The following is a 114039-nucleotide window of genomic DNA, read 5'->3' as shown; positions in this document are numbered from 1 at the left end:
GGCTTCGGCGTCGTCGCACTGCTGGTCGCCCTGGCGCTGCCCAACCACGCGCTGCGCGGCCGGGCCAGCGATTAGCGCCTCAGGCGCGCGGCAGGGTCAGTCCTCGTCGTTGAGGTAGCTGACCTTGCGCAGGTCCGGCAGCAGCAGGCAGACCACCAGCGCCACGCCGCACATGACCGAGACGTAGACGTAGAAGTACTCCTCGACGCCGAGGCTCTTCAGGCCGAGGGCGACGTACTCCGCCGAGCCACCGAAGATGGCGTTGCCCACCGCGTAGGACAGGCCCACGCCCAGGGCGCGGATCTGCGGCGGGAACATCTCCGCCTTGATCAGGCCGCTGATCGAGGTGTACAGGCTGACGATGGCCATCGCCGCGATGATCAGCACGAAGGCCAGGTAGGGGCTGCTCACCGCCTTCAGCGCGGAGAGGATCGGCCAGGTGAAGACCATCCCGAGGATGCCGAACCAGAGCATCGAGGTCTTGCGCCCGATGCGGTCGGACAGCGCGCCGAACAGCGGCTGCATGCACATGTAGACGAACAGGGCGAAGGTCATCACGCCGCTGGCCACCTTGGTGTCCATCCCGGCGGTGTTCACCAGGTATTTCTGCATGTAGGTGGTGAAGGTGTAGAAGATCAGCGAGCCGCCGGCGGTGAAGCCGAGCACGGTGAAGAAAGCGCGCTTGTGGTGGGCGAACAGCTCGGTGAGGGTGCCGGACTCCTTGCGCTGCAGGTTGGACGCCTTGGCCGTCTCGCTCAGCGAGCGGCGCAGGTAGAAGGCGATCACCGCGGTGATCGCACCGACCACGAAGGGGATCCGCCAACCCCAGTCCTTCAGTTCATCGGTGGTCAGCAGCTGCTGCAGGATCACCACCACCAGCACGGCCAGCAACTGGCCGCCGATCAGGGTGACGTACTGGAAGGAGGCGAAGAAGCCGCGCTGGCCCTTGAGCGCCACCTCGCTCATGTAGGTGGCGCTGGTGCCGTATTCGCCGCCCACCGAGAGCCCCTGGAACAGCCGCGCGAGCAGCAGCAGGGCGGGCGCGGCGACGCCGATGCTGGCGTAGGTCGGCATCACGGCGATGGCCAGCGAGCCGCCGCACATCATCAGCACCGAGATCATCATCGCGGTCTTGCGGCCCTTCTTGTCGGCGATGCGGCCGAACATCCAGCCGCCGATGGGGCGCATCAGGAAGCCGGCGGCGAACACCCCGGCGGTGTTGAGCAGTTGCACCGTCGGGTTGTCGGAGGGAAAGAAGGCATGGGCGAAGTACAGGGCGGTGAAGGCGTAGACGTAGAAGTCGAACCATTCCACCAGGTTGCCCGAGGAGGCGCCGACGATGGCGAGGATGCGCGCGCGGCGCTCGTGGGGGGAGTACTGCGGCAAGGGGACGGATGCGGTCATGGGGCTTCTCTTGTTGGGTTGAACTGCTTCCCGGATCTCTGGGCGGAACTCCCTGGCCGCCGCGCGTCAGGCGCATCGCCGTCTATCTCGGGCAATTCTTCACTGACACATTTGGAAACAGTACAGGCATTCCCGATAGCAGGCTAACGAAATCCGTGGTTTCCGGCGCGCTTTCCGTTCGAATATCGGACATGTCGGCGGACGTTCGTCGTTTTCGATTGACCGGCCAGTGGCCAGCTTCTATCGTTGGCCCGCTCTTGTCCCTTCGGGAGACTTGTCAGGTACCCCTCGAAGGGTCGGAGTCCGACCTTGTCCACAAGACAAGGTCGATTTCCATTCCCTCGTGTCGCGGCTCCTGCCGCCTGGCCTCGGTGCCCCGTCCATACCCCCGGACGTGAAGGCACCGGGGGAATGTCGACCCGGCCACAGCGCCCCTTCCCGCCCCCGACCATCCGTCGCAGCCATCAAAGCGACACCTGCCGCGTGTATACTTCCCGACAGTGCTACAGGCCACGCAGGGCGCGGCTTTCGACGATCCTACCGGGGGGCCCTGCTTGAACGCAGCCAATCCACTGTGGTTCACCATCGGACTGCTCGCGCAGGCGGCTTTCTCCGCCCGTTTCCTGGTCCAGTGGGTGTTGTCCGAGCGCGCGCGCAAGAGCCTGATGCCGGTGCATTTCTGGTATTTCAGCTGTGCCGGCGCGGTGCTGCTGCTGGCCTACGCCACCCACCAGCGCGACCTGGTGATCTGCCTCGGGCAGCTCGCCGGCCTGGCCATCTACCTGCGCAACCTGGAACTGGACCGCCGTCACGGCGGCGGCCGGCCACTGTTCTTCGCCTGGCCCTGGCTGACCTGGGCGGCGGTGGCGATCGCCTTGGGCTGGATGTCGAAGCCTGAGCCGATCCTCAAGGTGATCACCGGCGCCGACCCGCTCTGGACCGTGATCGGCATGGTCGGCCAGGTGCTCTTCACCGGGCGCTTCGTCCTGCAGCTGTGGTATTCCGAGCGCGCCGGACGTCCGGTCAACCCCATCTACTTCTGGTACCTGTCGATGGCCGGCAGCGTGCTGCTGTTCAGCTACGCCGTGGCCCAGCGCGACCCGGTCATCATCCTCGGCCAGTCCTTCGGCATCGTGGTCTACCTGCGCAACCTGGCGCTGATCCGCCGCCAGGCCCAGACCGAAGAAGGCGCCAGCGCGCAGGGCCAGTGAGCCCTCGGCGGCGCCTCTGCGGTTCCTGAAAGGAAGCCCTCAGCGCTGCTTCTCGAAGCGGTAGAAGAGGTTCGGCTCGCTGACCACGTAGAGATTGCCGGCGGCATCCATGGCCAGCCCCTCGGCCTGGGGCGCGCCGCGCTTCAGGTCGCCGAGGGCGCCGAGCGAGCGGAAGCTGACCAGGTTGCCCTGCCCATCCAGCTCCATGATCAGCCGCGATTCCTCGCTGAGCACCAGCAGGTGGCCGGTCCTGCGGTCATAGTGGAGGTCGGAGATATCGGTGCCGAACACGCTGCGCTTCACCCAGTCGGTGTGGTCGATCACCTTGAGCTGCAGCTTGCCGTCGAGGCTGGCGCGCACGCCGCTGACTTCGTAGATCTGCCGCGGGCCGCGCTCCTTGCCGATAAACAGGCGGTCGTGCTCGGCGTCGTAGGTGAGCCCTTCGAAGCCCTTGTTGTGGATGCTCGGCTTGATCTCCAGGGTGATCGACTGCGCATCGCGGGCATCGATGCCCTGGCCGGGCTGCTCCGGCAGCGCGAAGAAGTCGATCTGCTGGAGGTTCTCGTCGGACACCGCCACCCGGCCGCCGCCCAGGTAGGCCACGCCTTCCACGTCCTGGAAGCCGCTCATGGGGTACTGCGCCAGCAGCTCGCCGGTCTTGCTCAGCACCGCCAGCTTCATGGCGCCGGCGTTGGTCACGGCGATTAGGCGGTCCTGGTCGAAGTCGTAGCTGATGGCGGACAGGTCCGACTCGATGCCCTTCACCGGATGCGCATCCATCACCACCTTGTAGTCGGGCAGCCAGACGCTGCGCCCGGCCCATTCGGAGGCGTGCAGCTGGCTGCTGAGGTAGAAGTAGGCCTGTTGCGGCCAGTGCTTCATGAGCAGCAGCGTCACACCGGGCGCGACCAGCAGCAGGGCCAGGAGCAGCCATAGCCGGGCGCGTCGGCCGAAACGGCGCTGCGGAGGGGGGAGCTGGAGGGTTTCCACACTGTTGGCGGCTCTGTGCACGGTCGAACTCCCGGGAAGGTGGAAACTCAGGAAAGCGGCTGCTTCCAGGCGAAGCGGTAGGCCGGGGCGGAGGCGTCGTCGGCGCACTGGCCGTTGTCGGCATCGGCGCCGACCAGGAACCAGTGCTCCTCGTAGTCCCCCGTCACCTCGCGGGCGCGCTCGCGGTGGAAGCAGCGGTCGAGGTCTTCGGCGCGGATCATGGCCACCGCCTGGGGATGGCTGCGCAGCCAGGTCAGCGCCTTGGTCGAGGGGTCCGGGACATCCAGGCCGAAGTGCACCAGCGGTTGGCGGGCATAGAGCCAGTGGCCCTCGCGCCAGTGGCTCAGCACCAGCTCGGCGCCGTTGCTCATTCGCGCCACCTCGGCCATCAGCGGGCGGCGGTCATCGCCGGGATCGCGCAGCGGCTCGATGACGCCACGGGCGAACCAGGCGGTGAACCAGAGCATCGCGACGACCAGGAAGACCTTGCGCGCCCTCGGCCGCTCGGCGAACCAGCGGCGCAGCAGCCAGGGCAGCAGCGGCGCCATGGCCAGCACCAGCCCGGGCAGCGCGGGGAAGATGTAGAGCTTGCGTTTGCCGGAGCTGAGGCTGAAGAACAGCAGCACCAGCACCACCCAGCCGAGCAGCACCAGCAGGCGCCCGTCCTGCCGGGCCAGTTGCCGGCGCCAGGCCGGCACCATCCACGGCAGCGCCAGCAGCAACGGCAGCCAATATTGCGGGATGACCTTGACGAAGAAGTACCAGAACGGCTCCTGATGCTGCCAGGCGCTGGCGTAGCGCTTGGCGGTCTGGTGCAGGAGGATGTCGTCGAGGTAGGCGCGGCCGTCGGCGCTACCGCTCCAGAGCACATGCAGCACCACCGGCAGCAGCCACAGCGCGATGGCCCCCAGCGCCACCAGCAGGCCCAGCCACCAGGCGCGCGCCTGGCCAGGCATGCGCACCACGCCGGACCAGCCCTTGCGCGCCGCGTAGGCATAGGGAATCAGCATCAGCGCCGGCAGGAAGCCCACGCCCTTGCTGATGATCCCCAGCCCCATCGCCGCGCAGGCCAGGTAGAACCAGCGCCACGCCGGGCCCAGCAGCAGGTGGCGGCAGAGGCCGTAGACGCCCAGGCTGATCCACAGGCAGAGGAACCCGTCGATGCCGCCATCGCGCAGCACCGAATAGGTCTGGTAGGTGGCCAGGAACAACAGCCCGGCGGCGAGGCCGATGCGGCGGTTCCACAGGCGGCGGCCGAGGTCGTAGAGGCACGCGGTGGCGACCAGGCCGGAACCGAAGGCCGGCAGGAACAGCGCCATGGTCGGCGTCACCCCCAGGCGCACCAGCAGGGCCACCAGCCACATGAACAGCGGCGGCTTGTCCGGGTAGATTTCCGCGGCACGATGGGGGATCAGCCAGTCGCCGTTCTGCAGCATCTCCAGGGCCACGCCGAGGAAGCGCTCCTCGTCGACGTTGCCCGGCTGGCGCAGCCCCAGGCCGGCGCCCAGCAGCAAGGCCGCCAGCACCAGCAGCCACCAGGGCCGCTCGGCCCAGCGCCACCACCAGGAATGCCGCACCTCGGCCTTCATGCCCACAGGCGACAGGCGGGAGAAGGAATCACCGGAGTCGCCGGTCGTCATGCGTCAGCGCCCCAGTTCGCGGGGCACGGCGTCCAGGCGCGTACGGCGGATCAGCCACCAGACGCCGAACAGGTCCAGGATGCCGACCAGCGCACGGTCCAGGTTGCCGTACTTGGAGACCCCGGCGTTGCGCGGCCGGTGGTTCACCGGATGCACGCGCATGCTGCCCCCGTGGCGCTGGATCAGCGCCGGAATGAAGCGGTGCATGTGGTCGAAGTACGGCAGGCGCAGGAAGGCCTCGCGCTCGATCAGCTTGAGTCCGCAGCCGGTGTCCGGCGTGTGGTCGTTGAGCAGGCGGCCGCGCAGGCGGTTGGCGAAGCGCGAGGCCCAGCGCTTGCTGGCGCTGTCCTGGCGCTTCACGCGGTGCCCGGCGATCAGCTTGAGGTCCGCCGGGCAGTCGGCGGCGCGGACCATGGCGAGCATGCCGGGGATATCCGCCGGATCGTTCTGCCCGTCGCCGTCCAGGGTCGCCAGCCACTGGCCACGGGCGGCCTCGGCGGCGTGGTAGACGGAAGTGCTCTGGCCCAGCGAACGCTCGTGGACCAGCACCCGCAGTTCGGCGTAGCCAGCCTGCTGCAGGCCCTGCAGCACGGCGCGGGTGGCGTCGGTACTGCCGTCGTCCACCACTATGACTTCGAACGCCTCGGCAGACAGCGCCCGGCGGACTTCCTCGAGGAGCCCGGGAAGGTTCTCGGCTTCATTCTTCGCCGGAATCAGCACCGACACGTAAGGGCTGTTGGACATGCTTGGACTCTTGCTCCGTGACCCTACGCCGCGCCGGCGCAGGGTTCTTCCACCGCGTAGAACTCGCGGTACCAGTGGACGAAACGCTCGACCCCGCTCTGCAGCGAGGTCGCCGGACGGAAGCCGGTGCGCTGTGCCAGCGCCTCGACGTCGGCCCAGGTCTGCAGCACGTCACCCGGCTGCAGCGGCAGATAGTTGCGGACGGCCGGGCGGCCCAGCGCGCGCTCCACGCACTCGACCATGTCGAGCAGGCGCACCGGCTCGCCGCGGCCGATGTTGTAGAGCGCCACCGGCGGCTCGCCGTGCGGGCCCGGTTCGGGCGGGCAGTCCTGGATGCGCAGCAGTCCCTCCACCACATCGTCGATATAGGTGAAGTCGCGGGACATCTCGCCGTTGTTGTAGATGTCGATGGGGCGCTCCTCGAGGATCGCCCGGGTGAACTTGAACAGCGCCATGTCCGGACGGCCCCAGGGGCCGTACACGGTGAAGAAGCGCAGGCCGGTGAGCGGCAGGCGGTAAAGGTGCGCGTAGGTGTACGCCATCAGCTCGTTGGCGCGCTTGGTGGCGGCGTACAGCGACACCGGCTGGTCCACCGCGGCGTCGGTGCTGAAGGGCATGGCGCTGTTCATGCCGTACACCGAGCTGCTGGAGGCGTACACCAGGTGGCCGACCCGCGCGTGGCGGCAGCCTTCGAGCACGTTGACGAAGCCGGCCAGGTTGGCGTCGACGTAGGCCTGCGGATTCTCCAGCGAGTAGCGCACCCCGGCCTGGGCGGCCAGGTGGATCACCCGCTCGAAGCCTTCGCGCTGGAACAGCGCGGCCATGGCCGGCGCGTCGGCGATGTCCAGGCGCTCGAAGCGGAAGTTGCGCTGCCGGCGCAGCAGGTCCAGGCGGGCCTGCTTGAGCTCGACGCTGTAGTAGTCGTTGAGGTTGTCGATGCCGACCACATCGTGGCCGTCGTTGCACAGTCGCTGCGCGGTATGGAAGCCGATGAAACCGGCGGCGCCGGTGACCAGAAACTTCACGGATGTCGACCCTCGCGGGAACCGGGGACAGGAACATCCCGCATCAGCACGAACGCATCGATCGTCATGGGTCGCCCGAGCCAGAGTGTTGTTGTGGTGACCGGTCCATGCCGGTCCCTGGTCCTGTTCGTCCGGACCGCTGGGGCCTTGACTACGCAGCGCAGCTGTCACGGACGCTGCGCAAAGGCTGACCTATCGTCTTGGCAGGCGCGAGAAGGATTCGTGAAGGTTTTGTAGAAAAATTGTGACGAACTTGCAGCAAAAGCCCCCGACGGGCGGGGGCTTGGGGCCGGGTGCCGGCACGTGTGTCGGTTAAATAAAGTTTGTCACAGCCATCCGCGATTTACGCGGGCTCCAGCCTTCTATTCGGATCGCTATTAAAAATAAAGGTTGTCACAAATCTTACTAGCCCATCAAAAAAGGGCGCACTGCAATAAATAAAGATTGTCACAACGAAGTCCGAACCGGCGCCGCCCTACTGTAGGTGCAGGCAGTAAACCAAGCGACGAGCCTGCAATGCCCTGCGTCTGGTGCATAGGACGGTATTAGCAGCCGCTGCCCCGGTCCCTCGAAAGCTACTCAGTAGAGCTCCCTTCACGAGAGGCGACATTTGCAATCGCCTCACGGGTTGGCTTCCTTCTATTAGATAGAACACCGTAATCCCCGAACATCATCTGGGTCGTGAGCCTCTCCAGGAAATCTATAGTTGGCTGCGGCACATACGGTAGAAACTGCCCTAGCTTCTCTTCCGGGACATGCCCGTGATTTAGCAGGCACTGCCAAATCAATTCGTGCAGCCGGAATCCCGCCACGTCGTAACGACGATCCACCGCATTACGTAGCGTTCTGTAGCACGCCATGTACTTCTGGCTTGGGATGAAGTGGTCAAGTAAAACTGGACACCGGTTTAGGTCTATCCGGTCAGCTCTTCGCGCTGTGCCGGGGTCTGGTAATCGTTGTGGCGATGTGGCCGTTGATGGTTGTAGTAATCGGTCAGGTAACGCAGCACATCGGCCTCTGCTTGAGTCTGATCGACGTAGCCGGAAGACGGCACCCACTCCGACTTGAGGCTTCTAAAGAAACGCTCCATCGGGGCGTTATCCCAGCAGTTTCCTCGACGACTCATGCTTTGCCGGATGTGGTAGCGCCAGAGCAATTGGCGGAATTCGAGGCTGGTGTAATGACAGCCCTGGTCGGAGTGAAACATCAGTTGCTGTGGTTTGCCCCTGGCTTCGTAAGCCACCCGCAAGGCACGCCCGGTGAGTTGTGAGTCTGGACGGTTGGACACGGCCCAGCCGACGATCCGGCGCGCATACAGGTCCATCACCGCCGCCAGGTAGATCCAGCGACCACCAGCCCAGAGGTATGTCACATCCCCACACCACACCTGGTTGGGGCGGTCCACATTGAAGCGACGCTCCAGTTCGTTGGGCGCGATGACGCTTTGTTCCTTGGCGACCCGGTAGCGATGTTTACGGCGCTGCGTACTGACCAGCCCGATCTCTTTCATCAGCCGGGCAGCCAGGTAGCGGCCCACGGTATGACCCTCGTTGCGCAAGGCGGCCGACAGGGTTCGGGCGCCAGCTGCGCACCGGCTCTGGGCATGCAACTCCATTACGCGTCGACGCAGCACTTCCCGTCGTCTGCAGACAAGGGCCTGGCGCTGGTGGGCCGCATAAACACTGCTGCGATTCACGCGAAATAATCGACACAGCTCTGTACGCGAATATTGCTCGCCCAATGCCTCGACCAGCCTGACTAGTCGAGGGCGTCCGACATCAAGAGAGCGGTAGCCTTTTTTAGAATCTCTTTCTCCCGCTCCAAGCGGCGGACCTGCGCCTCCAACTCCTGAATGCGCCTCTGCTCCTCTGTCAGCGCCTTGCTATGCGCGGGCGTCTGACCGCCACGCTCCAGCTGCAACTGCGCCACCCAACGACGCATCGCCGTGGGCCCTACCCCCATCGCCTTGCAGGCGGCCGGTACCGAATAGCCTTGATCCACCACCAGGCGGGCGGCTTCCAGTTTGAAATCCGGACTGAATGATCTTCTGCTCATGAACACCTCTGCTGTGGGCGAAGCTTAACGCCCTATCGGGGTGTCCAGAATCATTAGGCCACTTCAGGACAGACTCAAACTCGACTTCCGAGATCACCCTTTCAGCTCCCCTCCGCCAGCTCCAGCCGCACCGTTCTGAGACCGGCCGCAAGACTCAACGCATCACCGAGAGCAGCATGCACCCAACCCCAAAGCACCGATAGCACCATCCGATAGCCCGCCTCATCTTCCCTCGAGCCCCTATGGCTCATTCGTATCCCATTCCCAGCTTTTGAGCTTGAGCCGCAATTTCCCAAGGCTGCGCGGCTGGCAGCGTCTCTATGCTCCTTGTACGCCACCAGATCCGTGAATTTGACTCGGAGATGGCTGCCGGCTTTCGTGTGCGGCGTCACTCCTTCGTCCAGCAATTTCACAAGAGTTGGCCGCGATACGTTTAGAAGGTCAGCGGCCTCCTGAGTGCTCAGTTCCGTATGGATAGGAACCACACTCACGGCATGGCCCACGGCAATTTCGCTAAGGATCTCTCCGAATAGGCGTAGTGCGAGTGCCGGCACCTGCAGGACCTGCTTGTCTCCGGACTCTGAAACCAAAGTCAAACGGTGAATCCCTGCTCCCGAAGACAGAAGCCCCTTCATCCGGAGAAGGGATTCGACAACGGCGGCACCTTCGAGCACCGAGCATCCAGCGTTAGGGACGCCTGGTACGACTCAACCGCGGTTCTTGCGTTGCGAAAAGTAGGGGGGAAGGTGAAGCGCCCGCCTTCGCCGAAAGCAGGCGACTTTCCGCACAATAATGGTGCAAACCAAAAACTGGTTCGGCCAAACGTCCCGAACCGGTCATACCTTGAGACTACCCCTGGAGAAGCTTTTGCTTAAACCAGGCGTGCTCCACGCCGAAGTAAAACGCCTTGCGAGCGTCGCGCATAAAGGCCGCCGACGTTGATGCCTTCCCGACGTATCGATAGAAAACCAAGCCGTGGAGGTGCTCGACCAAGGAGTTTTCACTGTCTTCTGAAGACTCATCGAAGGGATACCCGTCAGCTTCATCTTCTTCACGCCAGTACTTGAAGAGGTGCGGGCGAACTGACGAGACCACGCCACCTTCCCAACTCGTACCCATCAGCTCTGTCCGTTTCCAGTTCGACTCTTCCTCGAGCAGCACGTCTTGCTTGGGATCCACCGCTACCAACCCTATGGAGTCCATCGAGACCTTCAGGTTGGTCTTCTTCCAATGATGGCGCGTACGCTCCAGCCAGCGACCTAGCATGAGACCCAGGTTGCGCAGCTTGCCGAGAAGGACCGAGCAGGGAACGCATGGGGCATAACCTTCCTCGATCCACCGGCGCAGATTCTGGAGAAGATTCAGGACCCTCCGCTCCTCAGCTGGAGCCAAGAACGCACGAGCCCTGTAGTTTCGGGCCGCCTTGAAGTAGACCTTGCCTGCCACTTCAGTGCTGCCGGATTCGGCCGCGAGCCATTCTGCCAAGGTGGTTCGGACGACGTCCAACCTCTTCCGCAAACTTGGCTGTGCAGGGAGAAGCTGCTCGATCGAATACAGGCTTTCAGCCAGCCAACGGTGCTGATCTTGAGGTAAGGGATGGAACGGTCTACCCGCCTGTTTTATTGGTGCACTCCCGGACAGTGAGGTGGCTTGGATCGTATCCGGCGACTCAGCAGGCTGATCCACCCATCGCAACACGTGCGAATCGAACCGGGCAGGCCCAGGTTGCGCCCACTCGGACATTCCCGCGAAGGATATGACGATGCGGTGAGAACTGCCGAGCTGAGCATGCGCCTGCAGACCGGCCAGAGCATAGCCGACGAATGACTTGAAGCTGGGATGCTCCAACACCGATTCGGGCCGATTTCCTAAGCACCTGATCAGCGACATAGAGTGCAACGCATGCAGGTAGGTCAGTACTCTAGTACGAACAAGCTCCGGTGTGAGCGGGGCACGCTCGCGAGGAAACGTGGAAGGCGCGGTCGGATCGATCAGCGCGGCAGCCAGTGACTGCAGCTTCATTCGACCGATTGCAATCTGGTCTTCCGCGTCTTCCAGCAGCAACACCGGGCGGAACCACAGCTTGGCATTATCGGTTCGGTTCAGATGCTCCGGCGCGTGGATACGCTCATACAACCGCAGGTACACAAGGCACTTCGCAACGTTTTCGACTTGCTGGGCCTCGCGAGGCATGTAGCGGATACCAACACGGTCCTCCGCGGCGTAGGGATACCCAACGGTGGCACGGAGCTGCACTGCGAAATGCGCGATTTCCTGAGGGAGAGACGACTCACATTCACGGATCTTGGCGTCCGCCAAAGCCATATGCTGGCGAGCCTGCTTCCAGCCTGTGAAGCCAAAGTCGATAGCGACGCGATCTAGTGCTTGTTGATGGGTGAGCTCGCCAGCCTGCCGAAGCTTTCGGGCCTGGTTCTTAAGATGGCGATCTAAACGGGACGAATAGCTGCTCATACGAGTTCCTCGACGTTACGCAGCCGAGCGGCATCATCCGCAAATACCGACGAGGCTGCAGACAGCATCAAGTCGTCGTATGAAAAAACAGGGGGATGCAGTCCCTATAAGGGTTCGCTGTAGCGGATGGCAGGCCTCTGCAGAAGGCCTCGTGCGGATCTAACCACGGTCGCGTGATTTCATCAATGGCCTTGGCAGAGCGGGCAAGAGACGAGCGCCGGGGGCGTTCAGCCGTCAGGCAACGACCGCCACCGCTTGAGCAACAGCCCATTTCGAAATCAGTCCTTGGTGCAGGATCCACGCGTCCAGGTGGATGAAAATTGCCCACAGATGCCCCTTCCCAAGGTTCATAGCTTCCAGGCTGAAACCAAGTGCGCTAACCCTAAATCCCCATCCTTTCATTGCAGACAACTCCTATCCAATTACGTCAAAGGACAGCTCCAGAGCGCCCAGAGCTGCGTCGTTCAGGCGATACTGCGGCACTCGCTGATAAATCATCAGAGGAAGCACTTCAGCACTTCTGCCCAAGACTCATGATTCCAAGGATCAAGCACGCCGCGACGCTTTTTCCCGCACGAACAGCGACGAAAAGATGTTTGGCTAGCGAGCGTAATCGCCCGCCCAGCACACGCCTTCAAGGTTTCTGGGTAGGTGGGAAAATCGGCGCAACCGAAGTCACTGCACTTGCTCAGAGGGCCCGGTAGATGCAGTGGTAGCGGCTACTAAAAGGGAGGGAATTACGTCGTGAAAGGATGGGAGGCAGCTGGCGGCGCCAGTGCAAAACGCGGGGAGCTCCGAGTAGGACCAGGAGCTCCCACAGACTTACCCCCTGCTTTGCAAACGAGCCGCAGCCCGCAGCTGCTCTCTTTCTTCGACCTGCTGCTGAATCAGGGCCTGGATCTGGGTATAGAGCTTTGCATTCTCGTTCTCCCGGTCCGCGACGGTGACCACCAACGCGTAAGGCTCCTTGTCCAGCACATCAGGATGGCTCCATTCGCGATCCTGCCTGATCACCACCACGTACCATTTTTCATCTGGCTTGCGCTGCTTAAAGGTCCAGCGTGAGGATTGAACCGTTCCGCGGCTGCGTGCTTGAGCCGAGATGTCACGATTGGTAGTCGCGTCATCGTTTCGCGTCTCAGTTTCGGCCTTTTTCAGCTGGTTGAAGTACTGCTGAACATCGTCCAGCGACGTGCCTTTCACCAAGCGATAGCTGATCTGCGTAGCCAGGTAATCGATCCTGGTGGTACGGACCGCAGGCGAATAAGCCAGTGTCACGGAGAGCTCCCGTGTCGCGCGGGCGGAGCGCAAGTAATCGGCCGGCAGCGGCAGCTCAAAGAACTGGCAGGAATCGTTTTCGATGCTCTCTTCCGACATTAGAACGACGACGTTGTCGGAGGACCTGAAGAGATCGCTTTCGCTCACGGCCCCATAGCCCGCTACATCGCGCGCGACCTCACGTTTGTAGGTGCTCTTGTCCTCCTTGTAGGCCTTCCTGAACTCATCCGAGAAGGTGGAGAGGACCTGCTCCGGCAAATAGGCCTGGTTGACCAACATGGCACGAAGCAGGTTGGCAGATGCCGCTGGATACTCGTTCAGCAAACGTCCAGCCAGATGCGTGATGTAGGGAGCCGCGAAGCTGGTACCACTCACCTCTTTGAACAGCGTGTTGCCGATCACCTGATGATTGAGGGTAAGGACACCCAACCCACGCATATCCGGGCGCCACTGCCCGTTGTTCTGCCGCATGGGGCTCGCGAGATTGCCTCCCGCGGCAACGAGCTCCGGCTTGAATGCGCCTTTCACCGAGGGACCGTGACGGGTGAAGGGAGAGGGCTGGTTTTCCGAAGCCGGTGAGAGCTGTTGGATCTCAGGGAACCGCTGGGCGTCGTAGGTAGCGTTGTGCCGAGAGATGCTCCCTACCGTCAGCACCGTCATAGCAGGCGCAGGGTCGATGATGGCGCTCTGTTCTGCCAGCAAGTACTCGGGGTACTCATCTCGCCAGCTGTTGATGGGTGTCGGTGGGTTTTCAGATCCGCAGAAGTTACCCGTCGACACCACGAAGAGGATGTTGTGGCGCCTGGAAAGGACATCCAGGATGTAGGCAAGGCCACGGACATGGGCCCCATCATAGGGTGCGTGGCTATTGCCCAGCGATAGATTGAAGATCCGGCACCCGAGGTCCACGAAGTACTCGACGGCCTTGGTCAGGGAGGCCTCAAGCGAGTGCTCGTCGTAGACCGCATTTCCAGTATACGGGCACTTCTTCATCACCTTGCCGTTGTAGAGCCAGAACTCCGGCCGCCAGAAATTCGAGTTGTCACAGGCCTCCACGTCTCCGTAGAGAGCGACGCCGGCGACGGCCGTGCCGTGACCGACCTCATCGGCATCCCCCTCTTCATCGATGAAAGAGGCGCTCTCTGCCATGGCAGGCTTCAACAGCGGGTGGTTCCCATTGATCCCGCTGTCCAAAATACAGACCCGTGCAGCATCAGCAGGTGGGGAAGGAATGTTGCGGGGGACCTCGTTGATGTCACGGTTCAACTGGCGAATGCTGATCCCGGTGGCGGGAAGGAGGTCCACCAGCCGCACATCGCGATGATCCAGTAGTAGCTCCGCCTGGCCTGCAGTGACCTCTACTCGGTACATCAGCAGACTATCCAGATTGACCTTGTCGATCCTCCGGATCTTTTGGCTTTCCAGCCAGCCTTCGAAGGCGGTCGTCAGCCGGATGCGGCTGGGGTGGTTCGCTACGTCAACAGGCCAGAGCTCGACGTCAAGCTTGAAGCTAGGAGTATCGGGAAGACCGATATTCTTAAGTGCCCAGCTCTTGCGGTCCTCAGCAGACCACGCCTCGATTCCTTCGATGGCTTCCAGAATCTGGCGGTAGGTCAAGCTGGTACCCAGGACACCCAGCTTTTTCAGGTGGTCGGCGAACATGGCCAAGCCAGCTTCCGTCGCAAAGACCACGCAGAGCTGTTTGTCTTCCTGGCTGATGAACTCCAGCCCGTGGTGCGACAGGTTGGCGAACGTAAGGGCGCCCTCGTACTTCAGTTTGAGGACGTAGGGGGAGCTCGCAGTGGAGCTGACTTGCTTTCTAGCCTGACCTTCAGCCGTGGCGAAGTAGGCATTGAGCTTTTGGCCATGCCCGCGGAGGTCTCCGCGGGTCACGAACAGGGGAGGATTCTTGGTCCGGCGCTGGTTATCCAGCACCTCTCGCGCAATGCTCAGGTGCTTGTAGGTAGCCACTACTTCGTCCTTGAAGGCTGATGGTTAGGACTTCCTGAGGTCCTCCCTGACAAGGGCGCTCTTCAGCTCCTTGATGGTCAGAAACTCTTGCTCCCGCAGGATCATCCGTTTCGCTGCACGGCGTATGACGCGCTCGACGTCGGCTCCGCTCTTACCCTTAAATTCCTTCAATACTTCTTTGTCGTCAATCTCAAATTGGCGACGGATACCGCGTAGCTTCAGATGCAAAATCTCTTTCAGCTGCTTCTCATCTGGGAGGGGGAATTCAATGGATTCATCGAATCGTCTCCAAATGGCCGAGTCTAGGATCCTCTCATGGTTCGTAGCGGCGAGAATCAAACTGCTACCTTCGTATGAATCCATCATCTGAAGGACGGCATTTACCACTCGGCGCAGCTCGCCGTGATCACTGCTATTGTCCCGCTCTTTACCGATAGCGTCGAACTCGTCGAACAGAACTACAAATGGATGCTGGGCAATAAAATCGAAAACTTTCCGGAGGTTGGCGGCGGTCTCGCCCAAGAATGAAGAAACCAGGGCATCCAGGCGGACGATGGCCAGCGGCCGGTCAAGCTCGAATGCCACGACCTCTGCTGCCAGCGTCTTACCGCAACCTGGAGGTCCAAAAAATATGACCTTCCCGGCAGGCTTCATTCCGTAGCTGCGCAGGACATCCGCACGCCTGTTCTCCTCGAGGATCTCCTCAAGGGCGGCAGAGCTGCTCGGGGGAAGAATTACTTCATCGAGTGAACGCTTGGGCGTCCTGATATCAAGCAGCGGTAGACCTCGTTCCTTATCTACAGGAACATCATAATGAGTGCGTTGCGTGCCACCAGATGCCCGTAAATTTAAGTCGCCGCCGTAAAGGATCTGTTCAAGATCATTTGCGAGTAGATGGTGCTGCTTTTGCCGCTCCTCTTCGATAACAGCTTTCGACGCAAGGCGAAATGCATCTGCATCGCCTGCTGTACCTGCCCTGAAGAGCTGCCGAAGAATCTTCCCGTTCGCCATTTCACACCACCCTTTGGTTTATTGCTTACTCACCACTTAGTTAGTCATCGACTGAATCTATCGCGGCTAACCAGTTTGCAATAACCCGTCTCGCACTTTGGCCTTCATAATTAAGGACTCCATTCCTAATCAACTTTAAATCTACACGCGAAGCTCGCACGTCGTAACAGGGCAGCTGGCATGGCGGCGTAGCCTAGTTCACTTCCAGCATGCCTTAAACAAGATTCCGCCGAGCTGCAGCCGGTCAAACCACCTCACGGCCTATGGCCTGGGCCATCCAGGACGGCAAGAGGTACCTTGCTGAACTCAACGCTTGCCAGTCGACCGTCGATAGATTCTCCCGCAGTTTCACCATCACCTGGCCGACATGCGCCTCTCCCAACCACGCCAAGGCCCGAATAACACTCCCCGCAGTCGAAGCCCCTAGCGAGAGCATCCACTTGGGTGCATGGCGCAACTCTACTGTCACACCACCCACTTTAAGCGTGCGAGCCCGACCGCTGGTGAGAAACACGTCTCCAACCGCACCTTGCGTTGGGAGGCCGAGCATTTTCGCGGATTGCGCCCCATCGGCTGCAATGACTTCCTGGGTTTTGGAGGCCAGAGAACTGACAACCTTTTCCACTGCGGGTGCTTCACGCCCATGCCGCCCCACCTTGGGCGCAACGTAGAGCCCGCGAGTAACCCGCAAGAGCAGACCACTCTTCGCTAACCGCGAAAAAGCCTGATCGACTGCTGCCCGGCTCCCCAGATGCAAGAACTCCTTCGCTGTCAGCATGCCTCCTTCGGGCAAGAGCCTGCTGCGATCTATGATCGCTTTAGGAAGAGTCGTCATAAAGCCTCGAGCACGGTTTAAACTCAATGTCAGAAATATTAGTTAATTTCTGACATTGATCAAGCATTGAGCAAGTGCGACCCGATACACGGCCTACTCCCACTTCGACGCAGGGCATCCTTTGACTGACCAGTTGGCGCCCCAGCCCATAGTCAGGCAGCGGATCCACAAGCCGACGGGTTGGTTCATGCAGATTTTTCCAGGCCTTAAGAGCCGTCTATAACGCAGTTTCCAAGGCGAAATTCGGCAATTTCATTCACATTTCTTTTCGCATTTTTCGACGACAGAAATCCCGCTCGATGGAGGGCGCAGGGGCATGCCAACTCCGTATTCGAAAATTATGGAGTTCCGCATAATTCTGCATAATTCCACTGGTCCCCCTTTCGTACGAGTCGTCCAAGGAGCTGCTTAACTCTCCCCGGACTACATCTCCGTCCGATGCATTGGGACCACTCATGCCAAAAGCCTTCTCACTGCGGCTACCCGACAAGCAAGAGGCTGCTGCTGCTGTCGAATCCCTCCTCCAAATGAAGGGGCTTCTATCTTCGGGAGCAGGGATTCACCGTTTGACTCTGATTTCGGAGTCCGGAGACAAGCAGATCCTGCAGGTGCCGGCACTCGCACTACGCCTATTCGGAGAAGTCCTTAGCGAAATTGCTGTGGGCCATGCCGTGAGAGTGGTCGCCATCCATGCAGAGCTAAGCACTCAGGAAGCCGCTGACCTTCTCAACGTATCGCGGCCAACACTTGTGAAACTGCTGGATGAAGGGGTGATGCCACACACGAAAGCCGGCAGCCATCGTCGAGTCAAACTCACGGATCTGGTGGCCTACCAGGAGCAGCGCGATGCTGCTAGCCGCGCAGCAATGGATGAAATTGCGGCTCAAGCTCAAAAGCTGCAAATGGGGTACGAATGAGCCCTAGGGAGTCGAGGGAAGACCAAGGAAAAACAACCCTTTGATGCACAGTATGGGAGAGTCCACCTGATGAGTTACGGGCGTATTCCTTCAAAGGGATTCCCTGGTAGGTACTTGAGATGCGCCGGCCGTTGACCTGTGGCGAAATGGTGATGGGGCAACTGCATTTGTTGCTCTAGTCCCAACGACTCCACAGGAGATATCTCATGGAGCTTTATCGACTATCAGTACTGGGTCTCCAACCGATGAGATCCAGCTATTTCAGGGCGCTCGAGGTCTTGCCTTTTCTGGTTCTTGGCGCGCTCTGGAAACAGGGTGACCTGACGTGGGCCAATGGGGCTACTGCGATGATTGCGGTGGCGGGCCTCTATGCGGCCACTCCTTGGATTCTCCAGATCCAGCGCCCCCGCTGGAAAGCTGAGCTCACTCGCAAACTTGCACGTCTGGAGGCTTTGATAGCGCAAGAAGCGGACCCTGTAAAACGGCAGTGGCTGCGAAGACAGGCTGATGAGTTGCCCCTTCGTTATCACCTTGCCGAAGACCCAGAGCCCACTTATGCAAAATGCCGAGCTCTTGCACGCCTTGCGTACGGGGCTCACAAATTCGCATCTGGGGTGTCAAAACACTAATAAGGGTAGCCAGTTGGGAGCTTCGGCCTCTGTAGTCCGAAGCTCCCAACTACAATAGACTTACAACCTCAAATATCTCGATCAGGGGAGAAAAATGTCCAGACTTGCAGAGTTTCGTGCTGCAGAGAAAGCTCTTGCGGAACAACTGGCCTATCTTGAGTCGCTCAAGAATGACGCCGAACTCAAAAAGGAAATTCAGTTCGAGACTGATCTGAAAGCCTTGCTATCCGAGTATGGGAGATCTCTCAAGGACGTGATCGCCATCCTTGATCCAGGCGCGCAACAGAACAGCCGCCTCTCGATTGGGAAAGGGAACAAGCGTGCCCGGGCGGTGAAGATCTACAAAAATCCGCACACTGGTGAGACCGTCGAGACCAAGGGTGGAAATCACAAGGTCCTGAAAGCATGGAAGGCAGAGCATGGCGCCGCCACTGTGGAGTCCTGGATTCAGCAGTAATCACAGTCCGATCAGAGGAAGCGCTGAATACACTACGTATGCAGTAGTTTCTGCTCATAAAAGAGCCCCTCATTGAGGGGCTCTTTTATTGTGCAAGCCGACTAGTTCTGGATGGGAGATTAACCACCTTGCGTGGTTCCGTCCCGCCCCAAGCTGTCGGGGCGAAATTGCATCCGACCTGACCAATCATGTTCTTTTGTTCTGACCACCGATTGCATCGAAGTTGACTATCGCCTGAAATCGCGCAGAGCACACGATCAAGCGAGGCTAGGCAATTCACCGCTCGAAGGTCACCCCAAGCGGGCCTCCTGCAGCACATTTGGTGCGCCACGAAGACCTTGAGAATGCAATGCGCTTCTTGAAGATGCTGGTAGAAAAACTGATCAGCACCTAAAACAGCTGATGCAAGAGCGACGAGGCTCAGAAGCCTCGCCGCCAAGGTGCGCTCATCAGGAGTGGTGAAGCCAATAAGGCGGGATATCCAAACCCGCCTTATCTAGTGTTTTGTGAATCTTGCGAATGATGTCAGCGCGAACCTTTTCGATGGGCGTATCGTTCGCATCTTCTGGGCAGCCGTTCGAATAGATGTGAGCCTCTAGGATGCCGTCCTTAAAGTGCATCAAGTCGGCGTCGCGGCGATATCCTTGGTCAGGGAGGACTAGGCGCTGCTTCAAAGCCGGGATATTGAGCACTAATGGAGTGCCGCTCAAGCATTCTAGGGCCGCATCTCCCAAGCTCACGCGAAGCTTCCAGGCACCAACCTCGTACCCATCGGGCTTATAGAGTTGGCAATTAAAGCGGGGGGAGACTGCCGGCAAGATTTTCCGAGCGAGCCCAGAAACTACAATTCGCTTGCAGTTGCTGTCGTCCTGCTGATGGAGCGAGTCGTACACATACATCCCCCCCTCCCAATACCCCTGTTCACCTTCAACTGTAAGCAACCCTCTGCCATCGGGATAGCGCGAAACCGAGAACTTTCCACTGTGCCGATAGTTAGATGCAGAATCGACCCGATATGGTTCAAGATCATTATGGCTTTTGAAAGTTGGCATAATGAAAAAGAAGGGGATTAGGACGTTGCCGCCCCCATGATTGAGAACCCTGACATCCAGAAAATAAGAGGTGTCGCTGTAACGGGGATTTTTTGGTTTGCGACGGAGATCAATATCAAGGCGGCGCCCATCAATTATAGCACTAACTGCCTCGGCGGTTGCGTGACTACTTCCCATAGACTGTAGCCGCTCAATGAGCGCCAAGTGATCGAACTTGCGCATATCAATGCTTCCGCCATTTTTGAATCTGGCGAGCAGCGCCGCGTGGCTTTGAAAGCCATATCCAGCGCATATCCCTTGCCGCAAGTGTTCAAATTTTAGGCTGAAGTAGGCACGGATGGTTTTATGGACAGCATGAGCCAGCTGATCGAATTCAGCCTGGCTATAAATTTCAGATCGCATGAGAGTCTCCTCACGAAGGTCTAAGAGTTAAGTTGATCCGGTCTGTCGATTACACTCGGAATCACCCTCAAACTTTCAGGGAGATACTAGAAAGGTTTTAGCACTTGAGTTGACAGATCCTCAGGCGTGCCCGCCCAGGCCGTTGGCCTTATTTGACGCTAATCAAATTTACGAAAGCGTGCAAGAGGTTTCCATGAAGAAATTTTACACCCAGGACTTCACTGACTCAGGAACGGGCCTTGGGATGAGCCGGAAAAACAACAACCAGAGGTGGGAATCAACGGCTTTCGCCTCCCAGGACAACTCACATGCTGACGATGAAATCAACACAAGGCAGGCAGTAGTGGCCCATCCGGGCCGGTGGGAGGTGAGGTGAGGTGAGGTGAGGTGAGGTGAGGTGAGGTGAGGTGAAAAATGGTGGGCTTCGTTTGGTTTGCGTTCGCACCCTTTTTTGGCGATGAGGCCGTCGTCTGATGCGATGCACTTAGGCCCAGCCAAACGCCAAACGCCAAACGCCAAACGCCAAACGCCAAAAATTTACCTTACACTTTTTCCAAAAGTTGAGTAATTATAGCACTCCAACTAAAAACAACATGACCCGACTAATTTCTATCTCGCCAAATCTGAAGCAAGCCAAGCATCACGAAAGACGATGAAAAAATCAATAAAAGCAGGCAACACTCAATAACCAGCACAAAAGAGAAATTGTATGGCAAGGGACTTTGTTATTGGAGAATAAGGTATTTGTTCCAAGCTCTAGAATAAAAGAACTGGAGTATCACCCCACTGCATTCTATGAAACACGTGTTATTGAGACGAATGACAGAAGCATAAAGGTAAATATCCCCGGACAGAGAGTATCTGACTGGATTGGCTCTGGGCTTTGCCACAAAAATGTTGCTATTCTTATCATCTGTATCGGCGACTTGGAGACCGAATCGACCCTACTTGACCCGCTTACAAAATCAGTCCTCCAATTCTGCCGACTACTTGTCGCCGATGACTATCTTAGATTCTTTAAGCTGCGATCGATCACAGAGTTCAGAGAGGTGTGGATTAGGGAGCAAGCTGCCTTTTCTCATGTGATTCTTATAGGCCACGGAAGTGCAACAGCAATTAAATTCTTCAATGATGGCTGGGTAAGAACAAATCATCTGGACGACGCAATTAAAGTTCGCGGAGCACCAAAAAAAGTCTTTGTCTCGCTTTGTTGCGAAACAGGAAAAAATGCTTTCGCGACCGACTTTTCCAACATGACCATTTGCAGTCACTTCATTGCTCCTTTCCACTCTGTTCACGGCGCGGTAGCTTCTCAGTTTGCCCAGACATTTCTAACTTACCACCTGCTAGAAGGTGAGAGTGTTGGCGTCGCTATGAGGCATGCCACAGACAGCTACCCAGGAAAAAAGACATTCCGGCTTTGGGAGAATGGAGTATTGAGGGCGGGGCCGAAAAGATAAATGGAAACGAGCGTCTCCTTTTTTATTATGCACACAAGGAAAATCTGATGCCACACCCCAATGGTAGCAATGGAAGCCCTCTTCCAATCACACACACATTCGCGCAAATCTATGCATCTGTGGGTCAAGCAGGTTTAGAGTTTTTATCAACTACGGGAGAGCCAATGACGGCCTCGCAAGGTCTAGCCAGTGACCGAGTTACTCCAACAATTGTTCTGCGAGGACAGAACAATGTACATGGACGAGTATGTGCTTCCTGCTGGGGCTACACGATTAGTTGTACCGGCGAGCGAATAGGTCAGGCTGTAATCCCTCTTGATGAGGCGGTGCTTTAAAATCCCATAAATCCGCACAAGCCAATGCCCCTAACAAAGTCATGGCTGGACCAAGAGTTTGCCATCTATGAATCTAAACTTTGATCCGATATCCCTATTTTCCGGTATCTCCCTCGCGATTATCGGCGGCTGGACTGCATCCTTCATTGCGTTCCGTAAGGACGAGCGCTCTGTTCAGCTTGAACAGATTACACAAGAGCGAACTAGATGGCGCGACAACATGCGTGCATTATCCGAGGAGATCGCTGCAACTTACGCCACAGCAGCTAACGAGCGAGACCCTGTGAAAATTGCGTCTATGCGTACGCGTCTGGCTACGTCGATAAGTCCACAGGACCCACACGATATAGAAATCCTCGCCCACTACGACCGCTTGTTCGCCAGCAAACCTGATGATCTGGGGATATTCATCCGCCGAATCTCACTTCTTCTCAAGCATGACTGGGAGCGGGTGAAGTGGGAGTGCATGCCACTTTATAAAAAGCCGTTCTTCTACTTCACCCCAAAACAGCGCGCCTGGCGTCGTGAATGTTATCGTGACATCAACGGCTAATTACTCGGCCAGGTAGGGCATCATCAGCCTTGGTGAGCTGATACCCACGCCTGATGGGCAATGCTGCGCACTTCATCCGCCAACATAGCTCTGAACGGCACCTACGAAGACGAAATACGCAAGGCAAGCGGCCAAGATCTGCAGAGCATTCTTTTCCAAACATGATGTTCGTCCGCCACAAGACTTCCTATGAACCGAGCTTTGGGGATGTCGCTGAGCGGTTCGTCGCTGCTTGCAAGAGTATCGTGGCAGCGGATCCAACTTCTCGGCTTGCCACAATCATCGTCAGGTTCTTCAAGAGCCGCGGAGAAGAAGCACAGTTGTAGCTTCGCGTCGGAAGGCCTCGCTGGTTCGGTGCCCTTTGGTCTACCAAGGAGATAGCGATGACCAAATTCGTGTGCATTCAATGCATCCTCGACCCATACCTGCAGAGACGTTTTGAGTGGCACAACACGGACGAATGTAGCTACTGCGGGGAAATAGCTCCCGCTGTAATGCTGGAGGAGCTCGTTGACTGCTGTGAAAGCACAATTTGCTCGTCGTTCAGTTACGTCACCCAGCCCGCCGCAGCGATCCACTACGGATACCCTCCTCACGGAATGTCAGTCGCCGATGTATTGAGCGTACTGCTGGCCAAAAGCGATACCAGCCTGCTTGAAGACATTGAGTACGAGCTGAGAGTCCGGTGGGCCGAGTGGGAGGATGGCGATCCATATTTTGAGGACAGGCCAGACTCCTCGCCCCAAATGGCAGCTGACTGGCGATCAATGCAGGAAAGCCTGCTGTACGAATCCAGATTGGTAAATACGTCGGTAGCGGAAGTGCTGGAAAAGGTCTTCGGAGACATTGAGCAGCTGACAGCCTCGGCTGGGAGCTCTGCCATCGTGAATGCAGGCCCCGAGCATTCCATACGCGCATTTCACCGGGCACGATCATTCGAATCTGAAGCCGGGTTGGCTCATGCGCTTAGTCATCCCGAGCTGAACCTTGGACCAACCCCCAAGGGCATCGCCTCCGCAGGTAGGATGAACGCCAAGGGTATTTCGGTCTTCTATGGATCAACGGACGAACAAACGGCAATCGCGGAGGTGCGTCCCCCGGTAGGAGGTTTTGTCGCTACTGCCATCTTTGATCTCACCCGACCACTTCGGCTGTTGAGTCTCGCCGATCTTTCGAGCGTTCGTCCGAAGGCTGACCGGAGTTACTTTGATCCGGACCGGCAAGAGCAAGCTGAGCGTTGTGCGTTTCTTCAGCAGCTCAAGGACCGAATGCTGATACCTGTGATGCCGAACGCGGCAGACCAGGACTATCTCATCACTCAGGCGATCGCCGACTTCCTAGCAACGCATCCAAAGCTGAACCTCGATGGGATACTTTTCCCTTCGGTCCAGGCCCCGGAGTGCAGCGCTCCTGGACAGAATGTGGTGCTGTTTCACAAAGCGAGTGGTGTCGAACGAACCGGAAAGGATAATGCCCTTGAGCATGTCGAACTCTGGGAGTCCGATGAAAACGACTGGCGTTTCGCCCCTGAGATATTTGACGCAAAACCACAGCCGCAAAATGCCGTCGTTAGCCGAGGCCAATTCTCGAGCCGGGTCACGACCTTGCGATTAGACCGAAGCCGCATCGCGGTTCACAAAATCAAAGCTGTTTCGTTCGACTACGAGACGGACCCAGTTCGCCATGTGCCATGGGATGAAAACCGCGACGTGTATGGTCGCCGTTAACCCTGAGTAGGCAATGATCCTGACGAGGATCCCAAGACGGGCTTTCACCTAGTGCGCCGATCGACCTGCGAGCCCCTAGCCGATCAATCCCACCATTGATCAACTTGCCGGGCTTTCCCTAAGCCTGGCTCAAAGGGCGGCCAAACCGAGACGGACTTACCGAGGCATAGAAGCGTGATTACGTACTCGTACTGCTCAGAGTGAATTTTCATTTCCCGAACAGATGCGCCAGTGTCGGCATGGGCAAACCAAATACTGGCGGGTAGCTCTATGCCCTTGCGCTCTTGCGTGATGGCCGGTGCTGCAGCAAGGGAACCAGGTGGTATTGGTACCGTATTCAGCCTCGTCTTGAAGAACGCCCCATTTCGCCTGGCAGTGTTGCTGGAGAATGCCCACTTCATGAAGCCATCCCGAGACAGGATCAGCACGGCACTCTCGTCTGTGGAGCTAATCCATTTGAGAGCAGCCGCAGTCAATGAGACACCGTAGCGAAGCGCGCAGAAACGAAGCACCTCCATGTCCACGTCAGTGGTGACTTGAGCACGGAAATCGTTGAGCGGCATCAGGAGAAACGAAGCAAAAAGATCAGCTTCCGCTTCGATGCTTTTCTCTTCCCAAGAAAGCATGTCATCGCCGCTGCACTGGAAGCTGTCCCGTTTAAGCCTGTGCAAAATGTAGTGGCCGAGCTCATGGGCTTGCGTGAATCGAATGCGGCCTGGTGAGGAGAGCTTCTCGTTGTAAAGGAGCATCCATTTCCTTCGGTCATCGTCGGGAAACAGCGCGCCTTCGAAACTCTTGATATCGACGGGGACTACCTCAGTAATGGGATCGTCCCAACCAAAAAGATTTGCCGTTTCTAGGGCCAGTTGAGGGACTTCGACCGGAAAGCGATCAGTTCCATGCTGGGCACTGAAGTGGTCGCAGATCTTCGTCAGTCGGATCGCGGCCTTCTGAGGTGTCCATTCCTCTCGCTTTTCACTCATCAGGGTCCCTTCTTGAACGTCTCCAAAATCTTCCTCAGCTGAGCCTTCGCATCAGGCTCGAGGTTCTTGTAGCCACGGAAGAACGCCTCATCGAGATGACGCTCCTCTGGCTCACGCAGATCTTCCTCAAAAAAATAGGTGGTGGCTACCCCGAGAACGTCAGCCAACGCGGTCAACTTTTCTGCTGACGGGCGCTGAGATTCTCGGTTTTCCAATTCCCACAAATAGCTTTTGCTCAGACCGGCCATGTCGGCCAGCTTTTCTAGCGTCAAGCCCCGCTGCTTTCTGAGCTCGCGGAGCTTCTCACCGAGACGGGTCGCCATCGTCACGTCTCCTTAGATTGACATGGGGAAATAATACCACGATTCCGAACAAAGTGTTTGACAACACCGATAGGAGGCGTACTGTGTCACAAAGTTCGCTATTCCGAACTTTTTATCAGGCTAGTCGAAAAGACGGTTCAGGTGCTCTTCGCCCAGCCTCTGTCTTATCTGCTCCTCATAGGGGGTTGGAATGTCTAGAGAGCATGTTGACCATCGGGATATTGCACGGTTCGCCGAGGAGAAGGTGAACCTGCCAAAGGAAAAGGCCACGGAATACCGGGAACAGGCCCAGCGCCTCCAGGACAAGCTGGAGAAATACCTTGCTGATCATCCTGATTTCTCCCTGAAACGCATGATGCTCTCCGGGAGCCTGGCGAAAGGAACGGCGCTGCGCTCGTTGAATGATATCGACGTAGCCGTTTACGTAAGCGGCTCTGAAGCGCCGGGGGACATCCAGGATTTGCTGGATTATCTGGCGGAGAAGTTGCGGAAGGCTTTCCCCAACTTTAGCGCTGACCAAGTGACGCCTCAAACGTACTCGGTCACCGTATCCTTCCGCGGATCGGGCCTGGATGTCGATGTCGTCCCAGTCCTGTACTCGGGTGACCCGCAATGGCGTGGAAACCTGGTGAGCCAAGACGATGGCTCGTTCCTTGAAACCAGCATCCCCCTCCATCTCGAATTCGCCAAGAAAAGGAAGCGGGCATCGCCCACCCACTACGCGCAAGTTGTGCGATTGGTGAAGCACTGGGCCCGACTGATGAAGCAGGAGCGCGACAACTTCCGCTTCAAGTCCTTCATGATCGAGATGATCCTGGCGAAGCTCTGTGACGACGGTGTCGACTTCTCGGATTACCCCGAAGCGCTGCAGGCCTTCTTCACCTACATCGTAAAGACCGAGCTCAAGGAACGAATTGTCTTCGAAGACAACTACACAGCTTCGAAGGTTGGCAGCCTCAACGATCTCGTCCAGATCATCGATCCGGTGAATCCCGACAACAATGTTGCCCGGCTTTACACCCATCAGAACGTCGACGCGATCATCGACGCCGCAATGGACGCCGGGGATGCCATTGATGGCGCGCTGTATGCCCCCACCAAACAGCTGACGGTCTCCTATTGGCAGAAAGTCCTGGGCAGTTCCTTCCAAGGATGAGGTGATGATGATGTCTTCCTACAGCTACACCATTGCCAACACCCAAACCTTCACCATAACTCACGCCCGCCACATGGCAGCCAAAGTCGCTACGGACCTTCGGCGTATGCAGCGGCTTTATAGTTACCCGTCAGATACCGAAATTGCGGAGTACGAGCAGGAGGTAATCGCACTGCTCAAGGCGGGTTTCCTGGAGACCGTCACCTACGGCTTCCAGCGTAATGGAAATTGGATCGAGCCCACGCTTCGGTATACCGATAGCGATCTTTACGGGGGCGGGACTGATGACGATCCAGGACGCATTCGGGCAGGAAAGGATATTTCTGGTGCGAGCTTCTACAGCTATCTGACGTATAGCGCCAAGTGGCAAAACGCGACAACCGCAGAACGTGAGGCGGTTAAGAAGGAACTTCCCTTCAGCCGCACTGGCGCTTCTGAGCCAGGCGTAGACGGCTACCTAGAGAACGACCGCACGTATTCGGCCGGTGGACGCGCACTCAACCGCTCTGCAGTTAGGAGTTACTGATGAATATGAAGCCTTCACTCGACGAGTTGTTCGAGCGCCGGATTACCTACCCTGACTTCGAGCCTCAGCAGCGGCTCTCACGACTCGTCGGACTGGACGACCAGAAAGATCGGCTTACCAAAATTCTGGGCATGCTGGTCAATCCTGCCGGTCTTGCAGATTGGGTCGAAAAGCATCATCCGCGTGCAACCACGATACTTGAGACGGTGCTTCGCCGCCCTCCACTCGTGGTTCTCGCCGGGGATGTTGGATCCGGCAAAACTGAGTTGGCAGAAACGATTGGTGATGCTGTCGCTCGACTGGAGGGCATCGACATCACACTTTACCCGCTGAGCCTGTCCTCCCGTGGCCAGGGTCGGGTTGGCGAGATGACGCAGCTGATCTCCGCGGCATTCGATTACACCGTGGAGGCCGCTCAGAAGCTCAAATCGTCATCTGGAAAATCCCGCGGCGCAATCATTCTACTAGTCGACGAGGCAGACGCTCTTGCCCAGTCGCGAGAAAACGCGCAGATGCATCACGAGGACCGCGCGGGCGTCAACGCCTTCATTCGCGGTATCGACAGGATTGCAAACAGCCGCCTGCCTGCTGCTGTCATCATGTGCACGAATCGCCTGAATGCACTCGACCCTGCCGTTCGGCGCCGTGCCGCTGACGTGCTCAGCTTCAATCGCCCCAGTGATGAGCAGCGACGCTTCATTTTCACTTCACAACTCGCTTCATTGGGCCTGGCAAGTGCCCACATCGACAAGCTTGTGGAGCTCACGGGACCTCGCCCAGGCGACGTACCAGGCTTTACGTTCTCGGACATTAACCAGCGCCTGCTTCCGGCCATCGTCCTTGCGGCATACCCCGATAAACCCGTTGATGCACGTATCGCTATTCTGACCGCACAGAACATGAGCCCTACACCACCTTTCCAAGATCGCAGTCAGTAGTCGGTCGGGGGCGGTCTTGCCGCCCCATGGAAAATTTTCAAATGCAGGGCAAGTTCCTGAATAAAAGGGGCGTAATTGATGTCTGAATGGTCGCTATCAACTCTTTTTTCGTCACTCCACCAAGATATCCAAACTCGTCTAGAGATTTCGCGGAAGTCGTTCAAACACCCCGGAACCAAAGGCGATGCAAGTGAAAATGTTTGGATTGAGATGCTGGAAACCTATCTTCCTAAGCGCTATCAAGCTGCGAAAGCTCATGTTGTGGATAGCCACGGAAACTTCAGCGAACAAATCGATGTGGTGATTTTCGATCGACAATACTCACCCTTCATCTTCACGTATGAAGAGCAAAAGATTATCCCCGCGGAAAGCGTTTATGCAGTCTTTGAGGCGAAACAAACGGTCGATGCAGGACTTGTCGCCTACGCTCAACGAAAGGTGGAAAGCGTCCGAAAGCTTAAGCGAACCAGTCTGCCTGTTCCATATGTAGGCGGCGTGTATCCAGCCAAGCCTTTAATCCCAATTCTTGGCGGTATCCTGGCGTTTGAAAGTGAATGGAGTCCCGCTCTCGGCACCTCCTTCAAAAAAGCTCTTAACGCAGATCAAAATGACGGCAGGCTGGACATGGGATGCGTAGCAGCTCATGGCCATTTCTTCTATGAAGAAAAAATAAAAGAATTTAAGGTGGTACAGGAAGAAAAGCCTGCGACGGCATTTTTGTTTAAATTGATATCTCAATTACAATTCAGTGGGACGGTTCCTATGATTGACATTGATGCCTATGCGCAATGGCTTACTAAATAAAGGAAGCATTCCGCCGTATGAAGCTGTACGAAAATATCACTATCGGAAATTTTCTGTTCTCGCTGGGTTACGCGATCCGCGATCAACAGAAGGGCAACAAGGTGATGGGGTCCATCAACCTACTCCAACAAACGCCCGCTGACCAATTGCTCGGCGACGTCCTGTTGAAGTTCACCGGCGTCGTTCGCCTTCTCGAGTTCAAAGCCGAAGGTGCGGACCTATCCAAGGAGCGAGGCAAGCACCAAGGTCTCAAAAAGGTGATCGAAGATAGGAACCTAGCCGAAATCTCCAGGGAGGTGCATTGGTATGTTGAGACCAAAGCTACAGAGAACACCCTGGGCCTACGCTCTATCCCGTATTTGGATGCATTCCCACGAGATCGAGCACCTAAGGTTGGCCGGCTTGAAGACCTAGTTCTGTCTACTGCCGGCGCCGTGGCCGAGCAGCGCATGGGGTACACCGGGGCACGGATCAACGAGTATCTGCTGTGCGTCAAAACTGCAAGCGGCAAAGCCGCGTCAGGCAGCGGGGGACTTCTGCTCCTAGCCGAACCTGGTGGCTTGCTGAGATTCGCCCCACTAGAGGACATGCTGGAGCTCAATATGGAGCATCGCGAATGGGTGGTAGAGCGGACATCACAAGTCCAGCGGAGCCACGAGTTGCAGCTGGAAAGAATTCGAGAGAAAGAGATCAGCAAACTAGCAAAGTCCAGACGAGATCTCAGCTTATGACTGCCTCAGTAACCGCATCTGAGTACCAGACTTACGACGAGAAAATCCGGGAACAAGTTGAGATCCTTAATTCTCTGCTTTCCGCAGGCATCAAAACAGAAGAGGCCGCCGATGCGGCCATTGCTGCCTTGGACACACTTCGAGTCGAAGTATTGGATAGCATCTCGACCGCGACCAAGAACATTTCATCCTTGGCAGATAAAACAGCCACCGAAGCTGCAAGACTGCTCGGTGAAAAATTTGAACAAGCTAACCAAGCGGCCGATTCTGCAGCCGAGCAATACCGAAAAGCGGGCCGCTGGTTGGGTCTCAAAACCTTCACGGTTCTCATCGTCAGCTTGGGCATAGTCGGATTCGTCGCGTGGTTGCTAGTAAGCCCCTTGCTACCGAGCTATGAAGAATTGTCTTCTCGTCGGGCAGAGATCGCTGATATGGAAGCTCGGGCGGATGAGCTTGCGAGAAAAGGAGTTCACCTTGAATGGGAAATCTGCAACAGAAAACCCAAAAGCTCCACGATGTGCTTCAAAACAGATGGCGCTCAGTACACAGACAAAAGAACGGGCAATACGTACGCTGTGCCCTACAGCCAGCACCGCTAACCAATCCCAACCTATAAGAGGCACCTGATAAGAGAAAGGTTCTGCGCCGCTTAAGCCAAACAATTGTTAGTCGCAATCGCCCCACATCCGCGCTGAACATCGATAGAATGCTGGATTTCCTTTCTTAAAAAGCCGAGCAAATTAAGGTCAAAAATTGATTTTCGCACCGCTTCCTGGAGAATATGTAGCTTCAACTCTTCGCAGAGGGAATGAGGCACTGGGAATAAAGCTAAATACTAAGCAGGAGCTTCAAGATTACGACATACATAGAAGCCCTCGTGAGCAGGGTCGATATAATGAGCCGCCGACAATTAACTTCCCCGCTTTATTTAGACAGTATGGTGTAACGCAAGAGGTACTTTACGAAAACACTCTCTACCCTTTGGCAGCTGCTTTGGGTCGAACAAGGTCAAGCTGCAAATACACCCCTCGCTTCAATTGGAAAATTTGTCTTGATTGCGTGATTGAAGACTTACATGAGCACGGCACAGCTTACATACATCGTGATAATGTACTGGCCTCTGCAAGCGCATGTGCAAGGCACGCCTCGAAGTTATACGAGAGATGCCCCACCTGCTCCAAAACTATTACACGGCATAAAATTGCAGATTTTTATACATGCAGCAAAAATTTCCCAACCACACATAAAGACAAAGGGTCCCCCCGACATCTCTATGCAAAATTTATCAGCGGCGCCCTTTGCTATAGAGGAAGACAATTAACCCAAGGAGAAGCCGATTCCTTTGTTTACTATAAGCTTCGTGTAGATAACCAACTTGGCGGCTACCCTCCCAAACAAGATGAGTTCCACTCAACAATCGAAAGTAAACTTGGAATACCCAAAACAGATCAATGGGTTTATTACATAGGCATGGAGCTATACTCGGCGTACGCATTCATGGCGTTCAAGGAAGCTGATGACTACTTAATGGCAATCACGAGTGGCTCAGTCCGAGCTGAATTGCACTTAGCATTCAGGGAGAGGAACTATAGTTAGCATCTCTACGTAGCTAACGCTTCCTCTACAAGATTACGTATTTCATCATCAGAAATTCGCTTTATTCTTACTCCAGCAGTACGCAATAGAATGCTAGGAAAATGCCATTTAGACATCGGCAAAATTTTTATCGCCCAGGCCACTTTGCGAATTTGGTAGTCATGCTCCGTCTCAATAAGCTCCTTAACGAGCTTTGCACTCCCTGAAAATTTTGACGAGTTCCGTAGAAACTCGTGACAATAAGAAGACCTTCTAACTAGTGCTGCCTGAGTTATCTTAATTGGCTTTCCTTTCGAGGCCAACAACTCATCATGTGCAGCCATGATTTCCGTCGACAGTTCAGTATCCCTTGCTCCCCAGTCGACTCGCGCTTTGCGCAGACTGACGAGTCGATGGGAATTTACATAGCACTGCAACCACTCCCGATCATGATGAAAGAGCCAATGATACCCAACCTTATTGTGGCACCTTTGGTTAGGATCATTCGCAAAGGCTATGCGATGGGCCGCTATCTCATTCTTGGAAGGTGAGTTTTTCCGGCTTCTCGTCGGCGAATATACACACTCCTCTTGAAGACCGGCGTTTGCCTTAGACCCACACAGGTCATCAAGGGCCAGCTCCAGAATCCAACATAGAAAATAAAAATGGAATGGCTGGATAATGCGCCCGTTTCTACGAAGAACTCGTAATACCCATTCGCCATCCCCAGTGACTGATAGGAACTCACTCGACTGAGTGCAATCACTGAGTCGGCATGCCACATGGCTTTTTATTGCCTGTTCCCTGAGTCGCCCCCTATGAAGCAACCCCATCTCCGAGAGGCGATATCGGAGGATGTTACAGTGCAATAGATCTATTACGCGCAGCGGATTCTCAAGCCCCCAGTTTTGCATAATAGCTATGGTCCGAGCAGGTCCAAGTCCAAAATCACTCAGCACTGGCGTGCCCGGTATTTCTCCAGGTAGGAGCATGCAGCGCCAATCCATATTAGAAGGGAAGCTTACGGATCGAAGCACCTGGCCGTGGAGAGGACAGGTGCATACCCCAGCCGCCATGTGGATGCGATGCCAGTAGGGGACGCCATAGGCTTGGATATCATCCTGTACACACCCTTCGCAGTATCGAAAGGATGCATGCTTAAGCAATCCCGAGGCAGTTATCCCTAAGCTCAGCTTCAACCCCGTTCCCTTGCTCCCCTCCATGCAACGAATCGCCGAGTCATAGCCTACATCTCCAAGGAATGGCATATAGAGAGGTAGCAATGTTCGGGACTCAATGAGCTCCCTAACCGAGTAAATCCCCTCCAATCGCTGGGACAAGGCCCCCAGACAGCAGGGAAGCACTGAGCCGCACGTCCTGGAGTAGGACCCAAACAGCTCATGGCTTGTGAGACGATAGCTCTCGTTGGCGACAGTCCGGTGGTAACGGACTGCGAGGCTATAGAGCGACTCGTCTGGCAACGGTTCAGGAAATGCCAGCAGACGGCCCATTCTCTCACCCTTGCGCCAAGAGTACCTTTACCAGGCCGAGTGGTCGTCGATCCAGCCCCGCTTCAGCAGCGCTGCTTGTACGTCCTCGGTTTGATCAAGATAGACATTTTCTAAGCCATCGCCCCCAGTGGAGACAGGCGCAACTGGCTTGCCCTTCGGCCTACTCGGGCGACTGTCGTCCTGAACAGGCGTAGATTGCGTGAAAAGAGCTAGATCAGCACGTTTCGCCCTGCGGACCAAGTCATAGTTAAGCATCTGGGCGACCTGATCCTTGGTGGGCATCATGTCCTCGAAATCAGCGATCTGAAGCGGGTCTCCACTGCGTAAAGCCTCGATCGGCTTATGAAGCATCCTCATCTGATTATCGTAGACATGTTGCAGAACCTGTGGAGTTATGCGCTGAACCCCTTCCGATATCGCGTGTCTTTGCGCAAGCATCAGCAGCTTGGCCAGAAAGTCGGTATTGCCTTGAGAGAGGTCGTAGATCTTCGCGGTGAGTTCGTGAGTAAGCGGCGCTCTTGAACCTGTCCAGTCATATTCCCATAGGCAAGAAACAAGATGCTCCCAAAAGGGGTCATCTTCAGTAAACCTGTCGAATGCAATTTCTCCAGAACCCACCGCACGACGAGCGTTTCGTAGCACACCGGAGAACAAAGGCAACATAGCATTCGTCCCGACATAAACCAGCGGAACACCAGCGTCATTGGAGAGCGTTACGAAGAAATTGAGCAATTTCTCCCTATCTTGGCCCCCCCGAGATGAATTCAAATGCTGCATTTCATCAATAATAATAGCCCCAACAAAATAAGCCTTACAAAGCTGGCTGATTTTCTGAAGCATAACGCTAATACTGTATCGACCGGCGCCGAAGGCAGAATATTTATCGATACCTAACGCATTATCTAACGCGGCAAAAAATGCTGCACAAAATCCCTTCAGGGAACCGTCATGCGGACAGTCTATCTTCAGCCAGACCACCTGAGTCTGAATGAATACCCGGCGCTTGTACTTACGATGCTGCACCACCTGCGGGTAGATTTTAGTAATTGCATCTAAAGCTGTCGTTTTCCCCATACCGCTCAAACCTATTAGCGTCATGATATCCGCTGATGATTTGAACCCTCCAGCCCGCACTCCGGCTGTTGAAGGCTGACGGTATCTGACAGTTGCGGGAGAAAAAGGATTTCGAGCCATGTAGCCATAGCGAAGGAGTTGGCTAAATCCGTCCTCCAACTGCAAGTGGATATCAAGGGGGACCACTACGTCCTTCAATCTATTGACACAGTGAGCTCGCATTTTTGGGCTGAGCGCCAGTTCTACCTCGGTGGGCATTGGAGGGCGATACCCTAAAAGTCGGACAACATCGGCATCCGTGAGGATCGCTGGAAGACATTCAATTAGCGGATTGCCATCATATTGCGCCATACCCGTTTCCGCGTATACCGCACGAGCGAAATCAGAAGAGATCATATATCACCCCCCTGTGCATCATTTATGACTAACTTCAGAAAAGCGGCGCTTCTTGAAGATCCGGTTGTAACAGTTGGCTTTTGCTCATTTTCAGAACGCGACGGAGCTGAACTAACAACCCGCAACTGGTTCAATTCGGCTGTCTCTAGATCACGCTCGGCCTGCATCTCCGTACTGCGCTTAGCCTTCTTATCTCTTTTGAATTCCGCCTTGGATACGGGATTTCCTGCACCCTGACGCTTAGCCATAGCCTTACGAATAATATCTTCTTGATGCCCCTTCAACTTAGCGCCATCATTATTCTTTTCATACTTTGCATCGGGTGAGGGCTTGCGTGTTGCATGAAGGACGTCGATGACTTCTTCCATGCGAAAGCCGGAATATCGCTGTGACTGACCGGGAACAAGCGTCATAGACTGAAATTCAGTCCCGTTTCTCACCCAGCAATTCTCTATGGAATTGGGATCATACAAAACCCGAATATATCGAGTATTGAAGTTATGCGAATGAGCAAGCCAATTCTCTCTCTGAGCCAGTTCGCACGTATAAAGGAGTCCTTCAAATTGGATTCCGCCCCTTGTAATCCGACACTCTTTTGAAGGCAGCAGCGCTATCTTCAATTGGGACGGGGATACAACCCTTGTATTTACCAGATTATGGTCCATTGACCAATTCCAAATATTAATTGGAGTTGGCTCCAGGTCATCCGCGATCATTTCGGGCGTCAACAAATTAGGGAGACGGAGACTCTTATTATGAGACAATACGCCCGCAATAACCATCTCTGTAAATTCATCGATATCAAGGACAGCATCAAGCTCGTAGTCCCGATCTCCTCGCTCTAGACGTCGCGCGTCGACCCCACCTGGGACAAACTTCAAGTCCAGCTTTTCGTTAATCAGCCGAAAGCGACTTTCAACAATACTCTTCCAGTCTGGCCTATAGGGTGGAGGGATATTAAGAACCGTACCGAGGGTGTTGGTCATCGTTTCGCCTGCCCCACTGAGCAACTCAGCGCGATCCGCGGTCAACTCGATAGGCAAGTGTGAGCACGGCCACTCAGACTCCTCTATATCAATGTTATAACGCTTGCAAAACTCTTTCTTTGGCGTATACGCATTAAACAGCGCGTGCCTCGCTCCGTTCCAACTTGGCCCCTCCAAACCAACGTGAATTCCTACGATCATTCGCGTATAGCTATCAACAACGACGTACAATACTGGACGACCAATTAGCCAGTTTCTGTTAATTCGATGAACGAGGTAGACATCTGCAATCGTTGAGTCAATTTCATAGCGCTGACACGGGCCGGATAGCCCCTGTGAGGCCTCTCCAACCAGCGGCCTGAAATCCTTGTTCCAACGTATAGTCCCTTGTTGTCCTTTTAGCGCGTACAAATCATCAAAGAATTTCTTTCCGTTGTATCTCAATTGCCCGATGGTAGGGTGCTTACCTCTTACGACATCCCCCTTAGAACCATCAGCTGCAATCTCTCGATAGAACTTGTCTAGCATCCACTGGAAGCAATTACCAAGAGTTCCGCATTTTCCACTTGCGAACCGACTATAAGCTATTCGAATCGTAGAGAGATGGCGTTCATCTAGAAGAATCGCACCATCCTCCACAACAACCCCACGATACCGTTCGGGGCGTCCAGGCACTTTTCCGGAGCTTCGATCTTTAGGCTTACCTTTTCCACCACATCTGGAAGTATCCCAGAGGAAAGCATTTTTTATCTGCCCCATACTCCAGTATCTAAATAGCAAGCGGTAAATCTGCTTCCTATCCACACCCATTCTTTCAGCATGCTTACTAACCGCTGCACCGAAGCTTGAAGTTAGCAAATCCCGAGGGGAGTTCCCCTCAACCATATCTTTAATCAAACCCCAGTTTCTATCGCGACTTTTTCGCTCCCGCTCACTTATATCCTCATCACAACGAATGAGAAGCTCGAGCGGAAACTCGACATTTATAACTGCCGCTCCAGAATTAATTTCCGAAATCAATAACATCTTATCTACAATCCACGGTTTTCGCGGATTTATCGAAAGATCAATGACGATAACCAAATCATCCCTAAACCCTAAAACTCTCACTGGGTTTTGCAATAGCTCAGAGCCGTGCCCAGGGGATACAATGGAATTTAGTGACAAGTTAAGCATGGCGGGAAACCTCACTTGATGGATAGTCAGAAGTACCCAACACCTCCACGTGCAAGGGCTTCGACAAATCAATCAACTTCGACTCAACGTCTATCTTCAACCTTCCAGTCCAGACGAGATGGAAGAAAAGACACTTTACGCCCATGTACTCCATGTAAAGAGCTTTGGCGATTTTTATTAACAAAGTCTTAAGGGGAATTTCGTCCGTCTTTGCTGTAGAGAGGAGACCAAGCAATTGGCTTATGTTTTTTTCACTCGCCAGCATCGGTGAGATGGACGAATAACTTCGGAGGAGCAAGAGATTTCTAATTCTGCTCTGCGACAGTCTCTCGTACAGCACCAATTTCCACTCTATATTTCTTCTCTCCCAATAGAGCCGTTCAATCTCTAATTTCTCAAGCAGCCTATCCCGCTCGGCTTTTGAAGCGCTCTCAATTTCTTTCGCGTATTTCAATGAACGTGCAACCAGTCTTTCTTTACCTGCAGAGTCAATCTGAGTTATCAGAAAGTCGGTCGTCATAACGAGAGGAATTTTGGTTCCAGGGTAAACCGGGGGTCGGACGTTCAAGCTCGAGGCAATCGCATGCGTTTCCGTTGCTGGCAACAGAGGGAACTGCTCACGAATATCTATGATGGATGGGTCATTCTCGAGGATGACGTGGTAGTGATATTCGGCTCTTGAAAGCAAATGGTGGGCACGATGGATTTTTACCCCGGGCACGATGTGTGAAGTCCCGCGGGAAGGGAAAGACCGGACTTTAATCCACGGCACATATTCCTCTCTGACACCCTGGCCATCGCCGGAAGCAATCCGCTTATCAATTAATTTCTGAGTGACTAGCTTGGAACGCCCCGGCTTGAATCGTGGCGGTGAAACCTGGCTCATCTGGGCTAACCGGATTACATAAAGAGGTGGCCATACTCCAAGAGGAGCATCGCTACTAACAGGAGAGCCCCGCTGCGCGAGCTCGCACAGCGGGGCGTGTGCAGACAGCGTCACAACCTCGTTGAGTGATTATGAACGCGGGGAGTCGCCACGACCGGATTCCCGACGTAGGGACGGTTGTGACAACCTTTATTTGCTTGTGACACGCTTTATTTGTTTGTGACTACCTTTATTTATTCCAGACAGCACGGCGCGCCGACACCCGGACAGTCACTCGACGGTGACCGACTTGGCGAGGTTGCGCGGCTGGTCGACGTCGGTGCCCTTGAGCACGGCGACGTAGTAGGACAGCAGCTGCAGCGGCACGGTGTAGAGGATCGGCGCCAGGCAGTCATGGATCGCCGGCATGCCCACCACGTGGGTGCCCGCCCCGTTGTCGATGCCGGTGCCGCCCTCGGCGAAGACCACCAGCTCGCCGCCACGGGCGCGCACTTCCTGCAGGTTGGACTTGAGCTTTTCCAGCAGCTCGTTGTTCGGCGCCACGGTGACCACCGGCATGTCGGCGTCCACCAGGGCCAGCGGGCCGTGCTTGAGCTCGCCGGCCGGATAGGCTTCGGCGTGGATATAGGAAATTTCCTTGAGCTTCAGCGCGCCTTCCATCGCCACCGGGTACTGCGCGCCACGGCCGAGGAACAGGGTGTGGTGCTTCTCGGCGAACAGCTCGCTGACCTTCTCCACCACCTTTTCCATCCCCAGCGCCTCTTCCAGGCGGGTCGGCAGGCGGCGCAGCTCGGCCACCAGCTCGGCCTCGACGCCCTCGCCCAGGCGCTTCTGCACCTGGCCGAGGCCCAGGGTCAGCAGCATCAGCGCCACCAGCTGGGTGGTGAAGGCCTTGGTCGAGGCGACGCCGATTTCCGGGCCGGCGTTGGTCAGCAGGGTCATGTCCGACTCGCGCACCAGCGAGCTGGTGGCGACGTTGCAGATCGAGAGGCTTGCGAGGAAGCCCAGCTCCCTGGCGTAGCGCAGCGCGGCCAGGGTGTCGGCGGTTTCGCCGGACTGGGAGATGGTGACGAACAGCGAATCCGCATGCACCGCGACTTTGCGGTAGCGGAACTCGCTGGCGACCTCGACCTGGCAGGGAATGCCGGTCAGGCTTTCCAGCCAGTAGCGGGCGACCATGCCGGCGTGGTAGCTGGTGCCGCAGGCGACGATCTGCACGTTGCGCACCCTGGCCAGCAGCTCGCGGGCCTGCGGGCCGAAGTTGTCCACCAGCACCTGCTCGGCGCCCAGGCGGCCTTCCAGGGTGCGCTGCACCACGGCGGGCTGCTCGTGGATTTCCTTGAGCATGAAGTGGCGGTAGGCGCCCTTGTCGGCAGCCTCGGCGCCTTCGTGGTAGCGCACGGCCTCGCGCTGCACCGGGTTGCCCGCCACGTCCCACAGCTGGACGCTGTCGCGGCGGATCTCGACGATGTCGCCCTCTTCCAGGTAGATGAAGCGGTCGGTCACCTGGCGCAGGGCGAGCTGGTCCGAAGCCAGGAAGTTCTCGCCAAGGCCCAGGCCGACCACCAGCGGGCTGCCGCTGCGCGCGGCGAGGATGCGGTCCGGCTGCTTCGCGCTGATCACCGCCAGGCCGTAGGCGCCGTGCAGCTCCTTGACCGCCGCCTTGAGCGCGGCGGTGAGATCGCCCATCTCGCTCAGGCGCAGGTGCAGCAGGTGGACGATGACTTCGGTGTCGGTCTGCGAGGTGAATGCGTAGCCGCGCGCCTTGAGCATCACGCGCAGGGCCTCGTGGTTCTCGATGATGCCGTTGTGCACCACCGCCAGTTCGTCGTGGGAGAAGTGCGGGTGGGCATTGGCCTCGGTCGGCGCGCCGTGGGTGGCCCAGCGGGTGTGGGCGATGCCCAGGCGGCCGAGCAGCGGCTGCTCCTCGATGGCCTGCTCCAGGCCGGAAACCTTGCCGGCGCGGCGGCGGCGTTCGAGCACGCCAGCGCCATCGATCACCGCCACCCCGGCGCTGTCATAGCCACGGTATTCGAGGCGCTTGAGGCCCTCGACGAGGATCGGGGTCACATTGCGTTCGGCGATGGCGCCTACGATTCCACACATGGGATGGCTCTCCTTTTATTGGTCTTCGCAGCGCGCGCGGATCACTTTCACGCCACGCGCCTGAATCAGTTCGTACGCCTCATCGCTGAGCCGCTCGTCGGTTATCAGGGTCTGGACGCTGCTCCACGGCAGTTCCAGGTTGGGAATGCGCCGGCCCAGCTTGTCGGCCTCGGCCATGACGATCACCTCGCGGGCAACCTCGGCCATGACCCGGCTCAGCCCGAGCAATTCATTGAAGGTGGTGGTGCCGCGTTCCAGGTCGAGGCCGGTGGCGCCGATGAACAGCTGGTCGAAATCGTAGGAGCGCAGCACCTGCTCGGCCACCTGGCCCTGGAAGGACTCGGAATGCGGGTCCCAGGTTCCGCCGGTCATCAGCAGCACCGGCTCGCGTTCCAGCTCGCGCAGGGCGTTGGCCACGCTCAGGGAGTTGGTCATCACCACCAGGCCCGGCTTGCGGCCCAGCTCGGGAATCAGCGCGGCGGTGGTGCTGCCGCTGTCGATGATGATCCGCGCGTGCTCGCGGATGCAGGCCGCGGCCGCGCGGGCGATGGCCTGCTTGTAGCGCGACAGCGGCTGGCTCGGCTCGGCGATCAGCTCGTGGGGCATCGGCACCGCGCCGCCGTAGCGGCGCAGCAGCAGGCCGTTGCCTTCCAGGGCGGCCAGGTCCTTGCGGATGGTCACCTCGGAGGTGGCGAACCGCCGGGCGAGGTCATCCACGCTTACCTCGCCCTGTTCGGCGAGCAGCGCCAGGATGTCGTGGCGGCGTTGCGGCGTGTTGCGTTTCGACATGGACGATTAAGTTTCGATTCGAAAGATAAGTGTGCGAATCAAAACCCAAGAGCTTTCGCTCGTCAAGAATTTGTAGTGCGAACGGAAGGTTTTACCTGGGGCGCACCACTGCTCGCGGCTGTATGCCCGACGAATCTTCGAGCGGAGATCCGTCGTAGGATGGGTGGAGCTTGCGATACCCATCAGAATTGTTCGCGCGGTATATCGATGGGTATCGCTTCGCTCCACGCCATCCTACGGACCTGGCGAAGACAGTTGCGTCTATGGCGCTCAGTCCACTTCCAGCCGGTTGCGTCCGCTGCGCTTGGCGCGGTACAGCGCCTGGTCGGCCCGCTCGAAGGCCGTGTCGCCGCGCTCACCGGAGCGGAAGGCGGTCAGCCCGGCGGAACAGGTGATCGCCAGGCGTTCGCCCTTGAAATGGAACGGGCAGGCTTCCACCGCGCCGCGCAGCGCCTCGAGCAGCCGCTCGCCACCGTCCAGCGGGGTCGCGGGCAGCAGCACGACAAACTCCTCGCCACCGTAGCGGGCGATGAAATCGGTCTTGCGCAGGCGCCTGGAGAGCTCCGCGGCGATGATCTTCAGCACCTTGTCGCCAGCCAGATGGCCGAAGTCGTCGTTGATGCGCTTGAAGTGGTCCACGTCCAGCACCGCCAGCAGCAGATCGCCGCCGTAGCGCTCCCAGCGCGCCACTTCCTGTTCCAGGCGCTCGCTCAGCGCGGCGCGGTTGGGCAGGCCGGTGAGGACGTCGGTCATGGCCTTCTGGCGCTGGTCCTCGATGTTGGCCTTGAAGGTCCGCGCCTCCTCTTCCATGCTCGCGACCCGCGTCATCAGCAACTGGATGCGCTCGCCCACCTCGCGCTCGCGGGCCTGGCGTTCCTCGCGGAACCGGTCCATGGTGCCGACCAGTCCTTGCAGGCGGCTCTCCACGTGGAGCTTGAGGCCCTCCAGGTCGGTGGCTTCCAGCACGCTTTCCTTCAGGCCGCTGACCTGCTCGCGCAGGGTGTCGTCCAGGTCGCGGGCGCTGGAGCTGGAGCCGGCGTGGTTGTCGTGCACCGCCTGCAGCCCGTCGAGGAAGGCGCCCAGGCGCTCGTTGAGCTGGTGCAGGTAGCCTTCGAACTCGCGCTGGCCGTTGTCGTTGAGCGACAGCACCAGCACCGCCAGGTCGTCCAGCACCGGCACCAGTTCGTACCAGTTCAGGCTGCCGTGGATGCGCGTGCGCAGGGCGTCGGCCTGGGGCTGGTGGGTGATCGGCAGGTGCATCTCGTCCAGCAGGTGCAGCAGGCTCGCCTCGATGTGCGGCGCGACCGCGCTGTAACCCGGCTCCGGGCGCGGCGGCAGGGCGTACTGGTCACCCGCTTCGGCCGGCTCGCCGAACAGGCCGGGGGGCAATGGCAGGCTGTCGAGCAGGGCTGGCGCGGGCGCCACGCTCGGGGGTGCGGCTGGCGCTTCGGTGGCCACCGGCTCGACTGCGGCGGCGACCGGCCCGGCAATGGGCTCCGCCGCTACAGCGGCTACCGGTGCGGGTGCGGGTGCGGGTGCGGGTGCGGGTGCCAGGGATTGGGCCGGGGCGGTCACGGCCTCGTCCAGCACCGCCGTATCGGCCGGCACTGCCTCGGCCAGCGCGACTGGCGCTGCCAGTTCCGGCTCCGGCGCGTCGGCGGTCGCTTCGCGCGCGCCGAACAGACGCTGCAGGAAGCCAGGGCGCTGTTCGTTGCCGCCGTCGTCGAAATGTTCCAGCACGCGGCGCTGCAGACCGCTCAGCTCGCCGAGCAGGGCCGGCAACTCGCGGGGGGTGCTGGCCCGCGCGGCGATGTCCTTGGCGAACTGCTTGAGCGGCTTGCGCACATCCCGTGGCAGCTCCAGCGCCAGCAACTGCTGGGCGAGCTGGGACAGTGCCGCGATGTTCTGTTCGATGCGCTGCTGGCGGCGCTGCTCGGAATCGAGCACCGCACGTTCCAGTTGCGGGATCAGGCGGGAGAGGCCGGCGTCCATCTCGTCGCGCCGCAGCACCTCGCGCAGCTCCTTCATGCAGGCGTCCACCGCCTTGTCGCTGCCTTCGGCCGCCAGGCTGCTGCGCACCAGGCCGCGGCGCAGCAGGTCGACGCGGGCGTTCCAGCGTCGCTCGAGCTTTTCCTGTTGCTCGAGGTTGTCGAGATACTTCTGTTTCCAGCGCGGCTCGCGCTCGCGGCTCATTCAGAAGCCTCGTCGCGCAAGGCGAGCGACGAGGCGGCGCGCAACGCATCCGGCAGGCGGATTTCCACGGCCACGGGCAGATGGTCGGAAATCGGTTGCGGCAGGACACTGACGCGCTCCAGCGCCAGCCCGGAACTGAGCAGGATATGGTCCAGGCAGCGCTGCGGGCGCCAACTGGGGAAAGTGGCCTCCACCTGCGGCGCGACCAGCCCGAGGTCGCGCAGGGGCGAGCTTTCCAGCAGGTCGGTGGCGTGGGTGTTCATGTCGCCCATCAGCACCCGGTGGCGGTAGCCGTCCAGCAGTTCGCGGATATAGGCGAGCTGGCGGGTGCGGGTCCGCGCGCCCAGGGCCAGGTGCATCATCACCACCGCGAGGGCGTCCTCGCCTTCGCCGAAGCGCATGAGGATCGCTCCGCGCCCCGGCGGTCCGGGCAGCGGATGGTCTTCCAGGGCGGAGGGTTGCAGGCGGCTGAGCAGGCCGTTGCTGTGCTGGGCGAAGCGCCCGAGATTGCGGTTGAGCTGCTGGTACCAGTAGGGGAAGTCCCCGAGCTGGGCCAGGTGCTCCACCTGATTGACGTAGCCGGAGCGCAGGCTGCCGCCGTCGGCTTCCTGCAGGGCCACCAGATCGTAGTCGGCGAGCAGCGAACCGATGCGCTGGAGATTGACGGCACGCCCGGCGGCGGGCAGCAGGTGCTGCCAGCCGCGGGTCAGGTAATGCCGGTAGCGCTCGGTGCTGATGCCGACCTGGATGTTGAAGCTGAGCAGACGGAGGCGGCCATCCTCGGGCAGCCCCGAGGCGCACTGGTGATCGGGATTGACGCGCGCGGTGCAGGCCCCCGCAACGCGCTCGCGATTCCGTCGGCGCAGCATCGCCAGGTCCTTACTGAGCGGCCTTGGCGGAAGCGCGTTCCCGGGCGATCAGCTGGTCGGCCAGTTCCAGGGCGGCCTCCGGGCTGCCGGCCGAGCCGATGTCGAAGCGGTACTTGCCGTTGACGATCATGGTCGGTACGCCGCTGATCTGGTAGGCCATCGCCAGTTTCTTGGCCTTCTCGATCTGGCCCTTGATGGCGAAGGAGTTGTAGGTGCTGAGGAACTTGTCCTTGTCGATGCCCTGCTCAGCCACGAAGGCGGCCATCTCTTCCGGAGTGGTCAGGCTCTTGGGGTTGTCGTGCAGTTTCTCGAAGATCGCCTGGTGAACCTTGCGCTCCACGCCCATGGATTCCAGGGTCAGGAACAGCTGGCCGTGGATGTTCCACAGACCGCCGAACATCGCCGGGATACGCACGAAGTGCACGTCGGCCGGCAGCTTCTCGACCCACGGGTTGATGGTCGGCTCGAAGGCGTAGCAGTGCGGGCAGCCGTACCAGAACAGTTCCACCACCTCGATCTTGCCGGGCTGGGAAACAGGCACCGCCTGGTTCAGCTCGGTGTAGTTCTTGCCAGCCTCGAAGTCGGCGGCATTCGCGTTGAGCGCGAACAGGCCGGCGAAGGCAAGCGCGGCGGTGAAAATCAGGTTACGCATGGTTCACTCCTTGGCTGAGCGGGATCCGTCCTGCCTGCGCGGGACGGGCAAAGCGGTTTTGACCTGGGGGCCCAGGCACGGTTCCAGCATTGTAGTGGCGGCGGATGCAAAAAAGGGCGGCCGAAGCCACCCTTTTTTCATTCCAGCGATTTCCGCCAGGCGCCCTGGATCAGTGCAGGCCTTCGATGTAGCTGGAGATCGCGGCGATGTCCTTGTTGGACAGCTTGGCGGCGATGCTGCGCATGATCATGGCGTCGCCGTCGTTGGTGCGGTCGCCTTCGCGGAAGTTGGTCAGCTGCTTGGCGGTGTAGGTCGCGTGCTGGCCGCCCAGGCGCGGGAAGCCGCCTTCGGCGTTGCCCAGGCCGCTCGGGTTGTGGCAACCGGTGCAGGCCGGCATGCCTTCGTTCAGCTTGCCGCCGCGGAACAGGGCTTCACCCTGGGCGACCAGCTTCGGATCGGCCATGCCGATGCCCATGTTCTGGCTGGAGAAGTAGGCGGCGATGTCGGCCAGGTCCTGGTCGCTCAGGTTGGTCAGCAGGCCGGTCATTTCCAGCACGGTGCGCCTGCCTTCCTTGATGTCGTGCATCTGCTTGAGCAGGTAACGCTCACCCTGGCCGGCCAGTTTCGGGAAGTTCGGCGCCATGCTGTTTCCATCGGCGCCGTGGCAGGCACCACACATAGCGGCTTTCGCCTGACCGGCCTTGGCATCGCCAGCGGCGTGTGCAACGCCGGTAAGGCCCAGGGTCAACAGCAGACTCACGATCAATTTGTTCATCAGCTAATCCAATAACGGCTAAGGGTGAAAGAGTTAAGGCTCCGGGGTTACCTGGACATCCATTGGATGATGGCCTGGTAATCCTCGGCGCTGCAGTCGGTGCACAGGCCGCGAGGCGGCATCGCGTTGAAACCGTTGGTCACATGTTGCACCAGCGTGTCCATGCCCTTGTCCAGGCGCGGTTTCCACGCGGCGGCGTCGCCCTTCTTCGGCGCCATCGGCAACTGGCCGTTGTGGCAGGCGCCACAGGCACGGTTGAACACGGCTTCCGGCTCCTGGGCCGCCTGGGCGCTGGAAGCCAGCGCGGCAACGATGGCTGCGAACAGCAGTTTCGTCATGATTTCCTCATCGTCAGGGAACATCCGCGTTCTAAATGCGCGGACTTCGTGGTCCCCGTGGCGCTCGACCCTGGGGGATAAAGCGCACACAAAATCCGCGGCATTATATACTTCCAACGCCGAAACGGAAACGAGACTGCCTCCCGCGACACCTGGTCGCACCCCCTCTGCGAACATGCCAATGCCCCCCATGAACCCTGCGAAAAACCCGATTCTCGGCCTGTGCCAACAGGCCTCGTTCCTCATCAGCGCCGCCAAGGTGAACCAGTGCCCGGACGACAGCGGCCTGGAAGTCGCCTTCGCCGGCCGCTCCAACGCCGGCAAGTCCAGCGCGCTGAACGCGCTGACCCACGCCAACCTGGCGCGCACCTCGAAGACCCCGGGCCGCACCCAGCTGCTGAACTTCTTCCGCCTGGATGACGAGCGCCGCCTGGTCGACCTGCCCGGCTACGGCTACGCCAAGGTGCCGATCCCGCTGAAACTGCACTGGCAGCAGCACCTGGAGGCCTACCTGAGCAGCCGCAACAGCCTCGCCGGCGTGGTGCTGCTGATGGACATCCGCCATCCGCTGACCGATTTCGACCGCCTGATGCTCGAATGGGCGCAGGCCAGCCGCCTGCCGATCCACGTGCTGCTGACCAAGGCCGACAAGCTCGCCTTCGGCGCGGCGAAGAACGCGCTGCTCAAGGTCCGCAAGGAAATCCAGCAGGGCTGGGGCGACGTCGCCACCCTGCAGCTGTTCTCCGCGCCCAAGCGTCAGGGCGTAGAAGAGGCGCAGAAGGTCCTGGCCGGCTGGCTGGGGCTGCTGGACGACGGGGAAGATGAGGCCGGCGAAGAAGCCGAGGGCTGAATCGCAGGCAAAAAAAACCCCGAGCTTCGTATGGGGAGGGGGAAGTTCGGGGTCCAAGTCCGGACCGCTAGGGCGGGGTCCAGTAATCTGCCAACACTAAACACTGCAAAGGAGCATCGAAGGGCTTAAGCAGCCATTCACGTGTTCTGACTGAGCGCTTTGCAGGAAAGTTCAGCAGGTCACAGAAAAAAGCCCCGCAGTGTCCCGGACCGACCTTGACAGCCCCGCTGGAGGGCCCGCCATGCGGGCCCCTTGACCGTTCGTCAGTGTGCCTCGTCCCAGTTCGCACCCATGCCGACCTCGACGATCAGCGGAACGTCCAGCTCCGCCGCGCCACTCATCAGCGGCCGGATGCCGTCGCTGACCTGCTCGACCAGGTCCTCGCGCACCTCCAGCACCAGTTCGTCGTGCACCTGGAGGATCACCCGGGCGTCGATCCCGCTGTCCTGCAGCCAGTTATCCACAGCCACCATGGCGCGCTTCATGATGTCCGCCGCGGTGCCCTGCATCGGCGCGTTGATCGCCGTGCGCTCGGCGGCCTTGCGCATGGCCTGGTTCTTCGAGCCGATTTCCGGCAGGTACAGGCGCCGGCCGAACAGCGTCTCGACGAAGCCCTGTTCGGCCGCCTGGGCGCGGGTGCGCTCCATGTAGGCCAGCACGCCGGGGTAGCGGGCGAAGTAGCGGTCGATGTAGGCCTGGGCTTCCTTGCGCTCGACGCCGATCTGCTTGGCCAGGCCGAAGGCGCTCATGCCGTAGATCAGGCCGAAGTTGATCGCCTTGGCGCTGCGGCGCTGGTCGGAGCTCACCTGATCCAGCGGCACGCCGAACACCTCGGCGGCGGTGGCGCGGTGCACGTCGCGGTCGTGGCGGAAGGCGTCCAACAGGCCTTCGTCCTTGGCCAGGTGGGCCATGATGCGCAGTTCGATCTGCGAGTAGTCCGCCGCCAGCAGCTTGTAGCCCCTGGGCGCGACGAAGGCCTGGCGGATGCGCCGGCCCTCGGCGGTGCGGATCGGGATGTTCTGCAGGTTCGGGTCGCTGGAGGACAGCCGGCCGGTCGCCGCCACCGCCTGGTGGTAGCTGGTGTGGATGCGCCCGGTGCGCGGGTTGATCTGCTCCGGCAGCTTGTCGGTGTAGGTGCTCTTGAGCTTGCTCAGGGAGCGGTACTGCATGATCACCTTGGGCAGCTCGTAGTCCTGTTCGGCGAGGTCGGCGAGAACGTTCTCGGCGGTGGACGGCTGGCCGGTGGCGGTCTTGGCCAGCACCGGCAGGCCGAGCTTTTCATAAAGGATGGCGCCAAGCTGCTTGGGCGAGCCGAGGTTGAACTCCTCGCCGGCCAGTTCGAAGGCCTTTCGCTGCAGTTCGACCATTTTCTCGCCCAGCTCGACGCTCTGCCTGCCCAGCAGGTTGGCGTCGACCAGCGCGCCGTTGCGCTCGATGCGCGCCAGCACCGGCACCAGCGGCATCTCGATTTCGGTCAGGACCTTTTCCAGCGACGGGATGGCCTGCAGCCTGGCCCACAGGGTCTGGTGCAGGCGCAGGGTCACGTCGGCATCCTCGGCCGCGTAGGGGCCGGCCTGCTCGATGGCGATCTGGTCGAAGGTCAGCTGCTTGGCGCCCTTGCCGGCGATGTCCTCGAAGCGGATGGTGCTGTGGCCGAGGTATTTCAGCGCCAGGCTGTCCATGTCGTGGCGGGTCGCGGTGGAGTCCAGCACGTAGGATTCGAGCATGGTGTCGAAGGCGATGCCCTGCACGGCGATGGGCGTCGAGGCGTTGGCCAGGACGTTCATGTCGTACTTGGCGTGCTGGCCGACCTTGCGCTTCTTCGGGTCCTCCAGCAGCGGCTTGAGGGCCTTGAGCACCGCGTCGCGGTCCAGCTGCGCCGGCACGCCCATGTAGCTGTGCGCCAGCGGCACATAGGCGGCTTCGCCTTCCTTGACCGCGAAGGACACGCCGACCACCTGGGCCTGCTGCGGGTCGAGGCTGGTGGTCTCGGTGTCGAAGGCGATCAGCTCGGCGGCTTCCAGCTTCTTCAGCCAGGCGTCGAATTCGGCCTGCTCCAGCACGGTGTCGTATTTCGCGGTGGCCTGGACCGACGCGGCTTCGATATCGCCGCCGCCCTCCTCCTTGGCCTCGCGCAGCAGGTCGTCCAGCCACTGCTTGAACTCCAGCTCGCGGTACAGGCCGATCAGCGCCTCGCGCTGCGGCTCGCCCGGGTGCAGCGCGGCGACGTCGACGTCCAGCTCGACGTCGGTCTTGATGGTGGCCAGCTCATAGGACAGGAAGGCCATCTCGCGATGCTCTTCCAGCTTGGCCGGCAGGCCCTTGGCGCCGCGGATCGGCAGCTCGGGCACCTTGTCCAGGCTGGAATAGAGCACATCGAGGCCGCCGCCGACGCCGGTGAGCAGGCCCAGCGCGGTCTTCTCGCCGACGCCGGGCACGCCTGGGATGTTGTCCACCTTGTCGCCCATCAGCGCGAGATAATCGATGATCAGTTCAGGACCGACACCGAATTTCTCTTTCACGCCATCGGGGTCGAGCACGCTTCCGGTCATGGTGTTGACCAGCGTAATGTGCCCGTCGACCAGCTGCGCCATGTCCTTGTCGCCGGTCGAGATCACCACCGCCCTTCCCGCCGCGGCGCTGCGCCGGGCCAGGGTGCCGATCACGTCGTCCGCCTCCACGCCCTCCACGCACAACAACGGCAGGCCCAGCGCCCGCACGCTGGCGTGCAGCGGCTCGACCTGCACGCGCAGCTCGTCCGGCATCGACGGACGGTTGGCCTTGTACTCGGCGAAGAGCGCGTCGCGGAAGGTCGGGCCCTTGGCGTCGAAGACCACCGCGAAGGGGCTGTCGGGGTATTGCTTGCGCAGGCTCTTGAGCATGTTCAGCACGCCCTTCACCGCCCCCGTGGGCATGCCGGTGGACGTCGTCAGCGGCGGCAGGGCATGGAAGGCGCGATACAGGTAGGACGAGCCGTCCACGAGGACGAGGGGTGCTTGACTCATGAGGGGAATCAACCTTTTCAGAAGGGCACGGGCTAAACTGTCCGTAGCCAATTCGACAAAGGGACAAGGTTATCATGCGTACGTTGAACCGCCTGTTGCTCGCCGCTCTGCTGGGCCTAGGCACGACCGCCGCGATGGCAGCGGACGATGCCCCGAGCCCCGAGCCGGACGTGACCATCCGCCAGGAAGGCGACCGGACCATCCAGGAATACCGGGTCAACGGGTTCCTCTATGCGATCAAGGTCACCCCCAAGACCGGCAAGCCGTACTTCCTGGTGCGCGCCGACGGCAGCGACGGCAACTTCATCCGCTCGGACCAGCCGGACATGCTGATCCCGCAGTGGCGGATCTTCAGCTGGTAAACCCCCACGACGCTCCAGAGGATTGAGCATGTCGGTATTCACACCTCTGGAACGTCCCGTTCTCGAAGATTTCCTTGCCCCCTACGGGCTCGGTCGCCTGCACGAGTTCCGCGGCATCGCCGAGGGCTCGGAGAACAGCAACTTCTTCATCAGCCTGGAACAGGGCGAGTTCGTCCTGACCCTGGTGGAGCGCGGCCCGGTGCAGGACCTGCCGTTCTTCATCGAGCTGCTCGACGTGCTCCACGAAGCCGACCTGCCGGTGCCCTACGCCCTGCGCACCCGGGACGGCGAAGCCCTGCGCCAGCTCGAAGGCAAGCCGGCGCTGCTGCAGCCGCGCCTGCCGGGCCGCCACGAGCGCACGCCGAACAACCACCATTGCCGGGAAGTCGGCGACCTGCTGGCGCGCCTGCACCTGGCGACCCGCGGACGCATCATCGAACGCCCCAGCGACCGCGGCCTGAGCTGGATGCTGCATGAAGGCCAGGCGTTCCAGTCGCACCTGTCCGGGGCCGCCGCCACCCTGCTGGCCGACGCCCTGGAAGAAATCGCCCGCCTGCTCGCCGAGCAGCCGGCGCTGCCGCGCGCCAACCTGCACGCCGACCTGTTCCGCGACAACGTGCTGTTCGACGGCCCGCACCTGGCCGGGCTGATCGACTTCTACAACGCCTGTTCGGGCTGGATGCTCTACGACCTGGCGATCACGGTGAACGACTGGTGCTCGACCGAGGACGGCAGGCTCGACGGCCCGCGCGCGCGCGCGCTGCTGGCGGCCTACGCGGCGAAACGCCCGTTCACCGCGCTGGAGGCCGAGCTGTGGCCGGAGATGCTGCGGGTGGCCTGCGTGCGCTTCTGGCTGTCGCGGCTGATCGCGGCCGAGGCGTTTGCCGGGCAGGACGTGCTGATCCACGATCCGGGCGAGTTCGAGCGGCGGCTGGCGAAACGGCAGACGGTGGAGATTCATTTGCCGTTTGCGTTGTGATGCGCGGGCTGTGCTGATTCCGTAGGAGCGGACTCCGTCCGCGATAAGCATGGCACCGGCCTGCCGGCCGGATCGCGGATAAGATCCGCTCCTACAAGAGCCAGGCGCACCGATATGCCTCGCTGCGTTGCCAAGTTCGGACGAATCGCTCCCGTAGGAGCGGACCTTGTCCGCGATTCTCTTTCCCCTGAATGCATGGGCATCAGGCGGTTCGCTAGCAAGGACTGGGCGTCCCCCTCGGTCCTACGAAGAGCAGTCGCGGCATGAAGCGGGTGGCGTGAAGATCGAACAGGGAGTCGGCATCCCTGCCGTTTCTCCTCTGCTCAAGGTCAGCCTCGGCTCACCCGCATTTGGAATGCCCGCAGTTCAGGCAGGTGGCGCAGCCATCCATCTGCACCACGGCCATGGTGTTGCACTTGCCGCAGAGCTGGGCGCCGGCGGGGAAGCCTTCGCCGGGTTCGGCCTTGTTGGTGCCCTGCGCCGCTTCATAGGCGGCGCGCTTCTCGGCCAGGTACAGGCGCTGTTCCTCGTCGAGCTGGGCGCCTTCCATCAGGCCGATGGCGACCAGGTGGCGCTCCACCACGGCGCCGATCTCGGCGACGATGGAGGGCATGTAGATGCCGCCGCGCTTGAGGTAGCCGCCGCGCGGGTCGAACACGGCCTTCATCTCCTCCACCAGGAAGGTGCAGTCGCCGCCCTTGCGGAACACCGCGGACATGATGCGGGTGAGCGCGACGATCCACTGGAAGTGGTCCATGTTCTTCGAGTTGATGAAGATCTCGAAGGGCCGGCGCTGCTCGTAGGGCGTGTCCGGGTTGAGCACCATGTCGTTGATGGTCACGTACAGCGCGTGCTCGAACAGCGGCGACTTGATCTTGTAGGTGGCGCCCACCAGCATCTCCGGCCGCTGCAGGGTTTCGTCCATCTTCACCACGGCGGCCGCCGCGGCGGCTTCGGCGCGGGCCTTTTCCTCGGCCACGTCCACCACCTGGAAGCCTTTGATCTTCTGGTTGATCTTGACACTCATCACGTCTCTCCAGGGGTATCAGTACTTGCCGTAATAGCCTTCTTTCAGGGCGTCGAAGAGGTTGGCGGCGGTATGGATCTCGCCGTCGTACTCCACTTCCTCGTTGCCCTTGAGTTCCACCACGCTGCCGTCTTCGAGCTCGAAGCGGTACAGCGTCTTCTCCAGGTCCGCGTCCTTCACCAGCACGCCCTGGAAGGCCGCCGGGTTGAAGCGGAAGGTGGTGCAGCCCTTCAGCCCCTGGCGCCAGGCGTAGAGGTAGATGTCCTTGAAGTCCTCGAACGGATAGTCGGTGGGGACGTTGGCGGTCTTGGAGATCGACGAGTCGATCCACTTCTGCGCCGCCGCCTGGATGTCCACGTGCTGCTGCGGGGTGATGTCGTCGGCGGTGATGAAGTAGTCCGGCAGGCGGTGCTTCTCCTCCTCGGCGCCGGGCACCGCGTGGTTGTCCACCTGGGCGCGGTAGGCCAGCAGCTCGTAGCTGTAGACCGAGATCTTCTCCTTGGTCTTGCGCCCGGCGCGGATCAGGTTGCGCGAATAATGGTGGGCGAAGCTCGGCTCGATGCCGTTGGAGGCGTTGTTGGCCAGGCTCAGGCTGATGGTGCCGGTGGGCGCGATGGAGCTGTGGTGGGTGAAGCGCGCGCCGTGCTCGGCCAGTTCTTCCACCAGCTGCGGCGCATGCTCGGCCACCCGCTGCATGTAGCGCGAGTATCTGGCGTGGAGGATGCGGCCCGGCACCTTGTCGCCGACCTTGTAGCCATCGGCCTTCATTTCCGGGCGCTTGCGCAGCATCTCGGCGGTCACTTCGTAGTCCTGCGCCAGGGCCGGCGCCGGGCCTTTCTCGCGGGACAGTTCCAGCGCCACTTCCCAGCCCACCAGGGCCATTTCCCGCGCCACTTCCTCGGTGAACACGCAGGCTTCCGGGCTGCCGTAGCGCAGCTTGAGCAGGGTCAGCGCCGAGCCCAGGCCGAGGAAGCCCATGCCGTGGCGGCGCTTGCCGAGGATTTCCGCGCGCTGCTGCTCCAGCGGCAGGCCGTTGATCTCCACCACGTTGTCGAGCATGCGGGTGAAGACGCGCACCACCTCGCGGAAACGCTCCCAGTCGAAGCGCGCGTTCTCGCCGAAGGCGTGGCTGACGAAGCAGGTCAGGTTCACCGAGCCCAGCAGGCAGGAGCCATAGGGTGGCAGCGGCTGCTCGCCGCAGGGGTTGGTGGCGCGGATGGCCTCGCACCACCAGTTGTTGTTCAGCTCGTTGACCCGGTCGATGAGGATGAAGCCCGGCTCGGCGTAGTCGTAGGTGGAGACCATGATCATGTCCCACAGGTGCCGCGCCTTGACCCGCCCGTAGACCTTGCAGGCCACGCGGCCGTCCTCGCCCACCAGGTAGTCGTCGTGCACCGGCCAGTCGCGCCAGACCACCTGGTCGGCATCCTTCAGGTCGACTTCGTCGCGCTCCTTCTGGTGGATCGGGAAGATCAGCGGCCAGTCCTCGTCGTTCTCCACGGCGGCCATGAAGCCGTCGGTGACCAGCAGGCTGAGGTTGAACTGGCGCAGGCGGCCGTCCTCGCGCTTGGCGCGGATGAACTCGCGGACGTCCGGGTGGCTGACGTCGAAAGTGCCCATCTGCGCCCCGCGCCGCCCCCCGGCGGAGCTGACGGTGAAGCACATCTTGTCGTAGATATCCATGAACGACAGCGGCCCGCTGGTGTGCGCGCCGGCACCCGAGACATAGGCGCCGCGCGGGCGCAGGGTGCTGAATTCGTAGCCGATGCCGCAGCCGGCCTTGAGCGTCAGCCCGGCTTCGTGGACCTTCTGCAGGATGTCGTCCATGGAGTCGTGGATGATTCCGGAGACGGTGCAGTTGATGGTCGAGGTGGCCGGCTTGTGCCCCTGGGCGCCGGCGTTGGAGATGATCCGCCCGGCCGGGATCGCGCCGTTGCGCAGGGCCCAGAGGAAGCGTTCGTACCAATGCTCGCGCAGCGCCTTGTCGGCCTCGACGCCGGCCAGGGCGCGGGCGACCCGCTGCCAAGTCTCGTCGACGCTGCCGTCGATGGGTTTGCCGCTCTTGTGCTTGAGGCGGTATTTGCTGTCCCAGATATCCTGCGAGGCGGGTTGCAGGGCGAGGACTCCTTGGTCGGCGCCGCGGGGGCGCGCATCGGTCTTGGCCATCCGGGAAATAACCTCCTGTTGGTTGGGTTGCCGGCGCAATGGAGCGCGAGTAAACCCAATATGTAGACTCCAAAAACTGACGGATATCAACATGTAGTGCCGTCAGCCACCAACAAGACAACATAGACGGTTGCACGGCGAGCGCCGCGATGACTCCCGAATTCCAGACGATCGGCAGGACTTGGCAGCGGTTTCGGAAGAGGCCCGGTGCGACGATCAGGCGCGGCGGATGCGCCCGCTCCCGCGCCGGGAATGGCGCAGGCGTAGCCCCGTAGGAGCGGACCTTGTCCGCGAAGCCTTTCAGCGGGGGAGGTGCAGGAGCGATCGCGGATAAGATCCGCGCCTACGAAAGGCAACCGGCTCCGCAGGCGTCGACAGCCGGAGCCCGAGACAGGGAAATCAGAGCTTCTCCAGGCACCCGGCGAACTCGTCCGCCAGATTGCCCAGCAGGTTCTCGTAGCCCTGGGCATCCACCTTCACCGCCACGCCCAGGTCGTCCAGCTCGGCCAGGCGCACCGGCAGGCCCTGGCTCAGGGTATCGGCCAGGCGCGGGCGCAGCGGCGGCTCGCTGAAGATGCAGGACGGCCCGGCCTTCTGCAGCTGCGCGCGCATGGAGGCGACGTGGCGGGCGCCCGGCTGCACGTCGGCGGACACCGCGAACACCCCGGCGTGGCGCAGGCCGTAGGCTTCCTCGAAGTAGTCGAAGGCCTCGTGGAAGACGAAGTACGGCTTGCCGGCCAGCGGCCGCAGGCGCTGCTTCAGGCGTGCGTCGAGCTGGTCCATGCGCTCGTCGAAGGCCTTCAGGTTGGCCTGGTAGCGGCTGGCGTTGACCGGGTCGGCGATGGCCAGGTCCTCGGCCATGCGCGCGGCGATCACCTGGGCGTTGGCCGGCAGCAGCCAGAGATGGGCGTCGAGCATGCCCGGGCGGTGATCGTGGTCGTGGTCGCCGTCCTCCTCATCGTGGTCCGGGTGGTTGGACTCGCTGAAGTCGGCGAACCGGCGCAGGTGCATGCCGGCCTGGTCCTGCAGCGCCACGCTCGGGCCGCTGCGGCCTTCGAGCACCTTGGGCAGGAAGGTCTCCAGGTCCGCTCCGACCCAGTAGAACAGCTGCGCGTCGCGCACCCGGCGCACGTCGGAGGGGCGCAGCGCGTAGCTGTGCGGCGAGGCGCCCGGCGGCAGCAGCACGTCCGGCGTGCCGGCGCCGTCCTGGATCGCCGCGGCGATCAGCTGCAGCGGCTTGATGCTGGTCAGCACGCTGACCTCGGCGCGGGAGGAAAGGCTGAGCAGCAAGGTGCAGCACGCAAGCAGCAGGGCGGCGGGACGGAAGGACACGGCGGCACTCACACAGGGGGGACATGAAAGAGTAATATAATAACGTCTCTACACACGAGCGTCGCCATCGCATGTACAAGATCGCCCCCAAGACGCCTCTCGCCTGCCGCCCGCATGACCACGCCCGCTGCGTGAGCAGCGCCCTGGCCGACGCCGATGCGCTGTGCGCACGCCAGGGCGTGCGCCTGACCGAGCTGCGCCGGCGCGTGCTGGAGCTGGTCTGGCAGAGCCACAAGCCGCTGGGCGCCTACGACATCCTCGCCGTGCTCAGCGAGGAAGACGGCCGCAAGGCCGCGCCGCCGACGGTCTACCGCGCGCTGGACTTCCTTCTGGAAAACGGCCTGGTGCACCGCATCGCCTCGCTCAACGCCTTCATCGGCTGCGCCCACCCGGAACACGCCCACGAAGGCCAGTTCCTCATCTGCCGCAACTGCCGCGCCGCCATCGAGCTGGAACAGCCGGCGATCAGCGAGGCGATCCTCGCCGGCGCGAAGAGCGTCGGCTTCGCGGTGGAAACCCAGACCGTCGAGGTCGTCGGCCTCTGCGGCGCCTGCGCCCCCGGCAAGCGGGAGGCGTGATGAGCGACGCCCTGGTCCGCCTGCAAGGCGTCGGCGTCAGCTACGCCGGCCAGGCGGTGCTGCAGAACGTCGACCTGAGCATCGAGCCCGGCGAAATCGTCACCCTGATCGGCCCCAACGGCGCCGGCAAGACGACCCTGGTGCGCAGCGTGCTCGGCCTGCTCAAGCCCGACAGCGGCAGCGTCTGGCGCCGGCCGAAGCTGTCCATCGGCTACATGCCGCAGAAGCTCCACGTCGACCCGACCCTGCCGCTCAGCGTGCTGCGCTTCCTCCGTCTGGTGCCCGGCGTGCAGCGCTCCAAGGCGCTCGATGCCCTGAAGGAAGTCGGCGCGGCGCACGTCATCGACAAGCCGCTGCAAAGCGTCTCCGGCGGCGAGCTGCAGCGCGTGCTGCTGGCCCGCGCCCTGCTGCGCAAGCCCGAGCTGCTGGTGCTCGACGAACCGGTGCAGGGCGTCGACGTCGCCGGGCAGGCCGAGCTGTACCGCCTGATCGGCCGCCTGCGCGACCGCCTGCACTGCGGCGTGCTGATGGTTTCCCACGATCTGCACCTGGTGATGAGCGCCACCGACAAGGTGGTCTGCCTGAACCGTCACGTCTGCTGCTCCGGCCACCCGGAACAGGTCAGCGGCGACCCGGCCTTCGTCGAGCTGTTCGGCCAGGACGCGCGCAGCCTCGCCGTCTACCACCACCACCACGACCACGCCCACGACCTGCACGGCGAAGTGGTGAAACCCGCCTTCCCCGCCGGCACCCGCTTCACTCCGGTCCACCAGCACGGCCCCGACTGCAACCATGGCTGATTTCCTGCTCAACGCCCTCCTCGCCGGGCTGGCCCTGGCGCTGGTCGCCGGGCCCCTGGGTTCGTTCGTCGTCTGGCGGCGCATGGCCTATTTCGGCGACACCCTGTCCCATGCCGCGCTGCTCGGCGTCGCCCTCGGCTTCCTGCTCGACGTCAGCCCGACCCTGGCGGTGACCGTCGGCTGCGTGCTGCTCGCCGTGCTGCTGGTGACCCTGCAGCAGCGCCAGCCGCTGGCCGCCGACACCCTGCTGGGCATCCTCGCGCACAGCACGCTGTCGCTGGGCCTGGTGACCCTGAGCTTCATGAAGGAAGTGCGCGTCGACCTGATGGCCTACCTGTTCGGCGACCTGCTCGCCGTCAGCCAGACCGACCTGCTGTGGATAATCGCCGGCAGCGCCCTGGTGCTGGGGCTGATCTGCTGGCTGTGGCGGCCGCTGCTGGCGATCACCGTGCACGAGGAACTGGCGCGGGTCGAAGGCCTGCCGGTGACCGCGATCCGCCTGGCGCTGATGCTGCTGATCGCCATCGTCATCGCCGTGGCCATGAAGATCGTCGGCGTGCTGCTGATCACGTCCTTGCTGATCATCCCCGCCGCCGCCGCCCAACGGCATGCGCGCAGCCCTGAACAAATGGCCTTCGGCGCGAGTCTGATCGGACTGGTGGCGGTATGCGCCGGACTGTCGCTGTCCTGGTTCAAGGACACCCCCGCCGGCCCCTCCATCGTGGTCAGCGCCGCCGGGCTGTTCCTGCTGAGTTTTGTCCTGCCGCGCCGGACGGTGTAGAATTTGGTGCTTTTTTGATCAAAAGAGACCCTGACGCATGAAGTCGTTCGTCATCCGCCTGTTCTCGCTGATGGCCCTGGCGCTGGCCCTGACGGCCTGCCAGAGCACCGCGAGCGCCCCGGCCAGCAGCAGTGGCTTCGAAACCGAACTGGCCGCCGGCCGCCTGGAGTCCGCGCAGCTCGCGCTCGGCTCCGAGCAGGAAACCGCGACCCAGCTCGCCGAACGCCGCAAGCGCCTGGCCGACGCCTACCTTGAGCGCAGCCGCGCAGCCCTGGCCAAGGGCGACGTCAACGGCGCCACCGCCGCCCTGACCCGCGCCCGCTCGCTGATGCCCCGCGCCCCCGGCGTCGCCGCCGACGTCAGCGGCCTGCAGAAGCCCGCCGCCCCCGGCAACCAGCCGACCTGCACGCCGTAAGCCCACGGGCGCCCGTTCGCGGCGCCCGTTATTCCCTTTTGTTCCGTGCTTAGCTGAACAAAGATTAATCAGCCATAAAAAAGCAGGTTAAAATGCGCGGTTTTGGCTGACCGCCTACGCTCGTTGCCTGCACTCGTCCATAAAACGGCCCTGGCGGCGGGCAGCGTCTCCTCGTACCCACAAGGTTCGCTACGTGATCGAATTCCACGACGTCCACAAGACCTATCGCGTCGCCGGACGCGATATCCCGGCCCTGCAGCCGACCCGCCTGAGCATCGAGGGCGGCCAGGTCTTCGGCCTGATCGGCCATTCCGGCGCCGGTAAAAGCACCCTGCTGCGCCTGATCAACCGCCTGGAAGAGCCCAGCGGCGGGCGCATCGTCATCGACGGCGAAGACATCACCGCCCTGGACGCCGACGGCCTGCGCCGCTTCCGCCAGCGCGTCGGGATGATCTTCCAGCACTTCAACCTGCTGGCCTCCAGGACCGTCGCCGACAACATCGCCATGCCGATGAAGCTCGCCGGCACCTTCAGCCCCGCCGAAATCACCGCGCGGGTGGACGAGCTGCTCCAGCGCGTCGGCCTCAAGGACCACGCCCGCAAGTACCCGGCGCAGCTCTCCGGCGGCCAGAAGCAGCGCGTCGGCATCGCCCGCGCGCTGGCCTGCCGGCCGAAGATCCTGCTCTGCGACGAGGCCACCAGCGCCCTCGACCCGCAGACCACCGGCCAGGTGCTGCAGCTGCTGGCGGAGATCAACCGCGAGCTGAAGCTGACCATCGTCCTGATCACCCACGAGATGGATGTGATCCGCCGCGTCTGCGACCAGGTGGCGGTGATGGACGCCGGCCGCATCGTCGAACAGGGCCAGGTGGCGGACGTGTTCCTCCACCCGCAGCACGAGACCACCCGCCGCTTCGTCTTCGAGGCCGAGCGCGTCGACGAGGACGAGCAGCACGACGATTTCGCCCACGTGCCGGGGCGCATCCTGCGCCTGACCTTCCGCGGCGAGGCGACCTACGCGCCGCTGCTGGGCACCGTCGCGCGCCAGACCGGGGTGGACTACAGCATCCTCGCGGGGCGCATCGACCGCATCAAGGACCAGCCCTACGGCCAGCTCACCCTGTCGCTGGTGGGCGGTGATATCGATGCCGCCGTGGCGCAGCTGAACGCCGCTGAAGTCCATGTGGAGGTACTGCGCGCATGAATGAGTACTTTGAAGGCGTTGACTGGCCGGAGATTTGGCAAGCCTTCGTGGACACCATGTCCATGCTGGGCGCATCCCTGCTTTTCTCGGTGATAATCGGTCTTCCTCTGGGCGTACTGCTATTTGTTTTCAGCCCCAAGCAGCTTTATGCGCAGCCAGGTCTGTATCGCGTGCTGTCCGTGCTTGTGAACGTTTTGCGCTCAATCCCATTCATCATTCTTTTGGTCTACATGATCAAGGTCACGCTGCTGATAGTTGGGACTTCGTTGGGCGTCCTAGGCGCAATTCCACCACTGGTCGTCGCTACTGTTCCCTTCTTTGCCCGCCTAGTGGAAACGGCACTACGAGAAGTCGATAGAGGCATCATCGAAGCCACCCAGGCAATGGGAGCCACACCCCGCCAGATCATCTGCAACGCCCTGCTGCCAGAGGCTCGTCCCGGTATCATCGCTGCCATTACCGTTACCGCCATTGCGCTGGTTTCCTATACCGCAATGGCCGGTGTGGTTGGCGCTGGCGGACTTGGCGATCTGGCAATCCGCTACGGCTATCAGCGTTTCCAAGACAACGTCATGCATATCACCGTGGCCATTCTGGTGGTGCTCGTCCAGATCCTCCAGACCGTCGGCGACAAGCTGGTGGTCCACTACTCCCGCAAGTAACCATACGGCCCGCCGGACGCGGGCTTTTCCAGGAGCCAACAATGAAAAAACTGCTCGCCGCTTTCGCCGCCGCCGCGGCCTTTGCCGCCCCGCTGGCCCAGGCTGCCGACACCCTGACCGTCGCCGCCACCCCGGTGCCGCACGCCGAGATCCTCAACTTCGTCAAACCCATGCTGGCCAAAGAGGGCGTGGAACTGAAGGTCAAGGAATTCACCGACTACGTGCAGCCCAACACCCAGGTCGCCGAGAAGCGCCTGGACGCCAACTTCTTCCAGCACCAGCCGTACCTGGATGAGTTCAACAAGTCCAAGGGCACCAGCCTGGTGGCCGTCACCGGCGTGCACATCGAGCCGCTGGGCGCCTACTCCACCAAGCACAAGAAGCTCGACGAGCTGCCGGCCGGCGCCACCGTGGTCATCCCCAACGACGCCACCAACGGCGGCCGCGCCCTGCTGCTGCTGGACAAGGCCGGCGTGATCAAGCTCAAGGACAACACCTCGATCACCGCCACCCCGAAGGACATCGTCGAGAATCCGAAGAACATCAAGGTGCGTGAACTGGAAGCGGCCACCCTGCCGCGCGTGCTGACCCAGGTCGACCTGGCCCTGATCAACACCAACTACGCCCTGGAAGCCAAGCTGAACCCGACCAAGGACGCCCTGGCCATCGAAGGCGCCGACTCGCCCTACGTGAACATCCTGGTCGCCCGCCCGGACAACAAGGACGGCGCCGCCATGCAGAAACTGGCCGTCGCCCTGCACAGCCCGGAGGTGAAGCAGTTCATCCTCGAGAAGTACAAGGGCGCCGTCGTTCCGGCCTTCTGATCGCCGCAACAGCCGCCCCACCCGGAAAGCCCGGTCATTCGACCGGGCTTTTTCGTTTCCGCGCCCCGGGGAAACTGTCAAACCCCTGAAATAGAGCGGGTGTACAACGGGAGCCGCACAACAGATCGGTCTTCAAGGTCGCTTACCCATTACTCAGGCAGGGGTGAGCGGCCTTTTTTTATCCGCGCGTTTCATCGGGTGAAGCAGCGCCGCTTCCCTGTAGGAGCGAGCTTGCTCGCGAACGCTCTTCCGCACCAAAGCCGGGCATCGTCTACGAGGCCGTAGGATGGGTGGAGCTTGCGATACCCATCAGCGATGCCTGAAGCGGAATCGATGGGTATCGCTTCGCTCCACGCCATCCTACGGTGCGCATCGGATGGCCCCTCTCCCGCGGTTTGCGCCGCCGTTCGTCGTCATTCCGTCCTGGCGATAATCCTTTGCCCGTCACGGCCTTCCGCACCCTGCGCACTTACACTAAGTTGATGACAGTCCGGAGACCTGAGGGGTATCGCATGACATCGTCTCCCGCCCTGGATGGCCCGTTCTATCCGCCGACACTGGGGGTGCCGGAACGCTTCACCGCACAGCAACTGCGCGCCTCGCTCGACATCACCATGGGCGAACACGGCGCCGGTCCCGTGTGGCTGTTCGCCTACGGGTCGCTGATCTGGCGGCCGGAGTTCCCGGTGGCCGAGGCCCGCCGCGCGCGGGTGCATGGCTACCATCGCGGGCTCTACCTGTGGTCCCTCACCCACCGCGGCACGCCGGAAGCGCCGGGGCTGGTGCTCGGCCTGGACCGCGGAGGCTCCTGCTCCGGCTTCGCCTTCCGCCTGCCGGACGACAACCTCGACGCCAACCTCTACGCGCTCTGGGAGCGGGAGATGCCCTACGCGTCCTACCGCCCGGAGTGGCTGAGCTGCCGCCTGGACGACGGCACCCGCGTGCGCGCGCTGGGTTTCGTCCTCGAACGCCACTTGCCCAGCTACGCCGGCGCGCTGCCGGACAATATCGTCCAGCGCGTGCTCGACAGCGCCCAGGGCCATTTCGGCACCACCCGCGACTACGTCGAGCAGACCGCCAGGGCGCTGCGCGAATACGCCATGCCCGACCTCAACCTGGAGGGCATCCTGGCGCGCTGTTGCCCGCTGCCCCGGGCGCGGGAGTGAAGATTCATAGCGATTCGTTTGGCGCTAATACTGCATAAGTAAAGAATTTCTTATTCCTTAACGAATATTAAAACCCTCCCTAGAATGCCCTCTCATGACGATTCGAGAGGGCCGCTCCATGGGCAACCAACGCATCCGCTACCTGATCGTGCCGGGCTGGCACGGGTCCGACGACGCCCATTGGCAGAGCCACTGGCAGCGCGCCCTGCCCAATGCCGCGCGGGTCGAGCAGCGTGACTGGATCACCCCGCAGCGCGCCGACTGGGTCGCCGAGCTGGACCGCGCGATCCGCCGCGAGCCGGGCCGCGTGGTGCTGATCGCCCACAGCCTGGGCTGCGTCACCGTCGCCGCCTGGGCCGCCAGCGCGGAGCGCCGCGTGCTGGCCCAGGTCTCCGGCGCGCTGCTGGTGGCGCCGGCGGACGTGGAGCGGGAGACCTGCCACGACGCCCTGCGCAACTTCGCGCCGATCCCCACCCGGGCGCTGCCCTTCCCGGCGCTGCTGGTGGGTTCGGACAACGACGCCGCGTGCAGCCCGCAGCGCGCACTCGCCCTGGGCCGCGCCTGGGGCGCGGAGACGGTGATCCTGCCCGGTGCCGGGCACATCAACGTGAAGTCCGGCCACGGCGCCTGGGAAACCGGCTACCGTCACCTGTACCGCCTGCAGTACCTGGCCGACCAGCAGGCGCGCCAACGCGCCTGACGGCGCGGCCGATTCGACCAGCGCAAGGCGCCGCCCGCCGGCGGCCGCCATGCCCGCACCGCCGGCCCGAACCGCTCGCGCCGGCGCGTCCCCGTGCCGCATTGGCCGCAGTCGCCGCGTACCGGCTAAGCTCAGGGCACCCGCCGACCACACGGATTCGATCGCGCGCCCATGCAGTTTTCCGCCTACATCACCCACTTCCTGGTGCTGATCCAGCTACTGGGCATCATCGCCGCGGTACACGCCGTGCTCACCGTGCGCACTGCCCAGGGCGCCATCGCCTGGGCCACTTCGCTGGTATTCATGCCGCTGCTGACCCTGCTGCCCTACCTGGTGCTGGGCCGCAGCCGCTTCGACGCCTACATCGGCGCGCGCCGCCTGGCCAACGAGGAGATGCACGTGGCCGCCGCCGAGCTGGACTGGCGGCCCTGGGTCGAGGAAGCCCTGGCCGCGCGCCAGTACGACGGCTACAAGGGGCTCAAGGCGATGGTCGGGCTGGCGCACATGCCGACCCTGGCGAACAACCAGGTGCGCCTGCTGGTCAACGGCAAGGCCTCCTTCGATGCGATGTTCGAAGCCATCGGCGCCGCGAAGCAGGCCGTGCTGGTGCAGTTCTTCATCATCCGCGACGACGCCCTCGGCCAGCGCCTGGCCGACCTGTTGCTGGAGCGCGCGGCCAACGGCGTGGACGTCTTCCTGCTCTACGACGGCATCGGCAGCCACGCCCTGCCCGGCCGCTACATCGAGCGCCTGCGCCGCGGCGGCGTGCAGGTGCACGCCTTCAGCACCGGCAGCGGGATGATCAACCGCTTCCAGGTGAACTTCCGCAACCACCGCAAGATCGTGGTGGTCGACGGTGCGCGCGGCTTCGTCGGCGGGCACAACGTCGGCGTCGAATACCTTGGCGAGAAGCCGCCGCTGGCGCCCTGGCGCGACACCCACATCGAACTGCGCGGCCCGGCGGTGGCCTGCCTGCAGGAATGCTTCGCCGAGGACTGGTACTGGGCCAGCCACACGCTGCCGACGCTGATCCTGCCCAAGGCCTACGAAGACTCGGGGATGCTCTGCCAGGTGGTGCCCAGCGGCCCGGCGGATACCCAGGAAACCTGCTCGCTGTTCTTCGTCGAGGCGATCAACGCGGCGGTGGAGCGCATCTGGATCACCACGCCGTACTTCGTGCCCGACGAGGCGGTGGCCGCCGCGCTGCGCCTGGCGGTGCTGCGCGGGGTGGACGTGCGCATCCTGCTGCCGTCGCGCCCCGACCACCGCACGGTGTACGCCGCCTCCAGCCTGTACGCGCTGGAGGCCGTGCGCGCCGGCGTGCGGATCTTCCGCTACCAGCCCGGGTTCCTGCACCAGAAGGTGGTGCTGATCGACCGCTACAGCGCGGCGGTGGGCAGCGCCAACCTGGACAACCGCTCGTTCCGGCTGAACTTCGAGATCATGGTGGTGACCGTCGACGAAGGCTTCGCCCGCGAGGTGGAGAACATGCTGGAGGAAGACTTCGCCCAGTCGGTGGAGATGACCGTGGACGACCGCAGGCGCGTGCATCGGCTGCAGCAGCTGGGCATGCGGGTGGCGCGGCTGGTGTCGCCGATTCTCTGAGATTCCGGAGCGGCGATGTTCGCGAGCAAGCTCGCTCCTACAGGGCGGCGGCGCATTCGCTCTTGCGCACAAACGAAAACGCCCGGCTCACCCACGTGAATCCGTAGGATGGGTGGAGCCTGCGATACCCATCAGCGATGCCTGAAGCGGAATCGATGGGTATCGCTTCGCTCCACGCCATCCTACGACGCCGCAGGAGCGGGCTTGCTCGCGAACGCTCTTCCACACAACGGAAAACGCCCGGCTCACTCACGTGAATCCGTAGGATGGGTGGAGCCTGCGATACCCATCAGCAATGCCTGAAGCGGAATCGATGGGTATCGCTTCGCTCCACGCCATCCTGCGGTCCCCCCACAACGAAAAACGCCCGGCTCACTCGCGTGAGCCGGGCGTTTTCTTTTTCCAGCGCGGGGCCGTCAGGCCGGTGCGGAGGTGCGGATCAGGTGGTCGAAGGCGGAGAGCGACGCCTTGGCGCCTTCGCCGACCGCGATGACGATCTGCTTGTACGGCACCGTGGTCACGTCACCGGCGGCGAAGATGCCCGGCAGCGAAGTCTCGCCGCGCGCATCGACGATGATCTCGCCACGCGGGGTCAGTTCGAGGGTGCCTTTCAGCCACTCGCTGTTGGGCAGCAGGCCGATCTGCACGAAGATGCCTTCCAGGTCGACGGACTTGAACTCTTCCGAGTTGCGGTCCTTGTAGACCAGGCCGGTGACCTTCTGGCCGTCGCCCTTCACTTCGCTGGTCAGCGCGCTGGTGATGACTTCCACGTTCGGCAGGCTGAACAGCTTGCGTTGCAGCACGGCGTCGGCGCGCAGCTTGCTGTCGAACTCCAGCAGGGTCACGTGGCTGACGATGCCGGCCAGGTCGATGGCCGCCTCGACGCCGGAGTTGCCGCCGCCGATCACCGCCACGCGCTTGCCCTTGAACAGCGGGCCGTCGCAGTGCGGGCAGAAGCACACGCCCTTGGCCTTGTATTCCTTCTCGCCCGGCACGCCCATTTCACGCCAGCGGGCGCCGGTGGCGAGGATCACGGACCTGGCCTTGAGGCTGCCGCCGCCCTCGAACCGTACTTCGTGCAGCTCGCCGGCAGTTTTCGCCGGGATCAGCGCGCTGGCGCGCTGCAGGTTCATGATGTCCACCTCGTAGTGGCGGACGTGTTCTTCCAGCGCGCGGGCCAGTTTCGGGCCTTCGGTCTCGGTGACCGAGATGAAGTTCTCGATGGCCATGGTGTCCAGCACCTGGCCGCCGAAACGCTCGGCCGCAACGCCGGTGCGGATGCCTTTGCGGGCGGCGTAGATCGCCGCCGCGGCGCCGGCCGGGCCACCGCCGACGACCAGCACGTCGAAGGCTTCCCGGGTCGACAGCTTCTCGGCTTCGCGGGCGGCGGCGCCGGTGTCGATCTTGGCGAGGATTTCCTCCACGCCCATGCGGCCCTGGCCGAACACTTCGCCGTTGAGGTAGATGCTCGGTACCGCCATCACCTGGCGACGCTCGACTTCTTCCTGGAACAGCGCGCCGTCGATGGCGACGTGGCGGATGTTCGGGTTGAGCACGGCCATCAGGTTCAGCGCCTGCACCACGTCCGGGCAGTTCTGGCAGGACAGCGAGAAGTAGGTTTCGAACTCGAACGAACCCTGGATGCCCTTGATCTGCTCGATCACGTCGGCGTCGAGCTTGGACGGGTGGCCGCCGACCTGCAGCAGCGCCAGCACCAGGGAGGTGAATTCGTGGCCCATGGGGATGCCGGCGAACGCCAGGCCGATGTTCGCCCCCGGGCGGTTCAGCGAGAAGGACGGCTTGCGCTCGTCGCGGCCATCTTCACGCAGGGTGATCTTGTCGGTCAGACCGACGATTTCGTGCAGCAGCTCGCTCAGTTCGCGGGATTTGTCGCTGTCATCGAGGGACGCGACGATCTCGAACGGCTGCTGGACCTTCTCCAGGTAGGCCTTCAACTGGGTTTTAAGAGTGGCGTCCAACATGATTCAAATCCTCGGAATTCGAGCAAAAGGAGTCCCCGGCAAGTCCAGGGACTCGCCCTACGCACGCTTTTGGCTTTGGTAGGGAGAATGCCGGTAGGCATCCTCGGGTATTGCGTAAAACGGATCGGGAAGCGTCGTGGGCGAGTGCCCGGTGTTGCGCAGCGCTTGCCGCTGCGCAACAGCTTCCCGGCCGTTCTTAGATCTTGCCGACCAGGTCCAGGGACGGAGCCAGGGTCTTCTCGCCTTCTTTCCACTTGGCCGGGCAGACTTCGCCCGGGTGAGCGGCGGTGTACTGGGCAGCCTTCAGCTTGCGCAGGGTCTCGCCGACGTCACGCGCGATCTCGTTGGAGTGGATTTCGACGGTCTTGATGATGCCTTCCGGGTTGATCACGAAGGTGCCGCGCAGGGCCAGGCCTTCTTCCGGAATGTGCACGCCGAAGGCGTTGGTCAACTGGTGGGTCGGGTCGCCGATCAGCGGGAACTGGGCCTTGCCCACGGCCGGGGAGGTTTCGTGCCAGACCTTGTGGGAGAAGTGGGTGTCGGTGGTAACGATGTAGACCTCGGTACCGGCGTCACGGAAGGCGGAGTAGTTGTTGGCCGCGTCTTCGATCTCGGTCGGGCAGTTGAAGGTGAAGGCTGCCGGCATGAAGATCAGGACCGACCAGTGGCCCTTGAGGGACTCTTCGGTGACTTCGATGAACTTGCCGTTATGGAAAGCGTTGACCTTGAACGGTTGAACTTGGGTGTTGATCAGGTTCATTAGGCAATTCCTCGTAGAGAGTTGTCGTTTAATCGAGTGGTCGATCGTCAGGAATTCGACAGGGAGAAGATTATCGCCTGATGACAGGAAAGACCCATTGATTTAGGCCATGAACCAAATTGAGCCTCTCTATCAATGGATATATAAAAGGAAGAAGTTTCCTATCGAAACCAGCCTGCGCGTCCTGTCTGCGCAGGCGCACTGCAGAGCCCTCGCACCCGCCTCTGTCGCCGCGCGGATACCGCGCCAGGCCTGCCGCAACCCTCCTCTGCCATTCGTCGCAATTCCTGGCTGTCTGGTCAAAAAATCCCACGCGCCTATGCTTGCCTTGAGGCTCGCCGCTTTGTCCGTGCGGGCCCCGATCGATCCTGTGGACAGCCCGACGACGAGGTATCCCCATGATCCAGTTCCTGCTGGGCGACGAGCTGGTCCGGGCCGACGGCGCGGCGCCGCAGACCAGCCTGCTCGACTACCTGCGCAGCCAGCTGGCCCGCAGCGGCACCAAGGAGGGCTGCGCCTCCGGCGATTGCGGCGCCTGCACGGTGGTGCTGGTCGAACCCGACGGCGAATCGCTGCGCTACCGTGCAGTGAACGCCTGCATCACCCTGCTCGGCGCGGTGCACGGGCGCCAGGTGCTGACCGTCGAGCACCTGGCCGAAGGCGGCGTGCTGCATCCGGTGCAGCAGGCGATGGTGGACTGCCACGGCTCGCAATGCGGCTTCTGCACGCCGGGGATCGTCATGTCGCTGTTCGCCTGGCGGCACTCGCCGCCGCCGCATGACCGCGCGACGGCGCTGACTGCTCTGTCCGGCAACCTGTGCCGCTGCACCGGCTACCGGCCGATCCTCGACGCCGCCGCACGGATCGCCGCGCAGCCCTGCGCCGACCGCTTCGCCCGGAATGCCGCGCTGACCCTCGCCCGCCTGCGCGAGCTGCCCGCCACCGGCACGCTGCGGGAGGGCGACCAGCAAGCCTGGCTGCCGACCTCGCTGGATGCGCTGGACGAGCTGCTGCAACGCCAGCCCCAGGCGCGGCTGATCGCCGGCGGCACCGACCTGGCGCTGGAGGCGACGCAGAACCTGCAAACCTTCCCGGCGCTGATCCACCTCGACCGCGTGGCCGAGCTCCAGCGCCTGGAAACCCACGCCGAGCACCTGCTGATCGGCGCCGCCCGCCCCTATGCCGACTGCCTCGAAGCGCTGGACGAATTCCCCGGCGTCGCCGCCCTGCTGGAGCGCCTCGGCTCCCTGCAGATCCGCCAGCGCGGCAGCCTCGGCGGCAATATCGCCAACGCCTCGCCCATCGGCGACATGCCGCCGGTGCTGCTGGCGCTGGATGCGCGGCTGCGCCTGCGGCGCGCCGGCAGCGTGCGCGAAGTGGCCATCGACGGCTTCTTCAGCGGCTACCGCAGGACCATCCTGCAACCCGGCGAGTACATCGAGGCGGTGCTGGTTCCGCGCCTGCGCCCCGGCCAGCGCTTCCGCGTCGACAAGGTTTCCAAGCGCCGCGACGACGACATCTCCGCCGTCTGCATGGCCCTGCGCCTGGACCTCGACGCGGCCGGCAGCGTCACCGACGCGCGCCTGGCCTGCGGCGGCATGGCCGCCACGCCGCTGCGCGGTGCGCGCAGTGAAGCGGCCCTGCGCGGCAGGCCCTTCGACGCCGCCGCGGTCGCCGCCGCGCAGGCCGCGATCGCCGAGGATTTCCAGCCCATCGATGACCTGCGCGCCAGCGCCGCCTATCGCCTGAAGGTGGCGCAGAACCTGCTGCTGCGCGCACTACTGGAATGGACCCAGAGCCCTGCGGAGGTGCGCCATGCGTAGTCTGCCGCCGCTGGCCGGCAATGGCGTGACGGTCGCCGCGCACAGCGCGGGACAGGCCCGCGAACACGACAGCGCGGCGCTGCACGTGAGCGGCGCGGCGCGCTACGTGGACGATCTCAAGGAACCGCGCGACCTGCTGCACGCCGCCGTCGGCCTGACGGAAATCGCCTGCGGCGCCGTGCATTCCCTCGACCTCGACGCCGTGCGCGCCGCCCCCGGCGTGGTGGTGGTGCTGACCCTGGACGACGTGCCCGGCCTGACCGATATCGGCTCGGTATTCCCCGGCGACCCGCTGCTGGCCGGCGCGCGGGTGAAGCACCACGGCCAGGCGCTGTTCGCCGTGGCCGCCGAAACCCAGCTACAGGCGCGCCGCGCGGCGCGCCTGGCGAAGGTCGAATACGCGGCGGAAGCCCCGCTGCTCGACCCGCTCCGGGCCCGGGCCGAGGAGCGCTTCGTGCGCCCGCCGCACCACATGCGCCGGGGCGATGCCGAGGCCGCGCTGGCCGGCGCGCCGCATGTGCTGGAAGCCCGCCAATACGTCGGCGGCCAGGAGCATTTCTACCTCGAAGGCCAAGTCTCGATGGCGCTGCCCGGCGACGACGGCGGCATGCTGCTGCACACCTCCAGCCAGCACCCCAGCGAGGTGCAGAAGCTGGTGGCCGAGGTGCTGGCGATCCCGCTGGCCAAGGTCACGGTGGAAGTGCGCCGCATGGGCGGCGGCTTCGGCGGCAAGGAGACCCAGGCCGCGCCCTTCGCCTGCCTCGCCGCGCTGCTGGCGCGCATGACCGGCCGCGCGGTGAAGCTGCGCCTGCCGCGCGCCGACGACATGCGCCTGACCGGCAAGCGCCACCCCTTCCACAACCGCTACCGCATCGGCTTCGACGACGACGGCCGGCTGCTCGCCGCGCAGCTGGAAGTGACCGGCGACTGCGGCCATTCGCCGGACCTCTCCGACGCCATCGTCGACCGCGCGATGTTCCACGCCGACAACGCCTACTTCATCCCCGACGTGGCCATCTCCGGCTACCGCAGCTTCACCAACATCGTCTCGAACACCGCCTTCCGCGGCTTCGGCGGGCCGCAGGGGATGATGCTCATCGAGCGCGCCATGGACGACATCGCCCGCGCGGTGGGCAAGGACCCGCTCGAAGTGCGCAAACTCAATCTCTACGGAGGAATGGGACGCGAGCTGACGCCCTACCACCAGAAGGTCGAGCACAACCTGCTGGGCGAGCTGATCGCGCGGCTGGAGCAGAGCAGCGACTACGCCGCGCGGCGCTCGGCAATCCGTGATTTCAACGCGAACAGCCCGGTGCTGAAGAAGGGCCTGGCGCTGACCCCGGTGAAGTTCGGCATCTCCTTCACCGCCCAGCACCTCAACCAGGCCGGCGCGCTGATCCACCTCTACACCGACGGCAGCATCCAGCTGAACCACGGCGGCACCGAAATGGGCCAGGGGCTCAACACCAAGGTCGCGCAGATCGTCGCCGAGGAATTCCAGGTGCCGCTGGCGCAGGTGAGCATCACCGCCACGCGCACCGACAAGGTGCCCAACACCTCGCCCACCGCCGCCTCCAGCGGCACCGACCTGAACGGCATGGCCGCCCGCGACGCGGCGCGCACGCTGAAGAAGCGCCTGGCGGAATTCCTCGCCGAGCGCGACGGCCTGAAGCCGCAGGAGGTGCGCTTCGAACACGGCGGCGTGACGGTCGGCGACCGGCGGCTGGGTTTCGCCGAGGTCATCCAGGCGGCCTACCTCGCGCGCATCCAGCTTTCCGCCACCGGCTTCTACCGCACGCCGAAGATCTTCTACGACCGCGAGAAGGGCCAGGGCCACCCGTTCTTCTACTTCGCCTACGGCGCGGCGGTGTCCGAGGTGGAAGTCGACACGCTGACCGGCGAGTACCGCGTGCGGCGGGTGGACATCCTGCATGACGTCGGCCGCAGCGTGAACCCGGCCATCGACATCGGCCAGATCGAGGGCGGCTTCGTCCAGGGCATGGGCTGGCTGACCACCGAGGAGCTGCGCTGGGACGACGCGGGCAGGCTGCTCACGGTGGGACCTGCGACCTACAAGATTCCGGCGGCCGGCGATGTGCCCGAGGATTTTCGCGTGGCGCTGTTCGACCGGCCCAACGAGGAGGACTGCATCTACCTGTCCAAGGCGGTGGGCGAGCCGCCGCTGATGCTGGCGATCTCGGTGTGGTCGGCGCTGCGCGACGCCATCGCCAGCCTGGCGGACTACCGGCTGAGCCCGGAGCTGGATACGCCGGCGACGCCGGAGCGGGTGTTGTGGGCCTGCGAGGCGCTGCGCAAGGAGACACACCCATAACCCAGACCTGGATGGACGCCATCGCCCGCCTGCGCGACAGCGCGCAAGCCTATGTGCTGGTCACCGTGATCGGCGTGCAGGGCTCCACCCCGCGCGAGTCCGGCAGCAAGATGCTGGTCACCGCCGAGGCCACGGCGGACAGCATCGGCGGCGGCCACCTGGAGTTCGCCGCCATCGAGCACGCGCGCCAGTTGCTGCTGGCCGGCCGCGATACCCAGGCGCTGGAACACTTCCCCCTCGGCCCGCGCCTGGGCCAGTGCTGCGGCGGGCGCGCCAGCCTGCTGTTCGAGTGCTTCGCCGCGCGCGGGCCGCAGGTGCTGCTGTTCGGCGCCGGGCATATCGGCCGGGCGCTGGCGCCGCTGCTCGCCGGCCTGCCGCTGCGCCTGCAGTGGATCGACAGCCGCGCGGCGGAATTCCCCGCGCAGGCGCCCGAGGGAGTGCGGGTCCGCCTGCTCGACGAGCCGGAAGACGCGGTGAACGAGGCGCCGCCGGGCAGCTATTTCCTGGTCATGACCCACAACCATCCGCTCGACTACGCCCTCGCCGAAGCCGTGCTCAAGCGCGGCGATGCCGGCTTCCTCGGCATGATCGGCTCGCGCACCAAGGCCCAGCGCTTCCGCATGCGCCTGGAACAGCGCGGTTATGCGCCGGAAGCGATCGCGCAGTTGCACTGCCCCATCGGCCTCGCCGAAGTGCCCGGCAAGCGGCCGCTGGAGGTGGCGATTTCCATCGCCGCCCAGGTCATCGCCCGCTATCAGCAGGACGCGCCGCCGCGCCAGACGCGCGAAGGAGTCGACTGGGCGGCGCTGTGCAGCGAGGCGACGAAAAGCTGACCGACCGGCCAGCGCCCCTCGGCTCCCGCCACCGACGCTTTTTCCCCAAAGTTATCAACAGGCTGGCGGCGCCTCTCGTCCGACGCATTGCGGCGGGCGGCGCGCCGGAGTGGTCGATCAGCGCCCCGGCGCGAGGCCGGTCGCGGGCGGATTGCTCACAGACTACCCACAGATTGTCCAGAGATTTTACACCGGGTTCTCCACCGCTCCCGCCGCACCCGTAGAAAACGCCAGAAGCCAGTGACGGCGGGCCTTGCATAAGTTTGCTGAATGATCCTCCGGCGCCTATCACCAAAGAAATAGCGCGAAAGTTGCCAACAGCTTTTCCACAGCTTGTTCAAATATCGTCCAGCACTTTCCGGCGCAATTGGTCAAAAATTGAGCAGACCAGCCGAGGCCACGCAACATCGGCGCGGGAGGCTTCGGACCACAGGTTATCCACAAGCGGTTCCACGGCGATTGGGGAGAAGAATCAGTCGTCCAGCGCTTCGGCCTGGATGCGGCCGCGGCTGAGGTCGCCGAGCAGCCGTTGCAGGGCGGCCACCTGGGCGCTGGGCAGGTTCAGCGTCAGGCGCACGCCGCTGGCGCCGTAGGTTTCGTCCTCGATGCTGGCGCCCAGGGCCAGCAACCGTGCCTTGAACAGCGCGTGCTCGGCGAAGCCGCAGTCGAAGGCCAGCCGGCTGCTGGGCACCAGCTCCACGCGCGGCGCGTCCTGCAGGCATTTCGCCGCGCAGCCGCCGTAGGCGCGGGCCAGGCCGCCGGTGCCGAGCTTGATGCCGCCGAACCAGCGGCTGACCAGCACCGCCACGCGGTCCATGTCCTGCCCCTCGATGGCCACCAGCATCGGCCGGCCGGCGGTGCCGCCGGGCTCGCCGTCGTCGCTGAAGCGGTACTGGTTGCCCAGCTTCCAGGCCCAGCAGTTGTGCCCGGCGCTGGCGTCGCGGTGCGCGGCGAGGAAGGCCTGGGCCTCGGCTTCGCTGACGATGGGCGCGGCGACGCAGTGGAAGCGGCTCTTGCGGATTTCTTCCTGGTAGGAGGCGGGCGCGGCGAGGGTGAAACTCATGCCGTGGCCGGCGGCGTCAGCCCGCAGCCCTTGAGGATGATGCGGATGAGGTTGTCGCCGGCGTCGCCGAAGTCCTGCCGGGACATGCGCTTGCGGCCGGTGACGAAGGCGATCTGGGTGGCGAAGTCGGCGTAGTGCTGGGTGCTGCTCCAGATCAGGAAGATCAGGTTCACCGGGTCCACCGCGTCCATCTTGCCGGCGTCGATCCAGGCCTGGAACACCGCGGCGCGGCCGGCGAACCAGGTGCGGTAGTCCTGGCTGAAATGCGCGTTGAGGCACTCGCCGCCGCTGATGATTTCCATGGCGAACACCCGCGAGGCCTGCGGGCAGCGGCGGGAAAACTCCATCTTGGCGCGGATGTAGGCGGCCAGCGCGGTGGCCGGGTCGTCGTCAACGGTGAGGTGGTTGAAGGTGCTGTCCCACAGGTCGAGGATGTTGCTCAGCACCGCCATGTACAGCCCCAGCTTGTTGCTGAAGTAGTAATGCAGGTTGGCCTTGGGCAGGCCGACGCGCTGGGCGATGGTGTTCATGCTGGTGCCCTTGAAGCCGTGGCGAGCGAATTCCTCTTCGGCGGCGGCGAGGATGGCTTCCTCGTTCTTCTGGCGAATGCGGCCGGCGGGTTTCTCGCCGTTCTGCGCGGTATGGGCGGGCACTTGGAGGGTCATGCGGCGGGTCCGGGTCTGCGGGGGGCGCAGCATGGATAACCCAGGCGGGGCGGGCGATTCAAGCGCCCGGCGGAAAAAATCGGCTCCGCGCCGTGGAGGAACGCGGGCCCCGCCGCGCGGCGGGGCCCGGCGCGCCGTCAGAAGTGGTACTTGACCAGTGCGCTCATGGTGTTCTGGTCGGTGGTGAAGAACTGGGAGTCCTTGATGCCGTACTTGTCGGACCAGTAGTCGTACTCGATACCCACGTACAGGTGCTTGGCCTCGTAGCCCATGGCCTTGCCCAGGTCGTACTTGATCTGCGGGTTGAAGTGCAGGTTGGCGTGGTAGTCCGACTGGCCACGCTCGCTGGCGCTGGCGCTCTTGTTGTTGACGACCCAGTCCATGAAGCCGTCGAAGAGGATGTCGGAGTTGCCCACCGGGAAGGTGATGGCCCAGGCCGGGGTGATCTGCCAGGCGCCGGACGGCACGCGGTTGCCGTCGGGCTTGCGGTAGTAGAAGTTCAGCTGGAAGTAGTCGAAGCCGGGCAGCGCCAGGTCGAAGCCCGGGCCGAGCAGGTAAGCCTCGACATCGTTTTCGCCGAATTCGTAGGTGCTGGCCAGCAGCACGTCCTTGACCGGGCCGAAGGACAGGTCGGCGCCGCTGAGCTTGCCGAAGGACAGGCGCGGGCTGAACTCGCCGTAGTAGGTGTTCTTGCCGTTGGTGGCGCTTTCCTGGCCGTTGTAGTTGATCTGGTCGACGAAGAACCAGATGTCGCCCCAGGTCCAGGCGCTCGCGCTCTCGAGGGTGAAGGTCTGCTGGATCGGCGGGTCGACCTTGAAGTTCTTGCCCCACAGGTAGGTCAGGCTTTCGTTGTGCCAGATCAGCGGGCCGTCGTTGACGGTCGGGCCCGGGGTCAGGTCTTCACCGCCGGCCAGGGCCTGGCCGGCCGCCAGCAGCCCGCCGGCGAGCAGCAGGGATGCGAGAGTGCGAGTCATGCGTTGCTCCTAATCAGTGCAGTCGAATTACGTTTTTTAGTTATCAGCGGAACCTGTCCTGTCGCTCAGGTCTGGCCCTGGAAAAGCAAGATTGGCGCCAGCCCCGGCCAGGCGTTCCGCTTCTGTGCCGGATCGTCGGGCGATCCATGCTTCTTGTATGGGTTCCGCGTGGACGGCGGGCACTCGGCGACCGGCTCTGGACCGGCGGTTTCCTGACCCGGAAGACAGTTTCGTCCGTTTCCGGGGCAGCTGCATCGCCTCATCCAGCGTCGGCATGGGCGATCGCAGGGGCTAAATTGGATACACGACGCGTTTGTGTTCAAACGAATCAACACAAATTGTGTATACAATTTTTCTGTAGGAAATCTACACAGCCCCTGCGGGAAACTTCACGCGTTTTTCCGGGCGCGAATGATGCCAGAGGCGGCCACTCGCCACACGTGGAGTTTGTGCCAGACCGCCGGGCGGTTACGTCACCAGACGGCGATATGCGCGTCGGTGCGCGGCTCGGAGCCGCCGCAGAGCACACCGCTCACCGGGTCGCGCAGGATGATCTGGCCACGGCCGTAGCTGGTCAGGTCATGGGCCACCTCGACATGGTGGCCGCGGCGGGTCAGCACCGCCGCCAGGCTGCGCGGCGCGCCGTGCTCGATGCCCACGCGCTTGTCCCCCAGCCACTGCCAGCGCGGCGCGTCGAGGGCGGCCTGGGGGTTGAGGCCGAAGTCCACCAGGTTCATCACCACCTGCACGTGCCCCTGCGGCTGCATGTAGGCGCCCATCACGCCGAACGGGCCGAGCGCCACGCCGTCCTTGCTGAGGAAGCCGGGGATGATGGTGTGGAAGGTCTTCTTGCCCGGCCGCAGGCAGTTCACATGCTGCGCATCGAGGCTGAACTCCGCGCCACGGTTCTGCAGGGCGATGCCGGTGCCGGGCACCACCACGCCGGAGCCGAAGCCGTGGTAGTTGCTCTGGATGAACGAGACCATGTTGCCCTCGCCATCGGCGCAGGCCAGGTACACGGTGCCGCCGGCCTTCGGCTTGCCCGGATGCGGCTCCAGCGCCCGCGCGCCGATCAGCGCGCGGCGGCTGGCGGCGTAGCCGTCGTCGAGCAGCTCGGCCACGCTGACGCGCATGCCGTCCGGCTGGCCGATGTAGGCGCGGCCGTCGGCGTAGGCGAGCTTCATCGCCTCCAGCTGGCGGTGCCAGGTTTCCGGGCTGTCGCGGTCGCCGAAGTCGAAGCCCTTGAGGATGTTCAGCGCCATCAGCGCCACCAGGCCCTGGCCGGCAGGCGGGATTTCCCAGACGTCGTAGCCGCGGTAGTTCAGCGCGATGGGCTCGACCCACTGCGGCTGGTAGCCGGCCAGGTCGTCGGCGCGCAGGTAGCCGCCGCCGCGCTCGGCATGGGCGCCGATGCTGCGCGCCAGTTCGCCCCGGTAGAAGCTTTCGCACCGGCTTTCGGCGAGGGATTGCAGAGTGTCGGCCTGGGCCGGGTTGGCGAAGATTTCGCCGGCGAAGGGCGCGCGGCCGTCGAGGAGGAATTCGTCGAACCAGGCCTGCAGCTCCGGATGCTGCGGCAGCGCCGCGCGGAACTTGTCCAGGCCGCCCTGCCACAGGCCGGCGATCACCGGCGAGACCGGGAAGCCGTCGCGCGCCAGCTCGATGGCCGGCGCCAGCAGCTCGGCGAACGGCAGGCGGCCGAAGCGCCGCGACAGCTCCGCCCAGGCCGCCGGGCAGCCCGGCACGGTCACCGGGGTCCAGCCGAACGTCGGCATCTTCGCGTGCCCGGCGCCCTGCACCGCCTCGATGCTCAGCGTCTGCGGCGCCTGGCCGCTGGCGTCCAGACCGTAGAGGCGGCCCTTCACCCAGACCAGGGCGAAGGCGTCGCCACCGATGCCGCAGCCGGTGGGCTCGACCACCGTCAGCGCCGCCGCCGTGGCGATGGCCGCGTCGATGGCGTTGCCGCCGCGCCTGAGCATCTCCAGCCCGGCCTGGGCCGCCAGCGGCTGCGAGGTGGCGACCATCCCGCGGCGGCCGAAGACCAGCGAGCGCTGCGAGGGATAGGGGTATTCCTGGGCGGAAAAGCTGAGCATCGGCGTCCTCCGGGGGCGGCTTGAGGCGGCAGGGTAGCCCTGCCAGACTCTGCCTGCTATCGACATGCATCCAAGATATACCGATGAAAGGACAAGCTCCCGAACTGCAACGCCCGATCCCGGCGCTCGACCGCCTGCCGCGGCCGGTCTACGCCCGCGCCGAGAGCTTGCGCGCCGGCTCCTGGACCAGTCGCCACCACCACGCCTGGGTGCAACTGTCCTACGCCATCAGCGGCGTGCTCGGCGTGCACACCGCCGAAGGCAGCTTCTTCGCCCCGCCGCAGCGGGCGATCTGGATTCCCGCCTACCTCGACCACGAAGTGGTGACCTCGACCCAGGCCGAGATGCGCAGCCTGTACATCCGCGAGGACGCCTGCCCGTGGGCGCCCGAGCGCTGCCGGGTGCTGGAGGTGGCGCCGCTGGCGCGCGAGCTGATCAAGAGCTTCTGCGAGCTGCCGGTGGACTATCCCCAGGGCGACAGCGCCGAATCGCGCCTGGTGGCGGTGCTGCTGGACCAGCTGCGCACCCTGCCGGAAGTCGCCTTCTCCCTGCCGATGCCGCAGGAAGCGCGCCTGCTGCAACTGTGCCAGGCGCTGATCGAGCAGCCCACCGACAGCCAGACCCTGGGCGACTGGGCGCAGCGCATCGGCACCTCGGAGAAGACCCTGTCGCGGCTGTTCCAGCGCGAGACCGGGATGACCTTCCGCCTCTGGCGCCAGCGCCAGCGCCTGCTCGCCTCCCTCGGCTCGCTGGAAGCCGGCGACAGCGTCACCGCCGCCGCGCTGGACTGCGGCTATGACTCCACCTCGGCATACATTGCCGCGTTCAAGGGCCTGTTCGGGTTCACCCCGGGGGAGCTGTTTCGCCAGCGGTGAGGGCGGCGGGACTGGATACCCCCGCAGGAACCTGAGCGTTTTTTGTAGGAGCGGACCTTGTCCGCGAAATCCCGGCAAAGCCGGGATCAAGAGCATCGCGGATAAGATCCGCTCCTACGAGAGCGCCAGCGCCAGCGCCAGCGCCCCGCTTTGGCTTTGGCTGTAGCTCTTGGACTTCCAGAGAAACCTCCGCACGCACCGAAGCGCCCCTTCAGGAGGCCGAGTGGAATCGGAGTTTCAGGGGTCGAGCGGCATGGATGCCGCGAGAGCGTCGTCGGGCCAGGGATGGCCCGTCGACGCGGGCCCCTGAAACTCCGATGGAGCGAGGGAAGTCCCGCGAAGCGGGACCCGGATGCAGGGGCAGAGACCTTTGCCTCCTTTGGGTCGTTTGCCAAAGGAGGTCGCCCGAGGGGGCGAAACAAAATCTCTCAGCACACGCCGAAGCGGCGCAGAAACGCCGAACAACAAGAGCATCGCGGAGAAGCTCCGCTCCTACGAAAGCGCTGCCCCGTAGGAGCGGACTTCGTCCGCGATCAGCCCTGGTTCGCGAGCAAGCTCGCTCCTACAGGGAGAGCAAAAGCCCTTGCCCTGGCCATGGCCATGGCCCCGCTCCCCCATGGTTTATCCTTCCCAATCCCCATCCCCCGCTGGAGCCCCACCATGACCCTCCCGAAATCCGCCCTGATCATCGGCGCCTCGCGCGGCCTCGGCCTGGGCCTGCTGCGCGAGCTGCTCGATCGCGGCTGGGACGTCACCGCCACCGTGCGCGACGCCGCCCACCCCGGCGAGCTGGCCGCGCTGCCGGTGCGCGTCGAATCGCTGCTGCTCGACGACGTGCACTCCCAGGACCGCCTCGCCGAAACCCTCGCCGGCTCGCGCTTCGACCTGGTCTACATCAACGCCGGCATCTACGGCCCGGCGCACCAGTCGACCATCGACGCCAGCCTCGCCGACGTCGGCCAGCTGTTCATGGTCAACGCCGTGGCGCCGCTGCGCCTGGCCGAGCGTCTGCTGCCGCGCATCGACGGCGAGCGCGGGGTGCTGGCCTTCATGACCTCGGAGCTTGGCAGCGTCGCCGGCAACGAATCCGGCGGCATGGCGCTGTACCGCGCGAGCAAGGCGGCGCTGAACTCGCTGACCCGCAGTTTCGTCGCCGAGCTGGGCGAAACCGGCCTCACCGTGCTCAACCTGCACCCCGGCTGGGTGCGCACCGACATGGGCGGCGAAGCGGCGCCGCTGGACGTGGAAACCAGCGTGAAGGGCCTCGCCGATCAGGTCGAAGCCCACGCCGGCCGTGGCGGCCAGCACTACCTCGACTACCTGGGGACGACGATCGACTGGTGACGGTCCGCGCCGTGGGCGTTACCATGCGCCCACGTCTGACCCACGGGTCAACGGACCTGGATCAGCAGACAGGGTGAACACTGAGCTGGCTTCCCAACCACGGGAGCCGGCTCGCCTCAGGCAGCGGCTCCGCGCCTGAAGAGGAATCACCCATGTCATCCCCGCGCCTCTGGCTGCGCAACCCGCTCGCCATCTTCACCGCCAACGACCTCGACGCCCGTGGCGGCCTCGTCGTGGAGGACGGCCGCATCGTCGAACTGGTCGCCCTCGGCCAACAGCCCGCCACGTCCTGCCAGCAGACCTTCGACGCCAGCCGGCACGTGCTGACGCCCGGCCTGATCAACACCCACCACCACTTCTACCAGACCCTCACCCGCGCCTGGGCGCCGGTGGTGAACCAGCCGCTGTTCCCCTGGCTGAAGACCCTCTACCCGGTGTGGGCGCGCCTGACGCCCGAGCAACTGGCGGTAGCGACCAAGGTAGCCCTGGCCGAGCTGCTGCTCTCCGGCTGCACCACCGCCGCCGACCACCACTACCTGTTCCCCGACGGCCTGGAGCAGGCCATCGACGTGCAGGCCGGGGTGGTCGCCGAGCTGGGCATGCGCGCCATGCTCACCCGTGGCTCGATGAGCCTGGGCGAAGCCGACGGCGGCCTGCCGCCGCAGCAGACGGTGCAGAGCGCCGAGGCCATCCTCGACGACAGCCAGCGGCTGATCCGCGCCTACCACCAGCGTGGCGACGGCGCCCGGGTGCAGATCGCCCTGGCGCCCTGCTCGCCCTTCTCGGTGACCCCGCAGATCATGCGCGCCAGCGCCGAGCTGGCCGCGCGCGAGGACGTGCGCCTGCACACCCACCTGGCCGAAACCCTCGACGAGGAAGACTTCTGCCTGCAGCGCTTCGGCCAGCGCACCGTGGACTATCTGGACAGCGTCGGCTGGCTCGGCCCGCGCACCTGGCTGGCCCACGGCATCCACTTCAACGACGAGGAAATCCGCCGCCTCGGCGACGCCGGCACCGGCGTCTGCCACTGCCCCAGCTCGAACATGCGCCTGGCCTCGGGCATCTGCCCGACCCTGGCGCTGGAAGCGGCCGGCGCGCCGGTGGGCCTCGGCGTCGACGGCTCGGCCTCCAACGACGCCTCCAACATGATCCTCGAAGCCCGCCAGGCCCTGTACCTCCAGCGCCTGCGCTACGGCGCCGAGCAGGTCACCCCGGAACGCGCGCTGGGCTGGGCGACCAAAGGCTCGGCGCGGCTCATCGGCCGCAGCGACATCGGCGAACTGGCGCCGGGCAAGCAGGCCGACCTCGCGCTGTTCAGGCTCGACGAACTGCGCTTCTCCGGCAGCCACGATCCGCTCTCCGCGCTGCTGCTGTGCGGCGCCGACAAGGCCGACCGGATCATGGTCGGCGGCAGCTGGCGGGTGATCGACGGCGAGGTCGAGGGGCTCGACCTCAAGGGCCTGATCGCCGACCACAGCCAGGCCGCGCGCAGGCTGCTCGGCACCCTGTAGGGCAGACCAGGGCTCGGCGGAGCAGCCGACGAACGGCTCGCTCCGCCGCTCCGGAAAACACCCGCAGCCCCCGTCAACCGGGGCTTGCGGACTACCGCCTGTCGCCAAATGCGAAGTACGGACAGCGCCGGCCCAGGCCAGAACCCGTCTAGATCAAGCGCCCCGCCAGCCGCCGAGAAAGTAGCGTCAATTTGACATCATCGATTGGCACTCTAGCTTTAGGAAACCGGGCCGAAGCACTGCTTAGGACCTACCCAGCAGCCGCGCGGCCCACGATCCAGCGCCGGCAACGGAGTGCACCATGCGCGATGACCGATTCGATTCGCCTGTCGATCAGGCCAGCGGCCAGGGCTGGCCGAAACGCCTGATCATCCAGTCGCTGCCCTGGGCGGTGGTGGCCGGGATGTTCTGGGCCGGGGTGCCGTGGTGGATCCTGCTGCCGCTGGGCTGGCTCTGCAGCCTGGTGCTGGTCGCGCTGCTGGCCGGCCCGGCCCGGGTGGAGACGAGCGCGCAGCAGGTGCGCCTGGACAGCGCGCAGCTGCCGCACTGGCGCCCGCTGCAGGACGCCATGCAGACCCAGCTGTCCGGCCTCGACGGCCACACCCGGCAGATCGACGGCATCCTCCACCACGCCATCGGCCAGCTCACCGACAGCTTCCACGGCCTGGCCGAGCGCATCGACACCCAGCGCGGCCTGTCCCACTCGCTGATCGAGCGCTACGACGGGCGCGGCCACCTGGACGACGACATCGACTTCCAGCGCTTCATCCACGCCACCCAGGAAACCCTCGGGCTGTTCGTCGAGGCGACCCTGGAAACCAGCCGCACCTCGCAGCAACTGGTGGAACGCATGGACCGCGTCACGCACAAGATCAGCGAAATCCTGCAATCCACCCAGGACATGGACGCCATCGCCAAGCAGACCAACCTGCTCGCCCTCAACGCCGCCATCGAGGCCGCCCGCGCCGGCGAGAGCGGCCGCGGCTTCGCCGTGGTGGCCGACGAGGTGCGCGCGCTGTCCACCCGCTCCACGCACTTCTCGCAGGCCATCCGCGAACACGTCGACGTGGTCTACCGCGAGATCAAGGACGCCGAGGGCGCCATCGCCCAGCTGGCCGACAAGGACATGTCCTTCGCCCTCGACTCGCGCCAGAAGATCCAGGGCATGCTCGACGACCTCGACGCCATGAACCAGCACACCCTCAAGGTGGTGCAGGAGCTGGACCGCATCTCCCTGGAAGTCGGCGACGGCGTCAACGCCGCGGTCACCGCCCTGCAGTTCCAGGACATGAGCAGCCAGCTGCTCGGCCAGATCGGCCGCCACGGCGCCCGCCTGGGCACGCTGGCCGCGGGCCTCGGCGCGCTGGATGGGCGCGAACCCCGGGAATGGGGCGAGCGATTGCGCGAGGAAATCGCCGAACTCGGGCGGCCGCTGAACAATCCGGTCGCCCAGACCAGCCTCAGCGCGGGCGCCGTCGAGCTGTTCTGAACGCACCCACCCCCGCGGTGCGTGGGAGGCAGTGAAATGTTCCAGTCGATCATCGAATACCTGGCGAACCTCGCCCTGACGGGCTGACGCCAGCGGCTACGCGAGTTCCCCGACATCGAACCAAGGAGAAGGGCGTCTATGGGAAAGCAGATACTGATAGTCGACGACTCGGCCTCGATCCGGCAGATGCTGAGCTTCACGCTCAAGTCCGCCGGCTATGACGTGGACGAGGCGGTGGATGGCAAGGACGGCCTCGGCAAGGCCCAGCGCAAAACCTACCACCTGGTGTTCACCGACCAGAACATGCCGAACATGGACGGCCTGGCACTGATCCGCAGCCTGCGCGACCTGGCCGGCTACCGCAGCACGCCGATCCTCATGCTGACCACCGAATCCAGCGACGCCATGAAGCAGCAGGGCAAAAGCGCCGGCGCCACCGGCTGGCTGGTCAAGCCGTTCGACCCGCCCAGGCTGCTGGAAGTCACTCGCAAGGTCCTGCCGTAGGGGGACCGCCGATGGCAACCGGGATGGAACAGTTCCTCCAGGTGTTCTTCGAGGAAACCGACGAACACCTGGCCACCCTCGAACTCCTGCTGATCGGGCTCGACCTCGATGCGCCGGACGCCGAGGCACTCAACGGCATCTTCCGCGCGGCGCACTCGATCAAGGGCTCCAGCGGCATGTTCGGCTTCGACGACCTGAGCGCCGTCACCCACGAGCTGGAAACCCTGCTCGACCGCATCCGCTGCGGGCAGACCGCCCTGCGCGCGGAGATGATCGGGGTGTTCCTCGAAGCCCGCGACGTGCTGCAGCGCCTGCTCGACGCCCACCGCGAGCAGCGCCCGGACCCGGGCGTGCCGGTGCAGGCCACGGTGGAACGCCTGCGCGCCTGGCTGGCGGAACCGGCGAGCGGCGCGGCGGACGACGGCTTCGGTTTCTTCGACGCGGCGCCGGGCACGTCCGAGGCGGCCGGCGACGATGCCTTCGGCTTCTTCGATGAGGCTCCGGGCACGCCCGCCGGCGACGACTTCGGCTTCTTCGACGACGCCCCCGGCACCCCGGCCGCCGCCAGCGCGGCGCCCGCTCCGCCCCCGGCGCCAGCCAAACCCGTGGCGGCAACCCGCGCGGACAGCCGTGGCGAGGGCGAGTCCAGTTCGATCCGCGTCAGCGTCGAGAAGATCGACAGCCTGATCAACCTGGTCGGCGAACTGGTGATCACCCAGGCCATGCTCAGCCAGCTCAGCGAGGACCTCGACCCCACGCGCTGCGAGCGCCTGCAGCAGGCCCTGGCGCAACTGGAGCACAACACCCGCGACCTGCAGGAATCGGTGATGTCGATCCGCATGCTGCCGATCAGCTTCATCTTCAGCCGCTTCCCGCGCCTGGTGCACGACACCTCGGCGCGGCTGGGCAAGCAGGTCGAGCTGATCCTCCAGGGCGAGCACACCGAGCTGGACAAGAGCGTCATCGAAAAGCTCAGCGACCCGCTCACCCACATCGTGCGCAACAGCATCGACCACGGCATCGAGACGCCCGCCGAGCGCCTGGCCGCCGGCAAGCCGGCGCAGGGCTCGGTGAAGCTCGCCGCCAGCCACCAGGGCGGCAGCGTGGTGGTGGAAATCTCCGACGACGGCCGTGGCCTGTCGCGCCCGCGCATCCTCGCCAAGGCCCGCGAAAAGGGCCTGGCGGTGCACGATTCGACGAGCGACGCGGAGGTCTGGCAGCTGATCTTCATGCCCGGCTTCTCCACCGCCGAGACCGTCACCGAGCTCTCCGGGCGCGGCGTCGGCATGGACGTGGTGCGGCGCAACATCCAGGCCATGGGCGGGCGCATCGAGATCGACTCGGCGGCCGGCATGGGCACCCGCCTGTGCATCCGCCTGCCGCTGACCCTGGCCATCCTCGACGGCCTGATCGTCGCGGTGGAGAAGGTCAACTACGTGATCCCGCTGACCTACATCGTCGAGTCGCTGCAGGCCCGCGCCGACGACGTGCGCGGCATGGCCGGCGACGAGGCGGCGGTGATCCGCGTGCGCGGCGAGTACCTGCCGCTGTTCTCCCTGCACGCGCTGCTGCGCATCGACGCCGCGCCGCTGCCGCCGGAGCGCGCCATCGTGGTGATCCTCGAATCCGAGGGCAGAAGCTTCGCCCTGCAGGTGGACGAGCTGGTCGGCCAGCAGCAGGTGGTGATCAAGAGCCTGGAACAGAACTTCCGCCGGATCGACGGGATCGCCGGCGCCACCATCATGGGCGACGGCAGCGTCGCCCTGATCCTCGATGTCGACGCCCTGCCGCGCCTGGCGGCACAAGGAGAGAGCACCCATGAGCGCCACTGAAGCCAGCCTCGCGGCCAGTCCCGCGCAGGAATACCTGACCTTCACCCTGGGACGCGAGGAGTACGCCATCGACATCCTGCGCGTGCAGGAAATCCGCGGCTACGACCAGGTCACCGCGATCGCCAACGCGCCCGCCTTCATCAAGGGCGTGATCAACCTGCGCGGCGCCATCGTTCCCATCGTCGACCTGCGCATCAAGTTCAACCTGGCCGACATCAGCTACGACCAGTTCACCGTGGTGATCATCCTCAACGTCGGCCGGCGCATCGTCGGCGCGGTGGTGGATTCGGTCTCCGACGTGATCGCCCTGTCCGCCGAGGAGATCAAGCCGCCGCCGGAGTTCGCCGCCAGCTTCAATACCGAATACCTGCTCGGCCTGGCCACCGCGGGCGAGCGCATGCTGATCCTGGTGGACATCGAACAACTCATGACCAGCCGGGAAATGGCGCTGGTCGATGAAGCTGCAGCCTGAACCGCACACGCAGGGGAAAATCCATGGGTCTGTTCAACAACAAAGCACAAGCACAGCTTCGCGCCGAGCACCTGGCCAGCCTGATCCAGGGCCTGGCCGACGGCACACTCGACCAGCCGATCGGCCAGGGCGACGATCCGACCTGGGCGCGGGTCTACGACGCCCTCGCTCGGCTGCAACGCAACCTGCGCCAGCAGCAGGCGGACAATGCCCAGGCCGCCGACGCCCTGCGCGAGCGCCTGCAAGCCATGACCCACGCCGTCGCGGAGAACGCCCGCATCAAAAGCGCGCTGGACAACGTCACCGCCAACGTGATGATCGCCGACCGCGACTTCAACATCGTCTACATGAACCAGGCGGTGGGGCAGATGTTCCGCACGGCCGAAGCCGATATCCGCAAGGACCTGCCGGACTTCCGCGCCAGCGACATCTTCGGCGGCAGCATCGACCGTTTCCACAAGCACCCGGGGCACCAGCGCGGCCTGCTGGACCGTCTGACGGGCACCTACGAGGCGAAGATCAAGCTGGGCGGACGCACGCTCACCGTGGTCGCCAACCCGGTGACCAGCGAAACCGGCGAGCGCATCGGCTCAGTGGTGGAGTGGCAGGACATCACCGAGCAGCTGGCCGCCCGCGAGCGCGAGCAACGCATCGCCGGGGAGAACGCACGCATCAAGAGCGCCCTGGACAACTGCAGCACCAACGTGATGATCGCCGACGGCGAGCGCAACATCATCTACATGAACAAGACCGTCACCGCCATGCTGCAGAACGCCGAGGCCGATGTGCGCAAGGCACTGCCGAACTTCTCGGTGAGCAGGTTGATGGGGGGCTCGATCGACCAGTTCCACAAGCACCCCGAGCACCAGCAGCGCCTGCTCGCCACCTTTACCAGCACCTACCGCGCGCAGATCGAAGTCGGTGGGCGCACCTTCGGCCTGGTGGCCAACCCGGTCATGAGCGATACCGGCGAGCGCCTCGGCTCGGTGGTGGAATGGAACGACCGCACGCTGGAAGTGAACGTCGAGCGCGAGGTGGCCGGACTGGTCGAAGCCGCCGCCGCCGGCGACTTCAGCAAGCGCATCGAGGCCGCCAACAAGGACGGCTTCTTCCTCAAGCTGGCCACCGGCCTGAACAGCCTGGTCGAGACCGCCGACAACGGCCTGCGCGACGTCACCCGGATGCTCCGCGCGCTGGCCCAGGGCGACCTCACCCAGCGCATCGACGCCGACTACCAGGGCACCTTCGGCGAGCTCAAGGACTACGCCAACGAGACCACGCAGAGCCTGTCGCGCATGCTCGGGCAGATCCGCGAGGCCGCCGACACCATCCACACCGCCGCCAGCGAGATCGCCAGCGGCAACGCCGAGCTGTCCACCCGCACCGAGCAGCAGGCCTCCAGCCTGGAGGAAACCGCGTCGAGCATGGAGGAGCTGACCAGCACGGTGAAACTCAACGCCGAGAACGCGCGGCAGGCCAACTCGCTGGCGGTCAACGCCTCGGAAGTCGCCACCCAGGGCGGCAGCGTGGTGCAGAAGGTGGTGGGCACCATGTCGGCCATCAACGACTCGGCGCGCAAGATCGCCGACATCATCGGGGTGATCGACGGCATCGCCTTCCAGACCAACATTCTCGCCCTCAACGCCGCGGTGGAAGCGGCGCGTGCCGGCGAACAGGGCCGCGGCTTCGCGGTGGTGGCCGGCGAGGTGCGCACCCTGGCGCAGCGCTCGGCGGCCGCCGCCAAGGAGATCAAGACGCTGATCAACGACTCGGTGGACAAGGTGGAGAACGGCAACACCCTGGTCGCCCAGGCCGGCCAGACCATGAGCGACATCGTGGTCGCCATCAAGCGCGTCACCGACATCATGGCCGAGATCGCCGCCGCCTCCGCCGAGCAGAGCAGCGGCATCGAGGAGGTGAACGGCGCGGTGTCGCAGATGGACGAGATGACCCAGCAGAACGCCGCGCTGGTGGAGGAAGCCGCCGCCTCCGCCGAGGCCCTGCAGGAGCAGGCCGGGCTGCTCAACCAGTCGGTGGCGGTGTTCCGCCTCGACAGCTCGGCCACCGTGGTGCCCCTGGCCGCCGCCCGCCCGGCGCGCGCCGAGGCGCCGGCGCACAGCTCCCGCGCCGCGCGCGGCGTGGCCAAGGCGGTGCGGGCCAAGGGCAAGGAGGACGACTGGGAAGAGTTCTGATCGGGCGGGGCAGGGACGGCGGCGTCCGGAGCAATGGGAGGGCCGGCCGCCGCGCGCTGACCAGGGATGGTCGCGGCCACGAGGTTCCCTGGGCCGTAGGATGGCGTGGAGCGAAGCGATACCCATCGATCCGGTGTTCGGCCGACATGGGTATCGCTCCGCTCCACCCATCCTACGAACCTGCCCCTCTCCCTCCGGGAGAGGGCTGGGGTGAGGGCAATGCCCCCGCGCCGGACCTCCACCCAACTCCAGCGAACCCGAACATCCGAACACACGGAACGACTCCATGCCCAACCCCGGCCTGCCGGCCCCCGACCATGAGTTCCTCTACACCCGCCGCGACTTCCAGCAGGTGCGCGAGCGGCTGTACCGGCACGCCGGCATCAGCCTCTCGGAGAACAAGCAGCAGCTGGTCTACAGCCGCCTGTCGCGGCGCCTGCGCAGCCTGCGGCTGAACAGCTTCGGCGAATACTTCGCCTACCTGGAGGCGCACGAGGAGGAGTGGCAGCAGTTCGTCAACGCGCTGACCACCAACCTCACCGCCTTCTTCCGCGAACGCCACCACTTCGAGCACCTGGCGCGCTTCGCCGGCGAGCAGCTGCGCGGGCACCGCCCGCTGCGCCTCTGGTCGGCCGCGTCGAGCACCGGCGAGGAGCCCTACTCCATCGCCATGACCCTGGTCGACGCCCTCGGCAGCTTCGCCCCGCCGGTGCAGATCGTCGCCTCGGACATCGACACCGGCGTGCTGCACAGCGCGCGCCAGGGCGTCTACCCGCTGGAGCGCCTGGAAGCGCTGAGCGCCAGCCAGCGGAAGCGCTTCTTCCTCCGCGGCACCGGCGTCAACGCCGGCAAGGCGCGGGTGGTCGGCGAGCTGCGGCAGCTGGTGGAGTTCCGCCAGATCAACCTGCTCGACGCCCACTGGGGCATCGCCGGCGGGCTCGACGCGATCTTCTGCCGCAACGTGATGATCTACTTCGACAAGCCGACCCAGACCCGCCTGCTCGAACGCATGGTCGGCCTGCTGCGCCCCGGCGGGCTGCTGTTCGCCGGGCACTCGGAGAACTTCGTCCACGCCGCCCACCTGGTGCGCTCGGTGGGCCGCACCACCTACCAGGCGGCGGGGCCCGCGTGAGATGAGCGCGCCCAACCGCTACCACGATCCGCGCCTGGGCCTGGACGCGGTCAAGCTGCTGCCGGGCGAGTGCTTCGTCACCGACGAGGAACTGGTGATCGTCACCGTGCTCGGCTCCTGCGTCTCGGTGTGCCTGCGCGACCGCAGCAGCGGGCTGGGCGGGATGAACCACTTCATGCTGCCCGGCGACACCGGCACCCGCTGCCTGCTGTCCAGCGCCGGGCGCTACGGCGTGCACGCCATGGACCTGCTGATCAGCGCCCTGCTGCGCCGCGGCGGCCAGCGCCGGCACTTCGAGGCCAAGGTGTTCGGCGGCGGCTCGGTGCTGCAGAACCTCAGCGCCGACGTCGGCCAGCGCAACGTCGAGTTCGTCCTCGACTACCTGGGCGCCGAGGGCATTCCGGTGCTCGCCCAGGACCTGCTCGACGTGCATCCGCGCAAGGTCTACTTCTTTCCCGGCAGCGGCCGGGTGCTGGTGCGCAAGCTGCGCGTGCTGGCCAACGACACGCTGCTGCAGCGCGAGCGGCAGTACCGCCGGCAACTGGCCGGGCAGGCGCGCGGCGGGACCATCGATCTGTTCTGAAGGGGAAGCGCCATGGTGGTCAGGGTTCTGGTGGTCGACGATTCCGCGCTGGTCCGCAGCCTGCTCAGGGACATCATCCAGGGCGACCCGGAGCTGCAGCTGGTCGGCTGCGCGCCGGACGCCTTCGTCGCCCGCGACCTGATCAAGCAGCACGCGCCGGACGTGATCACCCTCGACGTGGAAATGCCGCGCATGGACGGCCTGACCTTCCTCGACAAGCTGATGAAGGGCCGGCCGACCCCGGTGCTGATGATTTCCTCGCTCACCGAAAAGGGCTCCGAGGCCACCCTGCGCGCCCTGGAGCTGGGCGCCATCGACTTCATCGCCAAGCCGCGCCTGGCCATCGTCGAGGGCATGCAGGCCTACGCCGCGGAAATCCGCGCCAAGCTCAAGACCGCCGCCCGCGCGCGGCTGCGCCGGCCCGGCGTTACGGCCAGCGCGGGCGTGGCGGCCGCCGGGCCGCTGCTGAGCACCGAGAAGATCATCGCCATCGGCGCCTCCACCGGCGGCACCGAGGCGATCAAGGAAGTGCTGCTCGGGCTGCCGCCCGACTGCCCCGGCACCGTGGTCACCCTGCACATGCCGCCGGGCTTCACCCGCTCCTACGCCGAGCGGCTGGACCGCCAGACCCACCTGAGCGTGCGCGAGGCCCGCGACGGCGACCGCATCCTCCCCGGCCACGTGCTCATCGCCCCCGGCGACTTCCACCTGGAGGTGCGGCGCAGCGGCGCCAACTACGTCGCGCACCTGCAGCGCGAGGCGGCGGTCAACGGCCACCGGCCGGCGGTGGACGTGATGTTCGACTCCCTCGCCCGCTGCGCCGGGCGCAACCTGCTGGCCGCGCTGCTCACCGGCATGGGCCGCGACGGCGCGCGCGGCCTGCTGGCCATCCGCCAGGCCGGCGGCCACACCATCGCCCAGGACGAGGCCAGCTGCGTGGTCTACGGCATGCCCCGCGAGGCGGCGGAGCTGGGCGCGGCGAAGGAAATCCTGCCGCTGGAGCGCATCGCCGCCGCCCTGCTGCACCAGGCCCGGCAGAGCGGCGGCGGCAATCGCGTCTAGCGGCGCGCGGCAATCGCACGCCGCCCGTGCGTTGTTTCGGGCAGTGACCAGACTCCGGAAGCCGGTTGACTGACGTCAAATTAATGGCTACCTGCCATCAATTGGGTTTGATTGTGACCGTATACAAAATGCACAATTGGGTTTTCGCCAAAAGACCGGCAGACGGCGGGCGACGGTATCTGAGGGATCCATGGCGGCAAGATGGGGGTTGCGCGGTAAATCGGTGGTGGCATTGCTCATCGCCTGTCTTTTGGCGCTGGTACCGGCGGTGTTGCTGGGCTGGAAGGCCATGGAGGACATCCGCACGCATTTCGGCCTCGCCTTCGCGAGAAACTTCACCCTGCTCAACCAGCAGAAGATCATCGCCCCGGTGATCCGCGAACTCGCGCTGTCGCGGCGGCTGGCCGAGTCGGTGGTGACGCAGGACTGGATGCTCGCGGAGAACGACCCGGCGCGCCGCGCGCTGTTCTTCCGCGAAGCCGAGGGCTTCCGCGCCGACCACCACAACTACTCCTATTTCGTCGTGGTGGACGCCTCGCGCCACTACTACTTCAACGACTCCAACTCGCCGCTGTCCAACGCCCCGCGCTACACCCTGGGCCAGGAAGACCCGCAGGACAGCTGGTACTTCGAGACCCTGGCGCGCGACGAGCCGTACAACATCAACATCAACTACGACGCCAAGCTCAAGGTCACCAAGGTCTGGTTCAACATGGTGGTCCGCGCCGGCAACGAGAAGGTCGGCCTGGCCGGCGGCGGCCTGGACCTCACCGAGTTCCTCGACCAGTTCATCTCGCGCCGCGAGGCCGGCGTGACGCCGATGATCGTCGACCCCGACGGCGCCATCCAGGCGCACCCGGACACCCAGCTGATCGCCTACTCCTCCGGCGCCGGCGCCAAGGCGCAGCACCGCGTGTTCGACCTGCTGGCCAATGACCGCGAGCGCGACCACCTGCGCCAGGCCATGCGCCAGGCCGAGGCCAGCCCCGGCGAAGTGACGACGACCTGGGGAACGCTGGACGGCAAGGAGCAGCTGCTGGCCATGGCCTACATCCCGCAGCTGCGCTGGCACGTGCTCAGCGCCGTCGACCTGCACGCCGCGCAGGTGCTCGACAGCCGCTGGATCTGGCCGCTGGCGGGCACCCTGGTCGGGCTGCTGGCGATCCTCCTGCTCGGCTTCGCCTACACCGTCGACCTGCTGGTGCTGCGCCCGCTGCGCGGCCTCAAGCAGTCGGCCAAGGCGATTGCCGCCGGCCAGTACGACAGCCCGCTGCCGCGCACCCGCGCGGACGAGATCGGCGAGCTGTCGTCCGCCTTCGCCAGCATGGCCGACCAGGTACGCCGGCACACCGAGGAGCTGGAAGGCAAGGTGCGCCAGCGCACCCAGGCGCTGGAAGCCGCCAACCTGGAGATGGCCGCCGCGCAGAAGAAGATCGGCGATTCCATCGACTACGCCAGCCTGATCCAGCGCGCCATCCTCCCCGACCGCCAGCTGCAGAAGTCCCTGGGCGAGCACCACTTCGTCCTGTGGAAGCCGCGCGACGTGGTCGGCGGCGACTTCTACATCTACCGCGAAGGCCCGCATGACAGCCTGATCGGCGTGGTCGACTGCGCCGGCCACGGCGTGCCCGGCGCGCTGATGACCATGCTCGCCCTGGCCGCCATCGACCACGCGGTGGACAGCGTGCAGAGCCACGACCCGGCGGCCATCCTGCACGAGACCGACCACGTCATGCGCGGCATGCTCAGCCAGGAAGGGTTCGCCCACTCGCTGGCCACCAACATGGACGCGGGCCTGGTGCGCGTCGACCACCAGCGCAAGCTGCTGCACTTCTCCGGCGCGAAGATTTCCCTGTTCGCCAGCGACGGCAGCGACGTGCGCGAATACAAGGGCGCGCGCCGCGCCATCGGCGACAAGCGCCAGGGCGACTACCAGGACGTCGAGATCCCCATGGAGGCGGGCTGGACCTATTACCTGTGCACCGACGGTTTCCTTGACCAGGCCGGCGGCGAACACGGCTTCGGCTTCGGCAACAGCCGCTTTGCCGATATGCTACGCAACCATGCGCGCCGACCGCTGGCCGAGCAGGCGGACGTCTTCGCCGCCACCCTGGCCCGCTACCAGGGCGAGCGTCCGCAGCGCGACGACATCACCATCCTCTCCTTCCGATTCGACTAGGGGTACTCCATGGAATCGCTAGATCTGTTGGCCATGCGCGAGAGCTACACCCGCAAACGCATCCTGCTCAGCTTCAACGGGCCCATCTCGCGCAGCCTGATCGAAGAAATCGGCCACGCCCTGCGCAACTACCTGCAGGCCGAGCAGGCGCACCCCAGCGAAGCCATGGACGTGTTCGCCGTCTACATCGAGATGACCCAGAACATCCGCCATTACGCCGCCCTGCGCGGCTACGGCGAGCAGGAGGCCTCGGCCACCGTCGCCATCGCGCGCAACGACGAGGGGCACTACGTGGTCTCCGCCGGCAACCTGGTGGAGCTGGAGGACGGCCGCAGCCTGGTGCGCAGCATCGAGGCCATCGCCGGGTTCGACAAGGCCCAGCTCAAGGCCGCCTACAAGGAACAGCTGCGCCGCCCGCGCGACGCCGAAGCCGCCACCGGCGCCGGCCTGGGCCTGCTGGACATCGCCCGCAAATCCAGCGCGCCGCTGCTGACCTCCCTCACCGAACAACCCGATGGCCGCGCCTTCTTCAGCCTGCGCGCCGTGATCTGACCCGCGAATTCAGGAACACCCAGACATGAGCGATCTCAACGTCACCGGAACCCAGTCAACCCCAGCGATCCACGGCGACTGGCAGGCCGGCATCCTCACGATGCAGGGCGACTCCTACCCGGAAAACTCCTATGAACTGTTCGGCCAGGTGATCGAATGGGTCGAGCGCTTCCTCGGCGAGGCACAACGCCCGCTCGCCCTCGACCTGCGCCTGCTGTACCTCAACACCAGCTCGATCAAGGCCATGATGGACATCTTCGACCTGCTCGAAGAGGCCCACCGCGAAGGCCGCGCCGCCACCGTCGCCTGGCACTACGACCGGCGCAACGAGCGCGTCGCCGAGCTGGCCGAGGAGTTCCGCGAGGACTGCAGCTTCCCGTTCGTCATCCAAGCCTACGACGAGTAAGTGCCATGACGAGCGAGCGCGAGCTGGACCTGCTGATCGACGCCTTGCTGGCCGACCCCCAGTACGAAGGGCACCCCCTGCGCGAGGCCCTGTACATGAAGCACCAGCAGTCCCTCGACCAGCTCGCGCGCCTGGAGCGCATCGCACGCATCTCCGACGGCTTCCAGTCCATGGCCCGGGCGCAGAACTCCACGCTGTCCGAGCGCTACCACAAGCAGCTGCGCCAGCTGGAAAAGGTCGCGCGCATCTCCGACCGCTACCAGGACATGATGCGCGACCTCAACGTCGCCCTGAAGGAAGCCTCGACCCACGACACCCTCACCGGCATCGCCAACCGGCGCCTGCTGATGGAGCGCCTGCGCGAGGAGAGCGAACGCGCCCAGCGCCGCGCCGAGCCCTATGTGCTGGCGATGCTCGACGTCGACCGCTTCAAGCAGGTCAACGACACCTGGGGCCATGAAGTGGGCGACCGCGTGCTGGTGGAAATCGGCCGCGCGATGGAATCCGCCCTGCGCCAGTACGACCTCTGCGGCCGCTGGGGCGGCGAGGAGTTCCTGCTGATCCTCCCGGAAACCCGCCTGGCCGATGCCGCCGCCGTGATCGAGCGCGTGCGCAGCGACATCCGCAGCCTGGCCGTGCGCGTGGGCACCCAGGCCCTGTCGGTCACCGCCAGCGTCGGCGTCGCCGAACACCAGCCCGGCGAAAGCTACTCCCAGACCCTCAGCCGCGCCGACGCCGCCCTGCTCGAAGCCAAGCGCGGCGGGCGGGACAAGTGCGAGTTCAGCCCCCGCCAGGGTTAGTGCCAGGGCACGAAAAAGCCCGGCATTGGCCGGGCTTTTTTTCAACGCGGGTTTGCCGTCAGTTCTGCAGCGAGACCTGACCGGCCGCCAGCTTCAGGCCACCCAGGCGCTGCAGCAGGGTGTTGATGTTGGCGCGGGCGGAGCCCTCGTTGGCCAGGCGCAGGCGGGTCACGCCGTAGAACGCATCGCCGACCCCGGCGGTGAACGGCTCCTTCACGGTTTCCTGCCAGACGACGCGGCCGCCGGCGTTCTCCACCAGGCTGTACTGGACCGTCGAGGTCACAGTGAAGCTGAAGCCGAACACCGGCTGGTCGACGCTGACCAGCTTGGCGCGCAGCGAATACGCGGCCTTGCCGCCCTCGCCGAGCAGGCCGGCCTTGTCCAGCGACTGCTCCAGGGCCGCGCGGAAGTCGGCGCCATCGATCTCCGAGGTCCACAGCGGATTGGTCTTCTCACCACCCTCGACCTCGCCGATCTGGAGGTTGTCGCGCAGCCCGGCGTCATAGTTCCGGGTATGCGCCTGCTGGGCATCGACGCTCATGTTCTCGACCTTCGCCGAAGAGGCGCAGCCGGTCAGTACGAGGGCGAAGAGGGAAACGCAAAGAAAACGAAGCATGCTCACTCCTTTGAAAGGCGGATTGGAATCGCCAGGCACCCCCTGGCCACCAACCGGCCACCAATGTCGTCCCTGGGCGGGCCGCAGGATAGGCCCTCAACGATAGTGGCACATTGATCTCACTCAACGCCAGAACCACAGGGCGCGGCCGCCCGTGCCGCACATCAACACGCAGCGACGCCCACACGGCTAGTGTGGATATCTCCCCGGCAAAGGAAGCCCACCATGTCCCGCTGGCTGCCGTCCCTCCTCGCCACCGGCCTGCTGCTCGCCCTTGGCAGCGCCCAGGCCGGCACCCTGCGCTGCGGCACCCACCTGATCAACGAAGGCGACCCGATGGACGAAGTCCTCGCCAAGTGCGGCCAACCCGACAAGCGTGTGGTCACGCCGCCCCGCCCACCACGGCGCGGCGCGAACGGCCAGTTCATTCCCGGCGAGGCGCAGCTGGAGACCTGGATGTATGGCCCGAACAACGGCGCCTATCGGTATCTGTTCTTCCGCGACACCAAGCTGCTGTCGATCACCACCTCGCGCAAGGAGCTGCTCTGAGCGGCATGACCACGCCGGCCGGCTTCGCGCAGGAGCGGACTCCGTCCGCGATGCCCCTCCGTTCGCACCCCGCCGTGCCCGCCGCTACCAAAGGCGTCTACCCATCGCGGCGTCACCTCTCTAGACTGACGTTTTCGCCAGTCCAGAGGGCCCCATGCACACCACCTTCAACTTCGCCCTCGGCGTCGACCCCTATGCGCGCAACGTGATCGTCCAGGGCCTGCTCGCGTACAACTTCGAGCAGATGGGCCGCAGCAACACCTACGACGACTTCGAGCTCTACGCGCGCGACAAGGACGGCGAAGTGGTCGGCGGCATGTTCGGCCAATCCGGCATGGGCTGGCTCTACATCGACTACCTCTGGCTGCAGGACGACCAGCGCGGCAACGGCCTGGGCGCCGAACTGATCGCCCAGGCCGAAACCGAAGCCCGCCGCCGCGGCTGCGTCGGCCTGTTCCTCTACACCTACAGCTTCCAGGCCCCGGGCTTCTACGAGAAGCAGGGCTTCGAACGCATGGGCGTGCTGGAAGACTGCCCGCCGGGGCACCAGCGCATCTACCTGAAGAAGCACTTCGGCTGATCGCGAGCGGAGCCCGCTTTCAGCTCCCGTAGGAGCGGACCTTGTCCGCGATGCTCTTGAGCGGGGCTGATCGCGGACAAGGTTGTAGTGGTCCGGAAATTCTGGACACCGAGATAGGAGCGAGTTAACTAACGCGACTATTGAGGTGATTTACATGGGTCATAGAAAACTATCGGACGCGCTCAAGCGCGAAGCAGTGCAACTGGTGGTAGCGCAGGGCTACTCGGTGCCGCAGGCAGCACAGGCCATGGGGGTGGGACCGACGGCGTTGCGGCGTTGGGTCTCGCAATGGCGGGCTGAGCAACCGGGTTCGGTCATCGATGATGCCCAGCGCATCCGTGCACTGGAGAGCCAGTTGGCGCAGGTGCAGCGCGCACTGGCAGAGGCGCAGGAAGAGCGTGACACGCTAAAAAAATCCACGGCCTTCTTCGTTCGGGAAATGCTGCGAGCTGGCAAATGATCGACCGAGTGAAGGGGGCCATGAGCGTCACGCGCTGCTGTCGCCTGCTTGGACTGGCGCGCAGCAGTTACTACGCGGCGCGTCATAAGCGCCCGAAACCACCCAGCCCGCTACTCTCGGCCGTCACGGACCTGCATGAAAGCAGCCGGCACACCTATGGCTCACGCCGGATGTCGGCGGCCTTGCGTCAGCAGGGGCATGCGGTGGGTCGGCAACGGGCTCGCCGCCTAATGCGTCAGGCTGGCCTGGCGGTGGCTCGACGGCGCAATCAGCACTATCGGCGGCACACCAAGCCGGCAGCGGCGGCCCCCAACCACCTCAATCGCCAATTCCAGCCGGCAGCCCCGAATCAGGTCTGGGCCGGCGACATCACCTATCTGCGTACGGCGCGTGGCTGGCTGTACCTGGCTATCGTGGTCGATCTGTATGCCCGGCGAATCGTGGGCTGGGCATTCTCGTCCGTGGCTGATACGGATTTGGTGATCCAGGCCCTGGAGCTCGCCGTGTCGATGCGACACCCGGACAACGGCCTGATGTTCCACTCCGATCAGGGGTGCCAGTACAGCAGCGAGCGCTTTGTGGACATGCTGCGACGTTTGCAGATCGTGCAGAGCATGAGTCGGCGCGGCAATTGCTGGGACAATGCAGTGGTGGAGCGAGTCTTTGCCAGCTTGAAGCGTGAGTGGATAGGCGAGCGGCGCTATCGAGACCAGCACGAAGCCAAAGCCGATGTGACACGATTCGTCGCCACCTACTACAACCATCAGCGTCTTCATTCGACAACGAAGCAGTTGCCGCCAGCCGTGTTCGAGGCGCGGGCGGCTTGATGCTCCTATAGCGGTGTCTAGAAAAACCGGACCACTACAGGTCCGCTCCTACAAAAGAGCCGGAAACCGCCCCGCTTGCCGGCACCCCGGCGCATCCCTATCCTGCGGCGGTCACGGTCAATCCCGTGGCCGGGTTTGGCGACTCGGAACTAACGGCGCGATAGCGCCTAACGGTGCTTGCGAGAACAGCGAATGCTCTTGCAGGCCCCCGCACGTGCAGAATTTTCTGCAACGCTTAATGGCGGATCGCGCGGGGAGACCTTCGGGTCTGCCGGTTTCCCGTTAGCCGGTTCGCCAACCCCGCGCGGTCTGCCACCCTATGTTTGGCGACGCAGGTGGCAGCTCTCTATCGATAACGGAGCTCTACCTCATGCACGACGCATACACCCCAACCTTCTTCAATCGCCACAAACGCTTCCTGCGCGGCGTGATGATCGACAACCAAGCCTGGTTCGCCGCCCGCGATATTGCCCGATTACTGTCCGTTCAATACCCCGACAGCTTCCACCACCGCTTCTTCCCCCACGAATCCCAAACCGTCCGCCTCGCCTACCGCACCGGCAGCGAAGAGGAAACCGTCCTGCTCAGCGAAGCCGCCGTCTACAAAGCCTTGGTGCGCTTCGGCCACCCGGAGCTCGAAGCGCTCGACCGCTGGCTTTCACACGATGTCATCCCGACGCTGCGCGATGAATACACGCCGGAATCCGAAATTCCCCGCCGCGTGATGCTCACCTGGGAAAAACGACGCCTGATGCTCCTGAACTGGCAAGGCGGCCTGTGGATGCGCTGGGAGGAAGTTCCGCGAATGCTTGATTGCCCCCAGTGAACGCTTGAGCCGCTGCTACGAGAAACAGGGCTTCGGGCGCATGGGCGTGCTCGAAGAGCCCGCCGGGGCACCAGCGCATCTATCTTAAAAAGCAGCTGGGCTGATCGCGGGCCTTATTGTCTACGGCGAAATGGCGCAAAGAAGTGTGCGTAAGTAGGCGTAGCGCCCTTGCAGTCTCCGCTCTTAGGGTTCTCCTATCGAACCATCATGGAAGTCTCTGACATGCAGAATCTCATCATCCGCGCGGATCGTTGGTTGCAACAACACCGGCCAGCCTATTACGCAACGCTAGCCCCCGGTGTATCGGGCTCTGCACTGGACGACTACGAGCGCCAGACGGGTATCGCACTGCCTACGGAGCTGCGGGCGCTCTGGTCATGGAAGAATGGGACCACCGAGGAAGCACTGTTTGCCAATCACATGTTCATCTCTGTCGAAGACAGCCTGAGCAGCAAGTTGGAGCTCGACGGGATGATCGGTTTTGACTTTGAAGACCCGGAGTGGTGGAAGTACGAGTGGGTGCCATTCACCCAGAGCTTTGGTGGTGATCATTTCTGCCTTGATACGTTGCCTGGCTCAGCGGGCCGGATCATCGACTTTTGGCACGATGAGGCGCGACGCAACGTCGTCGCAGCAACACTGGAAGACTGGCTGCGCAACCTGGTGGAAACCATGGAATCCGGGAAGTTGGAGCTAGCCTAGAGCATTTTCAGGACGCGACAGCAAGAATAAAAAGGCCGGTCATTCGACCGGCCTTTTCTTTCACTTACTCACCATCAACCATTGCTGGAGAAGGCGAACTGCGCGACTTGCGCTGCGGCCAGCGCTGGGTGATGGCCTTGCGCTTGGTGTAGAAGCGCACACCGTCCTGCCCCTAGACATGGAGGTCGCCGCAAACAGGCGACCTCCTCTCAAGCGCTAACTCACCGCGCCGCCCAGGCGTTGAAGCGCTGCTCCAACTGCTCGCCATGGTCGGTCCAGAAGCCCACATCCACCGGGATCTGCTGGGCGATGTTTTCCGGTGCGGTGGGCAGCTCGGCCACGCGTTTCGCGTCCAGCAGCTCCGTCCCCTTGAGGTTGGCGGCGCCGTAGTCGATGTGCTGGGAGAAGCTCTTCTGCTGCTCGGGTGCGAGGGTGTAGCCGATGAACTGGCGAGTCATGTCCTGCTGCGGCGCGCCCTTGGGGATGGCCCAGGAGTCGAACTCGTAGATGCCGCCGTTCCACACGATGTCCAGGCCGTACTGCTGACGCTGCTGGGCGGAGAGGCGGCCGTTGTAGACCGAGCTCATCACCACGTCGCCGGCGGCGAGGAATTGTGGCGGCTGCGCGCCGGCCTCCCACCACTGGATGTAGGGCTTGATCTGGTCGAGCTTGGCGAAGGCGCGGTCCTGGCCCTGCGGGGTGGCGAGCACCTGGTAGACCTCGCCGGGCTTCACGCCGTCGGCGAGCAGGGCGAATTCCAGGGTGGACTTGGCCAGCTTGCGCAGGCCGCGCTTGCCGGGGAATTTCTCGACGTCCCAGAAATCGCTCCAGCTGGTCGGCGCGCTGGCGAGCTTGTTGCGGTTGTAGGCAAGCACCGTGGAGTAGACAAGGAAGCCGATGCCGCAGGGCTGGATCGCTCCGGGCACGAAGTCCTCCTGCCTGAGGCCGATCTGCGCCGGGTCGAGCTCTTCGAACATGCCCTCGTCACAGCCACGGGCAAGTTCGGCGCCTTCCACTTCAACGACGTTCCAGGCGACGCTGCCGGTGTCGACCATCGCCTTGATCTTGGCCATTTCACCGTTGTATTCGCCGGACACCAGGCGGTTGCCGCTGCTCTGCTGCCAGGGGGTGTAGAACGCCTGGACCTGGGCGTCCTTGTTGGCGCCGCCGAAGGACACGACGGTGAGGTCGCCAGCGAACGACTGGCCGGTGGCGGCGAGGGCGATCGCCAGGGAGGTGAGCTTGAGGATCTTGGTCATTATTGTTGTCTCCACATCGCAGGGTGTTGCGTCCATTACGTTCGGGGTGCCGGCGAACCGGCGCTCGATGCCTACAGTGGTTGGTCGCTTGCTTGTCGTGGGCGCGGCCAGGGCCCCGGCGATGCGCGGATCGCCGTGTATGCGGTGTCAGGGGGTGGAAAGAAAAAAGGCATGGTCGGGATCGACCATGCCTTTTTCGTCAGCCTCAGCCGTTGCTGGGGAAGGCGAACTGCGCGGCTTCGTGCGACTTGCGCTGCGGCCAGCGCTGGGTGATGGCCTTGCGCTTGGTGTAGAAGCGCACGCCGTCCGGGCCGTAGGCGTGGAGGTCGCCGAACAGCGAGCGCTTCCAGCCGCCGAAGCTGTGGTAGGCCACCGGCACCGGCAGCGGCACGTTGACGCCGACCATGCCGACTTCGATCTCGTCGCAGAACAGGCGGGCCGCTTCACCGTCGCGGGTGAAGATGCAGGTGCCGTTGCCGTATTCGTGGTCGTTGATCAGCTTCATGGCTTCTTCGAGGCTGTTCACGCGCACGATGCACAGCACCGGGCCGAAGATTTCTTCCTTGTAGATGCTCATCTCGGTGGTCACGCGGTCGAACAGGGTGCCGCCGACGAAGAAGCCGTTCTCGTGACCGGCGACCTTGTAGCCACGGCCGTCCACCAGCAGCGTGGCGCCCTGTTCGACGCCGGCGTCGATGTAGCCGGTGACCTTGGCCTGCGCCGCGCCGGTGACCAGCGGGCCCATGTCGAGGCCGCGGGAGGTGCCGGCGCCGATCTTCAGGGCCTTGACCTGCGGAACGATCTTCTCGACCAGCGCGTCGGCGATCTGGTCGCCCACGCAGACGGCCACGGAGATGGCCATGCAGCGCTCGCCGCAGGAGCCGTAGGCCGCGCCCATCAGGGCACTGACGGCGTTGTCCAGGTCGCAGTCGGGCATCAGCACGGCGTGGTTCTTGGCGCCGCCCAGGGCCTGCACGCGCTTGCCGCGTTTGGTGCCTTCGGAATAGATGTATTCGGCGATCGGGGTCGAGCCGACGAAGCTCAGGGCCTTCACTTCCGGGGCCTCGATCAGCGCGTCCACGGCTTCCTTGTCGCCGTGCACGACGTTCAGCACGCCCTTGGGCAGGCCGGCTTCCTCGAACAGTTCGGCGATCAGCAGGGTGGAGCTCGGGTCGCGCTCGGAGGGCTTGAGCACGAAGGTGTTGCCGCAGGCGATGGCCAGCGGGTACATCCACAGCGGAACCATCGCCGGGAAGTTGAACGGGGTGATGCCGGCGACCACGCCGATGGGCTGGAAATCGCTCCAGGCGTCGATGTTCGGGCCGACGTTGCGGCTGTATTCGCCCTTGAGGATTTCCGGGGCGGCGCTGGCGTATTCGACGTTCTCGATGCCGCGCTTGAGCTCGCCGGCGGCGTCTTCGAGGGTCTTGCCGTGTTCTTCGCTGATCAGCTGGGCGATGCGCGCTTCGTTGGCTTCGAGCAGCTGCTTGAAGCGGAACAGGACCTGGGCACGCTTGGCCGGCGGGGTGTTGCGCCAGGCCGGGAAGGCGGCCTTGGCGGCGTCGATGGCCTTCTGTACGGTGGCGCGGCTGGCCAGGGGGACCTTGCGCACGGCTTCGCCGGTGGACGGGTTGAAGACGTCGGCGCTGCGGCCGGTGTCGGCGATCAGTTCGCCGCCGATCAGGTGCTTGACGGTGCTCATGTGCTGTCTCTTCTCGCTGAAAGTGTGGGGCGGGACGCTTTCAGGCGTCCCTCTCCCTGACCCTCTCCCGGGGGAGAGGGGATTTATACGGTGCTGGGCAGCGGGGCCCGCCGGGGCGGCCACTCTAAGGCGACTCGTCCGGCGCTGCCTGCTTGCGTGCCCGCGCGCTCAATGCTCGTGCGGCTGTCCGCCCTTGAGCTCGATCTCGATGAAGGCCACTTCGTGATCGCACGGGTTGATCACGTTGTGCTCGGTGCCGATCTGGCGGGTGTAGCTCTGGCCCAGAACCAGCGGCGCGCGCCGCTCGCCCTCGGGGGTCTGCAACAGCAGTTCACCGTTGGTCACCGGGACCACGACATATTCCATGCCGTGGCGGTGCCAGCCGGTCTCGGCACCGGGGGCGAAGCGCCACTCGGTGACCAGGACCTTGTCGTTGTCGATCTGCACCGTCGGCACGGCCTGCGGGCGCTCGCTCACTTATGCCACTCCGTTGAGGGCGTCGCCGACGGCGCTGAACAGGCGGTCCAGGTCTTCGGGCTTGGCGTTGAAGGTCGGGCCGAACTGCAGGGTGTCGCCGCCGAAGCGCACGTAGAAGCCTTCCTTCCACAGCTTCATGCTGGCTTCGAACGGACGCACGATGGCGTCGCCGTCGCGGCCGGCGATCTGGATCGCGCCGGCCAGGCCGCAGTTGCGGATGTCGATGACGTTCTTCGCGCCCTTCAGGCCGTGGAGGGCCTTCTCGAAGTAGGGCGCCAGCTCCAGGGACTGCTGGATGAGGTTTTCCTTCTCCAGCAGGTCCAGCGCGGCGATGCCGGCGGCGCAGGCGACCGGGTGCGCGGAGTAGGTGTAGCCGTGGCCGAACTCGACGGCGTATTCCGGCAGGTTCTGGCCCATGAAGGTGTCGTAGATTTCGCGGTTGGCGATCACCGCGCCCATCGGAATGGCGCCGTTGGTGACCTGTTTGGCGACGTTCATGATGTCCGGGGTCACGCCGAAGTATTCGGCGCCGGTGGCCTTGCCCATGCGGCCGAAGGCGGTGATCACTTCGTCGAAGATCAGCAGGATGTTGTGCTGGTCGCAGATTTCGCGCAGGCGCTGCAGGTAGCCCTTGGGCGGCACCAGCACACCGGCGGAACCGGACATCGGCTCGACGATGACGGCGGCGATGTTGGAGGCGTCATGCAGCTCGATCAGCTTCAGCAGCTCGTTGGCCAGCTCGACGCCGCCGGTCTCGGCCATGCCCTTGGTGAAGGCCATGCCCGGCTGCAGGGTGTGCGGCAGGTGGTCGACGTCCATCAGCTGGCCGAACATCTTGCGGTTGCCGCCGATGCCGCCCAGGGCGGTGCCGGCGACGTTCACGCCGTGGTAGCCACGGGCGCGGCCGATCAGCTTGGTCTTCTGCGCCTGGCCTTTGATGCGCCAGTAGGCACGGGCCATCTTGATGGCGGTGTCGGCGCACTCGGAACCCGAGCCGGTGAAGAACACGTGGTCGAGGTTGCCGGGGGTCAGGTTGGCGATCTTCTCGGCCAGCTGGAAGGACAGCGGGTGGCCGTACTGGAAGCCCGGGGAGTAGTCGAGGGTGCCGATCTGCCTGGCCACCGCGTCGGCGATTTCCTTGCGCGAGTGACCGGCGCCGCAGGTCCACAGGCCGGAGAGGCTGTCGTAGATCCTGCGGCCCTTGTCGTCGACCAGGTAGCTGCCTTCGGCGGCGACGATGATGCGCGGGTCTTTCTGGAAGTTGCGGTTGGCGCTGAAGGGCATCCAGTGATGCTTGAGGTTCAGGCCGGCCACCGACGGGGTGAGGTTCACGTGCTGGTTCATGGAGCGGGTCCTCGACGACAGTCTTGTTGGGCGCGCAGGCCGCGTCACGCCTGCTGCGATGGACCAAGATTGAGCCTGACTAAACGTGAGTTAAAGCCTATTCTTCTTACCTTCAGTTTCGAATTGGTAAAACAAAATGGCTAAACCCCGCGCCCCTTCCCTGGGCCAGGTCAGTGACTTCGAAATCCGCCTGTTGCGCATCTTCAAGACCATCGTCGAGTGCGGCAGCTTCTCCGCCGCGGAAAGCACGCTGGGCATCAGCCGCTCGGCCATCAGCCTGCACATGGGCGACCTGGAGAAGCGCCTGGGGATGCGCCTGTGCCAGCGCGGCCGCGCCGGCTTCGCCATGACCGACGAGGGCCGCGAGGTGTACCGCGCCACCCAGTCGCTGCTGGCGGCGCTGGAGGGCTTTCGCGCGGAGGTCAACGAGCTGCACCAGCACCTGCGTGGCGCGCTGAACATCGGCATCATCAACAACCTGGTGACCCTGCCGCAGATGCGCATCACCCACGCCCTGCGCGCGCTCAAGGCCAGCGGGCCGGGGGTGCGGATCAACATCGGCATGACCACGCCCAACGAGATCGAGCTGGGCGTGCTCGACGGGCGCCTGCACGTGGGCGTGGTGCCGCTGATCAGTCCGCTGTCGGGGCTGGAGTATTCGGCGCTGTACGAGGAACGTTCGCTGCTGTTCTGCAGCCGCGAGCACCCGCTGTTCGGGCGCGACGACGCCAGCATCACGGTGGAGGAAATCCACGCCTGCGACGCCGTGGCGCCCAGCTACCGCATCCCCGCCGAGGCCCAGGAGCGGCACCAGGAGCTGAGCGGCAGCGCCGGCGCCTCCGACCGCGAGGGCCTGGCCTTCCTGATCCTCACCGGCAGCTACATCGGCTACCTGCCCGACCACTACGCCGCCGACTGGGTCGCCCAGGGCCGCATGCGCGCCCTGCGCCCGGAGCGCTTCCACTACGACATCCCGCTGACCGTGGTGACCCGCAAGGGCCGCCGGCCGAACCTGGTGCTGGAGCGGTTCCTCGAGGCGGTGGCGGAGAGTCGCTGACTGCAGAGTCCCCGCGCCTGATGTTCAGGATGAATGCCTTCGTAGGATGGCGTGGAGCGCAGCGATACCCATCAATCCGGCGCACTGGCAGCATGGGTATCGCTGCGCTCCACCCATCCTACAAAGCTCGCGCACAGCTTCGCTGCGGGGTCCGGTTCGCGAGCAAGCTCGCTCCAACGAAGAGCCGGTTGCGGCTGCAAGCCCCGTCCTGCCTAGCCAATTTGTCGTCCCAGGCACCAGAAATCCTATAACCCCTCGCTTGCAGCCCGCGGGCCGCGGGGTTCGCGTGGGCGCAGTTTTTCCCTAGCCAGCGACTACAAAAAACATAATTTCGCTATTCCCGGGCTCTGAACAGAATGCGGCCAACACCGCGGCACTGGCCGCGATACGCAGAACAACGAGAACAGAGCCCGAGGAAGCAAGCCATGACCGACCTGAATCCAGGCACCTTCGGCAAGAAGGCGCTTGATAACCTGGAAATCGATACGCTGGTCGTCGGCGCCGGTCAGGCCGGCGTGGCCATGAGCGAACACCTGACCGCCCTGGGCGTGCCGCACATCGTGCTGGAGAAGAGCCGCATCGCCGAAGCCTGGCGCAGCGGCCGCTGGGATTCGCTGGTGGCCAACGGCCCGGCCTGGCACGACCGCTTCCCGAACATGGAATTCCCGGTCGGCCCGGACGAGTTCCCGGCCAAGGAGCAGGTGGCGGACTATTTCGTCGCCTACGCCAAGCAGTTCAACGCGCCGATCCGCACCGGCGTGGAAGTGAAGAAGGTCACCCGCAACGAAGGCCGCCCCGGCTTCACCGTGGAAACCTCCGAGGGCACGATCCAGGCCCAGCGCGTGGTGTCGGCCACCGGCCCGTTCCAGCGCCCGGTGATCCCGGCCATCGCGCCGAAGGACGCCGACATCCAGCAGATCCACTCGGCCCGTTACTACAACCCGCAGCAGCTGCCCGAAGGCGCCGTGCTGGTGATCGGCGCCGGTTCCTCCGGCGTGCAGATCGCCGACGAGCTGAACCGCGCCGGCAAGCAGGTGTTCCTCTCCGTGGGCGCCCATGACCGCCCGCCGCGCTCCTACCGCAACCGCGACTTCGTCTGGTGGCTGGGCGTGCTCGGCCTGTGGGACGCCGAGGAAGTGCAGCCGGGCCGCGAGCACGTGACCATCGCCGTGAGCGGCGCGCGTGGCGGCGAGACCATCGACTTCCGCCGCCTGGCCAACGAGGGCATCACCCTGACCGGCCTGACCAAGGCCTTCGCCGACGGCAAGGTGAGCTTCCAGGACGACCTGGTGAAGAACCTCCAGGCCGGCGACGAGAACTACCTCGGCCTGCTCGACGCCGCCGATGCCTACATCGAGCGCAACGGCCTGGACCTGCCGGAAGAGCCGGACGCCCGCAAGACCTACCCGGACGCCGAGTGCATCCGCCAGCCGATCCTCGAACTGGACCTCGCCGCCGCCGGCATCACCTCGATCATCTGGGCCACCGGCTACGCCGTGGACTTCGACTGGCTGCAGGTCGACGCCTTCGACGCCAAGGGCAAGCCCAGGCACCAGCGCGGCGTGTCCCGCGAGCCGGGCGTGTACTTCGTCGGCCTGCCGTGGCTGTCGCGCCGGGGCTCCTCGTTCATCTGGGGGGTGTGGCACGACGCCAAGCACGTCGCCGGGCACATCGCCACCCAACGCCGTTATGTCGAATACCAGGACGCTTCGCAGCGCGAAGCCTCCGTTCAGAAAGCCGCTTCCTGGGAGTAAGAGATGCCTACCCACACCCGCATCCGCATGTTCAACACCAAGGACACCTACCCGAACCAGACCCTGGACAACGACCTCTGCCAGGCCGTGCGCGCCGGCAACACCGTGTACGTGCGCGGCCAGGTCGGCACCGATTTCGAGGGCAATCTCGTAGGACTGGGCGACCCGCGCGCCCAGGCCGAGCAGGCGATGAAGAACGTCAAGCAGTTGCTGGAAGAGGCCGGCAGCGACCTGTCGCACATCGTCAAGACCACCACCTACCTCATCGACCCGCGCTACCGCGAGCCGGTGTACCAGGAAGTCGGCAAGTGGCTGAAGGGCGTGTTCCCGATCTCCACCGGCCTGGTGGTCTCGGCCCTGGGTCAGCCGCAGTGGCTGATGGAGATCGACGTGATCGCAGTGATCCCGGACTGATCGATGAACTGAAAAGCGCGGCGGCGACGCGGGATTTCCTGCCTCGCCGCTTCGTCGTTTGTGCCTGTAGCGCTTGATCGACAAGAACAGCAAACAAGGAGCCAACATGACCTTCTCCATCGTCGGCCGCTGCGCCGAAACCGGACAACTGGGTATCGCCATCAGCTCCTCGAGCATCGCCGTGGGCGCCCGCTGCCCCTGGGTGCGCGCCGGGGTCGGCGCAGTGGCCACGCAGAACATCACCCTGCCGGCCCTCGGCCCGCAGATCCTCGACCAGCTGGAAGCCGGCCTCGAACCGGGCGCTGCGCTGGACAAGGCGCTGTCCAGCAACGGCTACAGCCAGTACCGCCAGGTGACGGTGATCGACCAGCACGGCAAGGTCGCGCTGTTCACCGGCAGCGAAGCCCTGGGCGTGTACAACGCCGTAGCCGGGGAAAACTGCGTGGCGGCGGGCAACCTGCTGTCCTCGCCCGCCGTGATCGAGGCCATGACCAAGGCCTTCGAAAGCGCCAACGGCTGCCTCGCCGAGCGCCTGCTGGCCGCCATGCAGGCGGCGATGGCCGCCGGTGGCGAAGCCGGCCCGGTGCATTCGGCGGCGCTGAAGGTGGTCGGCGACCTGGTCTGGCCGATCGTCGACCTGCGCGTGGACTGGGCCGACGAGGCGCCGATTGACGAACTGGAAAAACTCTGGGTGGCCTACAAGCCGCAACTGGAGGACTACCTGACCCGCGCCCTCGACCCGACCAAGGCGCCGAGCTACGGCGTGCCGGGCGACGAGTAACGCCACGCCCCCGTAGGAGCGGATTCATCCGCGATGCCGGCGCCGCCGGCCCGAATCGCGGACGGAGTCCGCTCCTGCGAAAGAGCGCCGTAGGATGGCGTGGAGCGAAGCGATACCCATCGATGACCGTGCAGGCAATGCCGATGGGTATCGCAAGCTCCACCCATCCTACGGGCTCGCGAACCCGGCCTCGCAGCGGAGTTTGTTCGCGAGCAAGAACTTGGCGTCCCCCTCGCTCCTACAAAGAAGCCTTCATGCAGGACCTGAACATGCCTTCCAGCCGTGAAATCCTCGCCGACCTGATCGCCTTCGACACCGTCAGCCGCAACTCCAACCTGGCGCTGATCGAGTACATCCGCGACTACCTCGCCGGCTTCGGCATCGCCTGCGAGCTGTTCCACGACGCCGACGGGCGCAAGGCCAACCTCTACGCCACGCTGGGCCCGCAGGATCGCGGCGGCGTGTGCCTGTCCGGCCACACCGACGTGGTGCCCACCGACGGCCAGCCGTGGACGGGCCCGCCGTTCGAGCTGACCGAGCGCGACGGCCGCCTCTACGGGCGCGGCACGGCGGACATGAAGGGCTACATCGCCTGCGTACTGGCGGCGGTGCCGGCCTTCCTCGCCCGGCCGCTGCGCCTGCCGGTGCACCTGGCGTTCTCCTACGACGAGGAGGTCGGCTGCCTCGGCGTGCGCTCGCTGCTCGCCGCGCTGGAGCAGCGCGAGCACAAGCCGCTGCTGTGCATCATCGGCGAACCCACCGAACTCAGGCCGGTGCTCGGGCACAAGGGCAAGCTGGCGATGCGCTGCCAGGTGCACGGCGCCGCCTGCCACTCGGCCTATGCGCCGCAGGGCGTGAACGCCATCGAATACGCGGCGAAGCTGATCGGCCGCCTCGGCGAGATCGGCGCCCGCCTGGCCGCGCCGGAGCGCCACGACCCGCGCTTCGACCCGCCCTACTCCACCGTGCAGACCGGCGTGATCAGCGGCGGCCGCGCGCTGAACATCGTGCCGGCCGAGTGCCAGTTCGATTTCGAGGTGCGCGCGCTGCCCAGCGACGACCCGCAGCAGGTCGCCGACGACCTGCGCGACTACGCCGAGGCCGAGCTGCTGCCGAAGATGCGCGCGGTGAAGGCCGAGGCGGATATCCGCTTCAGCGAGCTGTCCGCCTACCCGGCGCTGGTCACCGACCAGCAGGCCCAGGCCGCCGAGCTGATCGCGCGGCTCACTGGCTCCCGCGAGTTCTCCACCGTAGCCTACGGCACCGAGGGCGGGCTGTTCGACCAGGCCGGCATTCCCACCGTGGTCTGCGGCCCGGGCAGCATGGATCAGGGGCACAAGCCGGACGAATTCGTCAGCCTGGAGCAGTTGGCCAGGTGCGATGAAATGATGGGGCGGTTGGCGGAGTGGCTGCGCGGCTGAGCCCCGGCTCTTCGTAGGAGCGGATCTTATCCGCGATGCTCCTGGTCCCGGCTTCGCCGGGATTTCGCGGACAAGGTCCGCTCCTACGAGAGCCTTCTCCCGAATCAGGTTCGCGAGCAAGCTCGCTCCTACGAAAAGCAGCCCGTGGCAGACCTGTAGGAGCGAGCTTGCTCGCGAACCAACCCCGGCTGAGGAGTATCAGGCAAACGCCGCGCGCAGTTCGTCCATGCTCGCGAAGTAATGCGCCGGGCTTTCCGCCAGCAGCTCCTCGCGGCTGCCGAAGCCATAGCCCACGCCGGCGGCGGACAGGCCGTTGCGATGCGCGCCGATCAGGTCGTGCTTGCGATCGCCGATCATCAGCGTCTGCCGCGGATCGAGGCCCTCGATGCCGAGCAGGTGCTCGATCAGCTCGACCTTGTTGGTGCGGGTGCCGTCCAGCTCGCTGCCGTAGATCACCCGGAAATGCCGGGCGAAGTCGAAGTGGCGGGCGATCTCGGCGGCGAACACGGTCGGCTTGCTGGTGCAGATGTACAGCGTGCGGCCCTGGCCGGCGAGCAGTTGCAGCAGCTCGGCCACGCCGTCGAACACTCTGTTCTCGTACAGCCCGGTGTCCTTGAAACGCACGCGGTAGTGATTCACCGCCGCCCAGGCGCGGGCCTCGTCGAAGTCGTAGGTGCTCATGAAGCACTGCAGCAGCGGCGGGCCGATGAAGTGTTCGAGCTGGCGCAGGTCCGGCTCGTCGATGCCGAGCTGGGCGAGGGCGTACTGGATCGAGCGGGTGATGCCCTCGCGCGGGTCCGTGAGGGTGCCGTCGAGGTCGAAGAGGATGTTCTGGTAATGCATGGGATCGGCGTCCGGCCACGAAAGTCGGGCGGCAAGGATACTGCGCGCGGCCGCCGGGGCGAAGCGTCACGCGCCGAACGTCAGGCTCAGGGCGCCGATCCCTGGCCCTGGTGCAGCACGCGCACGGTGCCGCCGGTATCGATGGGTGGGGGCGGCGCAGCGCCGAAGGCGCGGACCTCCTCGGAGTCCAGCTCCTCCTCCAGCGGTTGCGCCAGCTGTCCGCCCAGGCTTTCCTGCATCCGTCCGCCGAGGTAGTTGACGCCGGCCATCACCCCGCCCTGCGAGTCGTGCATCAGCGCCAGCCACTGTTCGTCGAAGGCGGCGTTGATCTCCTTGCGCAACTGGGTCTCCACCTCGGGCCGGTCATGGTCGTTGCTGGAGAGGCTGAACAGGGTGAAGGCCACCGAGATGATCGAGCCGGCGACCTTGCCGGCGGCGCTGGCGACCACCCCGGCGATGCTGCGGTTCCTCAGCTCGTAGACCAGCTTGGCGCTGGTGCGCTGGGCTACCGGGGAGACCCCGCTGACCTTGGTGCCGGCGCCGGCCTTGCCCGCCGCCGCGCGGACCTCGTGCATCAGCGCGGCGAAGGCCGGCAGCTCGCCGACGTCCTTGGCCCGCACCACGTCGTAGAGCGAGGCGTCGCGGCTCGACGGCGGGCCGAGGGAGATCGCCGGGATGCCCTTCAGGTGCTCGTCGAAGACCTGCTGCGGAATGCCGTGGCGCTCGGGAAGCACGTCGAGGGAGGCGGTCATCAGGTCGACGTAGTGGCGGGTGGCGCTCTCCATGATGGCGTCGGGGTCGAGCTCCTTCGCCACCGGCACCAGCACCTGCGCGCGGTACTGCTCCTGCAGGTAGTCGGCGAGCCGGTCCACCGTGGGGTCGAGATCGCCCTTGGCGCCGAACTTGTACCAGGCGACCTTCATGCTCAGCCATTGCTGCGTCCAGTAGCTGGAAAACCAGGGGATGAACTGGCTGTCGGTGCGCTGGTAGACCAGGTCCATCCACTGCTGCATGGCCTCTTCGGCGTAGGCGCGGGCCTTGGCGGTAGCGGCCTGGGAAGCGCTGCCGATCTCGGCGTCCACCTGCTGCCAGGTGGCCGGGCTGATCGGGACGACGGGTTCGGGCGGGCGATGGGAGCATCCGGCCAACGCCAGCAGGAACAACGCGACGACACCGCACCGCCGCCAAGGCGACCAGATGGCGCTGGAGAAACACGAACTGTTCATGGCCGCTCGCCGGCTCGACGGCGTCCGAAGGACCTGCCGCCCGCTCCTGACCCCGGCCGGGCACTCGCTGGCGTCCGGTCATCAGCTTGAGTATAGGGCGGCAGCACCGGCGCCACGCACCGCCCATCGCGCCCGCCCCGGGCCGCACAGCGCCGGCCGCCGGCAAAGCGGCTAGTCTGTAGCGGATTGCCGAAAGGAACTCGCCGTGACCGACACGCCGTCCACGCCTCGCAGGGAGAGCCACCATGCTTGACCGATATGGCCTGCTGGAAGCGATGCGCGCCTCGCGCCTGACCCAGTTCCCGATCAGCCCCGTGCTGCGCGAGAGCCATGGCGTCAAGGGGCGCCTGACCTTCTTCCTGCTGCTGGCCGGCGCCCTGGTGTTCACCTTCGCCAGCCTCGGCCACGACATCCGCGCCAGCGGCGCGACACTGCAGCCGGGCTGGCCCGCGCTGACCCTCGCGGTGGCCCTGCTGGTGGCGCTGGGCTTCGAGTTCATCAACGGCTTCCACGACACCGCCAACGCGGTGGCCACGGTGATCTACACCAACGCGCTGCCGCCGCGTTTCGCGGTGGCCTGGTCGGGGCTGTGGAATTTCCTCGGCGTGCTGTTCTCCAGCGGCGCGGTGGCCTTCGCCATCGTCGCGCTGCTGCCGCTGGACCTGCTGCTGAAGGTGGACAGCAGCGCCGGCCTGGCGATGATCTTCGCCCTGCTGATCGCCGCCATCCTGTGGAACCTCGGCACCTGGTGGCTGGGGCTGCCCGTTTCCTCGTCGCACACGCTGATCGGCTCGATCGTCGGCATCGGCCTGGCCCACGGCGCGATGGCCGGGCACCTGGGGCTGTCCGGCAGCGCCTGGTCGCAGTTGCTGACGGTGGGCTATGCGCTGCTGCTGTCGCCGCTGGTCGGCTTCTTCAGCGCCTTCGTGCTGCTGCGGGCGATGAGCGCGGGCATCGGCAACCGCGCGCTGTTCCGCTCCCCCGAGGGGCGCACGCCGCCGCCCTGGTGGATCCGCGCGCTGCTGATCGTCACCTGCACCGGGGTCTCCTTCGCCCACGGCTCGAACGACGGGCAGAAGGGCATCGGGCTGATCATGCTGATCCTGATCGCCACCGTTCCCCTGGCGTTCGCCGTGGATCGCGCCCACGCCCCGGAGCACGCCCAGCAGTTGCTGAACCTGAGCCGGGCCAGCCAGGCGCAGTTGCAGCATGCCGGCGGCGGCGTCAGCGGCGACCCGCGCCAGGTGCTGCTGGACTACCAGCAGGACCAGCAGGCCGGGCCCGACCTGCTGCCGTCGCTGGGCGTCGTCATCGGCGACGTCGCCGCACGCCTGGAACGCTACGGGGAGATGGCCAGGGTCCCCGGCGCCGAGGTGCAGGCGCTGCGCAACGACCTGTACCTGAGCCTGGAGACCATCCGCCTGCTCGACCGCGGCGGACGGCAGGTCGAGCTGGAGACCTGGAGCACCCTGCAGGCGCTGCGCACCGAGGAGGAGCGGGTGATCCGCTTCATTCCCCTGTGGGTGAAGGTGGCCGTCGCCCTGGCGCTGGGCCTGGGCACCCTGGTGGGCTGGCGGCGCATCGTCACCACCGTGGGCGAGGGCATCGGCAAGACGCCAATGACCTATGCCCAGGGCGCCGCCGCGCAGCTGGTGGCGATGCTCACCATCGGCGCCGCCGACGGCTTCGGCCTGCCGGTGTCCACCACCCAGGTGCTGTCCTCCGGCGTAGCGGGCACCATGGCGGCCAACGGCAGCGGCCTGCAGTGGCCGACCGTGCGCAACATGCTGCTGGCCTGGGTGCTTACGCTGCCGGCGGCCATCGGCTTGGCGGCGGGATTGTACTGGGTGTTTGCGCGGGTGCTTTGAGCCTTTCGCGGACAAGGTCCGCTCCTACGGGATTTCACCGGTAGCCACGGCGCGCGAGATGGATTTTGTAGGAGCGGACCTTGTCCGCGAACCGCATGGCACGGTCCTGGGCCGGAAATCGCGGACGGAGTCCGCTCCTACGGGAGCCGCAGGAATCCGTCCGCGACTTTCTCGCTCTTCGTAGGGTGGATACGCGCAGCGTTATCCACCGCGATGGGTATCGCTTCGCTCCACGCCATCCTACGGGTCAGGCGCCCTGGTCGCGGGTGGCAACCATTCAGCAGTTCGCGCTGGCTGTGGAAAACTCCGTGGATTACTGTATTTATATACAGCATTCCGTCAGAGCTTTCCCACATGACCTCCCCGCCCCCACCCCGCGGCCGTGGCACCGCCAGCAATCCGCACAACCGCTTCGCTCCCACCACCTCGGTGCCTGTGGATAACGACTGGTTCGACGAGGTCCCCAAGCCCCAGGTGACCGAAGTCCGCAGCGAACTGGCGAAGACGGTGATCTCCCGCAACCAGTCGCCGGACCTGCCGTTCGATCGTTCGATCAACCCTTACCGGGGCTGCGAGCACGGCTGCATCTATTGCTACGCGCGGCCCAGCCACGCCTACTGGGACCTGTCGCCGGGGCTGGACTTCGAGACCCGGCTGATCGCCAAGACCAACGCCGCCACCGTGCTGGAGCAGGAGCTGAGCAAGCCGGGCTACGTCTGCGCGCCGATCAACCTGGGCTCCAACACCGACCCCTACCAGCCCATCGAGCGCCAGCAGCGGCTGACCCGGCAGATCCTCGAGGTGCTGCTGCGCTTCCGCCATCCGCTGACCATCGTCACCAAGGGCTCGCTGATCCTGCGCGACCTCGACCTGCTGAGCGAGCTGGCGCAGCTCAACCTGGTCCGGGTGATGATCAGCCTGACCACCCTGGACGACGAGCTCAAGCGCATCCTCGAACCCCGCGCCGCCGCGCCGTCGGCGCGCCTGCGGGCGATCCGCGTGCTGCGCGGGCAGGGGGTTCCGGTGGGGGTGCTGTGCTCGCCGATGATCCCGATGATCAACGACCGCGAGCTGGAGGCGCTGCTGGAGGCCGCCGTCGAGGCCGGCGCGCAGAGCGCCAGCTACATGCTGCTGCGCCTGCCACGGGAAGTCGGGCCGCTGTTCGAGGAATGGCTGGCGGCGCACTACCCGCAGCGCGCCGCCCATGTGATGAGCCTGATCCGCCAGGTGCGCGGCGGGGAAATCCACGACAGCCGCTTCGGCCTGCGCTTCCGTGGCCAGGGGCCGTTCGCCGATCTGCTGGCGCGGCGCTTCGACGTCGCCATCCGCCGCCTGGGGCTGGACCGCCGCAGCGGCGGCGGCCTGGACTGCACCGCGTTCGCGCCGCCGCGCAGCCAGATGAGCCTGTTCTGAATCAGCCTTGCCAGACAAGGAACCGCCGGTTTTTTCCACCTGCGTGTGCCTTTTCGCCTGCGGGAGGTCGTCGGCAAGCATGGGAAATTCGTCCTTAATCCACGAGGCTGAAACATGAGCGATAAAACCCATGGTGAGGAGCAGGCCCACGAGAGCGCGGACGAGGCGCTGCGGCGGATCGTGGAGGGCTTCCAGCACTTCCGCCAGGAGGTGTTCCCGCAGCAGAAGGAGCTGTTCAAGAAGCTGGCCCATGCGCAGAACCCGCGCGCGATGTTCATTACCTGCGCCGATTCGCGCATCGTTCCGGAGCTGATCACCCAGAGCCTGCCGGGCGACCTGTTCGTCACCCGCAACGTCGGCAACGTGGTGCCGCCCTATGGCCAGATGAACGGCGGCGTGTCGACCGCCATCGAGTTCGCGGTGATGGCGCTGGGCGTGCAGCACATCATCGTCTGCGGCCATTCCGACTGCGGCGCGATGAAGGCCGTGCTCGACCCGCAGACCCTGGAGAGCATGCCGACGGTGAAGGCCTGGCTGCGCCATGCGGAGGTCGCCCGCACGGTGGTCGCGCAGACCTGCGGCGGCGCGACCCACGAGCACCTGGACATCCTCACCGAGGAAAACGTGGTGGCCCAGCTCGACCACCTGAAAACCCACCCGTCGGTGGCCGCGCGCATCGCCAGCGGCCAGCTGTTCATCCACGGCTGGGTCTACGACATCGAATCCAGCGCCATCAAGGCCTACGACGCCGAGCAGGGCCGCTTCCGCGCGCTGGACGGCGACGGCCCGATGCCGATGGCGACGCCCAGGCCGCGCTATTCGGCGCAGTGAAGGGTATTCGCTGAAGTGCCGGGCCTGGCCTAGGGCAGGCGCAGTTCGACGCCGAACCGCCGGGACAGGCACGGCCACTGCTGCCAGGCCATCACCACCTGCGGGTCGTTGAGGCGGGCGCCGTAACGGACGGCGGATTCGCTGCCGAAGGTGCTTTCGTCGAGCATGCCGCTGACCGCGTGGTGCACGGCCTCGTCCAGCTGGTTGGCGAAGGGTTCGCCGA

101 protein-coding genes and 4 pseudogenes (2 of these 105 running past the window's edge) are annotated in these 114039 nt (G+C 63.8%); 60 read left to right on the top strand and 45 right to left on the bottom strand.

Annotated elements, in window-relative coordinates:
- A protein-coding gene (locus AC3B6A_RS01040; protein ID WP_488403750.1) for an MDR family MFS transporter crosses the window boundary here: on the top strand, positions 1–75 show its end. 1344 nt of this gene lie to the left of the window's left edge; the window shows 75 of its 1419 coding nt (coding positions 1345–1419); its start codon lies beyond the left edge, outside the window; the stop codon is at positions 73–75.
- Positions 76–96: 21 nt separating this feature from the next.
- Here the strand turns inward: AC3B6A_RS01040 and AC3B6A_RS01035 are convergent, their stop codons facing one another.
- Positions 97–1404, bottom strand: coding sequence for an MFS family transporter (locus tag AC3B6A_RS01035; RefSeq protein WP_488400474.1), 1308 nt, complete (start codon positions 1402–1404; stop codon positions 97–99).
- 554 nt (positions 1405–1958) lie between these two features.
- On the opposite strand from AC3B6A_RS01035, the gene AC3B6A_RS01030 reads away from it, so the two are divergent.
- Positions 1959–2615 (top strand): lipid-A-disaccharide synthase N-terminal domain-containing protein, encoded by a 657-nt coding sequence (locus AC3B6A_RS01030; RefSeq protein WP_488400473.1) that lies wholly within the window; start codon positions 1959–1961, stop codon positions 2613–2615.
- 39 nt (positions 2616–2654) lie between these two features.
- On the opposite strand, the gene AC3B6A_RS01025 is transcribed toward AC3B6A_RS01030, so the two are convergent.
- The 11 genes from AC3B6A_RS01025 to AC3B6A_RS00975 all read right to left on the bottom strand — a co-directional run bounded on the left by AC3B6A_RS01025 (position 2655) and on the right by AC3B6A_RS00975 (position 16636).
- Positions 2655–3626 carry an SdiA-regulated domain-containing protein gene (locus tag AC3B6A_RS01025; RefSeq protein WP_488400472.1) on the bottom strand — a complete coding sequence of 324 codons (972 nt, stop codon included), beginning with the start codon at positions 3624–3626 and terminating at the stop codon, positions 2655–2657.
- 26 nt (positions 3627–3652) lie between these two features.
- Complete coding sequence (locus AC3B6A_RS01020) at positions 3653–5194, bottom strand: ArnT family glycosyltransferase (protein ID WP_488403748.1); 1542 nt, start codon at positions 5192–5194, stop codon at positions 3653–3655.
- Between the two features lie 54 nt (positions 5195–5248).
- Positions 5249–5989 (bottom strand): glycosyltransferase family 2 protein, encoded by a 741-nt coding sequence (locus AC3B6A_RS01015; protein ID WP_488400471.1) that lies wholly within the window; start codon positions 5987–5989, stop codon positions 5249–5251.
- A 23-nt stretch (positions 5990–6012) separates the two neighbouring features.
- Positions 6013–7014, bottom strand: coding sequence for an NAD-dependent epimerase (locus AC3B6A_RS01010; protein ID WP_488400470.1), 1002 nt, complete (start codon positions 7012–7014; stop codon positions 6013–6015).
- Positions 7015–7927: 913 nt separating this feature from the next.
- A protein-coding gene (locus tag AC3B6A_RS01005; protein ID WP_488400469.1) for an IS3 family transposase occupies positions 7928–9069 on the bottom strand; the annotation gives its coding sequence in 2 pieces (ribosomal slippage) (positions 7928–8817 and positions 8817–9069; 1143 coding nt in all).
- A gap of 101 nt (positions 9070–9170) precedes the next feature.
- Positions 9171–9743, bottom strand: a complete 573-nt coding sequence (locus AC3B6A_RS01000; protein ID WP_488400468.1) for a helix-turn-helix domain-containing protein — start codon at positions 9741–9743, stop codon at positions 9171–9173.
- A gap of 175 nt (positions 9744–9918) precedes the next feature.
- Positions 9919–11541, bottom strand: coding sequence for a DUF5623 domain-containing protein (locus AC3B6A_RS00995; RefSeq protein ID WP_488400467.1), 1623 nt, complete (start codon positions 11539–11541; stop codon positions 9919–9921).
- 234 nt (positions 11542–11775) lie between these two features.
- Positions 11776–11943: a hypothetical protein gene (locus tag AC3B6A_RS00990; protein WP_488400466.1), complete on the bottom strand. Its 168-nt coding sequence runs from the start codon at positions 11941–11943 to the stop codon at positions 11776–11778.
- A 420-nt stretch (positions 11944–12363) separates the two neighbouring features.
- Positions 12364–14790 (bottom strand): S8 family peptidase, encoded by a 2427-nt coding sequence (locus tag AC3B6A_RS00985; RefSeq protein ID WP_488400465.1) that lies wholly within the window; start codon positions 14788–14790, stop codon positions 12364–12366.
- Positions 14791–14814: 24 nt separating this feature from the next.
- Positions 14815–15801, bottom strand: a complete 987-nt coding sequence (locus AC3B6A_RS00980) for an AAA family ATPase (protein ID WP_243779250.1) — start codon at positions 15799–15801, stop codon at positions 14815–14817.
- Between the two features lie 244 nt (positions 15802–16045).
- Entirely contained in the window at positions 16046–16636 is a 591-nt protein-coding gene (locus tag AC3B6A_RS00975; RefSeq protein ID WP_488400464.1) for a DUF6088 family protein, read from the bottom strand.
- Between the two features lie 455 nt (positions 16637–17091).
- Here AC3B6A_RS00975 and AC3B6A_RS00970 point away from each other — a divergent pair, with 455 nt between their 5' ends.
- Both AC3B6A_RS00970 and AC3B6A_RS00965 read left to right on the top strand, forming a co-directional pair.
- A complete protein-coding gene (locus AC3B6A_RS00970; protein ID WP_488400463.1) occupies positions 17092–17553 on the top strand; it encodes a helix-turn-helix domain-containing protein in 462 nt (153 codons plus the stop codon).
- Between the two features lie 723 nt (positions 17554–18276).
- Positions 18277–18639, top strand: a complete 363-nt coding sequence (locus AC3B6A_RS00965) for a histone-like nucleoid-structuring protein, MvaT/MvaU family (RefSeq protein WP_488400462.1) — start codon at positions 18277–18279, stop codon at positions 18637–18639.
- Between the two features lie 449 nt (positions 18640–19088).
- Here the strand turns inward: AC3B6A_RS00965 and AC3B6A_RS00960 are convergent, their stop codons facing one another.
- Positions 19089–20093, bottom strand: coding sequence for a hypothetical protein (locus AC3B6A_RS00960; RefSeq protein ID WP_488400461.1), 1005 nt, complete (start codon positions 20091–20093; stop codon positions 19089–19091).
- 193 nt (positions 20094–20286) lie between these two features.
- On the opposite strand from AC3B6A_RS00960, the gene AC3B6A_RS00955 reads away from it, so the two are divergent.
- From AC3B6A_RS00955 to AC3B6A_RS00940, 4 genes are all read left to right on the top strand, one after another.
- Complete coding sequence (locus AC3B6A_RS00955; protein ID WP_488400460.1) at positions 20287–20469, top strand: hypothetical protein; 183 nt, start codon at positions 20287–20289, stop codon at positions 20467–20469.
- 352 nt (positions 20470–20821) lie between these two features.
- Positions 20822–21553, top strand: coding sequence for a hypothetical protein (locus AC3B6A_RS00950; protein ID WP_488400459.1), 732 nt, complete (start codon positions 20822–20824; stop codon positions 21551–21553).
- A 402-nt stretch (positions 21554–21955) separates the two neighbouring features.
- A complete protein-coding gene (locus AC3B6A_RS00945; RefSeq protein ID WP_488400458.1) occupies positions 21956–22441 on the top strand; it encodes a hypothetical protein in 486 nt (161 codons plus the stop codon).
- Between the two features lie 383 nt (positions 22442–22824).
- Entirely contained in the window at positions 22825–24168 is a 1344-nt protein-coding gene (locus AC3B6A_RS00940) for an RES family NAD+ phosphorylase (protein WP_488400457.1), read from the top strand.
- An 83-nt stretch (positions 24169–24251) separates the two neighbouring features.
- On the opposite strand, the gene AC3B6A_RS00935 is transcribed toward AC3B6A_RS00940, so the two are convergent.
- Together AC3B6A_RS00935 and AC3B6A_RS00930 are read right to left on the bottom strand one after the other, a co-directional pair.
- Positions 24252–25151 (bottom strand): ImmA/IrrE family metallo-endopeptidase, encoded by a 900-nt coding sequence (locus AC3B6A_RS00935; RefSeq protein ID WP_488400456.1) that lies wholly within the window; start codon positions 25149–25151, stop codon positions 24252–24254.
- Positions 25151–25474, bottom strand: a complete 324-nt coding sequence (locus AC3B6A_RS00930; RefSeq protein ID WP_488400455.1) for a helix-turn-helix domain-containing protein — start codon at positions 25472–25474, stop codon at positions 25151–25153. Before AC3B6A_RS00930 ends, AC3B6A_RS00935 begins: the two co-directional genes overlap by 1 nt.
- A gap of 190 nt (positions 25475–25664) precedes the next feature.
- Here AC3B6A_RS00930 and AC3B6A_RS00925 point away from each other — a divergent pair, with 190 nt between their 5' ends.
- The 7 genes from AC3B6A_RS00925 (at position 25665) to AC3B6A_RS00895 (ending at position 31225) form a co-directional block, all read left to right on the top strand.
- Positions 25665–26630 (top strand): CBASS oligonucleotide cyclase, encoded by a 966-nt coding sequence (locus AC3B6A_RS00925; protein ID WP_488400454.1) that lies wholly within the window; start codon positions 25665–25667, stop codon positions 26628–26630.
- A gap of 4 nt (positions 26631–26634) precedes the next feature.
- Positions 26635–27156, top strand: coding sequence for an HORMA-1 domain-containing protein (locus AC3B6A_RS00920; protein WP_488400453.1), 522 nt, complete (start codon positions 26635–26637; stop codon positions 27154–27156).
- The gene (locus tag AC3B6A_RS00915) at positions 27156–28094 is read left to right on the top strand and encodes an AAA family ATPase (RefSeq protein WP_488400452.1); all 939 of its coding nucleotides are present in this window, start codon (positions 27156–27158) and stop codon (positions 28092–28094) included. The genes AC3B6A_RS00920 and AC3B6A_RS00915 overlap by 1 nt, the downstream gene beginning before the upstream one ends.
- Positions 28095–28172: 78 nt before the next feature.
- The gene (locus AC3B6A_RS00910) at positions 28173–28898 is read left to right on the top strand and encodes a DUF6602 domain-containing protein (protein ID WP_488400451.1); all 726 of its coding nucleotides are present in this window, start codon (positions 28173–28175) and stop codon (positions 28896–28898) included.
- 17 nt (positions 28899–28915) lie between these two features.
- Positions 28916–29629, top strand: coding sequence for a hypothetical protein (locus AC3B6A_RS00905; RefSeq protein WP_488400450.1), 714 nt, complete (start codon positions 28916–28918; stop codon positions 29627–29629).
- A complete protein-coding gene (locus AC3B6A_RS00900; RefSeq protein ID WP_488400449.1) occupies positions 29626–30228 on the top strand; it encodes a hypothetical protein in 603 nt (200 codons plus the stop codon). The genes AC3B6A_RS00905 and AC3B6A_RS00900 overlap by 4 nt, the downstream gene beginning before the upstream one ends.
- 154 nt (positions 30229–30382) lie before the next feature.
- Positions 30383–31225, top strand: coding sequence for a TniQ family protein (locus AC3B6A_RS00895; RefSeq protein ID WP_488400448.1), 843 nt, complete (start codon positions 30383–30385; stop codon positions 31223–31225).
- 5 nt (positions 31226–31230) lie between these two features.
- On the opposite strand, the gene AC3B6A_RS00890 is transcribed toward AC3B6A_RS00895, so the two are convergent.
- From AC3B6A_RS00890 to AC3B6A_RS00840, 11 genes are all read right to left on the bottom strand, one after another.
- On the bottom strand, positions 31231–32715 hold the full coding sequence (locus tag AC3B6A_RS00890; RefSeq protein WP_488400447.1) for a TniQ family protein: 1485 nt from the start codon (positions 32713–32715) through the stop codon (positions 31231–31233).
- A gap of 27 nt (positions 32716–32742) precedes the next feature.
- A complete protein-coding gene (locus AC3B6A_RS00885) occupies positions 32743–34185 on the bottom strand; it encodes an ATP-binding protein (protein ID WP_488400446.1) in 1443 nt (480 codons plus the stop codon).
- Positions 34182–36347 carry a TnsB C-terminal domain-containing protein gene (locus AC3B6A_RS00880; RefSeq protein ID WP_488400445.1) on the bottom strand — a complete coding sequence of 722 codons (2166 nt, stop codon included), beginning with the start codon at positions 36345–36347 and terminating at the stop codon, positions 34182–34184. The genes AC3B6A_RS00885 and AC3B6A_RS00880 overlap by 4 nt, the downstream gene beginning before the upstream one ends.
- Positions 36340–37233: a TnsA endonuclease N-terminal domain-containing protein gene (locus AC3B6A_RS00875; protein ID WP_488400444.1), complete on the bottom strand. Its 894-nt coding sequence runs from the start codon at positions 37231–37233 to the stop codon at positions 36340–36342. Before AC3B6A_RS00875 ends, AC3B6A_RS00880 begins: the two co-directional genes overlap by 8 nt.
- 270 nt (positions 37234–37503) lie before the next feature.
- Positions 37504–39339, bottom strand: coding sequence for a glutamine--fructose-6-phosphate transaminase (isomerizing) (gene glmS, locus AC3B6A_RS00870; protein WP_488400443.1), 1836 nt, complete (start codon positions 39337–39339; stop codon positions 37504–37506).
- 15 nt (positions 39340–39354) lie between these two features.
- Complete coding sequence (locus AC3B6A_RS00865) at positions 39355–40128, bottom strand: DeoR/GlpR family DNA-binding transcription regulator (RefSeq protein ID WP_488400442.1); 774 nt, start codon at positions 40126–40128, stop codon at positions 39355–39357.
- Positions 40129–40398: 270 nt separating this feature from the next.
- Complete coding sequence (locus AC3B6A_RS00860) at positions 40399–42321, bottom strand: GGDEF domain-containing protein (protein WP_488400440.1); 1923 nt, start codon at positions 42319–42321, stop codon at positions 40399–40401.
- A complete protein-coding gene (locus tag AC3B6A_RS00855) occupies positions 42318–43190 on the bottom strand; it encodes an endonuclease/exonuclease/phosphatase family protein (protein WP_488400439.1) in 873 nt (290 codons plus the stop codon). The genes AC3B6A_RS00860 and AC3B6A_RS00855 overlap by 4 nt, the downstream gene beginning before the upstream one ends.
- 10 nt (positions 43191–43200) lie before the next feature.
- Entirely contained in the window at positions 43201–43842 is a 642-nt protein-coding gene (locus AC3B6A_RS00850; RefSeq protein WP_488400438.1) for a thiol:disulfide interchange protein DsbA/DsbL, read from the bottom strand.
- Positions 43843–44011: 169 nt separating this feature from the next.
- Positions 44012–44617 (bottom strand): c-type cytochrome, encoded by a 606-nt coding sequence (locus AC3B6A_RS00845; RefSeq protein WP_488400437.1) that lies wholly within the window; start codon positions 44615–44617, stop codon positions 44012–44014.
- A gap of 47 nt (positions 44618–44664) precedes the next feature.
- A complete protein-coding gene (locus tag AC3B6A_RS00840; protein ID WP_488400436.1) occupies positions 44665–44955 on the bottom strand; it encodes a c-type cytochrome in 291 nt (96 codons plus the stop codon).
- Between the two features lie 190 nt (positions 44956–45145).
- On the opposite strand from AC3B6A_RS00840, the gene yihA reads away from it, so the two are divergent.
- Positions 45146–45805, top strand: coding sequence for a ribosome biogenesis GTP-binding protein YihA/YsxC (gene yihA, locus AC3B6A_RS00835; RefSeq protein WP_488400435.1), 660 nt, complete (start codon positions 45146–45148; stop codon positions 45803–45805).
- 263 nt (positions 45806–46068) lie between these two features.
- Here yihA and polA read toward each other — a convergent pair whose 3' ends face one another.
- Positions 46069–48810, bottom strand: coding sequence for a DNA polymerase I (gene polA, locus AC3B6A_RS00830; RefSeq protein WP_488400434.1), 2742 nt, complete (start codon positions 48808–48810; stop codon positions 46069–46071).
- A gap of 74 nt (positions 48811–48884) precedes the next feature.
- Here polA and AC3B6A_RS00825 point away from each other — a divergent pair, with 74 nt between their 5' ends.
- The gene (locus AC3B6A_RS00825) at positions 48885–49172 is read left to right on the top strand and encodes a DUF2782 domain-containing protein (RefSeq protein ID WP_488400433.1); all 288 of its coding nucleotides are present in this window, start codon (positions 48885–48887) and stop codon (positions 49170–49172) included.
- Positions 49173–49200: 28 nt separating this feature from the next.
- On the top strand, positions 49201–50151 hold the full coding sequence (locus AC3B6A_RS00820; RefSeq protein ID WP_488400432.1) for a homoserine kinase: 951 nt from the start codon (positions 49201–49203) through the stop codon (positions 50149–50151).
- Positions 50152–50491: 340 nt separating this feature from the next.
- Here AC3B6A_RS00820 and AC3B6A_RS00815 read toward each other — a convergent pair whose 3' ends face one another.
- From AC3B6A_RS00815 to znuA, 3 genes are all read right to left on the bottom strand, one after another.
- Positions 50492–51181, bottom strand: coding sequence for a TSCPD domain-containing protein (locus tag AC3B6A_RS00815; protein WP_488400431.1), 690 nt, complete (start codon positions 51179–51181; stop codon positions 50492–50494).
- Positions 51182–51196: 15 nt separating this feature from the next.
- Positions 51197–53344, bottom strand: a complete 2148-nt coding sequence (locus AC3B6A_RS00810; RefSeq protein ID WP_488400430.1) for an adenosylcobalamin-dependent ribonucleoside-diphosphate reductase — start codon at positions 53342–53344, stop codon at positions 51197–51199.
- A 399-nt stretch (positions 53345–53743) separates the two neighbouring features.
- Positions 53744–54676 carry a zinc ABC transporter substrate-binding protein ZnuA gene (znuA, locus tag AC3B6A_RS00805; protein ID WP_488400429.1) on the bottom strand — a complete coding sequence of 311 codons (933 nt, stop codon included), beginning with the start codon at positions 54674–54676 and terminating at the stop codon, positions 53744–53746.
- Between the two features lie 71 nt (positions 54677–54747).
- Between znuA and zur the strand changes: the two genes are divergently transcribed.
- The 10 genes from zur (at position 54748) to cls (ending at position 63411) form a co-directional block, all read left to right on the top strand.
- On the top strand, positions 54748–55254 hold the full coding sequence (gene zur / locus AC3B6A_RS00800) for a zinc uptake transcriptional repressor Zur (protein ID WP_488400428.1): 507 nt from the start codon (positions 54748–54750) through the stop codon (positions 55252–55254).
- Positions 55254–56054, top strand: coding sequence for a zinc ABC transporter ATP-binding protein ZnuC (gene znuC / locus AC3B6A_RS00795; RefSeq protein ID WP_488400427.1), 801 nt, complete (start codon positions 55254–55256; stop codon positions 56052–56054). Before zur ends, znuC begins: the two co-directional genes overlap by 1 nt.
- Positions 56047–56835, top strand: coding sequence for a zinc ABC transporter permease subunit ZnuB (gene znuB, locus AC3B6A_RS00790; RefSeq protein ID WP_488400426.1), 789 nt, complete (start codon positions 56047–56049; stop codon positions 56833–56835). The genes znuC and znuB overlap by 8 nt, the downstream gene beginning before the upstream one ends.
- Before the next feature lie 37 nt (positions 56836–56872).
- The gene (locus AC3B6A_RS00785; RefSeq protein WP_488400425.1) at positions 56873–57250 is read left to right on the top strand and encodes a hypothetical protein; all 378 of its coding nucleotides are present in this window, start codon (positions 56873–56875) and stop codon (positions 57248–57250) included.
- A 193-nt stretch (positions 57251–57443) separates the two neighbouring features.
- Positions 57444–58454, top strand: a complete 1011-nt coding sequence (locus AC3B6A_RS00780; protein WP_488400424.1) for a methionine ABC transporter ATP-binding protein — start codon at positions 57444–57446, stop codon at positions 58452–58454.
- Positions 58451–59116: a methionine ABC transporter permease gene (locus AC3B6A_RS00775; protein WP_488400423.1), complete on the top strand. Its 666-nt coding sequence runs from the start codon at positions 58451–58453 to the stop codon at positions 59114–59116. Before AC3B6A_RS00780 ends, AC3B6A_RS00775 begins: the two co-directional genes overlap by 4 nt.
- Before the next feature lie 41 nt (positions 59117–59157).
- Positions 59158–59940, top strand: coding sequence for a MetQ/NlpA family ABC transporter substrate-binding protein (locus tag AC3B6A_RS00770; RefSeq protein WP_488400422.1), 783 nt, complete (start codon positions 59158–59160; stop codon positions 59938–59940).
- 512 nt (positions 59941–60452) lie between these two features.
- A complete protein-coding gene (locus tag AC3B6A_RS00765) occupies positions 60453–61106 on the top strand; it encodes a gamma-glutamylcyclotransferase (RefSeq protein ID WP_488400421.1) in 654 nt (217 codons plus the stop codon).
- Positions 61107–61224: 118 nt separating this feature from the next.
- Positions 61225–61806, top strand: a complete 582-nt coding sequence (locus tag AC3B6A_RS00760; RefSeq protein ID WP_488403747.1) for an alpha/beta hydrolase — start codon at positions 61225–61227, stop codon at positions 61804–61806.
- A gap of 171 nt (positions 61807–61977) precedes the next feature.
- Positions 61978–63411, top strand: a complete 1434-nt coding sequence (gene cls, locus AC3B6A_RS00755) for a cardiolipin synthase (RefSeq protein WP_488400419.1) — start codon at positions 61978–61980, stop codon at positions 63409–63411.
- Between the two features lie 416 nt (positions 63412–63827).
- Here the strand turns inward: cls and ahpF are convergent, their stop codons facing one another.
- Together ahpF and ahpC are read right to left on the bottom strand one after the other, a co-directional pair.
- Positions 63828–65393 (bottom strand): alkyl hydroperoxide reductase subunit F, encoded by a 1566-nt coding sequence (gene ahpF, locus AC3B6A_RS00750; protein WP_488400418.1) that lies wholly within the window; start codon positions 65391–65393, stop codon positions 63828–63830.
- A gap of 196 nt (positions 65394–65589) precedes the next feature.
- Entirely contained in the window at positions 65590–66153 is a 564-nt protein-coding gene (gene ahpC / locus AC3B6A_RS00745) for an alkyl hydroperoxide reductase subunit C (RefSeq protein WP_488400417.1), read from the bottom strand.
- 398 nt (positions 66154–66551) lie between these two features.
- On the opposite strand from ahpC, the gene xdhA reads away from it, so the two are divergent.
- Genes xdhA through xdhC form a run of 3 tightly spaced genes read left to right on the top strand, consistent with a single transcriptional unit; the run spans position 66552 to position 71141 of the window.
- The gene (gene xdhA, locus AC3B6A_RS00740) at positions 66552–67976 is read left to right on the top strand and encodes a xanthine dehydrogenase small subunit (RefSeq protein WP_488400416.1); all 1425 of its coding nucleotides are present in this window, start codon (positions 66552–66554) and stop codon (positions 67974–67976) included.
- Positions 67969–70308: a xanthine dehydrogenase molybdopterin binding subunit gene (xdhB, locus tag AC3B6A_RS00735; RefSeq protein ID WP_488400415.1), complete on the top strand. Its 2340-nt coding sequence runs from the start codon at positions 67969–67971 to the stop codon at positions 70306–70308. Before xdhA ends, xdhB begins: the two co-directional genes overlap by 8 nt.
- An 11-nt stretch (positions 70309–70319) precedes the next feature.
- Positions 70320–71141 carry a xanthine dehydrogenase accessory protein XdhC gene (gene xdhC, locus AC3B6A_RS00730; RefSeq protein ID WP_488400414.1) on the top strand — a complete coding sequence of 274 codons (822 nt, stop codon included), beginning with the start codon at positions 70320–70322 and terminating at the stop codon, positions 71139–71141.
- Between the two features lie 472 nt (positions 71142–71613).
- Here xdhC and AC3B6A_RS00725 read toward each other — a convergent pair whose 3' ends face one another.
- The 4 genes from AC3B6A_RS00725 to AC3B6A_RS00710 all read right to left on the bottom strand — a co-directional run bounded on the left by AC3B6A_RS00725 (position 71614) and on the right by AC3B6A_RS00710 (position 75933).
- Positions 71614–72204 carry an IMPACT family protein gene (locus AC3B6A_RS00725; RefSeq protein WP_488400413.1) on the bottom strand — a complete coding sequence of 197 codons (591 nt, stop codon included), beginning with the start codon at positions 72202–72204 and terminating at the stop codon, positions 71614–71616.
- Positions 72201–72869: a TetR/AcrR family transcriptional regulator gene (locus AC3B6A_RS00720; protein ID WP_488400412.1), complete on the bottom strand. Its 669-nt coding sequence runs from the start codon at positions 72867–72869 to the stop codon at positions 72201–72203. Before AC3B6A_RS00720 ends, AC3B6A_RS00725 begins: the two co-directional genes overlap by 4 nt.
- Positions 72870–73006: 137 nt before the next feature.
- Positions 73007–73843 carry an outer membrane protein OmpK gene (locus AC3B6A_RS00715; RefSeq protein ID WP_488400411.1) on the bottom strand — a complete coding sequence of 279 codons (837 nt, stop codon included), beginning with the start codon at positions 73841–73843 and terminating at the stop codon, positions 73007–73009.
- Between the two features lie 473 nt (positions 73844–74316).
- Entirely contained in the window at positions 74317–75933 is a 1617-nt protein-coding gene (locus tag AC3B6A_RS00710; protein WP_488400410.1) for a gamma-glutamyltransferase family protein, read from the bottom strand.
- A gap of 77 nt (positions 75934–76010) precedes the next feature.
- On the opposite strand from AC3B6A_RS00710, the gene AC3B6A_RS00705 reads away from it, so the two are divergent.
- The 16 genes and pseudogenes from AC3B6A_RS00705 (at position 76011) to siaD (ending at position 92866) form a co-directional block, all read left to right on the top strand.
- Positions 76011–76808, top strand: coding sequence for an AraC family transcriptional regulator (locus AC3B6A_RS00705; protein ID WP_488403745.1), 798 nt, complete (start codon positions 76011–76013; stop codon positions 76806–76808).
- A 660-nt stretch (positions 76809–77468) separates the two neighbouring features.
- Positions 77469–78152 (top strand): SDR family oxidoreductase, encoded by a 684-nt coding sequence (locus AC3B6A_RS00700; protein ID WP_488400409.1) that lies wholly within the window; start codon positions 77469–77471, stop codon positions 78150–78152.
- A 152-nt stretch (positions 78153–78304) separates the two neighbouring features.
- Positions 78305–79663 (top strand): 8-oxoguanine deaminase, encoded by a 1359-nt coding sequence (locus AC3B6A_RS00695; RefSeq protein WP_488400408.1) that lies wholly within the window; start codon positions 78305–78307, stop codon positions 79661–79663.
- 301 nt (positions 79664–79964) lie between these two features.
- Positions 79965–81152 (top strand): methyl-accepting chemotaxis protein, encoded by a 1188-nt coding sequence (locus AC3B6A_RS00690; protein ID WP_488400407.1) that lies wholly within the window; start codon positions 79965–79967, stop codon positions 81150–81152.
- Positions 81153–81290: 138 nt separating this feature from the next.
- Entirely contained in the window at positions 81291–81656 is a 366-nt protein-coding gene (locus AC3B6A_RS00685) for a response regulator (protein WP_488400406.1), read from the top strand.
- An 11-nt stretch (positions 81657–81667) separates the two neighbouring features.
- Entirely contained in the window at positions 81668–83488 is a 1821-nt protein-coding gene (locus AC3B6A_RS00680; protein ID WP_488400405.1) for a chemotaxis protein CheA, read from the top strand.
- Complete coding sequence (locus tag AC3B6A_RS00675) at positions 83475–83960, top strand: chemotaxis protein CheW (protein WP_488400404.1); 486 nt, start codon at positions 83475–83477, stop codon at positions 83958–83960. Before AC3B6A_RS00680 ends, AC3B6A_RS00675 begins: the two co-directional genes overlap by 14 nt.
- Positions 83961–83983: 23 nt before the next feature.
- Positions 83984–84328, top strand: a pseudogene (locus AC3B6A_RS00670) (hypothetical protein); the annotation flags it as partial.
- A gap of 294 nt (positions 84329–84622) precedes the next feature.
- Positions 84623–86152: pseudogene (locus AC3B6A_RS00665) on the top strand (methyl-accepting chemotaxis protein); the annotation flags it as partial.
- Positions 86153–86438: 286 nt separating this feature from the next.
- Entirely contained in the window at positions 86439–87284 is an 846-nt protein-coding gene (locus tag AC3B6A_RS00660; RefSeq protein ID WP_488400403.1) for a CheR family methyltransferase, read from the top strand.
- Position 87285: 1 nt separating this feature from the next.
- Positions 87286–87867 (top strand): chemoreceptor glutamine deamidase CheD, encoded by a 582-nt coding sequence (gene cheD, locus AC3B6A_RS00655; RefSeq protein WP_488400402.1) that lies wholly within the window; start codon positions 87286–87288, stop codon positions 87865–87867.
- A gap of 12 nt (positions 87868–87879) precedes the next feature.
- Entirely contained in the window at positions 87880–88929 is a 1050-nt protein-coding gene (locus AC3B6A_RS00650; protein ID WP_488400401.1) for a protein-glutamate methylesterase/protein-glutamine glutaminase, read from the top strand.
- A 190-nt stretch (positions 88930–89119) separates the two neighbouring features.
- Complete coding sequence (siaA, locus tag AC3B6A_RS00645) at positions 89120–91108, top strand: biofilm regulation protein phosphatase SiaA (protein WP_488400400.1); 1989 nt, start codon at positions 89120–89122, stop codon at positions 91106–91108.
- A gap of 9 nt (positions 91109–91117) precedes the next feature.
- Complete coding sequence (gene siaB, locus AC3B6A_RS00640) at positions 91118–91660, top strand: biofilm regulation protein kinase SiaB (protein ID WP_488400399.1); 543 nt, start codon at positions 91118–91120, stop codon at positions 91658–91660.
- A gap of 25 nt (positions 91661–91685) precedes the next feature.
- Positions 91686–92066 (top strand): biofilm regulation phosphoprotein SiaC, encoded by a 381-nt coding sequence (gene siaC, locus AC3B6A_RS00635; protein WP_488400398.1) that lies wholly within the window; start codon positions 91686–91688, stop codon positions 92064–92066.
- Positions 92067–92071: 5 nt separating this feature from the next.
- Positions 92072–92866, top strand: coding sequence for a biofilm regulation diguanylate cyclase SiaD (gene siaD / locus AC3B6A_RS00630; RefSeq protein ID WP_488400397.1), 795 nt, complete (start codon positions 92072–92074; stop codon positions 92864–92866).
- A gap of 58 nt (positions 92867–92924) precedes the next feature.
- Here siaD and AC3B6A_RS00625 read toward each other — a convergent pair whose 3' ends face one another.
- Complete coding sequence (locus AC3B6A_RS00625) at positions 92925–93482, bottom strand: hypothetical protein (protein WP_488400396.1); 558 nt, start codon at positions 93480–93482, stop codon at positions 92925–92927.
- Positions 93483–93707: 225 nt separating this feature from the next.
- Here AC3B6A_RS00625 and AC3B6A_RS00620 point away from each other — a divergent pair, with 225 nt between their 5' ends.
- The 5 genes and pseudogenes from AC3B6A_RS00620 (at position 93708) to AC3B6A_RS00600 (ending at position 97426) form a co-directional block, all read left to right on the top strand.
- Positions 93708–94031, top strand: coding sequence for a DUF2845 domain-containing protein (locus tag AC3B6A_RS00620; protein ID WP_488400395.1), 324 nt, complete (start codon positions 93708–93710; stop codon positions 94029–94031).
- Positions 94032–94185: 154 nt separating this feature from the next.
- A complete protein-coding gene (locus tag AC3B6A_RS00615; RefSeq protein ID WP_488400394.1) occupies positions 94186–94611 on the top strand; it encodes a GNAT family N-acetyltransferase in 426 nt (141 codons plus the stop codon).
- Positions 94612–94765: 154 nt separating this feature from the next.
- Positions 94766–95898: pseudogene (locus AC3B6A_RS00610) on the top strand (IS3 family transposase).
- A gap of 370 nt (positions 95899–96268) precedes the next feature.
- A complete protein-coding gene (locus AC3B6A_RS00605) occupies positions 96269–96724 on the top strand; it encodes a BRO-N domain-containing protein (protein WP_488400393.1) in 456 nt (151 codons plus the stop codon).
- A 222-nt stretch (positions 96725–96946) separates the two neighbouring features.
- Positions 96947–97426 carry an SMI1/KNR4 family protein gene (locus tag AC3B6A_RS00600; RefSeq protein WP_488400392.1) on the top strand — a complete coding sequence of 160 codons (480 nt, stop codon included), beginning with the start codon at positions 96947–96949 and terminating at the stop codon, positions 97424–97426.
- A gap of 64 nt (positions 97427–97490) precedes the next feature.
- Here AC3B6A_RS00600 and AC3B6A_RS00595 read toward each other — a convergent pair.
- From AC3B6A_RS00595 to aptA, 5 genes and pseudogenes are all read right to left on the bottom strand, one after another.
- Positions 97491–97616, bottom strand: a pseudogene (locus AC3B6A_RS00595) (hypothetical protein); the annotation flags it as partial.
- Positions 97617–97647: 31 nt separating this feature from the next.
- Positions 97648–98685, bottom strand: coding sequence for an ABC transporter substrate-binding protein (locus AC3B6A_RS00590; RefSeq protein WP_488400391.1), 1038 nt, complete (start codon positions 98683–98685; stop codon positions 97648–97650).
- Between the two features lie 205 nt (positions 98686–98890).
- Positions 98891–100387: a CoA-acylating methylmalonate-semialdehyde dehydrogenase gene (locus AC3B6A_RS00585; RefSeq protein WP_488400390.1), complete on the bottom strand. Its 1497-nt coding sequence runs from the start codon at positions 100385–100387 to the stop codon at positions 98891–98893.
- 168 nt (positions 100388–100555) lie between these two features.
- Positions 100556–100864: a cupin domain-containing protein gene (locus tag AC3B6A_RS00580; protein WP_488400389.1), complete on the bottom strand. Its 309-nt coding sequence runs from the start codon at positions 100862–100864 to the stop codon at positions 100556–100558.
- Positions 100865–102208 carry an omega-aminotransferase AptA gene (aptA, locus tag AC3B6A_RS00575; RefSeq protein ID WP_488400388.1) on the bottom strand — a complete coding sequence of 448 codons (1344 nt, stop codon included), beginning with the start codon at positions 102206–102208 and terminating at the stop codon, positions 100865–100867.
- 136 nt (positions 102209–102344) lie between these two features.
- Here aptA and AC3B6A_RS00570 point away from each other — a divergent pair, with 136 nt between their 5' ends.
- The 5 genes from AC3B6A_RS00570 (at position 102345) to argE (ending at position 107635) form a co-directional block, all read left to right on the top strand.
- Complete coding sequence (locus AC3B6A_RS00570; protein ID WP_488400387.1) at positions 102345–103265, top strand: LysR family transcriptional regulator; 921 nt, start codon at positions 102345–102347, stop codon at positions 103263–103265.
- A gap of 425 nt (positions 103266–103690) precedes the next feature.
- Complete coding sequence (locus tag AC3B6A_RS00565; RefSeq protein ID WP_488400386.1) at positions 103691–105019, top strand: flavin-containing monooxygenase; 1329 nt, start codon at positions 103691–103693, stop codon at positions 105017–105019.
- Between the two features lie 3 nt (positions 105020–105022).
- Positions 105023–105433: a RidA family protein gene (locus tag AC3B6A_RS00560; protein ID WP_015474916.1), complete on the top strand. Its 411-nt coding sequence runs from the start codon at positions 105023–105025 to the stop codon at positions 105431–105433.
- A 106-nt stretch (positions 105434–105539) separates the two neighbouring features.
- On the top strand, positions 105540–106214 hold the full coding sequence (locus tag AC3B6A_RS00555; protein WP_488400385.1) for a DUF1028 domain-containing protein: 675 nt from the start codon (positions 105540–105542) through the stop codon (positions 106212–106214).
- A gap of 269 nt (positions 106215–106483) precedes the next feature.
- Positions 106484–107635: an acetylornithine deacetylase gene (gene argE, locus AC3B6A_RS00550; protein WP_488400384.1), complete on the top strand. Its 1152-nt coding sequence runs from the start codon at positions 106484–106486 to the stop codon at positions 107633–107635.
- A gap of 198 nt (positions 107636–107833) precedes the next feature.
- Here the strand turns inward: argE and AC3B6A_RS00545 are convergent, their stop codons facing one another.
- Positions 107834–108478, bottom strand: a complete 645-nt coding sequence (locus tag AC3B6A_RS00545; protein ID WP_488400383.1) for an HAD family hydrolase — start codon at positions 108476–108478, stop codon at positions 107834–107836.
- Positions 108479–108564: 86 nt separating this feature from the next.
- Positions 108565–109704 (bottom strand): hypothetical protein, encoded by a 1140-nt coding sequence (locus AC3B6A_RS00540; RefSeq protein ID WP_488400382.1) that lies wholly within the window; start codon positions 109702–109704, stop codon positions 108565–108567.
- A 275-nt stretch (positions 109705–109979) separates the two neighbouring features.
- Here AC3B6A_RS00540 and AC3B6A_RS00535 point away from each other — a divergent pair, with 275 nt between their 5' ends.
- The 3 genes from AC3B6A_RS00535 to AC3B6A_RS00525 all read left to right on the top strand — a co-directional run bounded on the left by AC3B6A_RS00535 (position 109980) and on the right by AC3B6A_RS00525 (position 113816).
- Entirely contained in the window at positions 109980–111572 is a 1593-nt protein-coding gene (locus tag AC3B6A_RS00535) for an inorganic phosphate transporter (protein ID WP_488403744.1), read from the top strand.
- Positions 111573–111926: 354 nt separating this feature from the next.
- A complete protein-coding gene (locus tag AC3B6A_RS00530) occupies positions 111927–112985 on the top strand; it encodes a PA0069 family radical SAM protein (RefSeq protein WP_488400381.1) in 1059 nt (352 codons plus the stop codon).
- 114 nt (positions 112986–113099) lie between these two features.
- Entirely contained in the window at positions 113100–113816 is a 717-nt protein-coding gene (locus AC3B6A_RS00525; protein ID WP_488400379.1) for a carbonic anhydrase, read from the top strand.
- A gap of 29 nt (positions 113817–113845) precedes the next feature.
- On the opposite strand, the gene AC3B6A_RS00520 is transcribed toward AC3B6A_RS00525, so the two are convergent.
- A protein-coding gene (locus tag AC3B6A_RS00520; protein WP_488400378.1) for a hypothetical protein crosses the window boundary here: on the bottom strand, positions 113846–114039 show its final stretch. The gene runs 445 nt beyond the window's last position; only the last 194 of its 639 coding nucleotides appear in the window; its start codon lies beyond the right edge, outside the window — the gene reads right to left on this strand; its stop codon occupies positions 113846–113848.

Source organism: Pseudomonas sp. B12(2026) (assembly GCF_057767015.1).
Note: the sequence above shows the minus strand (reverse complement) of the source record. Positions and strands in the feature narration are given on the sequence as shown.

What these genes read in the sequence shown, in the direction of transcription:
- AC3B6A_RS00535 (WP_488403744.1), top strand. Translation starts at nt 109,980, where the DNA reads ATGCGCGCCTCGCGCCTGACCCAGTTCCCGATCAGCCCCGTGCTGCGC.
- AC3B6A_RS00920 (WP_488400453.1), top strand. Translation starts at nt 26,635, where the DNA reads ATGATGATGTCTTCCTACAGCTACACCATTGCCAACACCCAAACCTTC.
- AC3B6A_RS00965 (WP_488400462.1), top strand. Translation starts at nt 18,277, where the DNA reads ATGTCCAGACTTGCAGAGTTTCGTGCTGCAGAGAAAGCTCTTGCGGAA.
- AC3B6A_RS00955 (WP_488400460.1), top strand. Translation starts at nt 20,287, where the DNA reads ATGAAGAAATTTTACACCCAGGACTTCACTGACTCAGGAACGGGCCTT.
- AC3B6A_RS00720 (WP_488400412.1), bottom strand. Translation starts at nt 72,869, where the DNA reads ATGACCCTCCAAGTGCCCGCCCATACCGCGCAGAACGGCGAGAAACCC.
- AC3B6A_RS00845 (WP_488400437.1), bottom strand. Translation starts at nt 44,617, where the DNA reads ATGAACAAATTGATCGTGAGTCTGCTGTTGACCCTGGGCCTTACCGGC.
- siaB (WP_488400399.1), top strand. Translation starts at nt 91,118, where the DNA reads ATGGAATCGCTAGATCTGTTGGCCATGCGCGAGAGCTACACCCGCAAA.
- AC3B6A_RS00650 (WP_488400401.1), top strand. Translation starts at nt 87,880, where the DNA reads ATGGTGGTCAGGGTTCTGGTGGTCGACGATTCCGCGCTGGTCCGCAGC.
- AC3B6A_RS00715 (WP_488400411.1), bottom strand. Translation starts at nt 73,843, where the DNA reads ATGACTCGCACTCTCGCATCCCTGCTGCTCGCCGGCGGGCTGCTGGCG.
- AC3B6A_RS01020 (WP_488403748.1), bottom strand. Translation starts at nt 5,194, where the DNA reads ATGAAGGCCGAGGTGCGGCATTCCTGGTGGTGGCGCTGGGCCGAGCGG.
- aptA (WP_488400388.1), bottom strand. Translation starts at nt 102,208, where the DNA reads ATGAACCAGCACGTGAACCTCACCCCGTCGGTGGCCGGCCTGAACCTC.
- AC3B6A_RS00770 (WP_488400422.1), top strand. Translation starts at nt 59,158, where the DNA reads ATGAAAAAACTGCTCGCCGCTTTCGCCGCCGCCGCGGCCTTTGCCGCC.
- AC3B6A_RS00925 (WP_488400454.1), top strand. Translation starts at nt 25,665, where the DNA reads ATGTCTAGAGAGCATGTTGACCATCGGGATATTGCACGGTTCGCCGAG.
- AC3B6A_RS00690 (WP_488400407.1), top strand. Translation starts at nt 79,965, where the DNA reads ATGCGCGATGACCGATTCGATTCGCCTGTCGATCAGGCCAGCGGCCAG.
- ahpF (WP_488400418.1), bottom strand. Translation starts at nt 65,393, where the DNA reads ATGTTGGACGCCACTCTTAAAACCCAGTTGAAGGCCTACCTGGAGAAG.
- AC3B6A_RS00915 (WP_488400452.1), top strand. Translation starts at nt 27,156, where the DNA reads ATGAATATGAAGCCTTCACTCGACGAGTTGTTCGAGCGCCGGATTACC.
- AC3B6A_RS00585 (WP_488400390.1), bottom strand. Translation starts at nt 100,387, where the DNA reads ATGAGCACCGTCAAGCACCTGATCGGCGGCGAACTGATCGCCGACACC.
- zur (WP_488400428.1), top strand. Translation starts at nt 54,748, where the DNA reads ATGTACAAGATCGCCCCCAAGACGCCTCTCGCCTGCCGCCCGCATGAC.
- AC3B6A_RS00810 (WP_488400430.1), bottom strand. Translation starts at nt 53,344, where the DNA reads ATGGCCAAGACCGATGCGCGCCCCCGCGGCGCCGACCAAGGAGTCCTC.
- argE (WP_488400384.1), top strand. Translation starts at nt 106,484, where the DNA reads ATGCCTTCCAGCCGTGAAATCCTCGCCGACCTGATCGCCTTCGACACC.
- AC3B6A_RS00560 (WP_015474916.1), top strand. Translation starts at nt 105,023, where the DNA reads ATGCCTACCCACACCCGCATCCGCATGTTCAACACCAAGGACACCTAC.
- yihA (WP_488400435.1), top strand. Translation starts at nt 45,146, where the DNA reads ATGAACCCTGCGAAAAACCCGATTCTCGGCCTGTGCCAACAGGCCTCG.
- siaC (WP_488400398.1), top strand. Translation starts at nt 91,686, where the DNA reads ATGAGCGATCTCAACGTCACCGGAACCCAGTCAACCCCAGCGATCCAC.
- AC3B6A_RS00905 (WP_488400450.1), top strand. Translation starts at nt 28,916, where the DNA reads ATGAAGCTGTACGAAAATATCACTATCGGAAATTTTCTGTTCTCGCTG.
- AC3B6A_RS00820 (WP_488400432.1), top strand. Translation starts at nt 49,201, where the DNA reads ATGTCGGTATTCACACCTCTGGAACGTCCCGTTCTCGAAGATTTCCTT.
- AC3B6A_RS00765 (WP_488400421.1), top strand. Translation starts at nt 60,453, where the DNA reads ATGACATCGTCTCCCGCCCTGGATGGCCCGTTCTATCCGCCGACACTG.
- AC3B6A_RS00975 (WP_488400464.1), bottom strand. Translation starts at nt 16,636, where the DNA reads ATGACGACTCTTCCTAAAGCGATCATAGATCGCAGCAGGCTCTTGCCC.
- AC3B6A_RS00840 (WP_488400436.1), bottom strand. Translation starts at nt 44,955, where the DNA reads ATGACGAAACTGCTGTTCGCAGCCATCGTTGCCGCGCTGGCTTCCAGC.
- AC3B6A_RS00825 (WP_488400433.1), top strand. Translation starts at nt 48,885, where the DNA reads ATGCGTACGTTGAACCGCCTGTTGCTCGCCGCTCTGCTGGGCCTAGGC.
- AC3B6A_RS01015 (WP_488400471.1), bottom strand. Translation starts at nt 5,989, where the DNA reads ATGTCCAACAGCCCTTACGTGTCGGTGCTGATTCCGGCGAAGAATGAA.
- AC3B6A_RS00540 (WP_488400382.1), bottom strand. Translation starts at nt 109,704, where the DNA reads ATGAACAGTTCGTGTTTCTCCAGCGCCATCTGGTCGCCTTGGCGGCGG.
- AC3B6A_RS00890 (WP_488400447.1), bottom strand. Translation starts at nt 32,715, where the DNA reads ATGGGCCGTCTGCTGGCATTTCCTGAACCGTTGCCAGACGAGTCGCTC.
- AC3B6A_RS00885 (WP_488400446.1), bottom strand. Translation starts at nt 34,185, where the DNA reads ATGATCTCTTCTGATTTCGCTCGTGCGGTATACGCGGAAACGGGTATG.
- ahpC (WP_488400417.1), bottom strand. Translation starts at nt 66,153, where the DNA reads ATGAACCTGATCAACACCCAAGTTCAACCGTTCAAGGTCAACGCTTTC.
- cls (WP_488400419.1), top strand. Translation starts at nt 61,978, where the DNA reads ATGCAGTTTTCCGCCTACATCACCCACTTCCTGGTGCTGATCCAGCTA.
- AC3B6A_RS00760 (WP_488403747.1), top strand. Translation starts at nt 61,225, where the DNA reads ATGGGCAACCAACGCATCCGCTACCTGATCGTGCCGGGCTGGCACGGG.
- AC3B6A_RS00555 (WP_488400385.1), top strand. Translation starts at nt 105,540, where the DNA reads ATGACCTTCTCCATCGTCGGCCGCTGCGCCGAAACCGGACAACTGGGT.
- AC3B6A_RS00725 (WP_488400413.1), bottom strand. Translation starts at nt 72,204, where the DNA reads ATGAGTTTCACCCTCGCCGCGCCCGCCTCCTACCAGGAAGAAATCCGC.
- glmS (WP_488400443.1), bottom strand. Translation starts at nt 39,339, where the DNA reads ATGTGTGGAATCGTAGGCGCCATCGCCGAACGCAATGTGACCCCGATC.
- siaA (WP_488400400.1), top strand. Translation starts at nt 89,120, where the DNA reads ATGGCGGCAAGATGGGGGTTGCGCGGTAAATCGGTGGTGGCATTGCTC.
- AC3B6A_RS00565 (WP_488400386.1), top strand. Translation starts at nt 103,691, where the DNA reads ATGACCGACCTGAATCCAGGCACCTTCGGCAAGAAGGCGCTTGATAAC.
- AC3B6A_RS00590 (WP_488400391.1), bottom strand. Translation starts at nt 98,685, where the DNA reads ATGACCAAGATCCTCAAGCTCACCTCCCTGGCGATCGCCCTCGCCGCC.
- AC3B6A_RS00860 (WP_488400440.1), bottom strand. Translation starts at nt 42,321, where the DNA reads ATGAGCCGCGAGCGCGAGCCGCGCTGGAAACAGAAGTATCTCGACAAC.
- AC3B6A_RS00865 (WP_488400442.1), bottom strand. Translation starts at nt 40,128, where the DNA reads ATGTCGAAACGCAACACGCCGCAACGCCGCCACGACATCCTGGCGCTG.
- AC3B6A_RS00875 (WP_488400444.1), bottom strand. Translation starts at nt 37,233, where the DNA reads ATGAGCCAGGTTTCACCGCCACGATTCAAGCCGGGGCGTTCCAAGCTA.
- AC3B6A_RS00570 (WP_488400387.1), top strand. Translation starts at nt 102,345, where the DNA reads ATGGCTAAACCCCGCGCCCCTTCCCTGGGCCAGGTCAGTGACTTCGAA.
- AC3B6A_RS01035 (WP_488400474.1), bottom strand. Translation starts at nt 1,404, where the DNA reads ATGACCGCATCCGTCCCCTTGCCGCAGTACTCCCCCCACGAGCGCCGC.
- AC3B6A_RS00695 (WP_488400408.1), top strand. Translation starts at nt 78,305, where the DNA reads ATGTCATCCCCGCGCCTCTGGCTGCGCAACCCGCTCGCCATCTTCACC.
- AC3B6A_RS00625 (WP_488400396.1), bottom strand. Translation starts at nt 93,482, where the DNA reads ATGCTTCGTTTTCTTTGCGTTTCCCTCTTCGCCCTCGTACTGACCGGC.
- AC3B6A_RS00945 (WP_488400458.1), top strand. Translation starts at nt 21,956, where the DNA reads ATGAATCTAAACTTTGATCCGATATCCCTATTTTCCGGTATCTCCCTC.
- AC3B6A_RS00620 (WP_488400395.1), top strand. Translation starts at nt 93,708, where the DNA reads ATGTCCCGCTGGCTGCCGTCCCTCCTCGCCACCGGCCTGCTGCTCGCC.
- AC3B6A_RS00710 (WP_488400410.1), bottom strand. Translation starts at nt 75,933, where the DNA reads ATGCTCAGCTTTTCCGCCCAGGAATACCCCTATCCCTCGCAGCGCTCG.
- AC3B6A_RS00850 (WP_488400438.1), bottom strand. Translation starts at nt 43,842, where the DNA reads ATGCGTAACCTGATTTTCACCGCCGCGCTTGCCTTCGCCGGCCTGTTC.
- AC3B6A_RS00935 (WP_488400456.1), bottom strand. Translation starts at nt 25,151, where the DNA reads ATGAGTGAAAAGCGAGAGGAATGGACACCTCAGAAGGCCGCGATCCGA.
- AC3B6A_RS00930 (WP_488400455.1), bottom strand. Translation starts at nt 25,474, where the DNA reads ATGGCGACCCGTCTCGGTGAGAAGCTCCGCGAGCTCAGAAAGCAGCGG.
- AC3B6A_RS00605 (WP_488400393.1), top strand. Translation starts at nt 96,269, where the DNA reads ATGCACGACGCATACACCCCAACCTTCTTCAATCGCCACAAACGCTTC.
- AC3B6A_RS00615 (WP_488400394.1), top strand. Translation starts at nt 94,186, where the DNA reads ATGCACACCACCTTCAACTTCGCCCTCGGCGTCGACCCCTATGCGCGC.
- AC3B6A_RS00990 (WP_488400466.1), bottom strand. Translation starts at nt 11,943, where the DNA reads ATGAAAGGATGGGGATTTAGGGTTAGCGCACTTGGTTTCAGCCTGGAA.
- AC3B6A_RS00530 (WP_488400381.1), top strand. Translation starts at nt 111,927, where the DNA reads ATGACCTCCCCGCCCCCACCCCGCGGCCGTGGCACCGCCAGCAATCCG.
- cheD (WP_488400402.1), top strand. Translation starts at nt 87,286, where the DNA reads ATGAGCGCGCCCAACCGCTACCACGATCCGCGCCTGGGCCTGGACGCG.
- siaD (WP_488400397.1), top strand. Translation starts at nt 92,072, where the DNA reads ATGACGAGCGAGCGCGAGCTGGACCTGCTGATCGACGCCTTGCTGGCC.
- AC3B6A_RS00600 (WP_488400392.1), top strand. Translation starts at nt 96,947, where the DNA reads ATGCAGAATCTCATCATCCGCGCGGATCGTTGGTTGCAACAACACCGG.
- AC3B6A_RS00940 (WP_488400457.1), top strand. Translation starts at nt 22,825, where the DNA reads ATGACCAAATTCGTGTGCATTCAATGCATCCTCGACCCATACCTGCAG.
- AC3B6A_RS00980 (WP_243779250.1), bottom strand. Translation starts at nt 15,801, where the DNA reads ATGGCGAACGGGAAGATTCTTCGGCAGCTCTTCAGGGCAGGTACAGCA.
- AC3B6A_RS00675 (WP_488400404.1), top strand. Translation starts at nt 83,475, where the DNA reads ATGAGCGCCACTGAAGCCAGCCTCGCGGCCAGTCCCGCGCAGGAATAC.
- AC3B6A_RS00545 (WP_488400383.1), bottom strand. Translation starts at nt 108,478, where the DNA reads ATGCATTACCAGAACATCCTCTTCGACCTCGACGGCACCCTCACGGAC.
- AC3B6A_RS00700 (WP_488400409.1), top strand. Translation starts at nt 77,469, where the DNA reads ATGACCCTCCCGAAATCCGCCCTGATCATCGGCGCCTCGCGCGGCCTC.
- znuC (WP_488400427.1), top strand. Translation starts at nt 55,254, where the DNA reads ATGAGCGACGCCCTGGTCCGCCTGCAAGGCGTCGGCGTCAGCTACGCC.
- xdhB (WP_488400415.1), top strand. Translation starts at nt 67,969, where the DNA reads ATGCGTAGTCTGCCGCCGCTGGCCGGCAATGGCGTGACGGTCGCCGCG.
- AC3B6A_RS00785 (WP_488400425.1), top strand. Translation starts at nt 56,873, where the DNA reads ATGAAGTCGTTCGTCATCCGCCTGTTCTCGCTGATGGCCCTGGCGCTG.
- AC3B6A_RS00970 (WP_488400463.1), top strand. Translation starts at nt 17,092, where the DNA reads ATGCCAAAAGCCTTCTCACTGCGGCTACCCGACAAGCAAGAGGCTGCT.
- AC3B6A_RS00900 (WP_488400449.1), top strand. Translation starts at nt 29,626, where the DNA reads ATGACTGCCTCAGTAACCGCATCTGAGTACCAGACTTACGACGAGAAA.
- AC3B6A_RS00525 (WP_488400379.1), top strand. Translation starts at nt 113,100, where the DNA reads ATGAGCGATAAAACCCATGGTGAGGAGCAGGCCCACGAGAGCGCGGAC.
- AC3B6A_RS00880 (WP_488400445.1), bottom strand. Translation starts at nt 36,347, where the DNA reads ATGCTTAACTTGTCACTAAATTCCATTGTATCCCCTGGGCACGGCTCT.
- AC3B6A_RS00910 (WP_488400451.1), top strand. Translation starts at nt 28,173, where the DNA reads ATGTCTGAATGGTCGCTATCAACTCTTTTTTCGTCACTCCACCAAGAT.
- AC3B6A_RS00960 (WP_488400461.1), bottom strand. Translation starts at nt 20,093, where the DNA reads ATGCGATCTGAAATTTATAGCCAGGCTGAATTCGATCAGCTGGCTCAT.
- AC3B6A_RS00995 (WP_488400467.1), bottom strand. Translation starts at nt 11,541, where the DNA reads ATGAGCAGCTATTCGTCCCGTTTAGATCGCCATCTTAAGAACCAGGCC.
- AC3B6A_RS00775 (WP_488400423.1), top strand. Translation starts at nt 58,451, where the DNA reads ATGAATGAGTACTTTGAAGGCGTTGACTGGCCGGAGATTTGGCAAGCC.
- AC3B6A_RS00855 (WP_488400439.1), bottom strand. Translation starts at nt 43,190, where the DNA reads ATGCTGCGCCGACGGAATCGCGAGCGCGTTGCGGGGGCCTGCACCGCG.
- AC3B6A_RS00660 (WP_488400403.1), top strand. Translation starts at nt 86,439, where the DNA reads ATGCCCAACCCCGGCCTGCCGGCCCCCGACCATGAGTTCCTCTACACC.
- AC3B6A_RS00680 (WP_488400405.1), top strand. Translation starts at nt 81,668, where the DNA reads ATGGCAACCGGGATGGAACAGTTCCTCCAGGTGTTCTTCGAGGAAACC.
- polA (WP_488400434.1), bottom strand. Translation starts at nt 48,810, where the DNA reads ATGAGTCAAGCACCCCTCGTCCTCGTGGACGGCTCGTCCTACCTGTAT.
- AC3B6A_RS00685 (WP_488400406.1), top strand. Translation starts at nt 81,291, where the DNA reads ATGGGAAAGCAGATACTGATAGTCGACGACTCGGCCTCGATCCGGCAG.
- xdhC (WP_488400414.1), top strand. Translation starts at nt 70,320, where the DNA reads ATGGACGCCATCGCCCGCCTGCGCGACAGCGCGCAAGCCTATGTGCTG.
- znuB (WP_488400426.1), top strand. Translation starts at nt 56,047, where the DNA reads ATGGCTGATTTCCTGCTCAACGCCCTCCTCGCCGGGCTGGCCCTGGCG.
- xdhA (WP_488400416.1), top strand. Translation starts at nt 66,552, where the DNA reads ATGATCCAGTTCCTGCTGGGCGACGAGCTGGTCCGGGCCGACGGCGCG.